The following is an 84,759-nucleotide window of genomic DNA, read 5'->3' as shown; positions in this document are numbered from 1 at the left end:
GCTGGTCTCCCTTTGTGAGTAGAGCGCAAACCAGCCACGCCTTGATCTCTGACGATGCGATACCAAGAATTAACCTGGCTGGGAGAGATACCGAAATGAGCCGCAGTTTGCGCACGACTTACTTGATGTGTATGCACATACTCTACCACGGCAATCTTGAATGCTTGAGAGTATTCAACTTTTGTATGCTTAACTTTCAGAGATTCGAGACCATGAGCCTTAGCTTGATTGACCCAGGTTCGAATATTAGCGCGCGAAGGAATACCATATCGAACGCTGAGCTCTCTGTAACCAATACCGCCTTTCAAGTATTCAGAAACCACTTTTGCCTTTAATTCGTTACTATATTTGGTCACAAGAAATGCCCCACAATCGTTAGACTTCTTGTCTAACAATTGTAGGGCACTTCATTGTGCCGGTGGTCTTTCGTTTACCCTTATTCGTTAGATTTCAATGCCCCAACCATGTCGATCCGCTGCAGCCGCTTATGGGTGACCAGCATCACAATACCCGTGAACGCGAGCATCAGCAGTGTCGCCCAGACATAACTCATCGCATGCAGCAAGACTGGGAAAATGACCTGGGTGGTTTCCGCCTGATGCAAAATGTACCGGAGCAAGGCGTACCCGACCCCATAGCCAAAGACGATTCCAACCAGCGTCATCACAATGTTTTCCCGCACAATGTACATGGTCACTTCGCGGTCGTAGAACCCTAGGACCTTGATGGTGGACAGTTCGCGAATGCGCTCGGACACGTTGATGTTGGTTAAGTTATACAACACGACGAAGGACAAAATCCCCGACAGCAGGATGAAAATGAAGACAATGGGATTAAGCGAAGTCCCCATGTTGCTGATGCTTTGGGTCGCATCAGCCTTAAAGCTAGTCCCCAGCGCCGCCTCATCCTTGAGCAAGCGGTGTGCCAATTGTTGCCGCTGCTGATCAGACATTTTGGCCAGCTTCACCAACAACGCATTGGTGGTTGGCGCCTGGCCAAAGGCTTTGGTGTAGGCCTTGGGGCTCATGTAGGCGAACACCCCGATGTAGTTCGTGGTGACGCCGCTCACCTTAACCTTGACCGCTTTTTTGCCCGCGCGGGTAAAAGTCACCGTGTCGCCAGTTTTCACTTGCAGCTTGTTGGCGATTTTTTGACTGATGACCAGGCCTTTGGTGGGCAGCGCATATACTTTGCCTTGATTGGCCAAGGTCACGTAGCGACTGAAGTGTCCGGCGCGGGGCGTAAACAGGTTGATATCATTGATCTGTTCACCGTTGGCTCGCGCCTTGCCGCTGGTTTGGTTAATCGGCAAACTACTTTGATACTTGCCACTGGCTTTGATCAGGTCAATGGCGGCAGTTTGATTATTCGCCGCGGCCAACGCCACTGTGGCATCGTAGTCGAACACTTGGCCATATTGCTGACTGCCGGTGGCGCTAATCGAGTCGCGCAAGCCAAAGCCGGTTAAAATCAAGCCGGTACCGCCAGCAATGCCGACAATCGTCATAATCATCCGACTCTTGTAGCGGAACAAGTTGCGATAAGAGACTTTTTCGTTGAAGCTCAAATGCCGCCACAGCGGGCGAATGCGCTCGAGCAAAATCCGTTTCGCCGACTTCGGGGCGCGCGGCCGCATCAGCTCAGCCGGCCGCTCTGCCAACTCGCGGTGCGTGACTAGTGCCGCCGCGCCGACTGTTGCCACCAGCGAAAAGGCCACCGCAATCACAAGACTGCCGGTCATCACCGGAATGGTGGCGGTCATGGGAATGACCGCATCATAAAGCGACACAATGAAGCGTGGCAGCGTGAGGTTGCCGGCCACGCCGCCAATGATCCCACCGAGCAGGCCGGCCATCAGGGCATAAACGATGTAGTTGCGGGCAATCGCCAAGCGCCCAAAGCCCAGCGCCTTAAAGGTGCCGATTTGCCCGCGGGCTTCTTCGACCATCCGGGTGATGGTGGTGAAGGTAATCAGCGCCGCAATCAAGAAGAAGAACACTGGGAAGACATTGGCAATCGCGGCAATCCGGTCCGCACTGTCGCCAAACGCGGAAAAGCCAGGGAGATCTTCGCGGGTTTGCCAGGTGTAGGTGGTTTGGGTCGCCGTTTTGGCCTCGCGCTTCGCAGCGGCCAGCTTCTTGGCGGCTGCCGTGAGCTGGGCCTGCTGCGCGGCTAATTCAGGCGTTGTGGTCACCTGGCCGCCAGACGCGGCTTTGACTTGCGCCAACCCGGCGTCCAGCTGACTTTGCGCCGCTTGGAGCTTGGTTTCCTGCGCCGCGATGGGAGCGAGTGCTTGTGCATACAAAGCAGCGCTGCGAGTTTTGGCCCGGGCTTTAAACACCCGCTTCAACGCCGTCTTTTTCTTCGCCACCGCGCTTTGGTAGCTTGCCGCATAGCTGTTCTTACTTTGCAAACTAGCAAAGCGCACGTTAAGCTGCGTGGCCACGGTCAAATTCATTTGCTTGGCGGGAATGTAGGCAAAAAAGCGGACTTTGCCATCCCCGACATTGGCGGCGCCGCGCTCATTGTTGTCGACATACTGCGGGGAATCGACAAAGCCGACAATCTTGAACGTCCGCTGCTTGAGCTTTGCCTCCTTACTGAAGGTCAAGGTTTGGCCTAGTTTGTAACCATAATCGGCCTTGGCCCGCTGATCCAGCACGATTTGGTTGGCTTGCTTGGGCAAGTGGCCACTGCGCAGCACCAGGTGGTTTTGCTTGGCGGCTTTTTGGTAGCCGTAAAGCGCGATCGCCCAGTCGTTTTTGCCGCCAGTAACATACTTAAACTTGGCCAGTTCGGCTTTTGCCCCACTGACTTTTTCAGCAGTGCGAACATCAGCCGCCGTGAACCCGGTCGACGAAAAGAGCTGCACATCACTGAGGTGCTCGTTTTTCACAGTTTGATCCATCGAATCAGTCAGACCCGGGCCGGCGCCTTGAATGCCAACGAAAGTCAACGTGCCGAGCAAAATAATCAAAACAATGGCGATAAAGCGGCCTTTATTGGCCCCAATTTCACGCCACATATTGCGGTGCATGGGTGTCATGAACGCCGCCCCCTTACCATTCAATCTCGGCGACTGGCGTGGGGTGCGGATTATCCACCACCGACCGGACCCGGCCGTCATTGATGCGGATCACCCGATCCGCCATTTTGGCCAAAGCAGCATTGTGGCTGATGATCAGCACGGTTTTGCCATCGCGGCGGGAAGCATCTTGCAACAGCTGGAGAACTTGCTTGCCGGTTTCGTAATCCAAAGCACCGGTTGGTTCATCGCACAGCAAGAGCTTCGGGTTTTTGGCCAAAGCGCGCGCAAGCGCGACGCGCTGCTGCTCGCCGCCGGAGAGCTGTGACGGAAAATTGTCAATGCGATCACCCAGCCCCACCGCCTTAAGCGTGGCCTCGGCGTCCAAGGCATCTGGCACGATGGAGTTGGCCAGCTCAACGTTTTCTTTGGTGGTGAGGTTGGGAATCAGGTTGTAAAACTGGAAGACGAAGCCGACACTATCGCGCCTATACGCGGTGAGTTGCTTATCATTGAAGCGCGCAATATCGACGCCATCGACCACGACTTGGCCACTGGTGGGGACATCCATCCCGCCTAAAATGTTCAGCACCGTCGACTTGCCGGCACCACTTGGGCCCAGAATCACCGTCAGTTGGCCTTCCTCGCAGTTGAACGACACATCATTGTTGGCGAGAATTTTGGTTTCGCCCATTTGATACTGCTTGGTTTCATTGCGAACTTCGATATATGCCATGACCAACCTCCATCTTTTCAACACACTGTTGGTATAATAAGATTATTATGCAAGGTTCAGGCGGCTGGTGCAACCGCCAATCACCGCCTATCTGTCATTAAATCAACACCCCATCGTTTAATGTTGGAAAGAAGGAAAAATCATGGTTGGCACTAAAAATAATCGCCGTGCTCAAGCGACCAAGCAGCAGCTGCAAGCCGCGTTGCTGCAACTGCTTCAAACCAAACCACTGGCCAATATCACCGTGACTGAAATCTGCCAGGTGGCCGATGTGAACCGCGGCACGTTTTATACCCACTACCGCGATCCGGCTGATTTATTTGCGGTGATCGAAACCGACCTCGTCGCCAAAGTCACTGTCCTCATCGACCAGCAAGATGCCCGCCCCGAGGCTTGGCTCACCCAAATTCTGACTTTACTCAAGCAAAACGAAACCGCCACCGCCATTATCATCAGTGAACTCACCGAAAGCCCGGTGCTGCAAGCCCTGCTCCTGCCAATCAAGGCCGCGTCGCTGAAGGATTATGCGACGCGGTTTAATGAACACGACCCGGCGGTTTTGGCCTACTATTTCGAATTCTTCCTCAGCGGCGCGGTGCGCGTGATCACCCGCTGGCTGCAAACCGGCGCTAAGCAAACCCCGGCTCAAATCGCCCAAGTCATCACCCGCAGCGCCGGCATGATGCAAGCAAATCATTAGCGGCCTGGGCCATGCGCCTCGTATAATAAGCGCGTAATTGGAACGCTTAAAGGAGGCGCACTATGACGCAAACGCTTGGTATTCTCGTCGGTAGCTTGCGGCAAAACTCGTATAACCGCATCGTCGCTGACACTTTTCGCTCGCTGATTCCCAGCCAGTATGACGTGACCGAAATCGCCATCGCGCATTTACCCTTTTACAATGAAGACTTGGACACCACACAGCCGCCAGTGGCGTGGACAGATTTTCGGCAAACGGTCCAAGGCGTGGCTGGTATTCTGATTTTCAGTCCTGAATATAATCGCGGCGTCCCATCAGTGTTGAAAAATGCCTTCGATGTCGGCTCCCGGCCGCGGGGCCAGAATGCCTTTGCCGGCAAACCGGCGCTGGTGGTCACCGCCTCGCCTGGCGCAATTGGCGGGTACGCCGCTAACAACAGCATTCGCCAGACGCTGACTTTTTTGGACATGCCGACACTCCAGCAACCAGAGGCCTATATCGGTAGCGTGAACACCCACCTGAGTGAGGATGGCGGCAAGCCGCACTTCAAGCCTGACACCGTCGATTTCTTCAGCCTGATTGTCGAACGCTACATCGCCTTTTTTGAACGCCTCACCGCATAAATGAACAGCGCCATGAACCCGAGGCAGGATTCATGGCGCTGTTCGTTTAGGTTACAGAGTTACAGCTTCACGCCTTGCACAGCATGGGCGTAGGTCCAATCAAGCAAAGGCTTCACTTCACCATTCTTGTAATACACGGCAATTAATTCATTCCACTCACTCCAGATGGTGAGGGGCACATTGATTAAACCGGCACCCCCATCAATCATCACTTTATTAGCAGCTAGAGTGGCTGACCGTTTATTGCCGTCCCAGAAAATCTGCCGGCGCATGTCGTGATACATGAGTCGCATGGCCTTTTCTGTGGTGGATTGATCTGACGCCATGAGCTCAGTCAACCATTTTTCTTCGGCTTGTTCATCAATCATCGGCGGCACCCAATCGTTTTCATCGCCAATGTCGACAGCGCCTTGGCCGCTGCGAAGCTCACCAGGAACCAAGGCATCGTATTTCGCCACGATTAAATTGATATTCTGTTCAATCTGAAGCGAAATGGGATCATCCTCTTGGGTGATATAGTCCCAACCGCGTTTAATCTGAACAATGGTATTGCTGTCGTCAAGGGAAACGCCGTTGACGCCAAGCCCCCGCATGATTGCCTGAGTTTGTGGCAAGGTGGTGTTGATGCCTTCAAACCGAGAGTTGGTATGAACGAGCGCATCAAAATTACTCCTCGCATAACGCCGATTCAGATCACGCGTTAAATGATATTTATCCTCATACGCCATAATTGATCTCCCATCTTGCTAAGCATCTTCGTCCCCATTTTAGCATGGCTTATCCCTGGCTGTCTGAACAAAAAAACACCCTCCCGTCGCAATGACGGGAAGGTGCTTCCCACGCTGATATTACAGCTTGGTAACGTTGGCAGCCTGAGGGCCGCGGTCGCTTTGTTCTACTTCGAAGCTAACAGCTTGGCCTTCGTCAAGCGTCTTGTAGCCGTCGCCTTGGATAGCGGAGAAGTGAACGAAAACGTCTTTGCCGTCTTCACCAGTGATGAAGCCGTAACCTTTGTCAGCGTTGAACCATTTAACAGTACCTTGTTGCATAATGAGTGAATCTCCTTCATTAAAAACCTATAGTGACAAAAACAACTGGTAATCGCTGAAAGGAAATCCATTATGCAAGAACACAATTGTTTCAGTTCATCAATTACTAGGTTCAGTGTACCACAGCCAGCAGGGAAAAACTATTTTTTTATCAGGCAGGCAGCGGCGACGGGCGCACTTAGCGGGATGGGTAGCCTAGTTCAGCGAATTGAAGCCGCACTTGGCTTCGAGGCGCTGGACGTAGCTACACACTCCCGCGTTGCCCGTCAGAGCGCAACTACAATCAGGCTGCTGCGGTCGGCCGCTCTTAGCCGGATGGGTAGCCTAGCTTAAGGCATTGCCGTCTGGTCTTGACGGTGAGGCCTTAAGCGTAGCTATCCATTCCGGCGTTGGCCGACCACAGCGCAACTTCAGACAGCGGCGACGGGCGCACTGTGCGCATGGTGGAGCCTAAAACCCCGTTATTTCACCATCGCCACGTGCAGAACCCCGGCGTCTATGGTATTTTAAGGTTACTATTAGATAGAAAGAGGATCACCATGCAAGACATTTCGCCGTTAACCATCCGCCCCAGCCTATTTCATCTCATCTTCCAGTTGCTTTTCGGCGGCGCCTTCGCTGTAGCGGCCTGCGTGATTATTCTGCAGCAAGGTCGCCTACAACTCGGGGCTAACAACGCGACGTTTGGGGCAATCTTAATTACTTTAGGGATATTCGGGCTGGCGTTAACTGCGCTGTTTTTAGTCGTCCAAGGCATTCGCAAGGCCAAGCAGCCGAGTTTGGTCTTCGATCATGATGGCATTCGCGACAACAGCAATGTCTTCACGCTGAAAAGTAACTTCCTCCCTTGGTCCAACATCCGCGGCATGGCGGTGATTCATTCGACCCTGATCTTGAAAGTTCAAAACCCGCCGCGCCAGCGTCGCAACGCGTTGATGAAACAAATCAGTCGGGAATTTGATGCGAACTACACCATCGACATCAACTTAATCAGTGATGCCGAACATGCTGCCTTAGTCCAGATTGCCAACACCCTAGATCGTAAAACTGGCATCTGGCGCGATTTAGGTGAGCATTAGACCAAGCAAAAAGCTGTTCGTCCTCTGCAAAATTGCAGCGGTGCGAGCAGCTTTTTTGAGTCGTTTACCAGCCTTGCGCCAGCATGGCGTCGGCCACTTTGATAAAGCCGGCGATGTTGGCGCCAGCCAGATAATCTTCTGGTGTGCCATAAGTCTTGGCAGCGTCAACACTGGCTTGGAACAAATGAATCATGATTTGCTTCAATTCTGCATCCACTTTAGCAAAGCTGTCACTGGTGCGCCGCGAGTTTTGGCTCATTTCGAGTTCTGAAACGGCGACCCCACCGGCATTGGCCGCTTTGGCCGGCCCGTACAACAAGCCAGCTGCCTGGTAGGCCTTGATGGCTTCTGGGGTGCTTGGCATGTTCGCCCCTTCAGCCACGGCGATGACGCCAGCCTTGACCAAACGTTCGGCCTGAGCACCATCGATTTCGTTTTGCGTCGCGCATGGCAATGCAATATCGTAAGCCACCTCGGCGTCCCACAGTGAGCCTTCATGATATTCAGCAGTTGGCTCGGCAGCAGCATAGTCACTCATGCGGCCGCGCTTCACTTCTTTGATTTCTTGCAGCTTGGCCAAATCGATGCCATTGGCTTGCATGACATAACCATTGGAATCACTAGCGGAAATAACCGTGGCCCCTAATTCTTGCGCCTTCTTAATGGCATAAATCGCCACGTTGCCGGCCCCAGACACTGCAATCTTTTTCCCCGCAAGGCTTTGGTCGTTGTGCTTGAGCATTTCGTCCAGATAATAGATCAAGCCGTAACCGGTGGCTTCGGTGCGGGCCAATGAGCCGCCATAGCTCAAGCCTTTACCGGTCAACACGCCGCGTTCGCTGCCGCGCAGGCGCTTGTACATGCCATACAGGTAGCCGATTTCACGGCCCCCAACGCCGATATCCCCGGCGGGCACATCCATATCCGGCCCGATATACTTACTCAATTCCAGCATGAAGCTTTGGCAGAAGCGCATGATTTCCGCGTCGGATTTGCCTTTCGGGTCAAAGTCCGATCCGCCCTTGGCCCCGCCGATTGGCAGCCCGGTCAGTGAGTTTTTGAAAATCTGCTCGAAGCCTAGGAATTTGACAATGGACAAGTTGACACTCGGATGGAACCGCAGCCCGCCTTTGTATGGTCCAATGGCAGAATTGAACTGCACCCGGAACCCACGATTGACCTGCATATGGCCTTGATCATCTTGCCAAGCCACCTGGAACTGCAAGGCGCGCTCTGGTTCGGTCAACCGTTCCAAAATCGCGGCCTGTTGATACTCCGGATGCGCCGCAAACACCGGCGTAATGGTGTTTAAGAAATTCGCCACCGCTTCTTGAAACTCCGGTTGGTTCGGATCGCGCTTGATCAATTGCACCTTGACTTGGGCAATATAGGCTGCTGCTTCACTCATAGTGTCACCTATCCTTTTTTCAATTTGTTTCATATTAGCACAAAACCGGATGAAGTCGGCGATTTTTTGTTTAATCAGATTAAAAAAACGGACGAAGCACAGCATTCTTGCTTCTATCCGTTTTATTTGTTCGTGTTTTTATGCTATGCCGGCTCGTACTTGAGGCTGGAGACCGTATTTCGGCTCCAGCCGGACCGCCGCGCCCCGGCGCCGCGCCTGCCGCTCTGCGGCCAAGCGTTACTTCGTTGCTTGTGCGTTTGCGGCTACCGCCGGATCAACCTTGCCTTCCGCCCGGCGGATGGCGGCGCTGATATCGACTGGATGGCCTTTCTTGCGGGCATCAGCGTATTCAGCCGTAGCAGTGAACAGCAAATCGGAAGCCGAGTTAACGGCGGTTTCGACGGAATCCTGAATGACCCCGATCACGAAGCCGACGCCGACAACCTGCATCGCCACATCGTTAGAAATCCCAAACAAGCTCGCGGCCATCGGAATAATCAACAGCGAGCCCCCAGCAATGCCAGAAGCACCGGTGGCGGCGAGGGCCGTCAGCACGCAGAGAATGAAAGCCAGCGGGAAAGACACTTGAATGCCCAGCGTCGCACACGCCGCCAAGGTCATGACGGACACCGTAATCGCTGCGCCGCCACTATTGGCTGACCCGCCCAGCGGAATCGACACGGAATAAGATTCCTTGTTTAGCCCCAGGTCTTCGCAGGCCTGCAAGTTAATCGGAATATTAACGGCAGAGCTGCGCGTGAAGAAGGCCGGAATTCCGGACCGCTTCAGCGTCCAGAAGGTCAGTGGAAAAGGATTTTGCCGCGTGTAGGCGAACGTCATCAGCGGGTAGACCACCAGATACACAAAGGTCATGGTACCAACAAGCAGCACCACCAGCTTTCCGTACTGGGCAATGCCGCCAAAGCCGGTTTCGCTGATGGTGGTGTACACCAACCCGGCAATCCCAAATGGCGCCAGCTCAATCACGAGCTGCGCCACATGGGTGATGGCACCAGAGATTTCAGTGACTACCTTGCGCGTTTCTTTCGAGGTCAACCGCAGGGCAAAACCGATCATCAAGGCCCAGAACAAAATAGACAGGTAATTTGCATTCACAATCGCATTCAGCGGATTGCCCACCGCATTGGTTAACAAATCCGACAACACTTTGCTTAAACTCTTCGGCGCTGCGGCCACGGCCGCAGCTTTTGGCAGCACCAGCTTCACGGGGAACAAATATGAGGCCCCCACGGCGGCAAATGCCGAGAGTAACGTCGCGCTCAAGTAAAGCACAATCACAGTGCCAAAATGATTTTCACCGCCGGACTTGTAGCCAGACACCGCCGACATAATTAGGAAGAACACCATCACCGGGGCAATCCCCTTCAAAGCACCGACGAACAATTCGCCTAACAGCCCAATCCCGCTCCATGAGGGTACGATCACCGCTAACAATGCCCCAATGACGAGGCCAATTAAAATTCTAACAATCAATGATACCGATCGATATCTTGCAAACATGGCAATCGCTCCTTCATAGTTAATAGTAGCGATTGTACACGATGTAGAAACATCTGTCCAGCAAATATGCACATTCAATAGGACCAATTTTGAAAATTGGTCTAGCATCGGGGGCAAAACAGCGCTATTCTATAGTGAAAACGATTACTAAGGACGTGAAAAAATGATTTTTGGTTCGATTGAAGCGGGCGGCACTAAATTTGTTTGCGCCACCGGGACGGCAGACGGCACGGTGATTGCGCAAACGCGGATTCCGACCACGACCCCGGAAGAAACGATTCCGCAAGTGATTGCCTTTTTTAACGCTAATCCGGTGTCAGCTATTGGCATTGGCACCTTTGGCCCGGCCGACATTGATCCGGACTCTTCGCGCTATGGCTACATCACCTCCACGCCGAAGCCCGGCTGGCGTGATTACGATTTTCTCGGCACCATGCAGGCGGCAATTGACGTGCCTTACGCCTTCACCACTGACGTCAATGAAGCGGGTTATGCCGAGTGGAAGGCTGGCGCCGGCAAAGGCCATAAGAATGTCCTGTACTGGACCGTTGGCACTGGCATTGGCGCCGGCTACATTCACGATGGCAAGCTGCTACAAGGCTATTCCAATCCTGAAATGGGTCACATTTTCCTCCAGCGCGACCCCAGCGATACCTACAAAGGCCGCTGCCCGTTCCATGGCAACCAATGCCTGGAAGGTTTAGCTGCTGGTCCCGCCGTTGAAGAACGGGCCGGGAAAAAAGGCACCGAACTGAAGCCAGATGATCCGGCCTGGGAATTGGAAGCTGGCTATCTGGCGCAAGCTTGCCTAGATGCCGCTATGATTTTGTCTCCTGATATCATTATTTTTGGCGGGGGCATTATGCACCAGGAACAACTCCTCCCCATGATTCGCGAAAAGTTCCGCGACTATGTCCAAGGCTACATTGACACCCCGCCGCTGGATGACTACATCGTGCGCATCGGCCTTAACGATGAAGCTGGCGTCATGGGCGGCCTGCTGCTGGCCGCCGACGCTTACGCGGCCAAGTAACGGGAAATTGAATAGTTTGCTCATCCAAAAACCAGGTGCCAAATCAAGCCTCCGCGTTTGATTTAGCACCTGGTTTTTATTGTCGTGGGAACAATACGCGCCGACCTACGCGAATTTTGCGGGCCGGCGCATGGACGATTGCGGCAGCATACAAATATCCCTCAGTCCTAACCGGATGATGCAGACCGATCATCTGGTCAGACTAAGGGATATGAGTTACCACTTAGGAATGGCGTCAAACCGCAATTATTGCGCGTTCAACAGCGAACCAAAGATGGCTTTCTTCTATTATAGAAGCTTAGAACTTGTAGTCCCAAGCTGGCAGTTCAGTTTTGCCGTAAATCTTCTTGATATATTTCTTGGTATCGTTGGTCTGGAAGGCCTTCACAATCTTCTTGTAGGTCTTGTTGTTGACGTCCTTCTTCTTGGCCACGATGATGTTGATCCACGGAATGGAAGCCTTGGTGACTTTTTCAATATCCAGGGCCTTGTTAAAGTCGAGCTTGGCGTTCAAAGCAACCCCGGAGTTGATCACAGAAGCAGTCACGTCCTGCAAGGAAGATGGCAGCTGCGCCGCATCCAGCACCTTGATGTCTAGGTTCAACTTGTTGGTCTTGATATCATTTGGTGTTGGCAGGTTGCCGGTGCCTTTCTTGAAGGTGATAAAGCCGTTGGTCTTCAGCAGTTCCAAAGCCCGCGCTTCGTTGGTGGCATCGTTAGGAATAGAAACGGAATCGCCTTTCTTCAGCTGCGACAGCTTGGTGATTTTCTTGGAGAAAATGGCCATTGGCGCAATGATGGTTTTCCCAATGGTGGTCAGGTTTTGGTTGTGCTTCTTGTTCCAGTCATCCAGGAAGAACTGGTGCTGGAAGGCGTTCAAATCAACGTCGCCATCGGCCAAAGCACTGTTGGGCTGGGAATAGTCGGAAAATTCAACGATTTTGAGATTAATGCCTTCTTTTTTCAGCTTTGGCTGGATGTGCTTCCACACCCGGTTGTCTGAACCAACGACCCCAATTTTGACGGTGGTGGTCTTTGTGGTATCGGCAGACTTGTTGCTACCGCAAGCCGCCAGGACCAGTCCTAAACTAAATACGCCAACCAATGCTAATGTCTTCAACACTTTTTTCATGTGAGTTCCTCCTCGTGTGATTGCGCGATGCGCTCGCATCGCGATTCATGCTTGCACCCCGTGATCGGCGGCATGTGTGCGCTGCACATGCCACAAAAAAACGCCCACTTCTAACCAAGTTAGAAGTGAGCGGGCCCACGGTACCATTCTAATTCGTCGCTAAAACTAGCGACCTCATCCGGACAAACATCCGGGTGCTCAGTAATGGGAGCCGGCCAGTCCAACTTTGCATTTGCTCAGCTGAACGATCATCTTCGAGCCATGTTCGATTGCCCTTGCTACCCTGCTCTCAGCTTTGCCAGGTTTTCTGTACAGTCTTGGGAAATCTACTCACTCGATCACGTGATGCATTTATGAAATTAGCATGAGTATAGCCTCGCAAAAATTTAATGTCAACCCTTGCATTTTAATTTTTTTGGTGTTTAGCTGTTAGCCAAAAGGAGCGTGAAAGAAATGAGTGAAGATTTAGATTTTTTGAAAGCCTTGATTCGCATTGATTCATCCACCGCCAACGGCAACGAAACCAGCGTGGCTAAGGTGATCCAAGCCAAATTGGCGGAAAATGGCATTGATAGCAAACTGGTGAACTATGCCCCTGGGCGTGATTCTTTGGTGGCTGATTTGAACCCCGATGCCCCAGGTCCAATTTTGGGCTTCACCGGGCATGAAGACGTGGTCAACCCTGGCGATCCGGACAAGTGGGACCATGATCCCTTCGAACCGTATGAAGACGGCGACAAGCTATACGGCCGCGGCACCGCGGATATGAAATCCGGCTTAGCGGGTTTGGTGCTGGCGTTGATTCGGCTGAAAAAGGCCGGCTTCCCGCATCACGTGCGTTTACTGGCGACGGTCGGCGAAGAATATGGCGCGTATGGCGCCAAGCAACTGACTGAAGAAGGCTATGCTGATGATCTCAGTGCGTTGCTGGTAGGGGAAGGCGGCGACAAGACCATCAAAACTGGGCATGGCGGCTCGTACAACTACCGGATTATCAGCCACGGCAAGTCTGTTCACAGCTCCCAGCCAAGCAAAGGCATTAATGCCATCCAAAAGCTGGCCGACTTCATCACCGAAGAACGCCACTTGTTTGACGACGCACCGGAATACCCAGCCCTCGGCCCGTTTGTCCACACCATCACCATCATCAACGGCGGCAAGCAGATCAACACCATTCCTGACTACGCTGAATTGCGCGGGAACGCCCGCCCAACGCCAGTGTTCTTAAACGATGAGGTCACCAAGCGCCTGCAAGGCTTAGCCGAGAAGTTGTCGAATGACGGCCGCCCTGGCACCTTGGAGTTCAAGCTGATTCACAGCTTTATTCCGGTTAACGACAACCCTGATAGCAAGGCGGTCAACGTTTTGGATAATGCCATTCAGGCCGTGCGCGGCGAGCAGCTGAAGCGCGAATTCGTCAATGGCGCCACCGACGCCTCTGAATTCGTCAAGAGCCCCACCAAGTTCGATATTGTGTGGTATGGCCCAACCAGCGACGGCCCAGAAAAGGCCCACCAGCTGAATGAATTCGTGTCGATTAAGCGCTACGAAGCGGCCATCGACATTTACGAGACTTTCGCCAAGAATTACTTCGCTTAATTTGCATTAAATAACATCATGCCATGCAAAAAGCCACCGGCAACTTGCCGATGGCTTTTTGACGTTGGTTTTCAGAAAATCAATCGAACACCATTTGATTGCGGTACAGTTTCGCATAGAACCCATGCTCATCCAGTAGTTCTTGATGGCTGCCTTGTTCGATGATACGACCATGTTGCAGCACCACAATGCGGTCGGCATTCAAAATGGTCTTGAGCCGGTGCGCAATGACAAAGCTGGTGCGCCCTTGAATCACGTTGTCCATGGCCTTTTGAATTTTGGCTTCGGTCACGGTGTCCACGTTCGACATGGCTTCATCCAAAATCAACAGCCGCGGATCGGTTAAAATCGTGCGGGCAATCGACATCAGCTGCTTCTGGCCGGCCGAGAAAATATTCTGCTCATCGGAAACTTTGGTGTCATAGCCGTCCGGCAAACTGATGATGAAGTCGTGAATGTTAGCCTGCTTGGCCGCATCAATCACCCGGTCCATCGTCGCGGTCGGTTCGCCGAAGCGAATGTTATCGGCAATCGTGCCGGTAAACAGCTGCGGATCTTGCAGCACAATGCCCACGGTTTGCCGCAGCTGGGTGAGATCCAAATCGCGTAGATCCACCCCATCAATGGTGATTTGTCCGGAATCGACGTCGTAGAAGCGATTCAGCAGATTCATCACCGTGGTCTTCCCGGAACCCGTCGGCCCAACCAGCGCCACCATTTCGCCTTTCTGAACGTCAATGGTCACGCCATGCAAAATTTCCTTGCCTGGCAGGTAACTGAAGCGCACGTTGTCGATTTTCAATTCTGACTTAATACCGTTGATCGCTTTGCCGTTAACCGGCCGCACTTCATCAGGCTGGCTGCGAACTTCATCAATCCGCCGGGCGCCGGTGATGGCCAGCTGGATCATGCCATACAAACTCGTCAGCGTGATAATCGGCTGGTAGTACTGCTGGGCGTAATTGACGAACACGACCACCAGCGCCAAAGCCGCACCGGTACTCATTTGACCATTGAGGGCCAGCCAGGAACCGGCAAAAATGACGATGGCGGTATTGAGCAAGGACAAACCAGACAGCAAGGGGCTGAGAATCCCGGACCAAATTTGGCCCCGTTCCGCGGTTTTACGGACGGTTTGGTTGTGGACTTGGAAGCCGGCCACTGAGTCTTTTTGCAGGCCATTGGTGATAATCACCTTTTGGCCAGTGACTTGTTCGTTGATGTAACCGTTCAGCGCCCCGACGTCGGTTTGCTGTTGATCCACCGCGGCCGCGGCCTTATGCATGACAAACGCCGCCAGTCCCAGTGCCACCGGGGTCGTGGCCATGGTAATCCAGGCCAAGGTGACATTTTGATTGAACATCATGATCAAAATCCCAATCAGCTGAGCAATGGCAAGGAAAACGTCAATCAACGCCTGATTCAGGGCATTGAAGATGTTATCCAAATCCGAGGTGTAACGGGCAAGAATATCACCGTCACTGTGCTGGTCGAAATACTGCACCCGCATGCGCTGCATTTTCCGAAACAAGCCAATCCGCATGGTACCCGTGGAGTACGCCGTAATCTTAGCCAACAGCCAACTGGCAATCAAAAGCGAGCTGGCATCGCCAAAATAAAATAACACATAGGCAATCAAGGTACCATGGAAATCCGCCAGATTAGCGCCGCCGCGGGTGGCGGGATTCGACCACAATTTCAGGTACTCGGTCAGTTCGCTGATGGCGCGGCCCAGATAAGTCGGCGCAATCACCACACAGGCGGTACTGATGCCAATCAGAATAGCCGTGAAGAGGAAGCCCCAGCCGTATGGTTTCAGGTAATGCCAGTAGTAACGCCCGGCGATTTTCAAATCTTTCATGCTGGCAGCCTCCCTTCCTTGGCCTTCTGGGTTTGATAGATTTCCTGATAAATCGTGTTGTTCGCCACCAGCTCGCGGTGCGTGCCGGCGCCAACCACGCGGCCTTCATCCATGACCAAAATCTGGTCGGCCCGGATAATCGAGGAAATCTTTTCCGCAATCACCACGGTGGTTGTATGTTTCAAATCGCGGTCCAGGGCTTCTTGCACCAGCTTTTCCGATTCGGCATCAAGCGCCGAGGTGGCATCATCCAAAATCAAAATTTCCGGATTGGCAATGACGCCGCGGGTAATCGCCAGCCGCTGTTTTTGGCCCCCTGAGAAGTTCGCTGACCGCTCTTCCACCGGTGCGTTGTATGCTTCTGGCAGGCGCTCAATGAACTCGGCTGCTTGCGCAATTTCCGCCGCCCGGCGCATCGTTGCGCTGGTGGCTTCAGGCTGCACCTGCTTGAGGTTATCAGCGATGGTGCCTGAGAACAGCGTCGACCGCTGCAGCACAAAGGCCACCGCGTCGCGAATCGTTTTTTCCGGCAAGTCGCGCACATCGACCCCGCCAATGAGCACTCGGCCAGAATCTGGGTCGAACAGGCGCGGAATCAGTTGGGCGAGGGTTGTTTTCCCAGAGCCAGTGGCGCCGACAATGCCCAGCATGTCCCCCGCCGCAATCGTAAAGGACACATCTTGCAGCGTCGGCTTGTCATCGCCAGGATAGGTGAAGGTCACATGATCGAAGGTAATGTCGCCTGCCACTTCACGCTCCGGCCCTTCCGCGAAGGTCATGCTTGGTGCATGATCCAGCACCTCGTTGATCCGCTTCAGTGAGATAAACGCACGGGTGGCAAAAGTCATCATGAAGCTGCCGTTAATCACCGCAAACAGGATTTGGCTGAGGTAAGAGGTGAAACTGCTGATGGCCGCAATGTAGGTCGGATGAAGGGTGGCTTCTTGGCCGACCAAATAAACCGCCACCGCAATGGCGATATTGGCCGTCAAGAAGAATGCTGGCATCAACACCGCAAAGACCTCGCCAATCCGCGTGGTGACGTCTCGCAGCTCGTCAGAGGGCCTAGCGAAGGTGGCAATCTGGTTGTCTTCTTGGACAAAGGATTTGACGACGCGAATGCCCATCAGATTTTCCCGGGCCACGGTGTTCACATTTTCAATCAGTTGCTGAGTGCGGCCGAATAACCGGCTCAACTGCTTGAAGGCGACAATCGCCACCGCCACAATGATCACCAGCATGATCAAAATCACCCACCACTGCTGGGGCATGGTGATTAAGGCCAAAATCAGGCCGCCTAAAAACAGAAACGGAATGCGCGTCACCTGCTGGAAAGTGGCCATCACGACGCCTTGCACCTGCTGGATGTCGTTGGTCATCCGCACCACCAAATTCGAGGCGGAAAAAGTTTCGATATCGGCATAGGCAAATTTTTGCACGTGCTGGTAGATGTCGGCTCGCAAATCCGTGGCCACGCCTAGCGCCAGCTTAGCCGAATAGACGGTGTTGATGATGCCGGCAATGATGCCGATCACGGCCAAGGCGATCAGCCACAGGCCGTCCTGCCAGACGGTACTTTTATCGTTAGCCATGATGGCTTCCATCACGGTTTGCAGCAGCCGCGGCTGCCACAACGTCGCAAAGACGAGCACCAGCACCGTCACTGTCGCCACCGTTGCGTTGACCCAGTAACGTTTCAGATACGGTATGAGTACTTTCATATGGTTCTCCTTATAATGCTTAGTTAGATAAGCGTATCTGAATAATTGATGAGAATCAAGGCGCGGCCAGTCAACATTGGCCAAGCCGGCTTAGCGGTTTTAGATTAACTTCCGGGCCGGTCAGCCTCCGCAGGCAGGGGCTGGAGCGTGGTGGCCAGCGCTTTGAGCCTCGCGCTGCGAGTCTCAAAGTCGCGGCTTGTTCTAAGCCAACTAAGGCCGTTGGCTAAGAACAATTTCACCACTGAGCCCCTGCCTGCTCCGGCTGACCGGCCCTACGGTAGTGTTTCTACGCTAATCAATGCTTGTGACTCATCAGTCGGTTGAGGGGTGTTTTGTTGTTGCTCAACCATGTCAAGAAGCACTTTTGCCTGAGTCAAAAATAGCCGCATTACTGCGGCTTCGTTGTTTATTCAAATAACTCGGCACTGCCGGCTGGGACGCGCACCAAGTCTCTAGCGACGAGTTCTTCTGCGATTTGCACGGCATTCCAGGCAGCGCCTTTCAGCAGGTTATCGGCGACAACCCATAAGTTGTAAGCGCCGGGGTTTTCTTGGTCTGGTCGGACCCGGCCGACGAAAGTGTCACGACTACCAGCAGCGGTTTGGGGCTGCGGGTAGAGTTGCTGGGCGGGGTCGTCTTGGACAACGAGGCCAGGAAACTTGGCCATTTCCGCCCGCAATTCAGCGGCAGTCGGGGTTTGCCCTTCAGCCACTTCAAACCAAACGGATTCGCCGTGGGCAATCGGTACCGGCACCCGGACACAGGTGGCGGTGACTTTGATGTCAGGGGCATTTTTGTCACCAAGCATGATTTTCTTGGTTTCGTGAATCATTTTCCACTCTTCATGCGTGTAGCCGTCGTCTTCGAACACGTCAATTTGCGGCAAAAGGTTAAAGGCCAGGGGATAGTGCTTGGCCGCGCCTTTGACCGGCAGAACGTTAGCCGTCATGGACTCATCGGCGAGGTACGCTTGGGCCTGAGTTTTCAGTTCTTCAATGGCCGACTGACCAGCCCCCGAGGCGGCTTGATAAGTCGACACGATGATCCGGCGCAACCCGAATGCACGCCGGACTGGTTCGAGCGCCATCATCATTTGAATAGTGGAGCAGTTCGGATCCGCGATAATGCCATGATGGTCGTTTAAGGCGTCAGGATTCACTTCCGGCACCACCAGCGGTACGTTGTCATCCATACGAAAATGCGACGTATTGTCCACACACACAGCACCGCGCTTCACCGCCTCTGGCAGCAGCTTGGCTGAAACCGCGCCGCCGGCCGAGGCCAGCACGAGATCAACGCCGTTAAACGAATCCGGCGTGGCGACGGTAACCGCGATACGCTGGCCCTTGAAAGTCAGCTCTTTGCCGGCCGAACGCGGCGAAGCTAACAACCGCAGCTCCCGCACCGGAATGGTTGACTCGGCCAGCTGTTCAATCATCCGGGTGCCGACTGCCCCGGTGGCGCCAAGAATGGCGACGACATAACCCTTTGTTTGCATACTTGTTACTCCTTTGTGGCGACATAACGCTGAATGCGCTCGCCGGCTTCAATCAAATCAGCGGTGGCAGCGGCATAAGACAGCCGCACGTACCCTTCACCGCCTGGGCCAAACACCGAACCTGGAACCACGCCCACTTTGGCCTTGGCTGCCAGGTCGTAGACAAAGGCCACATCATCAACCTGATTGGCTGGCAGTTTGGCAAAAATGTAGAACGCCCCGGCTGGCCGCGGCGCCGTGAAGCCAGCCGCAGTCAACGCCTTCAGCATCAAATCGCGCCGCTGTTGATAAATAGCTTTCATCTCGCTGGCATCGTCGAAGTTGGTCGCCAGCGCTTCCTGCGCCGCCATCATCATCGGGCTCGCGCCGCAGGTGACCATGAACTGGTGCATTTTGCCCACCAGTGCCACTAGCGCCGCCGGGCCGGCAAAATACCCCACCCGGTAGCCGGTCATGGCATGCGACTTGGAAAAGCCGGAAATCAGCAGTGTTTGCTCCGGCACCAACGCCCCCATACTGAGGTGCTTGGTGTCATACGTCAGCTCTGCATAGATCTCATCAGACAAGACCGCCAGGTTGCTGGCCTTGACCACCTGCGCCAGGGCTTGTATTTCGGCCGGCGAATAAGTCACGCCGGTGGGATTGCTGGGATAGTTCAGCACCAACCCCTTCGCTTCAGGATGCGCCGCCAGCGTGGCCTTGAGTTTGGCCGCCGTGAACAAGAAGTCCGGGGCGGTGTTGACCAGCACCACATTCAACGCGGCTAAATGGGCAACGGCCTCATACAGCGGAAACGTTGGCGTGGGAATAATGATGGTGTCACCGGGATTGAATAAGCCGGCAATTGCCGCGTGAATCGCCTCGGTTGCCCCGACGGTGACCACAACTTCGGTGGCTGGATCATAATGGGCATCGAAGCGTTTGGCCAGATAAGTGGCGATTTTTTCCCGCAGTGGCAGGTAGCCAAACGACGGAGCGTAATGCGAGTAATCGGCATCAATGGCAGCTTTGGTCGCCGCTTTGATATGTTCTGGCACCGGAAAGTCCGGCTCGCCAAGCGTCAATTTGATGATGCCGGGAATTTTTGAGATTTGGTTGTCCACAGCGCGAATCGCAGACGGCGGAATAGCGGCCACGCGCCGATTACCCAACGCGAGCCCGGTTTTCAATGCTGGCATGAGGAGCTTCCTTTCTTAAAGCAGTGAATCGAGGCCAATGGTCAAGGCGGCAGGCAATTTAGCCACCTGGCGCACTGCCAGCGCGACTCCGGCCATGAAACTGGACCGGTCAAAAGAGACCTGCTTGATACTCAGGCTTTCACCGGTCGCGCCAAACAGCACTTCTTCCTGAGCGACATAGCCCGGGAGGCGCAAGGCGTGCACCGGCACGTCATCAAGCCACTCGCCGCGCGCTGGCGCGTCTTGATGCGGGGCGAGCGGTTTGTGCTGGCGCGCTTGGCTAATCAATTTGGCCGTGGCCCACGCAGTACCCGAAGGCGCATCGAGTTTGTCTGAATGATGGACCTCAACCACCTCGGCGTCAGGGAAATACTTGGCCGCTTTGGCGGCGAACTGCATCATCAGCATTGCCGAAATGGCAAAATTCGGCACAATCAGCGCATGTTTGCCTTTGGCCTGGGCCAACTCGCCCAGCGCGGTTTCATCGGCTTGGGTCAAACCACTGGTGCCAATCACAACATCCATGCCATGGGTCAACGCATATTCAGCATTCGCCCGCGCCGCCGTTGGAATCGTGAAGTCAACCCAGACGTCAGCCGTGACATCAATTTGATCCAGCTGAGCAAACACCGGAAAAGCGGTCGGGGCCGCGGCCTCAGGGGCTAACCCGCCAACCACGGTCAGATCCGGAGTTTCCGCCATCATGGCTGTCACCTGGCGGCCCATTTTACCTAGCACGCCGCCAATGAATACTTCGGTCATTTTGCATCCTCCTCTAACACCGCCAGTACCTGCGCGGTTTCGCTGTCATTCAGCTTCAGCAGCGGTAGCCGTAAATTATTTTTGATTCCCCCCCGCCGCGCCAGCATCATTTTCACTGGTGCCGGTGACGGAAAGGCAAACAGAGCATGCATCCGCGGCACCAGCCAGGCCATTTGGGCGTCTGCTTCGGCCTCCTCGCCACGCTGTTGCGCCGCCAGCACTGCGGCCATTTGTGGCCCGTACAAATGCGACGCCACCGAGATGACCCCATTCGCCCCAACGCGCAGGGCATCTAGGAACTGATCATCATCCCCGGTATACACGGCAAAATCCGCCGGTGTGTGTTGCACCAGCCAGGCCAGGTCTTCAATCGTGGTGCATTGCTTGACGGCTTGAATGTTCGGCTGCTGGGCCAATTCGGCCAAGGTGACATTGCTCAGTTGCACCACGCTGCGGCCAGGAATGTTGTAGATCATCACCGGCTTAGCACTTGCCTCGGCAATCGCAGTGAAATGCGCCGCCATGCCCGCTTGGCTCGGCTTGTTGTAGTACGGCACCACAGCGAGCACGGCATCAACACCAGCCAGTCGTGACACTGCTTGGGCCAGCGCCACGGATTGGCGGGTGCTGTTGGTGCCGACATTGGCAATCAACCGACCCCGGCCGCGCAATTGCGCGCTGAAATGGGTGAACAAGGCAATTTTTTCTTCATGACTCAAATTCGGGCTTTCCCCAGTGGTCGCCCCGACCACAAAGCCTGTACTGCCTTCACTCAGTAGCCGCTCAATCAGCGCATCCAGCGCCGCGTAATCGATTTGGTCATCATCGGTAAACGGGGTGATGATGGCGGTGATAATTGCATCATTTTCAAACATGAGTTGCCTCCATTCGTGCTGTCAAAAAGCCCACCCAGGCGGTCACGCCTGGCATTAAAGCGGCTTCATCAGGATTAAGCTGGGCTGAGTGCAAACTGTGCGTCGGATCGCCCACACCTAACCACACCATGGTGCCCGGAAACTGCTGCAGCAAAAAGCCGAAATCCTCGCCGGTCATCGCCGGTGGAACCAGGGCAAAATCCACCTCAGGAGCTTGGGTCATGTAATCAATTAACGCCTTGGTTTGCGCTGGCGCATTTTCTACGGGCATGTACCCGCCTTGAATGAGCTTCAAAGCGACTTGCACGTCGTAAGTCGCCCCGACGCCTTCGGCAATGCGCCGCACGCGTTGCTGCATCATTTCAATATCGCTCTGGCGAAAGGCGCGGATGGTCCCGTCCAAATGGGCACTGCCGGCGATGACATTGCCGATGGTACCGGCATGGAAGGTGCCCAGCGTCACCACCCCACCGCGGACCGGATCCACATTGCGCGCAACGATGGTTTGCACCTGCATGACGAACGCCGCTGCCGCCACAATTGCATCATTGGCCTTTTGGGGAAAAGCAGCATGACCGCTTTTGCCAGTGAACGTGACGTGGATTTCCGTGGTGCCGGCAAACAAGGTGCCCATGCGCGTAGCAATTTGGCCAGCTGGTAGCTGCGGATCATCGTGCAGTCCGTAAAATTCGTCGGGCCGCCAGTCGCCGGTAAAGGCCCCGGCATCGAAGACTCGTTTGCCGCCATACTCCGCTTCTTCCGCGGGCTGGAAGAAAAACAGCAAGCTGTCGCGCGGCTGAACGCTGGCAAAATGGGCCAGCACACCTAGCGCCACGGTCATATGGATATCATGGCCGCACGCGTGCATCACACCGGCATGCTGAGAGGCAAACGGCAAGCCGGTCTCTTCTGTGACTGGCAGTGCATCAATATCGGTGCGGTAGCCAATGGTGCGGCTTGGTGCAGTGCCTTGCAGGCGGACCAACAGCGCGGTTGGCACTGCGGGCACGTGTTTAATGGTCAGCCACGGGCAATTTAAATCATTGATGACTTGTTCCAGATAAGCCTGGGTTTGGGTTTCCTGTAGCGCCAGCTCCGGTATTTGATGGAGGTGGCGGCGGATTTGAATCAGTTCGGATTCGGTGAATGCTGACATAAGCGGCCTTTCTTAGGAAAAATGATGACGGTTAGTGATGCAGGAAACAGCTTCTCGGCAGGCCAAGGCAATTGTTCACCGCAGCCTGGTTAGTCACGCTGCGCTGGGCATCGCCCGAGCAGCTAACTACGCTTGTGACCTCGCCGCCAAAAAACGGCGGCAATGCCATAAGCTAGGTTATCTGTCGGGCTAAGGGCGCCCAGCTCCGCAGCCTGGTTGGCAGCCTACAATTTCCGCAAAGCGTCAATCAACCCGGTTTCGCTCGCGGTTTTATCATCCTTCATCTTGATGATTTTGGCTGGTACCCCGGCCACAACAGCGCCGGCTGGCACATCGTCAATCACAATCGCGCCGGCGGCCACGACAGCGCCTTGGCCGACATGCACCCCTTCAATCACCACGGCGTTGGCGCCAACCAGCACATCGTCTTCAATGATGACTGGCGTCGCACTAGCGGGTTCCACCACCCCGGCCAGCACCGCGCCGGCGCCAATGTGGCAATGTTGGCCGACCGTGGCGCGTCCGCCCAGCACGGCGCCCATGTCGATCATGGTCCCGGCCCCGATTTTGGACCCGATATTGATAATGGCGCCCATCATGATGACGGCATTGTCATCAATCGTGACATGTTCGCGAATAATGGCGCCAGGTTCAATCCTGGCGTTCACCGTGCTGATGTCGAGCATCGGGACGCCGGTGTTACGGCCAAGCGCTTCAACCCGAATGGTGGTCAAGGTTGCTTGGTTGGCGGTCAACCACGGTTTGATCACGCCAGCATCCCCGTACAGCTGACCGGTTTTAGTCTCGAAAAAGGCCTGCACGCCTGCTGGTACTGGACTCAACTTAGCCATATCGCCAGCCAGCGTGACATGCAGCGGCGTGGTTTTCGGGGCATTGGCAATGTAATCGATGATTTGTTCGGCATTAAATGGCGCTGGCATAAACTTTCCTCCTAGATTAAAAACGTCCATCTGGTGCGCAGTTTCGCTCACCAGATGGACGTCAAATGACCATTGATTAACGATAGCGCCCCGCATGACTGCGACAGTCCACCGGATCTTCTCCAGTAGCCCAACCCGCCAGTGGCAACACCCACCAGCGGATTTCGGCGGTGTTCCCTTTCGCTTATCCGCACTGCCCGTGTCAGGGCTTGGATAAGGTACTCATGGCGACCGCAACCTCTATCAGTTATTTGATTAAGCTTAGAATACAATTATAACTAGACACCGTCAACCCTTGACAAAATCCGAACGCTTCGCTAATTTTAAGCCAATTGATGAGAAAAGAGCGAGAAAATTATGAAAGTCATTAAGTTTGGGGGCTCCTCTTTGGCCACCGGCGCCCAGCTGGAAAAAGTCAGCCGCATTGTTCAAGCCGATGCGCAGCGCCGCGTGATTGTGGTCTCCGCCCCAGGCAAACGCCACGCCGGTGACACCAAAGTCACCGACCTGCTGAAGCAGCTGGCCGATGCCGTGCTCGGCCGGCAGGACCCCTTGCCGCTGATTGACGTGATTTTGGCCCGGTACAGTGAAATTCAAACCCACTTTGCCTTAACCGAAGACGTGGTGGCCAAACTACGGGCGCACCTAATCGGCTTGACCCAACAAACCTACAGCAGCGCAGCTTACCTGCGGGATGCGTTCATGGCCCAAGGTGAGCATATGAACGCCCAACTGGTGGCCGCCGTACTGAAGGCGCAGGGCCTGCCTGTCCGCTTTGTCAGTCCCCAAACGCTGGGGATTGTGCTCGCTGGCGCGCCAGGTCACGTGCAAGTCGATCCGCAAACCTACCGCAACCTGGCCCAATTCAGCCTTGGCCCAGCAGAATACATTGTGGTGCCAGGCTTTTATGCCTTCGATGCAAAACAGCGCATCGTCACTTTCCCGCGAGGCGGCTCGGACATTACTGGTTCAATTCTCGCCCGCGGTTTACACGCCGACTTGTACGAGAATTTCACCGATGTCTCCTGGGTTTACGCCGCTGATCCACACCTGGTCAAGACGCCCCGCGCCATCAACACCGTGACTTACCGAGAAATGCGGGAACTAGCGTATGCCGGCTTTTCCGTGTTCAATGATGAAGCCTTAATTCCCGTGATTGAAGCCAATATTTGCGTCAATATCAAAAACACCAACGACCCCACTGCCCCGGGCACGCTGATTTCACCCACGAAAAACGTTAAGCATCACCACCACATCACCGGGGTCGCCGCCAAGAAGGATTTCACCGCACTGTACTTGCACCGCTACTTAATCAACGCCCAGGTTGGCTTCACCTTGAAGCTGCTCCAGATTTTGTCCAACTACGGCGTGCCCTATGAACATATGCCCAGTGGGATCGACGACCTCACTGTCATCATCGACAAACACGAACTAACCGCCGCCAAGCAGCAAGCCATCACCGAAGAAGTCCAAGCCCAAATTCAGCCTGACACCTTGGAATGGCTGGATGATCTCGCAATTGTGATGGTCGTCGGCGAAGGCCTTTACGCCAGCATCGACCTAGTGCCGCGCATCATGGTGGCCTTGGCTGACGCCGGCGTCACCCCGGCTGTCATCAACCAAGGCGCCTCGCGCATCAGTTTGATGCTGGCGGTGCCGAACGCGCAAGCCCAAGCCGCGGTGCAGGCCATCTATGGCTTAAGCAGTAACCACCAAGCCTAAACGCAAAAGAGGCTGAGACAAAATGCGATTTTAGCCCAGAGTATAAGCCAACCGGCCTGTAAAACCTGAACTTAGGTTTTGCAGGCCGGTTGGCTTATACGGCTAGGGCGTCGCATTTTGGCTCGTACTGTTCCGGAATAGTCCTGTGCCTATCCTCGTCTCAAATAATGTCTCAATCACTTTGATTCCGCGCTTACTGGCGCGTCCAGTGTTCAATTTTTTCTGGCGTAGCAATCAGCACTTCATCGGTCATGTTCAAAAACAGCCCGTGTTCCACGACCCCGACCGTCTGATCGAGTAAGGCAGCGAGCCCAGCCGGAATTGGCAGCGGATCGACAGCCAAGTCAATGATGTAATTGCCATAATGCGTGACATAACGCGAGCCGTCGTCGTTCAGGCGGTACTGCGGCTGCAGCGCCAGTTGGTCAAAGCGGCGGAAGTTCTGCTCGCAGGATACCGGCAGGACCTCTACGGGCAGCGGAAAACCGCCCAGCCGGTCCACTACTTTGCTTTGATCGACAATCCAGACATTGTGAGTGGCGTTGATGGCCACATTTTTCTCAAGTGTCAGCGCCCCGCCGCCGCCTTTGATGCCGTTGAGGTCATGGTCAACGCGGTCAGCGCCATCAATGCACAGATCCACATGGTCGACCGCTGCCAGCTCACTCACCGTAAAACCATTAGCCTCCAGCTGCTGGTGGCTGCGGTTCGAGGTGGTGACAATGGCTTTCAGATTCAGCGGTGTCTGCCGGTTGCGGGCGCCTAGCGCATCAATGAAAAACGCCACGGTGGAGCCGGTGCCGACGCCGAGGACTGTGTCTGGCTGCACCATCGCCGCGGCCTGCGTTGCTGCTTGTTGCTTGAGTTCGTCTTGTGTCGCCATGATTGCCTCCTAAATGGTGATGTCAAAGCTTCTCTCTTGACTTTAGCGAGCGGGTTTAGTGCTGTCAAGCGGCAGCGGCTTTACTGCCGAAAAATCGCGCGTTGGTATTTTTCAAACCAACCTTTGGCCATGCCGCGACTGGCAGTTAAGAGCAACCCGCGATTGCTGTAAACCCGATTGCCCTGGCGCGCATAGTAACTGCGGGCTTGGTTGGCCAGTGCCTGCGACTTGAACTGAAGTAAGGTGAACACGGTGTTGTTATCGGTGACAAACTTCACCCCACTTTGCGCCTGCACGGCCTGTGGTTGATTGTTCACATCGACATCAGCGACACCTTTAATCGATAACCCCCGGCTTCTCACCCCGGCGAGATAGTCTGCTGGTTTCTTAGTCCGCACCGGGGCGGCAGAACTGCTGGTGGTGGTTTTGGTTGGGGTGGCCTCATGCACGCCGCATGCGCCGAGGCCGCTCACCAGGAGCAGGCCAAGCGCGAAACCAACATAACGAATTTTCATGGTAATCTCCTTTGACTGGGTCTTGAATAATATAATTATACCGGAAGCCACCGCGCTGGGAATCGGACTAACGACTGAAGCACCCGGTCGCGGAAAAAGATTTAGGCCCGGGCTTGACCGCAATGTTTTCTCAGCGTATACTCACCGCTAACAAATCAAATTGCAATGAGAAAGATCAGTAACCGCCTTTCTTTGGTCAGCGAGCTTCGTGAGGTGAGAGGAAGCACAAAGATAGCGGCGAATATCCCTTTCGAGCGGGGCACCGAATCCAGTAACGTGCCATGGCAACCACCCATTATCGTGGTCATGTATCGCCTTTTTGGCCGTACAGATAGAGGTTGCCTTGGTGACAGGGCAACGATTTAAGGTGGTAACGTGCAGCGCACCCTTAATTCCGACATTTCGGAACTGAGGGTGCGCTTTTTGGTGCCGCAATTGCAAACCAATCAGGAGGAAAGCTTATGCAACTAGACGAACCCCAATTAAAACCCCGTGATTATGTCGTGGTGGCATCCATGTTATTCGGCCTATTCTTCGGGGCCGGCAATCTGATTTTTCCCCTGCACTTAGGGCAAATGGCTGGGGCCAACTGGCTGCCAGCGACCCTCGGCTTTTTGGTCACCGCGGTGGTGCTGCCACTGCTTTCGGTGCTGGCCATCAGTGCCACTCATGCCGAAGGGGTCTATGATATCGGCCGGCCGCTGGGTAAATGGTTTGCCTTGACCTTCATGGTGTTGATTCACGCCACCATTGGGCCGCTGTTTGGCACGCCGCGCACGGCCACCGTTGCCTTCACCACCGGGATTGCGCCGATGCTGCCGAAACAATGGAGTGGTGCAGGCCTCTTAGTGTTTTCGGCACTCTTTTTCCTGGCCGCATTCCTGCTATCCTACAAAGAGCGCAAAATCACTAGTGCCATTGGCAAGGTGCTGAACCCGGCCTTCCTTCTGCTGCTGGCGGTGGTATTCTTCGTTGGCTTCCTGCATCCCTTCGGTGCGCCAAGTAGCGCGCCAATCACCGCTGATTACCAGCAGGCTGGCCTGCTGAACGGCTTCTTGCAAGGTTACAACACCATGGATGCCTTGGCCGGTTTAGCCTTTGGTGTCACCGTGGTCACGGCGGTGCGGGGCTTAGGCTTAAAACGGGACCGCACCGTTTCGGCGGTGACCGCCAAGGCGGGGGTGCTCGCCACTGCCGCAATTGGTCTGGTTTATGTGCTGCTGATTTTACTGGGAGCGATGTCGACCAATCATTTTACCGCCAGCGCTGAAGGCGGCACTGCGTTCAACCAAATCATCACCTACTACTTCGGCGCCGCCGGGCATGCGCTTTTGGCCACCATGCTGACAGTCACCTGCTTAACCACCGCGGTGGGCTTGGTGGCCGCCTTCGCCCAGGATTTTCACAAGCATTTCCCCAAAATCAGCTACACGGCATGGCTCGCGATGATGAGTTTTGCTTCGTTCCTGACGGCCAACTTCGGCCTCGAAACCATCATCCAATGGTCGACGCCAATGCTGATGTTCCTTTACCCGCTGGCCATGGTCTTAATTGGCCTGTCAACCACTTCTTCCTGGTTCCACCGCGCGCCGGTGGTATACGCCTTTGTCGTGGCGTTCACGGTCGTTCCCGCCCTCATGGACATGGTCGCGGCCTTCCCAGCTGTGATCAGTAAAAGTGCGTTCGGCCTGGCGGTGACGCATTTGCGCGACTACCTGCCATTTGCCACCGTTGGCCTAGGCTGGCTAGTGCCGGCCTTGATCGGCCTGGCGTTGGGCCTGACCGTTTACGCGGTCCAACAACGCCAACACGCGGCCGCGCAGGAAATGGAATAACGCTGGCATGCAAAAGGCGTTCATTCGCAGCGAATGAACGCCTTTATTGTGGCCGTACCAAGGGGCACCAACTTAAAGGCCTTTTATCCCCCAGGCTATTCTGGCAACGGTTTGTGGTAATAGGCCGCGACATCCTGCAGGTAGCCTTCCTCTTGGTTCACTTTGGTGAGTAGCGGCAAATTATGCGTAATCGTGTTGCCGGTGTCGCGCAGGTAACGATACAGATCCAGGTACGGCACGCCTTTTTCCGCGGCCAGTTGCTTTTCCGCCTCGATGTCATATTCGACCTTGCGGAATTCAACGTCGAGCCGGCCGGCGGTGTCGATGTGAAGCAAGGCATAATGCGCCCGCTGATCATCAAAAAAAGGCTGCCATGGGCTATACGGCTGGCCGACCGCACCAGGATTGATCACCAGCTGGCCGGAAGTCGTCGGCCGCATCAATTGTTGATGGGTGTGGCCATACACGGCCAAGTCCTGGTCAGATGTCACGAACCGGTCAAAATTGGCTTGCGGCTGCGCAGGGTACAAATCGCGCCCGCCTGGCCGTTTGCGGTCATTGTGCGACAGGCCGATGGTTAAGCCATTCACAGTCAACGTGGTGGCAATCGGATGCGCTTTTAACTGGTCCCACTGCGCTTGTGAGATGAACTGCCGCGCGTACTCAGTTAGTCGCGCCACGTACACCGCACTAGGGTGATCCAAGCTGAAGTGCCCGGCCATAATGGCATACATATCCAATTCCCAGTTGCCATTCAGCCAGACTTCAGGCTGCACGCCTGCGAGCAGCTTCATCAACGTGATGGTGCTTGGCCCTGGTAAAAATAAATCGCCCAAAAACCAATACCGCGTTGCGGCATGTTGCTTGGCATCAGCCAGAACCGCGCGTAATGCCCCCGCATTACCGTGCACATCTGCCATCACTGCAATCGTTTCATTTTGCATCCGCCCACCTCCAGTATCTCGGGCTTATTGTACCAGAAACCAGTTGGAAAAGGACGCCGGCTTGGTTCAAGGCCGATTAATTGCAGTTGGCGGCCAAAACCACTAAGGTGACGCTGGAGGTGATGATTTTGACTCAAATCACACAAGACGTTGTTTACGATCCAGCGCACCAGCTCACAGCCGACTTGTACGCCCCAGCAAAAGCCCACGCCGGCATCATTCAAATTCACGGCGGCGGTTGGTTTCGCGGGGATAAAAGCAAAGATGCCGACTGGGCCGAACAGTGGGCCGAACTCGGCTACTTTGTCATCGTGCCCAATTACCGGATCGCGCCAGCGGCTCATTTCCCCGCCGCCCAGGACGACATGGAAACTTTGTATCAGTGGCTCCAGCAAGCCGATTTACCCTTTCCGCTAACCAAGCTGGCGGCAGTGGGTTCCTCGGCTGGTGGCAACATGGCCGCCATGCTGGGCATTAACCACGGCTTGCCGACCATTGCGTTATCTGGGATTTTAGACATTGGCGATTGGCTCAGCCAGCACGAAGCCGTGGTAGCAGCAGAAGGTGACACCAGCCACTTCAATCAGCAAGCCAGCGCCACTATCAATCAAGACGGCGCCAATGACCCGTTTTACAAGTGGTTCATCACGAACTACATCCCCGCCACCGATTACAATGCCGCATCCGTCGCCCCGCAAGTCACCAGCACCACCGGGCCCATGTATCTGGCCAATTCACTGAATGAGTTCGTGCCCACCAGTGGCCTATTTCAAATGGGGGCCGCCCTGGGGCAACACGGCATCCCCTTCACCTTGCAGACCCTGCCTGGTAGCCGCCATGCCAAGGGGTATCTGGCTGATGTGTTCCCAGCATTGAAGCTGTTTTTGGCCAGTTATCTGGGCTAAAGCAGCAAGCGCAGCGACGAAGCTTTCACTGCCCTTCTTCGCTTTGGTTTTGATATGATTGAGATAGGATAAACTTATCTCAATCACGTTTTGCCAAGGAGGCCCCACCATGAGACTGTACAAAGTTGCAACCGAAGAAGCGCTTGGCACCCTCACTGCGAGTTACATGATTGGCATGATGATGCAGCCCCACCGCGTCAACATGGCCATCACCGGCGGCACCTCACCGAAGGAGGTCTACAAAGCTCTGATTCCGCAGGTGAAGGGGCAGGCTGGCTTCAACAATGTCCACTTCTACAACTTCGATGAAGTGCCTTACGCCAGTGAGGACCAGGAAGGGGTCACCATCTCGGAACTCAGGCGGGTCTTCCTTGAGCCGGCCGGCATCGCCGCGGAAAATGTGCACCGCCTGGATCAGCATAATTATCTTGAGCAAGACGATCGTATTCGCCGCGATGGCGGGCTAGATCTGATGCTGATTGGGGTTGGCAGCGATGGCCATTACTGTGGCAACATGCCTGGTACCACCACGTTCAACAGCTGGACATCGCGCGTTGAGCTGAACCAAGCGGCCCGCGAGCAAGTGGTGGCAGAATTTCCAAGTGGTGATCTCGCTGATGTGCCGGACTATTTTGTCACCATGGGCCCGCGCAGTGTCATGGCTGCCAAAAACATCTTGATGATTGCCACCGGCACGCGCAAACAGGAAATTGTGAAGACGCTGATGGCAGGCAAACTCGATGCCAACGTCCCGGCCACGCTGCTCACCTTGCACCCAGGCTTTGTGCTCATTGCCGACGAAGCGGCCTGCAGCTTACTGTAAACGACTATAAAAATAGCGCCAGTGCTGGTTTTTGCCCAGCGCTGGCGCGTTTTTAGTTGTGATTAATATTTAAACAAGGCGGTGGACAGGTACCGGTCGCCATTATCAGGCGCCACGGTGACCACGGTCTTACCCCGGCCCAGCTGCTTGGCCAGCTCAATCGCGCCAAAGATATTGGCGCCGGCGGAAATGCCTGGCAAAAAGCCTTCCTTGTGACCAACCTCGCGGGCCATGTTCAGCGCCTGCTCCGAGGTGACTTCGATGATGTCATTGTACAAATCGACATCCAGCACCTTCGGAATGAAGCCGGCGGAAATGCCTTGAATCTGGTGCTTGCCGCCGTGGCCATCCTTCAGCATTGGAGATTCAGCGGCTTCGAGTGCATAAATCTTCACGTCCGGGTTAGCCTTGCGTAGCGCGCGGCCAACACCGGTCAAGGTGCCGCCAGTGCCGACGCCGGCCACGAAGGCGTCTGGGGTGCCATCTAAATCAGCAATGATTTCCTCCCCAGTGGTGCGTTCGTGAATATCAGGATTAGCCGGGTTTTCAAATTGCATCGGCAGGAAGTAGCCTTTTTCCTTGGCCAGCGCTTCCGCCTTGGCAATCGCACCAGGCATCCCTTCAGCCCCTGGCGTGAGCACGAGTTCGGCACCGTAGCCCTGCATCAAGGCACGGCGCTCCACACTCATGGTCTCAGGCATCATCACAATCAGATGATAGCCCTTGGCCGCAGCGACTGAAGCTAGGCCAATCCCAGTGTTCCCAGACGTTGGCTCCACAATGGTGCCACCTGGCTTCAAGGCGCCACTTTGCTCGGCGGCTTCAATCATCGCCAGACCAATCCGGTCTTTGACGGAACCTGCAGGGTTGAAGAATTCCAACTTCACGAGCACATCAGCGGCGTCTTCCGGGACGACGCGATTCAGCTTCACCATTGGGGTATGGCCAATCAATTCAGTAATGTTATTTGCAATCATATTATTTATCTCCCTTATTTTTCACGACTTCAGCAACATGGGCCACCCATTGGTCAAAAAAGACGGCTTGGGTGTCTGCCCAATCAAACTGCGGGTCTGCTAAGTGCGCGGGATCAGCAAAATAGTTTTCCGGCTTTCGGTAGTGACGGTCTGGATAGGTACTGATTTCCCGTTCGTACTCGTGCAGCAGGCCCTTTCTACCATATTCGAGATGCGCAAACATGAAGGCTTGCTCGGCATGATGGTTTTCCACCAGCAGTAGATCGCCAGCCTCGGTCAACGCTTCGAGCGTTAGCTGAGGATGCTGGCGGATCTGGGCCAGATCCATCTCGGCATACCGCGCATGGGGCGCCTTGAAGCCATCTTGCAAGCCGGCAAGCAGCGGTGTTTCGGCCACGATCTTGTGGGGATAAACGCCAAACAGCTTGTGCGGCAACAGATGCTTCTCGATGCCATAAAAATGGGCCAGCGCGGCCATGCCGCCCCAACATAAATGCAGTTGGACGACATGAGCCGCTGCTAGCGCATCAAACAGTTGATTAACTTCATCGATATAAGTGATGGCTGAAAAAGGCAACGCCTCAAGCGGCGCGCCAGTGACGATGAAAGCATCCATCGTTTGCGCTTCAGCAATCGAGAGTGGGGATAAAATCGCCGCAACCGCCGCCGGGGCGCCTTGCGGGTAGTGCAAAGTTGGGTAATAGAAATGCAGCTCAACCGGCTGGCCGCTGTGCGTGAGCACGCGGGTCAGGCGTTCACTGGTGGCTTGTTTATCATGCATCACATTCAAAACGCCAATTTTTAACGGCCGCATTGCTATTTCCCTCCTTCCGATTCTACTGACCTTTTGTAACCGGTCACAAGGTTTAGACTATCTTTCCGTAAGCAAAAATGCAAGCCTTTTTGCTGATTCAAGGCCTGCATTTTTGTCAATTCCAGTACTGGGTTCAACGGGTTGTGGTTACAGCTTCAAGCTCATCGCATTGAGCGCCACGATGATGGTCGAAGCCGACATGATCAAAGCGCCAACCGCTGGGCTCAGAATGATGCCCACGCCAGCCAGAACGCCTGCGGCCAGCGGAATGGCCAAAATGTTATAGCCAGCCCCCCACCAGAGGTTTTGAATCATCTTACGGGTCGTGGCTCGACCCAGATTGAGGAAGGTTAGTATGTCTTGTGGTGCGCTCTTGACTAGCACCACGTCAGCGGAGTCAATCGCCACATCTGTCCCGGCCCCGATGGCAATCCCAATCGCCGCGCGGGCCAGAGCAGGCGCGTCATTAACGCCATCCCCGACCATCGCTACTTGATGGCCTTGGTTCTGGTAATCCCGGACGATTTTGGCCTTGTCTTCAGGCTTCAACTCAGCATGCACTTTGATGTTGCCCAATTTAGCCGCTACGGCCTCTGCCGCTGCCTGATTATCCCCGGTCAGCATCACCGGCTCAATGCCTTGCGCCCGCAATGCCTTAATCAAGGTCAGCGCATCGGGTTTGATTTCATCGCCTTGCGCCACTAAGCCTAAAACAGTTTGATCTTGCAGTAAAAAGCTGATTGAATTTCCCGCCGCAGCCAGGCTCTGGTATTTCGTTTCATCATAGGCCACCTGGTGCTCACGCAAGTAGTTGGCAGTCACAATGGCATAGGCTTGACCGTCAATGTGGCCGGTCAGCCCGACACCTTGCACCGTCTGCACATCACTGGCCGCCGCCACAGTCAAGGCTTTGGCCTTGGCCGCCGCCAAAATCCCGGTAGCCAGCGGATGACTGGAGTGTGCTTCCAGCGCGGCAAAACGCGCTAACACGTCATCATCGCTCAAGTCAGGTTGCAGGGCCTGCACCTGGTTGACCTTGAAGGTACCTTGGGTCAACGTCCCGGTTTTATCCATCAACACCGTATCAATTTTCCCAGCTGTTTCCAGCGCCTGCCGGTCACGAACCAGCAGACCATGGGCCGCCGCTAAGCTGGTGCTACGGGCGACCACCAGCGGAATCGCTAACCCCAGCGCATGCGGACAAGCAATCACCAGCACGGTCACCAAGCGCTCAAGCCCAGTGGACAGTCCGCTGATTCCGGTCCAGACGAAAAAGGTAATCAACCCAACCAACACTGCGGCGTAGAACAGCCAGCGTGATACTTGATCGGCCAGGGTTTCGGCTTTGGACTTATCAGCCTGCGCGTCGCTAACCAACTTGGCGACCTGGGCCAGATAGCCAGATTCGCCGGTGCCGGTGACTTTCACCGTCAAGGAGCCATCGCCGTTGACCGCGCCGCCAATCACTTGGTCGCCGGCTTGCTTGGCGACCGCTTTGGCTTCCCCAGTGACCAGCGCTTCATTCACCGCACTACTGCCGGCAATCACCAGCCCATCAGCGGGAATCTTTTCCCCGGCCTGGACAATGACCTGCTGGCCGGCCTGCAGCTGCGCCAGTGGCAGATCGGTGACTTTGCCGTCAGCCTCAAGCACATGGGCCTCGCCTGGCAGCAACGCCGCCATTTTCTGGGTCACATTGCCGGCATTCATCACGGCGTTCATTTCAATCCAGTGGCCTAGCAGCATGATCACGATCAAGCTCGCCAGTTCCCAGAAGAAATCCATCACCATGCCGTTCGGATCAACGAACTGGTTCATCACAAACGCGTACAGACTATATAAGTAAGCAACGCTGATTCCCATGGCAATCAGGGTCATCATCGCTGGCGTCTTGGCTTTCAGTTCGCTTTGCGCGCCTTTCAAAAACGGTTGGCCACCGTAGAAGAACAGGAACGTTGCCAGCACCAGCACCACCCAATCCGAGCCGGGAAAGCTGGCTTGGAAGGGCAGATGCAGACCCATGAACGGGGACAAAATGAACACCGGAATTGCGGCAATCAAAGACCACCAGAATTTCTGTTTAAAGCCGCCCATATCCATGTGCCCCATGTGATCGCCATGGTCCATGTCCATATGATCCATGTTCATGTGGCCCATTTCGTGGTGCATGTCCATATGATCCATGTGGTTCATCTCACCCATGTCATGATTCGTCATCCCACGGTCCATCGCTTTGTCATCAGTCATGTTGGTTGCCTTATGTTCTTCGTTATTCATGGTTCTTCACCTCGCAAGTTTCGCATTTCGTTTCGTCAGGCAGACAATCACAAGGCACCATTTCCGGCGCCGTTTTCGCCTTCTCTGCCAGGACCGCTTGCAACGCCGTGATATCGGCCTGCGCCAGGGGCAATGTTTTGATCAAGTTAACCAAGGTCTGACCCCGCTTCATGGCACAAAGATTGGCGAACATCGCCTGAACGTTACTATCCATCGCGGTGCCTTCTGCCACTGTGGCGGTATAAAGAAACCGCCGGCCGTCTTTGGTCGTCTGCAGCAGCGCTTTTTTCACCAGCCGCCCAATCAGGGTTTTAATGGTGGAGTCGCTCCAGTCGCGCTTTTGTTGCAGCAAGCTGATCAGGTCATGGCTCGATACCTCGCCTTTGGTCCAGACGATGCGCATGACTTCCCATTCAGCGGGGCTAATATCATCGATTTTTGGGTTCATGTTCGTTCCTCCTGTCTACGTTTGTAAACTATAAAGGGTTCGTCTACATTTGTCAACGATAATTTTCTAATTAAAAGCTGAAAACTCATCGCCTTTAATCTCGGTTGCGTTAAGCCACGAACGCGCGGCCCCAGTCGGCCGGTTTTGGCAAAATGAAAAGAGGCATAATCTGCCTTCGCATATTCTGAAAATCTATGCTAAAATGATGAAGTTAAAAATTTGTTTTCCAATAGGAGGAAATTCACTTATGCCATTAGTTAACGGCACTGAATTGTTTAAGGCTGCTCGTAAGGGCCACTACGCGATTGGTGCGTTCAACACCAACAACCTGGAATGGACTCGCGCACTTTTGCAGGGTGCACAAGATCTCAATGTGCCGATCCTGATCCAAACTTCCATGGGCGCTGCCAAGTACATGGGCGGCTATGAAGTTTGCCAAAAGCTGATCGAATCTCTGGTTAAGGCAATGGACATCACTGTGCCAGTTGTTATTCACTTGGACCACGGTGACTTCGAGGCTGCTAAGGCTGCCATCGCAGCTGGTTACAACTCCGTTATGTTTGATGGCCACGATCTGCCAGTTGACGAAAACTTGGCCAAGACCAAGGAAATCGTTAAGTTGGCTCACTCCAAGGGTATCTCCGTTGAAGCTGAAGTTGGCTCAATTGGCGGTGAAGAAGACGGCGTTATCGGTGAAGGCGAATTAGCTTCTGTTGCAGATGCTAAGGCCTTCTCCGACACCGGCATCGACTTCCTGGCTGCCGGGATTGGTAACATTCATGGCCAATACCCAGATAACTGGAAGGGCCTGCACTTCGACCGTCTGCAAGAAATCGCTGAAGCGGTTCCTCAACCACTGGTGCTTCACGGCGGTTCAGGCATCCCTCAGGAACAAGTTGAAAAGGCCATCTCCATGGGGATTGCTAAGCTCAACATCAACACCGAATGCCAGTTGGCCTTTGCTAAGGCAACTCGCGAATACATCGAAGCTGGTAAGGACCAACAAGGTAAGGGCTATGACCCTCGTAAGTTGCTGGCTCCTGGTACCAAGGCCATCACTGATACCTTCAAGGAAATCAGCGGCTGGATGGGCACCAAGCCAGTTAAGCTGGTTCCTGAAGAACTGTAAGCTTAACCTTTTACCAAAAAAGTCGTCTCTTGCGAGGCGGCTTTTTTTTGCGTCTGGAACCGTGATGGCAGTCCAAGCAGCAAATGATTATGAATGGCTATTGAATTTTTATTGCATATTTATGAATATATGTGTAAAATAAGCCCCTGACATCGTTATGTAAGGAGCCTACCTATGAAAAAACTTTCGTTTGTATTTGCCGCTATCTTCAGTGCGCTGATGATTCTCAGTCTCACCCAGCCCCAGCAGCCGCAAGCCGCCACTGACGACTCGCTGACGCGCATTCAGCAAAAAGGCACCTTGATTATGGGTAACTCGCCGAACTACCCGCCTTATGAATTCACCACTAATGTAAATGGCAAAGAGAAAATTGTCGGCATGGACATCGAAATCGGTAAGCAAATCGCCAAGGATCTCGGCGTCAAGCTGGTGGTCAAGAAAATGGACTTCGATTCCCTGCTGGTCGCGCTGGAAACTGGGAAAGTCGATATGATTTTATCTGGCTTCTCCCCCACCGCTGAGCGCAAGCAGCACGTCGACTTCTCTGACACCTACTACACCGCCAAGCAAGATATCATCGTGCTGAAAACCGATAAGGGCTATTACCAAAGCCGCACCTCCTTCAATAACAAGAAGGTTGGCGCCGTGGTCGGGAGTATTGCCTACGATCTAATCAAGCAGCAAATGCCTGGTGCCACTCCGGTCGGCATGCAAAACGCCTCCGACTTGGTGTTAGCCCTCAAGGCGCACAAAATCGACGGCATCGTTAAAGACTCCGCCTCAGCGGTCGCTTACGCTAATGCTGACACCAGCCTCGCTGCAATTGATGGGCACTTCACCGTTTCTGGCAGCGAGTCGGGCAATGCGATCGCCTTGCCCAAAGGCAGCGTCGCGCTCCAAACAGCCATTAACAAAAGCATTGCGAAGATCAAGCAAAAAAATCTAATCAACAAGCAATTCCTCCCAGCAGCCGCCAAGTACATCAGCACCGGCGCTGAAACCCACTCTATGTGGCATTACTGGACTTATTTTGCCAAAGGGGTCGGCTACACCATTGGCATTTCCTTCGTCGCCTTGATTGTCGGGGCGCTGCTGGGCGCATTGCTCGCGTTCGTGCGCCTGGGTTCAATCACTTGGCTCAAAACGCTGGCCAATGCTTATGTCGCCTTCGTGCGCGGCACGCCTTTGATGGTGCAAGTGATGTTCATCTACTTTGGCCTCGGGATGTTCTATAACATTTCGGCCATCGTCGCCGGGACACTGGCGGTGGGCCTGAACTCCGCCGCTTACGTCAGCGAAATTTTCCGCGGCGGGATTGAAGCCATCGCCCCTGGCCAAAGCGAAGCGGCGCGCTCGTTGGGCCTATCACAAAAAGACACCATGCGCTATGTCGTGTTCCCGCAGGCTTTAACCGCTATTTGGCCGGCGCTGGGCAATGAATTCATTTCCCTGATCAAGGAAACCTCCATTGTCTCCATCATTGGGGTCGCAGACCTCATTTACCAACTGCGGATCGTGCAAGCCGATACCTACCGCGGGGTACTCCCGATTACCATTGCGATGGTGCTGTACTTCATCATGACCTACAGTCTGTCCAAGGTGCTGAAGCATTTTGAAAAGAAAATGCATCACGCGAATGCTTAATTCACTTGTGAACCGCGAAAGTGCGAGCCTTGGCCCGCACTTTTTTGTTGTCATGTTCCAAAAAAATAACACGTTTACCAATATATTTATTCCTACGAATACCATATTTTTTTAACTTGCTGTATACTTGTGGTAACGAAGGGGAATTTGATAGATAGGGTGAAGCAAAGTGGATGAAGCCGCACTTTTTAATCAGGAAGATGCGACCAATTTTCGGGTTCTACAAAAGTTAAGCGCTCAGCCCTCGCTTCTGATGGCAACCGAGCGTATTCAAGCCGAATTTGGCCAAACGAAATACAAGCTGAATAAAATGTTCGATACCTTGAACGCGGATCTGGTGGAGGTTTCTGATGATACCCCGAGCTACCTGGATGATCTGGACAAGGGTCATTGGCGTGGGCATCATCTGACCAAAGTGGTCATGCAGCGGCTCCGCTTACTGTACCTGCAGCGGTCCTATTTGTTTACGGTGTTTGAATACCAATACTTTTTCTCTAATCGCTACCCCAAAACCGCTTATATGCGGGATCACTACATCAGCAATGCCAAGTTCTACGAAACCGCTGAACATCTCAAACACCTTTTGAAGCAAGAGGAGTTTTTGCCGCCGCACCCAGCTGAAGACGAAGAGTTCGCAACGCGGCTGGCGCTGTTTCAGCTGTATTTTGTGGCGTATAACGGCGTCGCCAGTCCGTTTGCAGAGTTAGAAGGCACCGTGGCGCAAATCACGCGGCTACTGGAATCGCAATTCCATCACACCTTGATGCCAACGCAAGTGACCAAGTTGCAGTTTTTCCTTAAAATCTGGCTGCTGCGGATGCTCAATGGTCAGCACACAGGCAAGGCGCTGCCAGGTAGCCAAACCATCGCCAGTCATCCCGAGCAACTGAATGGCATGCACCGCATTCTGCCAGCCAGTTTTGGCCTCGATGACCACGAGTTGGATTATTTGTATGCCTTCTTAGTCACCTGGCATTATTTACCCGCTACCGAGGAAAAAGCGGCCCTGGCTGGCGCCCAGCTTCCAGTCGCTGACCATTTGACCAAGGACTTTTTGCAGCTGATTGCCGATTATCACCTGCTGGATGAACCGACCCACGACAACGCCGCGATTGAAGCGGCGTTGCAAGGCCTGCATGTTCAGATTACGACCTTCTATCTGGCGCCGACGACTTTTATTGATGATGATCAAATCAGCTTTTTCCGCAATCTCTATCCGGCTTTTGACCATTTGATTTTGACCTTTATCGCCCGCCTGCGGGCCACGCCGACGCCGCAGCTCAATCACACGATGGCGGTTAATCTGTACTTCAGCTACATGTTCACGTTGATTAATTACCTGCCCGCCGCGATTGTGCGTGACCGCGTCTATGTCTGTGTCGACTTTGCGCAAGGCCAGATTTACAGTGACTACATTGCTCGCACCTTGCGCAGTTTTGACAACGCGTTTATCGTGATTGAATCACGCTTGTCGCGCAACACGGACGTTTATCTATCAGACTTTCACGATGATCATTTGAACATCGCGCAAGTGACTTGGGCCAATCCCCCCACTTCAACGGACTGGCAAGAATTAGCAGAGCTGACAATTCAGATCAAACAGGCTAAAATGGTAGCGATACCGGAATCAGTTCCTGATCCTTTTGACCTTGCCGGAAAGGAGTCTCCTGATGACTCAACCGAAAAATGATCGTTATCTCGCTTTACCGCTGCTGCTCGCCAGTGCCATGGCTGGGGCGTTTTTGGCGCAAGGCAACCAGCCGGCGCACCATGTGTTAGCCGCTACGCCAACCGACGCTACCGCCGCCACGGTCACCATCGAGTACTGGACGGACAGCACGAAGATTAGCGCGGAAACCTTCACCGCCCACATCGGCGACCACGGCACACGCCCATACAACCTGCCAGCCGGCTACACTTTGGCAGCTGGCCAGCAGGCGACACTGACATATAATGTCCAACATGCAGAAACGCTTTATCGCGTCCGGGTCGAAGCAACTGGTGCCACCGCGCCATCTGATACGACGCCAGCAACAGTCCCGGCAACGGTGACCTATCTTTACAATGGGCAGATTGTTAAAACCGACCAATTCAAAGGCACCGTTGGCGACAGTGGTAGCTATCAGGTAGCCTTGCCAGCTGGCTATCAACTGGCTACTGGCCAAGCCGCCACCTTGGCCTATACCTTACAGGCCGGCACTAACCAGTTCGTCGTGCAGTTGGCTAAAACTGACAAAGCGCTGGTGCCCGCGACGATTACTTATTTGTACAGTGGCCAAGTCGTTAAAACCGATCAGTTTGTCGGTACGGTTGGCGAAACCGGCCGCTACTCAGTGGCCGTACCAAATGGCTATCACCTCGCCAGCGGCCAAGCAAAGGCCTTTGCGTATACGCTCAGGGCGGGCATGAATGCCTTCACGGTGCAGCTGACCAAAACCACTGCTACGGTCCCGGCAGCTATCACTTACCTCTACCAGGGCCGGGTGCTCAAAGTCGATTCCTTTATCGGCAGCGTCGGTGAAGCGGGTAGTCGCGTGCTGGTAGCGCCGGCAGGTTACGAGCTCAGCAGCAACATCTACCACTATCGCCTCACGGCTGGCATGAATCAGTTTGTCGTCAACCTCACCAAGCAGCGCCAGCCGCAAATTACGGTCACCATCGTGGATGAAACCACCAAGCAGCCCTTGACCGCGATCGCCATCACCGGTGAAGCTGGCAGCCCGATTGCCTTTAACCGCCACGAATTCACCCTACCTTACCTGCAACAAGGCTATCAAGTGACTGATGATGCCACTGCTGACTTAACCGAGTTCCCGCAGCAGTCAGAAAACCTGACCATTGCCGTGAAGAAACCAGCGCCGCATGATTTTTCCCGGCCTATCCCGAGCTTAGTGGCTGAAGCCATTCCGCAACCGACGGGCAAAGCCGTTAAGACGCACACTGAAACCAGCACCGACGCCCAGCGCGACCGGCCAATGGTTTACACCCCGTTCAGCCTTGGCGGCACTGGCCACGGCGGTCACGGCGGCGGTGGCGGCACAGCCGGCAACGACCCTGTCGCCGCTGCCATGGTACTCGCCTCATACTGGCAAGCCTTATCTGGCGTGATTAACTTCGGCGCTGCGAGCTAATAACCAAGCTGTGAAGGGCGGCGGGCTTAGCTCGACGAATAGCCTAGCTCTGAGCATTATCGGCGCACTTTGCCGATGAGGCTCGGAGTGTAGCTATTCGCTCGAGCGTTGCCGACCGGAGCGCATCTACAGGCTGCGAAGGGCGGCGGGCTTAGCTCGACGAATAGCCTAGCTCTGAGCATTATCGGCGCATTTTGCCGATGAGGCTCGGAGTGTAGCTATTCGCTCGAGCGTTGCCGACCGGAGCGCATCTACAGGCTGCGGAGGGTGGCCGCACTTAGCTCGACGGGTAGCCTAGTCCTCGGTATTGCTGCTGGTATTTGGCAGCGATGCCGGGGGCGTAGCTAGCTGCTCGAGCGTTGGCCACTCGGAGCGCAGCTACAGGGTGCGGAGGCGGGCGCACTTAGCTCAACGAGTAGCCCGAAAAAACTGATTGCAATCAAATTAAGAGCCGTTCTTCTCATCGAATGAAGCGATGAAAGAACGGCTCTTTTGCTACCAAAAAAGGATTGACCCCCCGGCCAATCCTTCATGTTAAGCTTCACTGCTAATCGCAGTATCCTGCCGGCCTAAATATTGCCGTTCCGCAGCGCGGCGCAGGGCAACAGCTTCGTCGAAGCTGTCGCAAGCCTTCAGCAACACATACTTACCATTGTGCCGAAGTCGAGCGAACCAGCGTTGATTGGCGGCATTGTAAGACACGCCGATCACGCCTGATTTATTTCGTTTGCTCCGGATCAATGAATTCAGTGGCACCCCATCATCACTCACCAAATCGGTGCCGTGAGCCTTTTGATGGGCGGTAAACGCTGGGTTATTCGCGGCATAGCGCCGGGAAACCTCGCGCCGCAAGCAGCCACAGCTCTTCACTTGGTGATGGCGCAGGCGATACCCATCAACCACAACGATATTGCCGCAATCACAGCGGCACTGCCAAGAAGCATTCCCGTTCGCTGCGGTCCCTGCGCGATGTAAAACCAATAAACGGCCGAACTTCTGGCCAGTTAAATCCATGACACGCATTGGTGTCTCCCCCTCTCCAGCTTACAAGTAAATTGTAGGCTAGAAAGCAGGGGGCCTTTCTCCGCAGTTTTCGTTATCTTGGCAAATTTTGCGAAAGCTTTTTACCAGCTGCCGCCAAAACCACCGCCACCACTGGCGCCGCCGCCACCGCCACTGCCAAAGCCGCCAGAGCTGGTGGTACTAGCCGGGGCAAAAGACGTCACTGCCCAGGGCGCCACACCGGCCATCGCGGTTTGGGCAGTGTCGGGATGACGCAGATGGTTGAGAATCATTTGCCAAGTCGCGGCCAGCTGTTCATCACTCAACTCAGCATCTGCCGGCTGCACATGCATAAAGAACTCCCACCACACGCTGCTAGCTTCATCGGGTTTGATGGGCTGAGTTTGCAGCCACTGGGCGAAGCGCTCCGCATAAGCGCCGGCGATTTGCACTTCCGACCGCACCACGCCCGCCATGGATTCATTATCCGCCAGCAGGGTTTCATCGGTCACCACTGCGGTCAGACTTGGCATTTGGGCCAGCATCGCATCGGGCATTTTAGCTAATTGCGGGCTCTCCTTGCGATAATAGAAATACGGCTGTGGGGCCTGATGCGGTAGTTTCACCAGCCAGGTCACATAATCGCGGCGAATGATCTTGGCGAAACTGTGCTCGAGTGCCCTTTGCTGATTGAACAGCTGCCAGCCGCCGCCAGGGACCCGATCAGGATTCAGCGTGATGCCAGCCGAAGCCAACAGACTCAAGATTGGAAATCGGTCCGGTTGCGTGGTCAAAATCAGCGCTAGGCGGTTACGCAAACTGAAGAAGCGCACCGTCAGCCCGAGCGCAACCGCCAGCATGGCCAGGACCAGCCCCACAATCACGCGATCACGCCGTTTTTCGGCTGCGCGCCGCGCGGTAATTTGGGCTGGGGTCGAGATTGAACTGGCATGCGCCTGCACGCGCTTGACGGTATTGTTGACAATCGCCGCAATTGCCTGATCAAACTGCTTGGCCCGAAGCATGGTTTTGACTTTGCCGGTGACGATGTCCTCACCAGCACCATCAGGGACTACCGGTTCTAACCCATAGCCGACCTCTAACCAGTAGTGCTTCTCTTTCGGCTCAATCGTCAGAAGCAGGCCGTTGTCCCAGTCTTTTTGGCCAAAACTATAATGCTTAAACTGCTCATTGGCATAGTCCTGCAACTCATCTTCATCTTTGCCGCTGGTGACGATGACTGCGATTTGCGGATGGCCCGGTAGTTTGGCAAAAGTCTTGGCATTGGCTTGATAAAGCGCCTGCTGCGTCTTGGCTTTAATCACCCCTTGCGGATCTTGGTACCAGCGCTTAGCTTCGGTCACCTGCGCCGGGGTCAACGTGGCGGCCTGCACTTGCTGGCCTCCGCGCCACAGACAAACTACCAGTCCGACCAGCAGCAACACCCAGCCGCTGAATTGCTTTTTCCTCATACCCATCCTCCATTGCGTGAAGCGTTTTCGGTACTTTCAGTGTACGCGCAAAAGCCAGCGGCGACCACCAACTAAGGGCCGATATTTGGACTTACCGATAACAAAAAAGACTCACCGCGCAAAGGCAGTGAGTCTTAGAAGCATGATGCTTAATGATTAAGCCTGGTAACGGGAAACCCCATCCAAGTAGGTTTCAGCCAAGCTCATGTCCTTGTTCAGAACCAAGTAGTCGGCGTCACGGCCAGGCAGGATGCTGCCGCACTTGTCGTCGATTTTGCATGAACGAGCAGGGACCAAGGCACCCATCTTGATGGCGTCTTCTGGGACGACATCGTTCCAGTCAACCACGTTCTTGATGGCATCTTTCAGCTGCAAAATAGAGCCGGCGAGACTGTGCGCGCCGTCCTTCAGCTTAGCCATGCCGTCTGCGACGATAACCGGGAATTCACCCAGCATGTATTCGCCGTCTGGCATCATGCCGGCCTGCATGCAGTCGGTGATGAGCGCAATGTGTTCTGGCGTCTTGTCTTTGATCAAGGCTCCAACGACTTCTGGACGCACATGGTGGCCGTCGCAGATCAGTTCGTCGTCAACGATTTGCATATACATCGCCGCACCAACCATCCCTGGTGCGCGGTGGTTCAAACCGGACATACCGTTAAAGGTGTGGCAGAAGACGGTGGCCCCGGCTTCAACACAGGCCTTAGCTTGTTCGAAGGTCGCGCTAGAGTGACCCAAAGCAACCACTTTACCGTCTTGGCTCATGTGCTTGGTGAATTCAACGGCACCTTCACGCTCTGGGGCCAAAGCCATCTTTTGGAGCAGACCCTTAGCGCTGGCTTGCCATTCGTCGTATTCCTTGATGGAAGGATCACGGAAGTACTTAGGGTTTTGCGCCCCTTTGTGTTCTTCAGTAAAGAATGGGCCTTCGAAGTAAATCCCTTGGATCTTCGCGCCTTTTTCTTCGCCAGCATGGTCGCCGATGGTCTTGCAGACGTCGTTCAACTGTTCGAAAGGACCGGTCAGTGTGGTTGGCAACCAGGAAGTCACCCCAGCCTTCAGCAGGCCTTCAGACATCTCGTTGATGCCTTCCCAGTCGTTGTCCATGACGTCATGGCCCAACATGCCGTGAATATGCGTATCAACCAAGCCAGGGGCAATCCATTGATCCCCGTAGTCCTTGATTTCGCCGGCTGGCTTTTCGCCATAGGCAGGAATGAAATCGCCAAACTTACCATCGTCGGTGACTTCAAGCCACCCGCCATTTTCGGTCGTGTTCTTTAAGAAAAACTTCGCAGCGTGAATGTAGTAGCTCATTGCACAATCTCCTTAAGTTTATTTGTAATGCGTTTCCATACAACAGTGTAGCACGGATTCGGGTTAGTGGTCTAGTCCAAACACCCGAATCTGACAAAAGGTTGACTGAAGGGCTTCAGCGGTAAAAATAGCGATTTTTCGCTTTGGCGCCTCGCTGTTGTAGTTGCGCTCAGCTCGGCAACGCACGAGTGTCTAGCTACGGTTAAGGTCTCGCCGCCTAAAACCGGCGGCAATACCTTAACCTAGGCTAGCCATCGTGCTAAGACCACCGAGCTTCGCAGCCTGCTCTAGTTGCGCTCAGGCCGCCAACGGCTGAGTGGCCAGCTACGCTCTGCGCCTCACCGGCCAAATACGCCGGCAATGCTCAGAGCTGGGCTGGCCATCAGCCTAAGTACGGCGGCCTTCGCAGCCTGTAAAAAAAGGGCCAGGGATCGCTCCTTGGCCCTCAGTGGTTATTAGCTCAGCATTTCGTTGACATGGACAACGCCGGCTTTGGCGTCGTCGACGATGTTTGGTTCGCCACCAACCATCTCAGCGTTGATAAAGCTGATGATCATTGGCAGGTTCATCCCGGTGAAGAGGTCGAAATGACCTTCGCCTTCCATGAGGATACGCGCTACCACATTGGCCGGCGTGCCGCCCATTAAATCAGCGAATACGGTGAAATCTCCGAGACCTTCGACCGTCTTGTCAAATTTTGCCTTGAAGTCTTCAGGGCCTTCACTCGGCAGAAGTTCGACCGTGTGAATGTTTTCCTGAGGACCCATAATCATTTCAGCACTCTTCTTCAGTTCCGTGCAGAACTGACCGTGACTTACCAATACCAATTCACTCATAATAACCGTCCTTTTCTATTCTGAAATTATGCCTTCGCGATGATACCAAGGGCACCCAGAGCAATGGCCAAGACCAAAACGATGAAGATCGCCTTGGTGGAGGTCATGCCCTTCTTACCCAGCATCCAGTAAACGAAGCCGCAGATCAAGGCTGGCAGAATGCGAGGCAAGATCATGTCCAGGTTGTTCTGGATGTTCAAAGGCACGGTCCCAACAACTGGGGCCCAAGCAAACTTGACGTTGATCATGGTTGCGACCAAGGCGCCGACCATGAACACACCCATCAAGGAAGCGGCATCGGTCAACGCATTCAGCGTGTGCTGCATGGTTGTAACCAGGTTAACCCCTTCTTTGTAGGCAATCTTCAGTTGAACCCAACGGAAGACGTCAACGACGATTTGAGCCGCAATCCAGATGAAGATCCCGATTGGGTTGCCCTGCTTCGCCATGGAAGCAGCAATCGCACCAAAGATAGCAGGAATCAAGGCAGCGAAGATAGAGTCACCGATCGCAGCGAATGAGCCCATCAAGCCGGCTTTCATCCCGGCAACAGTTTCCTTACCCTTGATGCCTTGTTCTTCTTCGACCGCCAGATCAATACCAGTGATAATGGTGTTGAAGAAGTTTGACGTGTTGAAGAACTGGGTGTGCGTCTCCATCATTTCTTTCAATTCAGGAGTGCCATCCCCGTAAATCTTACGCAGTTGTGGCAGGATGTGATACAGATAACCAGAAGCCTGCATACGTTCGTAGTTCCAGCCAAGTTGGAAACCGAACAGTGAGCGTTCGTTGATCTGCTTGAAGTCTTTATCGTTCAACTTATAGTTCGTCATCAGTGATTTCCCCCTCGTCTGAAGAATCAGCCTGCTTCGTGGATGCAGCGGCAGCTGGTGCCGGCTGAGAAGTACTGTTGTTGTAAGCAATGATCGCCAGCGCCAAACCAATCAGCGCGATAGCCAACATGGACAAGCCGTTGAAGCTGCCAAGGCCGGCAGCAACTTTAGGCGCAGCAGCCAGCGCAGTCCCGATGTTCTGAATGGAGCCGAACAGCGTGGTCAGCAAACTGGTAATGGTGAAGCCAAGCAGCAGGTATGCGATGTGCTTGCGAACAGGCAGATACCGCAGCAAGATAGCGAACCCAACGGCTGGCAATACGGCACCAGCAACGGACAGGCCATCGCCCAACCACTTCAGAGGACCGTTGATGTAAGCAACGATCGTGTTAACAACACCGCCGCCAAGGGCCAAGCCCAAGCCAACAGGGATCATCCGAGACAAAGCCCATGGCAGTGCCCCAGCAACGAAGTAACGTTCGATGCCTTTGTAGTTGAATTTCTCAACTTGGGCATCGATCCGGTGTGCGAAGAACGTGTTGGAGAAACGAGCCAGGATATCCGTGTAAATCATCAGCGCGGCAACTGGAACACCCAGCGCGGTGATGGCTTGGTTAGGATCCATCCCGGTACCAACAGAGAACGCAACGGCCAGCAGGGTACCGGAGTTAGCATCAATCTTAGATGCACCACCAAAGGTCCCAACACCCAGAACGGTCAGCTGCATCGCAGCCCCGATCGTCAGGCCAGTCTTCATATCGCCCATGACCAAACCAGCAAAGAAGCCGGCGAACACAGGTGCACTCATTGAGGAATAAATCTGGAGTTCATCCAGGATTTGATACCCAGCATAGAGTGTCAAGAGAACAATTTGCCACCATGCAATCATTTTTCTTCCTCCTTACCCTTCAACCTTAGCAAGCATCGGCAAAAAGTCGTGTGAGTCATCAGCTGGCACCATTTGGGCCGTCAGCTTAACTCCGGCTTTGTCCAGTTCGTGGAAGGCATCGATGTCTTCTTGAACCACGTTGATGGACTTGGACACAGACTTGGTTTCGTTCGTCTGTGACATGTTCCCAACGTTGAGTTCCTTGATCGGGACCCCTTTTTGAACCAGCTTCAGGAATGTTGCTGGACGCTTTGCGACCACGAAGACGCGCTGTGAGTCGTACTTACCAGCGTTGATGTGATCAGCCGCAGTGTCAGCATCCAAAACTGAAAGCCGAACACTCATTGGAGCAGCCATCCGCAGGCCACTCTTTTGGATCTTGTCCTTGGAAGCTTCATCATCGACCACGATGATGCGGCTTGCTTGGAGCTTGGTTGTCCACAGGTTCGCAACTTGACCGTGTACCAAACGGCCGTCAATGCGAGATGCAATAATTGCCATACTTCATACCCCCTAAAATAAAGTGATAAAACTAACCAGTAAATAATGGCTTTGGTACAACCAATGATGCAACCGGGCATCACTCCAGGCTACTGACTAGCCTAGCCTCACGCGCTGAAGCTTCAGGGCGTCAGGCTAAGCCAGGCGGCAACTTGGCTGCTCGGCTTAGTGCTAGGTTTAACCTTCGTAGTCGTGCAGGATAACCCCTTTGACCACGCGGTTAACAGTGCCAGATGGTGATGGTGTATCAGGTGTGTTGTTGACTTTGATGGAAGCCAGCAGCGCCAAGGTCTGTGCAAACATCACATCAGGCAGGGCCTGGTAGGCCTCTGGTAAATCTTTCACGCCAGTTTCAAAAGCAAAGTTTTCGCCAGAGAAGTTGGTTTGGTCTTGCGTGGTGCCAATGGCCACAATGCGCTTAGCAATCTTGTCGCCGTTGATTTCTTCCATGACATCCACGTCGTACTGACGGGTGTAAGCATTGTTGCTCAGGAAGTCGAAAACCAGGGTCTTACTGTTAACAAAGGACTTAGGACCATGACGGAAGCCCATGGAAGTGTCGAAGATCGTGGCTAACTTGCCGGCGGTTAATTCCAACACCTTGAGTTGAGCTTCACGAGTCAAGCCACCCAGGCTACCAGAACCCAAGTAAGTGATACGATCGAAGTCTTCATCCACCAGGTTTTGGATTTCGGCTTCGCGCTTAATCACTTCATGCCCCATGTTAACAGCGGCTTGCACGTAGCTCACCTTGTCGGCCTCAGCGGCCTGGTCGAAGACGAGCAGTGCGGTCAAGGCCATGCAGGAGAAGCTCCCAGTCATGGCAAAGCCCTTGTCGTTGGCACCGGCTGGTTGCATCAGCAGCAGGTTGTTGGCATCGCCTTCAACCTTGGCGGCCAAGTGACCTTCTGGGGCGCAGGTAATGGTGATCTGATGCAAGTTGTGAACCAGCTGTTCGGCCAGTTCAACGGTTTTAACGGATTCTGGTGAGTTCCCACTACGGGAGAAGGATACCAAAATCGTTGGCGTATCTGCTTCAAGGAAATCATAAGGTGCTGACACGATATCCGTGGTAGCGATGGATTCGAAGCGGAAGTGGCTCCGATCACCGTGCCGGTTCAGATATGGGGTCACCGTGTCGCCAGTGTAAGCGCTGGTGCCGGCGCCGGTGAAGATAACCCGGACCACTTGGCCGTTAGCTTCAGCAACGACCTTAGCTAAAAAGTCCGTGATTTCAGCCTTTTTACCTTGGTAATTGCTCAAAGCTTCTTGCCACAATTCTGGTTGCTGCTTAATTTCGTGCGTAGTGATTTGCGCACCCATCTTGGTCAGTTCATCTACTGATTTCTCGTACAAAACAATTCCTCCTCAAGCTTGTTCACTATGTTGCGACCGACTGGCAAGCCAATCAGGTCGTGGTCCCTTTTTGGGTGTGGTGATAACGATAAACGAATTGGTCGGCGCGGGTGATACTGAGTGTGAATTCCACGATTTCACCTTTGACATTGGTGGTCGTTCGCTGCATCGATAAACTCGGTGAGCCTTTCGGAACATTCAGCATCGCCGCATCTTTGGCTGACATCAGACTGGCGAAAAACGCTTCTGCCGCATCAGAGACCGGACTGTCGTAATGATCTTTCATCAGGTTATACAGGCCTTCGCGCTCAACGTCGCTCGCCTTCAGCTTCGGGAACCGATCGGCTGGCAGGAAAGTCCGCTCAACCATCAGCGGCACCCCATCAGCCATCCTGATGCGCTTTAGTTTATACGTTGGCGTCCCCAAAGGTACTTGGAGATGCTCAACAATATAATCGTTAGCCGGAAATTGCTGCAGATACAGCACGCGCGAGTTCGCGCGCCGGCCTTGATCAGCCATTTGCTCGGAAAAGCTGTAGGTCTCGGCTAAATCTGTCGGCTCAGCTGCCGGATTAGCGACGAACGTGCCGCGCCCCCGACTGCGGTAAATCACACCGGTCATCTCTAGCTTAGCCAGCGCCGCGCGGACAGTGTTACGACTCACACCGTAGGATTCGGCCAACGCGCGCTCGGAAGGCAGCTTACTGTGCGGTGCCATATCCGTGCGAATTTGATTTCGTAATAAATCCACCAACCGATCATGCAGTGGTTGAACTTCGCTGGCCATCGTCTCGCCTCCCAATTGGTACCAACCATGGAGAAGTGTAACCGCATTCTTTCATGGTGTCAAGGAATTGTACCCTGTTTAAATGCCTATACAACAGCCTTTTGGCGTTGGTATACCCGCTTTGGTACCTTCATTTTCATAACGGTACACCCCGTGAAACATGCGCCAGCTTTTGTTTTTCGCTCGGCTTGCGAAAGCAGTCACAAAATTGGTACCAACCTTATAAACCAATCGGGCCAAATAAAAATAAAATCGAGCCTACGTAGATAAGGGTTAGAATGCTTAAATTCCCTTAAATACCGGCCCGATTGACGGTGGTTTTATTCTGAAAAGTGGATGAGATTTCTATTTGAAAACGGCGTCATACAACGCGGTGATGGGATCATCGTTGTTCGTCACTGGCAGGACTAACCCGGCGGCGCGTTTGACGGCAGGAATGGCATTCGCCACCGCCACCCCGAGGCCAACTTGCTGCAGCATGCTCAAATCATTGGAGTTGTCGCCAAGCGCGATAATCTCGTCTTTGGCCACGCCGATCTGCTCGCCCAAGGTCAACGCCGCGATCCCCTTGTCGATACCAGCTGGATTGAACTCAACGTAGCGGTTGGAAGAATAGGTGATGGTCATCGGAGTAGCAATCGCCGCCTTGGCTTTTTCGTAGAAACGCTCGCGCACGCCATAATCAAGGTGCTGGAAAATCACCTTGGCAATCGGCCGGTTTTGGAACGCCGTTAAGTCCTGCGCCTCAATCATTTCGTAATCCACGCCGCGATTCATCAGATATTCTTTTTCTGGTTCGTTGATGTTCGCCACATAGACATGGTGGAAGGTATAAACATGCGCACACAAGTCGCCTTCCGCCATCGCCAGCCGGAACAGCTCATCCGCCACGGCAAAAGGCAAGGCATGTTCAACCATGATGCAATTGCCGGCGTTTTCGACAATCGCGCCCCCATTATAGGAAATCACATACTGGCCTGCTAAATCTTTGGTGCCGATTTCTGCCAACAAGGCCTGCACGGAAGCGAAGCCGCGTCCAGTGTTGGGCACAAACTTCACCCCTTCATCGCGCAGCTTGTGGATGGTTTCAATATCGCGTTTCGAAACCCGTCCATCATCTTGCAATAAACTCTCGTCCAAATCGCTCACGATCATCTTATACATTCGCAAGGCCTCATTTCGCATCGTTTTCTTTACTGTAACACAACAGGCAGCGGAGAGCGGCCGCTTTTAGCCAGATGATTAGCCTAGCCTAAGGCATCATCGCCGCTTTTGGCGATGAGGTCTTAGGCGTCGCTAATCACTCTGGCGTTGGCCGTCCGAAGCGCACCTTCACGCTGCGGAGAGCGGCGGGTTTAGGCGGATGGGCTGCCTAGGCGAGCACCTTGAAGCTGATCTTCGGCTTCGAGGCGCTTGCCGTAGCAGAACACGCCGCCGTTGCCGCTCGGAGCGCACCTTCACGCTGCGGAGGACGGCCACTTGTAGCAGGATGATAGGTTATCTTAAGGCATGATACTTAGCATGCTCTTTCAAGCCGGAGCGCGAGACTAAAACGGCGATTTCTCAATTTTCCCTGTAAATTGGTCGCCAAATCACACGGGAAAGTTCACAACCTAGTCACATCTCCCCTGTAGTATTGTCCATAACGAAATAAGCCTCCAACTTATTTCCGCCTCTAACGAAGCTGACCGTGGACGCACGGGCGGCCCTAGGTCCTCCAACCTAGAACATCACGTCGGTTTCCTCTAAAAACCGATTCGCCGTCGCCTCGCGACGGTATTTTTTTGCCTTTCTGCCGCAAAAACGCAACTGAAACGCTACGCTTCCATCACATTTTCTTCACAACCGGCCGGTAGTATAGGAAACATAGAAATGAGTTACCCCCTTATTTCTACCCCAAACAACTTTTTCATTATTACTCCTCCTAATTGATGTTTTTCCCCCCAAGAGAACATTGATTACCCCAAACCTCATGCAGCTGCTGGTCCCCGCCGGCAGCTGCTTTTTTGCATTTAATTGACTTGCTGCTTGAACGCGTCGATCAACTGGTGTTGCAAAGCATCAAGTTGCTGTGTGACGTAGACCGGATAACTGGCCGGGTTGACTAGTCGCTTCGTTTCCGCCGGTAGCTCGGCCAATTTGGTTTGAGCGAACTTTTGAATGGCAAACACGTCTTCTTGCGGGGCTTGCGCTAAGTTGATGGCTTGTTGCAGCGGCACCGCGGTAAAAGCGGTCAGGTCCAAATGCTTGTGCGTCTGGAGCGGATTACTATCCACCACTGCCAGGGGCGCTTGAAGGGTTTCATCCGCCAGCGCTATCACATCGGCAAAGGCTTCATGGGTCCCAGGTCGATACAGCCGGTAGATTTGTTTAATTCCTGGCAAAGTGGTTTTCTCAACGCTTGCAGAAACCTTGATTTTTGGCTTTAGCTGGCCGTTCGTGCGGGTCGCCGCGAGCTTGTACACCCCGCTGAGCACCGGCGCGCTGGCGCTGGTAATCATTTTTTCCCCGATGCCAAAGTTATCTAGCGGCGCGCCCTCGGCTAGCAGTGCCGGAATAACCGTTTCATCGAGGGCATTGGACGCGGTGATTTTCACCTCCGGCAAACCAGCGGCATCTAACTGCTTGCGGGCCTGTTTGCTCAAATAGGCAATGTCTCCGGAGTCAATGCGAATCCCCACGGGCTGATGCCCCGCTGCCTTCAAGGCCTTGAACACAGTAATGGCATTCGGCACGCCAGACTGCAAAACGTCATAAGTGTCGACTAGTAGCGCACTGTTATCGGGGTACTGCTGCGCCCACGCCTGAAACGCGGCCAGCTCACTGGGAAAAGCCTCAATCCAGCTGTGCGCCATGGTGCCAGCCGCCGGAATACCAAACTGCTGAGCGGCCAAGACATTAGACGTGCTGACGGCGCCGCCAATCACTGCCGCTCGCGTGCCATAGAGGGCACTGTCCGGCCCCTGGGCGCGCCGCGCGCCGAATTCCATAATCGGCCGTCCTTGAGCAGCAAAGGTAATGCGCCGGGCCTTGGTGGCAATCAGCGACTGGTGGTTGAGGATGTTCAGCAGCACCGTTTCCAGCAGCTGGGCCTGCGCCAGTGGTCCTTCAATGGTAACCAGCGGCTCGCGCGGGAAGACCGGTAGCCCTTCTGGTACCGCATTGATGGTGCAATCGAGCTGAAAATCAGCCAACATGGCCAAAAAGGCGTCATCATACAAGTTGAGACTGCGTAAATACGCCACATCTGCCGCGTCAAAATGAAAGTCCCGTAGCACTTGCACCACCTGGGCTAACCCAGCCGCGATGACAAAGCTGCCATGATCGGGCACATCGCGGTAAAAAATATCAAAAATCCCCCGCGTTTGCGGAAGATTTTGCTGAAAGCCATTCGCCATGGAAAACTCATACAGATCCGTTAGCATCGATAAATTGCGCATTTTTCTTCTCCCTGTCTTGACACCTGATTGAGTTTCATTCTAGCACACTCCCAGGGCCGTCATGAAAAATCTGTTAAATCGGATTTGGCGCGCCTCAATACTTTATTCATCATCAGCGCAACGGACAGTGTTTTTTCGCCAGTGAATCTACTACACTAACAGACGTAGCACCCAAGGAGGAAAAATCATGCAAGCAACCATTCCCGCCATTCTTGCCGCCCTCGATGCGGCAAAAACCATTATTATTCACCGTCATGTGAACCCCGACCCCGACGCCATCGGCTCCCAAACCGGCTTAGCCGCAGCACTCAAAGCCGCCTATCCCGCCAAGCACATCTATGCCGTGGGTGAACCAGCCCCGCGCCTGGCCTGGATTGCCTCGCAGGACACCATTGACCCCGCCGAGTATCAACATGCAGTGGTCGTCGTCATCGACACCGCCAATGCCCCGCGAGTCGCCGGGGCCAACTGGCAAACTGGTCAGCAGGTCATCAAAATCGATCACCACCCTGACCGCGAGCCCTTCGGTGACCTTAGCTTCGTAAATACGGAGGCTTCCAGCAGCTCCGAAATCGTCGCTGATATGATTAAAGCCTCCGATCACCTCAAACTGGACCAAACCGTCGCTGCCCGCCTTTACGCCGGGATTATCGGCGATACGGGCCGCTTTTTGTACGACCTGACCAAAGCCCACACCCATGAAGTCGTCGCCGACCTGATGCGTACCGGCATCGACGCGCCGGCAATAGGCCGCGCCGAGGAAGAAATCTCCCCGCAAATCGCCAAGTTGCAGGCCTACGCGCTGGGCAACCTGCAAGTCTCTGCCAACGGCGCCGGCAGCCTAATCATCACCCAAAAAGTGATCGGTGAATTTGGCCTGGCCCAAGATGAGGCCCAAGCCGCCGTCAGCACCGTCGGCCAACTCACCACTGTCCGCAGCTGGGTGGTGTTCACCGAACGCCCAGACGGCCAGTTCCGCGTTGAATTGCGCGGTAAACAATGGCCCATCAACCCCATCGCCGTCGCTCACGGTGGCGGCGGCCATCCCCTCGCCAGCGGCGCCGTTGCCAAGAACTTGGACGAATGCAACCAAATCATCGAAGAACTCGACCAACTTAATGGGGAGCAATTGCACTAACCGTTACTGTTATTGAGCGGGTTGCGGTGGTGGTGGGCGGAGCTTGGCAGGGGGCTGGCCGTGAATCGATTAGCGGCTGGAAGACCGGCGCGCCTTTTGCGCTGGGCCTCCAGTCGCTAATCGCGGCAAAGTTGAAGACATCAACGAGCGCAGCGAAGGTGGCTTCGACTTTAGATCCGAGACCGGGTTATGGCTCAGGCCGGCCGCACAGCCAGCGCCCTCGCCAAGCGGAGTCCACCGCCGCTGCGACCCGCGGCCTCCTGCGCAACTTTCGCATTTCGCCGCCGAAACGCCTACAATAGAGAAGAAATTCCTTGAAAGAGATGATTGTTTTGACAAAACGCATTAAAGGTTCCTGTACCACCATTCTGGTCGGCAAAAAGGCCAGCATTGACGGCTCCACCATCATCGCCCGTAACGAAGACGGCGCTGAGGCCCTCAATCCGGAAAAATTCATCTATGTGAAGCCCGCAGACCAGCCCCGTCACTACCAGGCCGTGTTGAGCAGTTTCCACCTCGACTTGCCTGACGACCCCATGGGCTACACCTCCACCCCAGACGCCGTGGATGGCCACGGCATCTGGGCCGCTGCCGGTATCAACAGCGATAACGTCGCCATGACCGCCACTGAAACCATCACCACCAACTCCCGCATCTTAGGCGTTGACCCGATGGCAGAAGATGGCCTCGGCGAAGAAGACATCACCGCCATTACTCTGCCTTACATCCACTCTGCCCGCGAAGGCGTCGCACGCCTGGGCAAGCTGCTGGAAACATACGGCACCTATGAAACCAACGGCATTTGCTTCTCTGATCAGGACGAATGCTGGTACTTTGAAAGCATCGCCGGCCACCACTGGGCCGCGATTCGCATTCCTGATGACGCTTATGTGATTGCACCAAATCGCTTCAACATTGATCATTTTGACTTCGATTCCGATGACACCATGTCCGCCCCAGATTTGCAGACCCTCATCGAAAAGTACCATCTCAATCCTGACCAAAACGGCTACAACCTGCGCCACATTTTTGGCTCCAGCACCGTCAAGGACACCCGCTACAACAACCCGCGGGCGTGGTACGGGCAGAAGTACTTCAACCCTGAAATCGAGCAGGATCCGATTGACCAAGACCTGCCATTCATTTGCCACACCGACAAAAAGATTTCGATTGAAGACGTCAAGTTTGTCCTCAGTTCCCACTACGAAAACACGCCTTATGACGTATACGGCACCACCAATACCGAAGGCGAAAAGAAACTCTTCCGGCCGATCGGCATTAACCGCAATCAGGAACTGCACATTCTGCAGATTCGCAATGACGTGCCTAAGGCCATCGCTGGTATTCACTGGTTAGCCTTTGGCCCGAACACCTTCAATGCCGTCGTGCCATTTTATGCTAACGTCACCGATACCCCGGAGCAGTACAAGAATACCGGCGCGCATTACGATCCGCGCAGCCAGTACTGGCTGTCCTACCTGCTGGCAACCTTCGGCGATTACGACTTCCACTTGTTTGAAGACTTCGAAAACATCTTCGAGCAAAACACCGTTGGCGCATGCCGTCATCTCCAACTGGAAACCGATGCGGCTTACCAAAATGAAGCCGACATCCCTGCTTACCTGACCAAGGTCAATGCCCAGTTGGCAGACATCAACTTCAACAATTCCAATAAACTGCTCGGCCAAATGGTAGAACTGGCCGCACCACGGATGCAACTCCAATTCACGTTGCACGACTAAGCAGCGCTAACGTCACCAGCCCCAAGCTGATGGCGTTTTTTGATGCCCTTAGGCCGGCGCAAACTCGTGGCAACTTAAGGGAACACGTGTTATTCTACGAGTACAATCAGGAAAAGGGTGGTTCCATGACAATCAACATTGGTGCTGGTAGCAACCAGCGCAGTTTGACCGATCAAGACGCGATTGCGCTCACCTCGGGCCACGATTTTTGGACCACTGAAAATCGCGCCGGCATTCCCAGTATTCGCCTCAGCGATGGCCCCCATGGCTTGCGCTTTCAGGCCAAGGCCGGCGACCATCTCGGCCTGAATGAGGCGGCGGTGGCCACAGCCTTTCCCACGGCTAGTGCTAGTGCCAGCAGCTGGGATCCCAGTTTGCTCAAAGCCATGGGTCGCGCCATTGCGCAAGAGGCGCGCCACTACCAAGTGGATGTGGTGCTGGGACCTGGCGTCAATGTTAAGCGTAATCCGCTGGGCGGGCGCAACTTTGAGTATTTCGCCGAAGATCCACTGCTGGCGGGTCACCTCGCCGCGGCTTGGATCAATGGCCTACAAAGCGCTGGGGTCTCGGCCTCGCTGAAGCATTTTGCCGGTAACAGCCAGGAAACTGACCGTTTGCGCTCGAATTCGTTGATCGACCCGGTGGCGCTGCACGAGCTTTACCTCGAAGCCTTTCGCCTGGCGGTCACCTTGGCCCAGCCGGACACCGTGATGACCGCCTATAACCAAGTCAACGGCACCTACATGAGCGACCACCAGTACCTGCTCAATGACGTGCTCCGTGGCCAATGGGGCTTCAAGGGCCTGGTGGTCACTGACTGGGGCGGTTTGAATGATAAAGTGGCGGCGCTGAACGCTGGTACTGACTTGGAAATGCCAAGTTCTGGCCATTTATTCGACCGCCAAGCGGAAACTGCCCTTGCTAGCGGCCAATTGGAGCGCACCGCTTTGACTCGCGCTGTCAGCAACATTGCCCACTTGGCCGATCAATCGCGCCCAGCTGGCGGCAATCAGCAGGCTTTGCTCACTGAACATGCCGACCTCGCACAGGCGATTGCCGAGCAATCTGCCGTGCTGATGAAAAATGATGGCTTGCTACCTTTCGCCGCTGAGCAACCGCTCACCGTGATTGGCGCCTTGGCGGCGGACACGCGCATTCAAGGCGCCGGCTCGTCGCACATCACGACCCCAGAAACCACCTCCATTCTCGCCGGGCTCCAGGCCGCGGGCCGCGAAGTCACTTATGAAGCTGGCTATCGGCTGGATGGCCAGTCTGACGCTACCCTTCTAGAAGCGGCCACCACCGCTGCCAAACAACAGCAACCGGTGGTTTTGGTCGTGGGGTTACCGGACACGGCTGAAGCAGAAGGGCGCGACCGCCAGAGCCTCAGCCTGCCAGCTAACCAAGAGGCAGTCATTGCCGCCGTCACCGCTGCTAACCCCCGAGTGGCCGTCGTGCTAGTGGCCGGTTCGGTGGTGACGATGCCTTGGGCCGCGCAAACCGCGGCCATTCTCAATGTTTTTCTCAACGGTGAACGCGTCGGCGCGGCCACCGAGCGTTTGCTGTTCGGCGCCATCAGCCCTTCTGGTAAGCTGGCCGAAAGCTATCCCCTGCGCTACAGCGATGTGCCTGCCCAGCAGTTCGGCCAGCCCCTGGATGTGCCTTATCGCGAAAGTTTGTATGTGGGTTATCGTTATTATGACAAAGCGGCGCTGGCAGTGGCCTTCCCCTTCGGCTTTGGATTGAGCTACACGCACTTTCGCCTCGATAACGTCACCGTCCCTGAACGCACCGTTACTGTCGCCACCAAGCACATTCCTGTGCAAGTGACGCTCACCAATACCGGCAGCTGCCGCGGCGCCGAGGTCTTGCAAGTTTACACTGGCCAGCTGGATCAAGCCCAACTCACGCCACTGCGGGCCTTAGCCGCGTTTCAAAAAGTGTGGCTCGCGCCAGGTGAACAAGCCACAGTGACCCTGCAGGTACCGCGCCACGCCTTTGAACGCTGGCAGGAAGCCAAACAAGCCTTTCAGCTCGCAGGCGGCGCCTGGAGCCTCAGCGTGGGTACTTCCAGCCGCGACTTACAACCACCGGTGGCCATTACGGTAGCCGCCCCTGCCGCCAAAACCAGCGTACCAAGCTGGTATCAGCAGCCCCAGGGCAAGCCTAGCGCTGCTGATTTTACGGCGTTAAGCGGCCTGACGCCGCAGGCCCCGGTGGCGCGGCCTGGCATCTTCACCCGGCTGAGCACGCCGCGCACGCTGGCTCAATATTCACGCAGCATTAACGCACTGGCCAAAGTGATCATCGGCAACATGCAGCACAAAGAAGCCGCGGACCCGCACTCAGCCGCTGGCGAATTTTTAGCGACGATTGTTTGGGATACGCCACTAATCAGACTCGCTCAGCAAAGCGGCGGCAGCTTGAAGCTGTGGCAGGTTGACTGGTTAGTGCGCCGCGCCAATCATAGTAGGAGGCGACCATCATGACCGACAAGCAAACCACTTTTCCGGAAAAAGCGAGCTACTGGAGCTACTTCACTGGCCAAGGCATGGCGATGAGCTTTTTAACCGGCATGCTGACGACTTATCTCCTGCTCAGCGGCATTGCCGCGACGCAAATCGCTTTTGCGATGGTGGCGGTGAAGCTGTGGGATGCCTTCAGTGACACCTTATTCGGGATTATTTTTGACCGGGTGCATTTCAAAGGCGGGCAAAGTCTACCTTGGCTGCGGCTGGCGATGGTGTTGGTGCCACTACTGACGGTGGTGGTGTTTCACATTCCGCAAAGTTTGAACCCTGCTGGCAAACTGGTGTGGTTCGCGTTGAGCTATATTTTGTGGGACACGGCTTACACCATTAGCGATGTGCCGATTTATAACTTGGTCACGCTCATGACCACCGCCACCACAGAACGCAATGGCATCTTAGCGGTGGCGCGGATGGCAGCGATGGTGGGCACCTTTTTGACCAGCATGGGGGCCACCTTCATGGTTTCCGAGCAGGTGGGTTTCTCGTTTGGCACCACCGCGACCTTGCTGGCGGTGGTGATGTTGCTGCTGATGCTGCCGGTGAGCTTCGTTGCCAAAGAACGCGTTCCTAATCAAGACGCCACCACCAGTTACTCGCTGCGCCAAATGTGGCAGTACGTCAAAGCCAATAAGTATCTGCAACGCTATTATCTCTACTACATCATTGCCGGCATCACCGCGACCAATGCGGCAGTGGATTTATTCGTGTCGTATTACTTCTTTGGCAGTGCGTTGGTGTCCACGCTGACGCTGCTGGCGACCTCAGTTCCGATTGCGATTTTGTCGCCGCTGATGGGTGTGATTTTGAAACGGGTGGACAAGTTCCGCTTGTTTTTCTGGAGTGCCGTGGCCTTTGCCGCCACCGCCTTACTAGTTTATCTGGGCGGCACCAGTAGCCTACCGCGCTATCTCACGCTGGTGGCCATTCGTGCCATTCCGCAAGGCATCGTACTGACCCTGAACTTAACTTTCACCCCAGACATTGTGGAATACGGCCGCTTCACCACTGGCATCGATGCCCGCGGGATTGCTTTTGCCATCCAATCCTTTGCCGGCAAATTAATCTCCCTCGCTCAGCCCCTGGGCCTGTTTATTCTCGGCCTATTCGCTTGGGAGCCGCTGCAGGCCAACAGCTTCGCCGCGCTGCAGCACTTGGCCGTGCACCAAAGTAGCCAGGCGTTAAATGGCCTGTGGATCGTCGCCCAACTCGTGCCGGCCATTGGCGCCGGCATCGCGTTAATCCCGCTGTTGGGGTATCATCTTCACGACCGTGATGTGCAGCTGATGGCCGAAACCAATGCTGGCAAAATCAGCCGCGACACCGCCCAAAAGCAGCTCTCACGTCAGTTTTAAAGGAGGCGGCACCTATGCCAGTCAATATTCATCGCCAGCAGGCCCCGCAATGGTTTCAAGCGGCCGACTTTGGCATTTTCATCCATTGGGGGCTTTACAGTGTCCCGGCCTACGCACCAGCGCCAGTGACGGGTCCGGGCAAGCATCCAACCTTATATGAACAATTCAAACACCAGCCTTATGCCGAATGGTACGCCAACAGCATGCTCTTTCCGACTGGTCCCACCGGCCGCTACCATCAGGCCCATTATGGCGCGGCGCCTTATCGCGATTTCGCCGTGACTTTCAAAAAAGACGCCGTAAATGTGGACGTCGAGGCGTGGGCGGATCAATTCGCCCACGCCCATGCCAAGTATGTCGTGGTGGTGACCAAACATCATGATGGCTTCGTGATGTATGACACTGCCGTTCAAAACCCAAACCAGCCTGATTATCATCTCGATTTTGACTTTGTCGGGGCGTTGGCCAAGGCCGTACGGGCCCGTGGCATGCGGTTTGGGGTGTATTATTCCAGTTTGTTCTACTGGTCGTTCAAGCACGAACGCATTCAAAGCGCCGCCAGCTTTGCCCTTGGCAACCCCACCAGCCAGCAGTACCGCGATTACGTGTGGGCGCAGTGGCATGAGCTGATTGACCGCTACCACCCGGATATTTTGTGGAGCGATATCGGCTACCCCAATGACCCGCGCCTGCCGCAGTTGTTCAAAGACTATTACGCTGCTGTGCCAGAGGGCATGGTCGATGACCGCTGGGGCGATTACCCGAACTGGATGCGCCATAAAGTTTTGTACCCGCTGGTCAATCTTGGCGGCGCGCTCCAAGGCGTATTGGCCAAAAAAGGCCACGCCAGCGAGCCGCCGTATTACGACTACCGGACGCTTGAATACACCACCGACTGGCAAGACCAAGCGCCATATTACGAAATCACCCGCGGCATGGATCTATCCTTTGGCTACAACCAGGCGGCTCGGCCTAGCGACTTTCTGACTGCCAAGCAAATTCGCCGAATTGTGGCCGAAGCCCGGCCGCGCAATGGCCGCCTGCTGCTTAATGTCGGACCCAAAGCCGATGGCACGTTGCCGGCGCCGCAAGCACAGGTGCTGGCCGAACTAGCCACCAAACCACTATAAAACAACCAAAATGCCCCAACTTTCGCCGTGAAAGTTGAGGCATTTGTCTTGCCTGGCTGAAGGTCATTCAAGCGCCTTGAGGTACCAGGTATCACAGCCGTTATGTTCATCCCCTGCCAGCGGCTGCGCCAAGCGGGTAAAGCCTTGGGCCTGATAAAGCAAGTTGGCAATCGGCAGCTTGGTATCGGTCACGACATACATCTGTTGGTAGCCCGAAGCCCTAGCCGCAGCAATCGTGCACGCTAACAACTGCTTAGAGAGTCCTTGGCCGCGCGCGGCCGGCGTCAGATAGAGCTTTTGTAGCTCGCAGATCCCGGCTTCAGGTCCCACCGGTCCGAAACCGCAGCCACCCAGCACGAGGTCGTCATGATCAGCGGCAACGGCGACGAAATATCCCGCGTGTGGCATGCTTGCGTAATATTCGGCCAATGCGCCAATTTGCGGATCATAATAGGCGGTGCCCGGCTGCGCCAAATCGGCCTCCTCCAAGCAAGCTTGCAAAATAGCTTTCATCTGGGCATCATCTTTAGGCTGAATGGGACGAATCACCGGCATCGCCAGGCCTCCTTGTTGAATTGAATGTTCCCAGTCTACCACAGCCATCAAAAAAGCGCCGGGGCTAACCGACGCTTGTCATCACTATTCAGGATCAATATCGGCCAAGTTTTCGCCATTGGACTGGATAACCTGCTGATACCAGTAGAACGAGTCCTTCCGGCTGCGCGCCAAGGTGCCTTCGCCGGCGTCATTTTTATCGACATAGATAAAGCCATAACGCTTGTCCATCTGACCGGTACCGGCAGAAACCAAATCGATGCAGCCCCAAGGCATGTAGCCCAGCAAGTTGACGCCGTCTTCTTCGACTGCAGCTTCCATTTCCTTGATGTGGGCGCGCAGGTAAGCGACACGATACGGATCGTGAATCTTGCCATCGGCTTCCACATGGTCAATGGCACCAAGGCCATTTTCCACAATCATCAGCGGCTTGTCATAGCGTTCCGCCAACCAGTTCAAACTCCAGCGCAGGCCCAGGGGATCGATGGTCCAGCCCCATTCGGTCTTCTTCAAATAAGGGTTCTCGACGCCTTCTTTGTCGCCCACAAAATCGTAATACTGGTTGTCAGCTTGGCGTGCCACTGTGTTGGAGGCGTAGTAGGAGAAGCCAATGTAATCCACCGTGCCAGCGGCTAGCGCGGCCCGGTCTTCAGCGGTAATATCAGCCCGATAGCCAGTCCGCTTGAAGTAGGCTTCCATGTAATCTGGATAGTGACCGCGGACATGCACATCACTCCAGAATGAGCGCTTCTGCATCGCCTTTTCGGCCATGAACAAGTCTTCTGGCTTGCAGGTGGCTGGGAATTGCGGCGTGAAGTTGATCATGCAGCCGATTTGGTTGTTCGGGTCAATTTCGTGACCGGCTTTCACCGCTAGCGCACTGGCGACCAATTCGTAGTGCGAAGCCTGGTACATCGCCCGCGCCCGGTCATCATCCGTGGCCCCTGCTGGGAAAATCAAGCCGGAGTTGGTGGCCATGGAAAATTCACGGTTGTAATCGCACTGGTTGTCGATTTCGTTGAAGGTCATCCAGTACTTCACACTGCCTTTGTAGCGCTTGAAGCACACTGTCGCGAAACGGACGAAGAAATCGATCAGCCGCCGGTCGCGCCAACCGCCATAAGCTTTTACCAGATGCCAAGGCATTTCAAAGTGCGACAAGGTAATGACCGGCTCGATGCCATACTTATGACATTCAGCAAACACATCGTCATAAAAAGCGAGGCCCGCTTCATTGGGTTCCGTTTCATCGCCATTTGGGAAAATCCGGGTCCAGGCAATCGAAGTCCGGAACGCCTTGAAGCCCATTTCGGCCATCAACTTGATGTCTTCTTTGTAGTGGTGATAAAAATCAATCGCCTCGTGGTTAGGATAGTTCTTCCCCGGTATCACGCCATCAGTAATCTGGCGTTCAACGCCATTGGCCCCAGCGGTCATCACATCGGCAATGGACATCCCCTTGCCGCCTTCTTGCCAGCCACCTTCGAGTTGATGCGCCGCTACCGCGCCGCCCCACAGAAAACCATCAGGTAATTTCGTCATAAAGACACCTTTCCTTTCCCATTCGTCACATAGACCAATCTCTGTTTCGTGATTACCTTAACGTAATTCACTACCTCGGTAAACCGCTTTCTCGTTACTTTTCCGGAACGTGTTATTTTCGAGGCTGCGGAGCATGGGCGCCCTTAGCCAGATGGATAGCCTAGCTGTGAGCATTACCGCCGCTTTTTGGCGGTGAGGCTCGCAGCGTAGCTACCCACTCTGGCGTTGCCCATGCGCAGCGCGACTATCTAGGATGCCGAGTCGGTCAGCTAGGCTGACTGCTCGGGCGTTGGCCCTTCGCAACGCAATTAGGCTGCGGAAGGCGGTGTATTTTTCATCGCATCAAAAAAGCTCGAGCCTTCGCCCGAGCTGATTGCTTTGCAGTTTAATGCTAGTCTTCTGTTGCCATCAAGAACCGGGAGCAGAACGCCGCTAAAATCGCGCCGACTTCTGGGGCCACAATATACAGCCACAGGTGACTCAAGGCGCTGCCGCCAGCAAAAATAGCTGGGCCAATGGAACGCGCTGGGTTCAAGGAAGCACCGGTCAAGTTGACGCTGAAGATGATCAGCAGCATCAAGGTCACCCCGATGGCCAAGCCAGCAAAATCGCCATTGCCATGATCATCGGAGGTGACGTTCAAAATCACGACCAAAAACAGGAAGGTGGCCAAGGCTTCAACGAAAAATGCCGCGCCAACTGACAGATTTGGAAAGTCGGTTTGGGCCATTTGGGTGGCTGGCAGGTTCAAAGCGCCAACGATGACCCGCACGGCACCGCTAGCAGCAATGGCGCCAACGATTTGGGACACGATGTAAACGAGACCTTCACCAATGCCGGTACGGCCGTTAATCATAAACGCGGTGGTGACCGCTGGGTTGAAGTGACCGCCAGTGATGCCACCAAAGGCATAGGCCGAAATCGTAATCGCTAACCCAAAACCAATGGCAATGGTCAAGGCGTCGCCCTTAGCGAACAACACCGCACCACTACCTAAAAAAACCAACAGGAATGTGCCCATAAATTCTGCACAGATTGCTTTCATGTCTTTTCCTCCGTTATGCACTTGCTGATTTTCGCCTCACACAGACGAGCAAGTAGATGATTGCGCCAATCTAGTATAGCATAGCAATGCCGCGAAACCGGCATTACGCAGCTGATAAATTGTTATCGATTTAATTTTGCGTGTACAATCTGGGTATTTTGGGGCCAAAAAAGCCGGCCTCGCGCGAAGGCGAGACTGGCTGGTCAAACTGCTTATTTGCCCTGTTTCTTCAGAGTTTTGATGGTCCGCAAGGCGCGCTTGCGGGTCTTGATATTGGGACTTTGCATTTGGCGCCGCGCGGTGGCGGCATCGGTTTTAGCCATGAGCGGCTCCTTTCTACCAGCTCGCCTTGCGCACGCCAGGAATCTGGCCTTTGTGCGCAAGCTGCCGGAAGTTCAAACGAGACAAGCCGAACTTGCGCATGTAAGCATGCGGACGGCCGTCCAGTTCATCACGATGGTGTAGGCGTACAGCGCTAGAGTTGCGAGGCAACTTAGCTAAGCCGGCATAATCGCCTTGCGCCTTGAGTTCCTTGCGGCGAGCAGCATACTTGGCAACCAATTGGGCCTGCCGCTTCGCCTTTTCAATTTTTGCTTTTTTTGCCATAAAGTTGACCTCCTCAGTCATGTTTGTTTGACGTTTAACGCGCCTGAATCTTTTGTATTTGTTTGTATTGAGCCATCATCCAACTACGGTAAGTTTGGCCTTTAGGCATGGTTTCGGTGACTTTGACAATCGGCACCCCAGCCGCCTTGGCCTTGGCCACCATATTGGTCACGATTTTGCTGTCGACTTGCGTATTTTGCACGAAAAAGGCGACTTGCTTAGCCTCAAGGGCGCGCTCTAGCTTACGCACATCCTGGGGGCTAGGGTCGCTGCTGTCCTCAATCGCGCGGGCAAAATGCCCGTTCATGATGCGATAGCCCAGCGCCGTTAGGGTATTATCAAAAACCGGTTCCGACACCGCGACGGTTTGGTTTTTGGCGCTGGCCTTGAGCTTCGCTTCAAGGGCGAACATGGGCTGCAGCGATTTGATGTAGCGCTGCGCATTTTTGCGATACGCAGCTTGATGCGCCGGATCGACCTCACCATAAGTTTGCGCCAAGGCGTTGGCCATTTTGACCATCATCTTAGGTTTATACCAGATGTGCTCGTTTTCACCGGCCTTCACCCCGACGACTTTCGCCGCCGAAACGGTTTTGACCGGATCGTCATCGGCTGCGGTTAGCCGGCTCATCCAGCTATCATACCCGGCGCCGTTGACCACCACCACATTCGCATCCGCCACGGTTTTCGCGGCTTCAGTGGTGGGCTCATAGTCATGCGGGTCCACCGCCGGGTCGTTGATAATCGCCGTCACGTGGCCGTAATTACCGGCCACGGCCTTGGCGACTTCGCCGTAAAAATTCACGCTGGCGACCACGGTCAGCTGCTTGTGTGCGCTAGGTTTGGGTGAACAGGCGGTCAAGCCCAAAAGCATGATCAGGCCCAAGAGCCAAAAGTGGCGTTTCATAAACAGTCTTCCCCCTGCTGATTAAATGAAAATCGTAACCAATACGATTAGCATCTATCGATAATACCGACTTCAGAGGCGGCTGTCAACACTTACTTCAAGTACGTGATTTCACGTTTGAACCCGGCCTGAACCACTTCGCTTGGATGAAAGCGTTTTCTGACTGTGATATAATTTTCCTACTACCACCAGGGGAATGGGAGGAAACTAAGATGAAAAAGACTTGGCGTTGGGTGCTTGCTTTTGTCATCGTATTACTCATCGGCGGTGGCTTGGGTTTTGCGGGGGCTAGGTTCACGCAACAGCCGACTCCGCCGACTTCTGAAGGCTACACCATTGTCGTCGGCCCGACGCGCCACAAGACAGTCGAATACGCTGATCGCTCAGGCGGTACTTACAGCTTCAGCAATCCCAAGGGTGAGCTTTGCGTGATTATTCACCGGAAAAACACCTACGCTTTGTATAAGCTAACCACCAATTAAAGCACGCAAACAGCCCAGATCCGGCGCAGCAGCTTGCTTCGCCAGGTCTGGACTGTTTTTCTGTTGGTCTTTATTTGACCGGTTTGATATACGGTACGCGCGCCACAGTGACCCCAACGCTGGTGCCGGCCACATTAGCGGCATTAGCCACCTTCGCCAACTGCTCGGTCGTGCCAGTGAGAATCACGCCACGAAACTGCAGTGTTTTGGCGGAGGCCTTGAGGGTGTGCGTCATTGCGCTGGTGCGTGGGGCCTGCCCCCAATAGCGGGTCAAAGCCTGGCGCCAGGCTTTCAGTTGACTGTTCGGCGTGGTGTTATACCGCAGATCCATGCCAATCGGGTTTTCAGCGATGTTCGTGTCATCCCCAGCCCCGCTGCGATTAGTATCATTGAACAGGTAACCCCAGGTCAAATTCACCTCTTTTGGCAGCCACTGCTTCAGCTCCGCATAGGACATGGGATGTTTGAAGGTCACTGCAATTTCACCGACGTGATCCGGCAATTGTTCCAGCGTCTGGGCCTCATTCGGCAAGTCCTGGGTGGTGCGATAAAATCGTGCCACTTTTTGCAACGTACTATTTTGAAACTGCTGCTTAGCGGTGTTTTGATCCAGGCGGTTAGACACCGTCTGAACGAAGCTTTCGTCCATTTGATGCCGATAGAAACTGTAATGGGACGTATACGTTCCCCATGGCACAACGTAACCATCGATTTCTTTGTATTCCTTGGTAACCACATTCCCACCTAAGCTGGAATTGTTATCCAACATTTCGCTGGCGACACTCACATTAGGCTCGGCGACATTGTGATAATCCGCCAGTTCCTGATACAAGGCGCTGGTTTGGCGGCTGCTCAACTGATTAAACGCCCCATACCCTAGTGGCGCCAGCACCAGCAGCACAATCACGGCGATCAGCACCATCATCAGGCGCTGGCGCCATTTGGCTTTGCGTAAGGCTTGATCTAACATCTTATGATTCCTCCCATTGACCGCGCAACTGCTTCCGCGCGCGGGCTAACATCGTTTTGACACTGGCCGGTTTGATGGCTAGCAGGTCCCCGATTTCTTCATATGAAAAGCCGTAGTAATACTTCAGCGCCACGAGCTCCTGCTGGTTGGCCGGTAGCGGCGCAATCAACGTCGCAAAGCTTTGCGGCGTCAGCGTACTGGCTTCCGGCAACTGCTGCGTCAAGGTTTCGCGGCGGTGTTTGCGCAGCTCATCGAGGCAGGCGTTCAGGGCAATCCGGTAAAACCAGCCATCAAAATTGCGGACCGACAAGTTGGGCAGCAGGATAATGATTTTTTCATAAGCCGTGGCCACGGCATCCTCGGCGTCGGCCCGTTGAATGCCCCGCGCTTGCAGGCGCTGCACCACTTGTTGGCCTAACGCCAGCAAGTGGGCATCAAAGTCTGACTTTACCATCTCACCCCTCCTTCCCTTAATAAGACGTTTGAGCCAGCCTTAAAGTATACAGGTAATTTTTGAGGAGCAAAACAAAAACCAGCGCCACCGCCAAATTGGCGATCACGCTGGTGCCTATCATTATCGGCTTAATCCACTGCCGCCTTCTGGTGGGCCAGTTCGGCCAGGGCTGAAGCGCCATTCGTGGCAATCACATCTGAGTACCACGCAGCCGAGGCTTTCGGTGTCCGCGCCAAGCTGCCGTGGCCGCTGTCATCGCGGTCGACATAAATCAGCCCATAGCGTTTAGCCATTTCTCCGGTGCCGGCGGAAATCAGATCCAGCGCTGTCCACATGGTGTACCCCATCAAGTCAACGCCATCTTCGACGATGGCATCGTGCATGGCTTTGACGTGCACCCGTAGATATTCAATCCGATACGGGTCATCGACGACGCCATTTTTGAGTTCATCGACCGCGCCGAGACCATTTTCCACGACCAACAATGGCACTTGGTAGCGCTGATACAGGCGGTTCAGCGTCACCCGCAAGCCAATTGGGTCAATTTGCCAGCCCCAGGCCGAAGTTTCCAGATACGGATTCTTCTGGCCGGCGAGTAGGTTAGCCTGACTTTCTTCGCCAGCTTCTGCGGCCAAACATGAGCTGGAATAGTAGGAAAACGAGTAGAAGTCCACCTTTCCCGCCAGCAAGGTTGCCTCATCATCTGGGGCCAGATCCAAGGCAACGCCCATTTTAGCCAGCTTGGCTTTGGCGAAACTTGGGTACGCGCCGCGGACTTGGACATCCCCGCAGAAGTGATTGAACCAATCCGTGCGCTGCTGAGTCGCCAGCACATCTTCCGGCTTGGGCGTCAGCGGATAAGACAGGCCATTAGCAATCATACAGCCAATTTGGTTAGCTGGATCAATGCGATGCCCGGCAATCACAGCTTTAGCCGAAGCCAAGAACACATGATGCAGCGCCTGGTACTGCTCGGTTTCATCGCCGGTGCCAAAGAAGTAATCCGCCTGGGCGGCCGAGCGTAAGCCCAGACCAATCAACCGGCCAGCGCTGAGGGTGCCGAAGTTGATTTCATTGAAGGTTAGCCAGTGCGCCACCAAGCCGCGGTAGCGGGTGAAGCAAGTCTCGGCGTAGCGCACGAACAGGTCAATCACCCGCCGGTCCGCGAAGCCGTTATAAGCCGTCACCAGATGGTATGGCATTTCGAAGTGGCTCAGGGTTACCAGCGGCGTGATGTTGTTTTCCCGGCATAAGGTGAACACCTGGTCGTAAAACGCGAGGCCTTCCTCATTAGGCTCGTCATCATCGCCGTTAGGAAAAATGCGGCTCCAGGCAATCGACAGGCGCAGACATTTCAAGCCAATTTGGCCAAACAGGGCGATGTCTTCTTCGAAGCGGTGGTAGAAATCCACGCCGGTGTGCGAAGGAAAATACTCATCTAGGTTCAAATCCTCCACGAAGCGGCGTGGCTTGGTGCGGCTACCGGCGGTTAAATGATCCGCCACGCTTGGCCCCTTGCCACCTTCGTTCCAGGCCCCTTCACATTGGTTGGCAGCCAAGGCGGCGCCCCAGAGAAAATCAGTTGGAAACGGCATGGACAGCCCCTCCCATCGCTTCTTGGGTATCGGCAACGACGGTCAACAGCGGCGTGCCTGCTTCGATTTGGGCATCTGGCGTTAGTTCCGCAATCACATCAAGGTAGTCATTGGTATTGGTCACCACCATCGGGCTCACCATGGAGTACCCGGCGGCGCGAATCGCGTCAATATCAATCGTGGCCAGCAAGTCGCCAGCTTTGACATGTTGCTGCGGCGCCACTTTCACGTCAAAATGGTCTCCGCCTAATTGCACCGTGTCCATGCCCAGGTGCAGCAGCACTTCGGCGCCAGTGTCGGTAATGAGCCCGATTGCATGTTTCGTCGGGAACACCGTCATCACGGTCGCGTCAGCCGGTGCCACCACATTGCCATCGCTTGGATCAATCGCAATCCCCGCGCCCAGCGCGCCGTCGGCAAAAGCGCCATCTGGCACATCGCGCAGCGGCATCAGCTGCCCATTCATCGGGCTGGCCAATACGGTATCGCGTTCCAACGTTGGTGTCCCAGGAATACCTTGATCCTCAATGGCATTCACCACTGGATCATCTTGATACATGACATAGGCCGCAATAAAGGTTGGAATCATCGCGACCGCTAAGCAAATTCCGGCATACATCAGATCACGGCTTGGATTTTCAACACTCAGCAGGCTCGGTAAGGCGAACAAGCCCATGCCGCCCATGCGGTAAGCCATCATGCCCAAAGCCCCACTCACTGCGCCGGCCAAGCCGCCACCGATACAAGACAGCACAAACATTTTCACCCGCGGCAAGGTCACCCCATAAATTGCCGGTTCCGTCACGCCGAAAATCCCAGAAATCCAGGCCGGTAAAGCAATGCCTTTGAGCTTTTTATCATGCGTCTTCAGCCAAATCGCTACAACGACCGCGGTTTGTGCGAAAGACACCCAGGTAATCGCAGCCATAATGGCAGTGGGTTGCCCCGCGGCCAGTGGAATCATGGCCATCACCACAATCATCATGTGAACGCCGAACATCACCAGCAGTTGCCAGGTGGCGCCGAGCACCAGCCCAGCCAAAATCGGGCTGAAGTTGGTCAGGGCTTCGACGCCTTGCATGATCACCATAGACACCGCGTTGGCGGCTGGGCCAATCAGCATGAAGCCGATCGGCACGATCACCAGCAGGGTTAGCATTGGGACCAGGAACGTTTTAACCACATCTGGAATGACTTGGTTCAACCAGCGTTCAAGCGGTGCCGCTAACGCCACCATCAAAATCACCGGCAAAATGGTGGAGCTGTAGCTGGCATTGAAGTTCATGCCCCAGAAGTTCAGATCCACGCCGTTGATGGTGGGATGCACCAACGCGGCCCCAATGATCAGGCCCAAAAACGGCGTCATGTTGAATTTCTTGGCGGCGTTAAAGCCAATGATGATTGGGAAGAAGTAGAAACAGGCATCCCCAATCGCATTAAGGAGAATATAAGCGCCGGCTTTGTCCGACACGGCGCCGGTCACCATCAAAATCACGGCCAAGCCTTTGATCATCCCGCCGGCACACATCACGGCTAAAGCTGGCATCATGATGCCAGAAATCAAATCAATCACCCGATCGCCGAATTTCATTTTCTTCGGCGCCGTGCTGGTGTCGCCAGTGTCGATGCCGCCGACGCGCACCACTTCAGCGTAGACATCCGGCACATGGTTGCCAATCACGACCTGGTACTGACCAGCTGATTGCAGCACGGTCACCACGCCGTCCATGGCTTTGAGGGCTTCGGTATCCGCCTTACCCTCATCTTTGAGTTGAAACCGCAGCCGAGTGACGCAGTGCGTCAGGCCCAGAATATTTTCCCGGCCCCCGACTTTGGCAATAATATCGGTTGCTAACTGTTCATATTTTGTCATGATAGTTCCTCCTGAAAGAATTGTTCTTTCCGAAGGTTTGGCCAACTTAATGTCACCATCCAACGATCTGACTGGCTGCGAGGCAGCCTACTGCGCTTTGCGGTACACCAGCCGTTCGATATGCAAGGTTAAATACCCGCACTCGGCTGGCGTCACCGTAAAGCCATAACGCACATTTAAAAAGTGACTGATTTTCTGGGCGCAGCTCGCCGGCGTTTGGTACCGCTGGTTGATCAGCGCCAGCAATTCCTCATCGACGGTGGCCATCGCCTCATTGCGATAAAGCCGCTGCGCGAAGAATTTGAGATGGGTAATGAACCGGCCATAATCCGGCGTGGTTGGATCCGGTTCGAAGTGAAAATGGTGGCGGACAATGCTCAGAATTTCTTGCATCAGCCGCGTCACCACTGCCGCATCAGAGCCGGTACTGTCGGTGGCAGCGTTCACCAGATGAAACGCGATAAACCCGGCCTCATCGGCGGGCAAGGTCACATTCAGCTTAGCGTGCACCAAGGCCAAGGCGCCTTCTGCGACCGCGAACTCCCGAGGATAAAAGCGCTGGGTGTCCCACAGCATCACATTCGGCAAGACCTCTCCGGCTTGCGTGCGTTGCACCGCGGTATACAGGTGATCGGCCAAGGTCAAGGCGACGCCGGAATGAAGACTCAGTCCCGCCTGCTTCGCCTGAGCCAAGATCTGGCCTGTCAGTTGCAAATAGACATACGGAATTTCCGCCAACAATTGCGCGTAAGCCACCGTGCTTTTGGTTTGTAAGGTGAAGGTCTGCGCAATCGCGGCCACATCGAGCTCATCGCCGGGGCGCTTGCCGAATGCCAAGCCGCGGCCAGAGACAATTTGATCTTGGCCATTGCCGGTGCGGACAATGGCCACATTGTTGTTCAGGACTTTGTGGATTTTCATGCGGCGCCCCCTTGCTGAGATGAACTGGCCTTGCGCGCCAAGGTCAGTTGGAGAAAACGGTTCCATGGAATAATTTAAGCGTAGCAAAGTAACCCTAGCCGGCGCAAGCAAAAACAGTAGCTTAGGTTAATTATTTTTATAATGTATAGCTGATATAAATTAATTTTTCCCCGAGCAAAAACGCCACCAGTCAACAAATATGACTGATGGCGTTGACTTTAGCTTTCAGTTTGACCGGTTAAGCATTCAACAGTTTCGCCAGTTGATCCAAGCGGTCGTTCACATGCGCAAACGCTGCATCCAAATAATCCGGCTTGGTGACATCGATGCCGGCCCGCTGCAGCAAGTTGACTGGCGTATCAGAATTGCCGGCCTTCAAAAACGCCTTGTACGCTGCCACGGCAGGTTCGCCTTCTGTCAAGATGCGCTTGGCAAAGGTCGTCGCAATCGCCTTGGAAGTGGCGTACTGGTACATGTAGTAATTGTAGAAGAAATGTGGGATCCGCGCCCACTGTGCCTTTGGCCAAGGCGTTGGGGTAACACTGGAACCGTAGTACGCTGCTTCCAGCTCATCCCACTTCGCCGTTAACGCTTCGGCGGTCAAGGGCTGACCGCTGGCTTCGGTTTGATACATGAACAGCTCAAACTCGGCAAACCGGGCCTGAGTGTAGAAGGTGCCTAAGAAGTTCTCGACTTCATCGCTTAACAGATAAATCTGCTTGGCCCGGTCGTCTTTGCTGGTCTTCAGCAGATAAGCATTCAGCAGACTTTCATTCGTGGTTGAAGCCACTTCCGCAGTAAAAATCGGGTACTGCGAATCCCAATATGGCTGATTAGCATTTGCGTAAACACTTTGCATCGCATGCCCGGATTCATGGGCCAAGGTGCTCATGGCATCATAGTTATCGGCCCAGTTCAGCAGAATGTAGGGATGGACACCATACGCCGCATCCTCAAAGCCGCCTGAAGTCTTGCCTTTGGTTTCCAGCACATCGACCCAGCGATGAGCAAACTCGTCCTCCAAGTGTGCCTGATAATCGCTGCCCAGTGGCGCCAGCGCCGCCAAAGTTGTGGCGGTAGCTTCGTCGTACGTTGGGGCAAATGGCGTTTTGCCGCCAGTCAGCGGCAACGACAAGTCATACGGATGCATCACATCTAAGCCCAGCGTTTGTTTGCGCAGAGCATAGTAGCGATGCGCCAGATCCAAGTGCGCATGAGTTTCGGTGAGCAGCGTGTCATACACCGCTTCCGGGATCTGATTTTGACTCAGATCCATCGCCCGGGCTGATGAATAATGACGAATCTGCGCCAAGGTGTTTTGGGCATGGACATGGGCCTGCAAGCTCTGGGCAAAGGTGAAGCGGTGGTCGTAATACGCGGTATCGAATTGTTCGGCCGCTTGCTTACGCACAGGCCGGGCGCCATTTTCGGCAATGACGCGGCGCAAGCCCTTGGTCATCGGCTGCGTTTGACCGTCATATTCAATGGTGCCAAAGCTCAAATCGGCATCATCCAGCGTGGACTGAATTGACTCTGGCGCATCGATGGTGGTGCCCAGCGCCGCTAGCACCCGTTCTTCGCCTGGGGCTAACACATGGCCGACCTGCGTGCGAATCGCCGCCAAGGCATGGCGGTACTGTTTCAGCGTGGGTTCAGCCGCCTCAAATTCAGCCAGCCGCGATTCCGGCAAGGCCACAATCGCCGGTTCCAGCCAGGCCACGGCTTGCGCAAAGGCCGTCGTGGCTTGCTCAGCGGTTGCCTCCAGCTGCTGAGCCTGAGGATCGGTGGTGTCTTGCGCCACCGCCAGCATGCTGTACATGCCGATGCGATCCAGCGCCTCACTGGCTTCATAATAGCTGGCCAGCGTCTTGGCAAATTGCTGGGCATCAGCAGTAAAAGTTTGCTCCTGCTTGGCCAGCGCCTTCGTCTTGGCCTGCGCTGCGGTCACCGCTGCGGTGAACGCCGCCTCGTCAGCAAATAATGCGGTCAAATCCCAGGTCAGGGCCACCGGCGCCTCACTGCGTTTGATTTGTTCTGTCATTCTTATTACTCCTCTCGCCCATTTGGCAAAACTCTGTGTGTTCACTGTAGCATTGAAGCCGCTGGGAAGGAAGCCCTCGGCGGCGGGAGGTGGCCAAGATTGCCAGTCATCACTGCAGTTGGTCATTCAACCAAAAATCAATGAGCGCTTAGCGTATAATAAGACCATTCAAGCTGGAGGGTTTTATATGCTAGGCACATTTTTCAACGTTCTGATGATTATGATCGGTAGCACCGTGGGCAGTGTTTTCAAAAAAGGCATCCCCGCTAAGGCTAATCACGCCCTGATGACCGCCATGGGGCTGGCGGTGATGATGCTGGGCATCAATACTTCCGTGCAAAAAATGCCCCATAGCCAATATCCGGTGTTGTTCATCGCCAGCATGGCACTGGGCGCCTTAATCGGTAGCTTGCTGGATTTGGATGACCGCTTCAATCGCCTGCTGGCCCGCGGCAAAGGGGGTAGTCAGCTGGGACAGGGTTTATCGACAGCGATTTTGCTGTTTTGCATCGGCACCTTGTCGATTGTGGGCCCGATGGAAGCGGCCTTGCACCAGGATTACACGTTTCTGTTTACCAATGGCACGCTGGATTTGATTACCTCGATGGTGCTTGCTTCGACTTTCGGCATAGGTATCATTTTAACTGCGCCGGTACTACTGTGCTGGCAAGGCAGTTTGTACCTGCTGGCCAAGTTGCTGCAAGGCGCCATTTCCACGCCGCTGTTGACTGAGATTTCCATTGTCGGCGGCGTGTTGATTTTTGCTTCTGGGGTCAACATCTTGGGCCTCGCCAAAATTAAGACCCTCAACCTCCTGCCGGCACTGCTCATTCCACCGCTATTTTTCCTCGGCATGAGCTGGTTTCATTAACGACGAAAACCGCCGTTCAACCTGATGGGCTGAGCGGCGGCTTCTTTGCCTACTGAACTAAATTAAAATGCCTTCAAGGTGATCCATTTCGTGTTGAATAATCTGAGCAACAAAGCCGCTGAACGTTTCGACCCGGGGCTTAAAGTTGGCATCTTGATAGGCCACGGTGATTTGCTGGTAGCGTGTGGCTGGCCGTTCGCCGGCTAGCGACAGGCAACCTTCCTGCGCTTGGTAAGCGCCTTGCTTGGCCTTAAGCACTGGATTGACCATAATTTGAGCGAGCGGCCCGCGCTGGACAATGATGATGCGCTTGGCCACCCCAATCATGTTCGCTGCCATGCCAACACAGCGGTCAGCATTGGCGGCTAAGGTGTCCTGCAAATTCTGAATTACCGGCGCATCCAGCGGCGTGGCCGGCTGGCTTTGCCGTTGCAAAAAGAGCTGATCGCGATTAATCGGTTGTTTCATCGTTGCCTCCTTAAAGCACGGCCAGCACGGCGTTCACGACCAGCCGCACCCCGTAAAACATCACGACAATCCCAGAAGCGATGTTAATCCACATCAACACCCGTCGTGGCAAGCGATTGCGAAGCAAGTTAATGACGGTGGTCACCACGAAGAACCAGAGTGCCGTAGAAGTAATAATGCCGCCAAGGAACACCCAGGCTTCCGTCATGGTTAAAGGGCTCCGCAATGCGCCTAACGTCACGCTAGTATCAATTAAGGCCTGCGGGTTGGCGAAAGACACCACAAAGGCTCCGGTGAACCACTGCTTCAGCGATTGCTCCTGATGGTCGTTGCCAAAAGAAGCGGCGTTGGCGCCGCGCACAATGCCATAGCCCATCCAAATCACCACCAAGCCGCCTAGGCCCATCACAATGATTTTGATCACCTGATTGGCGGCGATGATGGCACCCATGCCCAGAAAAGCAATCGAGGTGAGCAAGGTATCCGCAAGCCAAATAAATCCGGCCACCAAAAGCGCCCGGCGCAAGGTGTTGCTCATGGCGTTGTTAAACGCATAAATATTTTGCATCCCGATAGAACTCACCAGCGCCAAGGAAATCACCATGGCGCGAAAATAGACGGCTAACATCCTGCCTTCGCCTCCTGAAAACGTGCTTTTTCTATCATAGCATTCGGCAGGCGGGTTTTCTGCAAAAAAAAGAAGCCACGCGGCCCCTTTTTGCAGTACTTGATGTTAAATTACTTCTTCAGCAACTTCTCAGCCAAGGCCTTGATTTCGTCATCGCTTTGGTCAAGCAGTGGCTTCATCGTCTCTTCGGTCTCAATGGTATTGTGGTTGTTGTTCTCCATATAGTAATCCCACAATGCGTCACGAACTGGGGTTTCATCATCGCTCCAATCAAACACCGCGTTCATTGGTTCATCAAGCACCAAAGTCTTTTCAGGATCTGCTGCCATGATCATTACCTCCATTGTTTTCTTACTTGAGTACAAAGCTATTATAGTCCAAAACTGCCCCGCCGCGTCAAAAAATTAGCACTTTATTTCAGCGAGTGCTAATTGCTTGACAAATGACACCGCGCTCTGCGTGATTGACATCGGTTCCGGGTTGCTCAAAAATGAAACCAGATTGATTTTGATGAAAGCCGTGACCCCAATGAACGTCCTGCGCAGCATGTTTTCCTCGCTTAGTGAACGAAATTTTCGTTATTTTTGGCTCGGCCAGTGTGTCTCCACCATGGGGACTTGGGTGCAACGCACGGCGCAAACCTGGCTCGTGTATGAAATGACCCGGTCCGCGTTCAAGGTCGGGCTGCTATCAGCCTTCCAATTTATCCCGATTTTAGGGCTGACGCTGGTTGCTGGGACCTTAATTGACCGTTTTTCCAAGCGGACGATTTTGATTGTTACGCAAGCGGCCTTCCTGTTACTAGGGGCGCTGATGACCGTGCTCGTCTACACCAACACGGTCCAGTACTGGCACATTCTCCTGATTGCCTTTCTGTATGGCTGCTTTCAGGCCTTTGACACCCCCACCCGGCAATCCTTTGTGGTGGAACTGGTTGGGCAAAAGAATCTGATGAACGGCATTTCCCTGAATTCCACCATTTTCAACCTGGCCAAAATCGCCGGGCCTTCGCTGGCGGGCCTCTTGATGGCGCAATATTCCGTTGGCTTTTGCTTTTTGGTCGATGCCATTTCCTATTTAGCGGTTTTGCTTGGGCTGTTTCTGATTCACCAAGACCACGTGGTGGCCTCCCACTCCCACCGCAAAGTCTGGACCGATCTCAAGGAAGGCCTCGCTTATGTCTGGTCGCATCAGGCCGTGCGCCTGTCGGCCGAGCTGATGCTGATTGTTTGCACCTTGAATTTCAACAACAATGTCATTATCCCCATCATGGCCAAAACCGTGTTTCACGGCGGCGCTCAAACTTACGCTAATTTGCTTTCGGCAACCGGGGTGGGCTCGTTAATCGCTGCCTTTTTGATGAGCTACCTTTCGCGCTTTGGGCTCCAACGCAACATCTACTTATGGGTGGGCATCGGCACTGCGACGCTGCAAGCCGGGATGCTGTTCGTGCGCAACTACCCGCTGGCCATGGTGGTGATGGTGCTGATTGGCTTTTGCAACATGATTTTCCTCAACCAGTCCAATGCGTCTTTCCAATTCAACATTCCCAATGAATTGCGCGGCCGCATCATGAGCGTCTATGTGCTGCTCAACCAAGGCAGCACGCCGATTGGCTCGCTGTATGTCGGCACGGTGATGGACATTGCCGGCGGGCTGTGGGGCTTCCCGGCTTGCGGGATTTTGGCGCTGATTCTGCTGGTGCCGCTGATGCTACTGAACCGGCCGCTCGTCAGCAAGTGGTTCCATCAAGGGAGCCATCAAGCGCAACTGTAACGCAAAAACCCAGTCGAAAAATCGGCTGGGTCTTCTTTTGTCTTCGCCATCAGCGCGAGCTTACAGCAGCGCCCGCACCCGTTTTTGCAAATCGGGTACCACTTGTTCATCAAACCAAGGATTGCGCCGGAACCAGCCGTAATTCAGCGGTGACGGATGCACCAGCGGCAGGTATTGCGGCAGATAGTCTTGATAATGTTCGACCGTGGCGGTCAACGTTTTTTGTCGCCGCTTGCCCAAGTAATAGCGCTGGGCATACATGCCAATCAGCAGCGTCAACTGCACATGTGGCATGAGCGCCAAGATCGGTTCGTGCCATTTTTCCGCAAAGCCTTTGCGCGGCGGTAAATCGCCAGATTTAGCCTTGCCAGGGTAGTAGAAATCAAGCGGCAAAATGCCGATTTTACCTGACTGATAAAACTCTTCCGGCGTTACGCCCATCCACGCCCGCAAACGATCACCACTAGGGTCGTTCCAAAATGATTCGGTTTCCTGCGCCTTGCGACTTGGGGCTTGGCTGATAATCAGCAGCTCGGCCGTGGCCGGCGCTTTGTACAGTGGCTTCACGCCCGCGGCAGTGTAGTCAGCGTTTTGCTCATCGGCTTGAATGGCGTTGAAGATTTCTTCGGCAGTTTGCATACGGGTCCTTTCCAGTACGTGATACCGCCTAGCCTACTGCATTAAAGCACGGTCTGCAAATTGTCCTTCAGCACTTGGGCAGAGTCTTGCAGCCGCTTGAGGTCGGCCGGGTTCAAGTCCAGTTGCAAGATGCGATCCAGCCCGTTGCCGCCCAGCAGCACCGGGACCCCAATCGAAACATCATGCAGGCCATATTCACCATCGAGGTGCACCGACATCGCAAACGCGGCATGGTCATCGTTTAGCACCGCCGCGGTCAGCCGCGTCAGACTGGCCGCGATGCCGTAGAAGGTGGCGCCTTTCTTTTCAATGATGGAATACGCCGCCGTCTTGACGCGCTCGCTAATGGTGGCGAAGTCCTGGTCCTGCTGGGCTTTCGGCACAAAATCGCACAGCGGCTGGCCGCCAACTGTGGCATAATCCCACACTGGAAATTCCGAATCACCGTGTTCACCCATGATATAGGCATGCACCGTGCGGACATCGATGTTGTACCGGCGACCAATTTCAGACCGCAGCCGGGCACTGTCCAGCGCCGTGCCTGAGCCGAGCACCCGATTGCGCGGCAGGCCGGAAAGCCGCAGCACCAGCTCGGTCAATACATCGACTGGGTTGCTGGCCACCAAAATGATGCCGTCAAAATGGTTGGCCATAATGTTGTTGGTGATGTCAGTGATGATTTTGGCGTTTTTAGCTAGGAGCTGAAGCCGCGTTTCGCCTGGCTTTTGCGCCACACCAGCGGTGATCACCACGATGTCGGCATATTCGCAGTCGGCATAATTCGCGGCATAAATATTTTTTTGAGCGACATAAGGCAAGGCGTCGCTCAAATCTTCCACATCCCCTTGCACCCGCGTCATATTGACGTCGATGATACCAATGCTTTTGCCGACCCCAGTGATCAAACAGTTGAAAGCATAACTGGAGCCAATCGCGCCGTCGCCGATCAGGACAATATTTGCTGATTTCATTAGGATTCTTCCTTTCGTATTGCACAATTAATTAACCGCTTTCAGTATACCGGGGTTGTTATTAAAAGGGAAATGCGAGGCATCGCGTGATGGCCTCGCCGCCTGTAGTCGCGCTACGGGTGGCCAACGCTCGAGCGCTTAGCCTAGCAAAATACGGCCACACTCCGCAGCCCGATAAACCGCTTTCATGTTTTGTGTTAAACTATTCCCAGATAACCACTTTTGGGAGGGAATAACTTGAAAAAAATCCTTGTTGTCTTAACCAATACCACTCGGTTCGTCAAGAAACCGGAAGCAACGGGGCTGTGGTTGGGTGAAGCGACGGAGTTTGTTGACGCCGTTATCCCACAATATGAGGTCGATTATGTGAGTCCGCACGGCGGGTATGTGCCGCTCGATCCCCGCGGCATGAAGTATGCCGATGAGGCCGCTTTTGCGCGGTATCACCAGCCCGACTTTCAACAGCGCGCCTTGGCCAACAGCTTGGCGCCAGGCGTGATCAACCCCCTCGATTACGCCGCGATTTACTATACTGGCGGTCATGGCGTGATGTTTGATTTTCCCGAAAACGCCGCCTTACAAACCATTGCCCAGCAAATCTACCAGCACGGCGGGTATGTCACTTCGGTTTGCCACGGGATTGCGGGGCTGCTTAACTTACGCGATGAAACTGGCCACTATCTGATTGAGGGTAAGCACATTACCGGTTTCACCACTCAGGAAGAGATACTTTCGGGTAAACGCAACCTGGTGCCATTTTTGAATGAGCAAGTGGCCGCCAGCCGCGGGGCGTTATTTGAAAAGCGGCGGGCATTCAAGCCGTTTGCGGTCAAGGATGGCCAGCTCATCACTGGGCAAAACCCTTGGAGCCCGAAAGCAGTGGCCAGCACCTTGCTCCAGGCCCTAAACGCCTAGCCTTGCCCTTCACGGTTGTGCTAGAGTATGAGGCAAGGAGGCGAGGCCGATGACCGCGACTGAATTTGAACAAACCTTCACTTTGTGGGTGCTTTACTTTTTTGCCTACGCCTTCGTCGGCTGGCTCTGGGAAAGTGGCTATGTCAGCGTTAAAAAGCGGCAGTGGACCAATTCGGGCTTCCTGGCCGGCCCTGTCATTCCGGTTTACGGCTTCAGCATTACTGCCGTGCTGGCCTTGGTCCAGCCTTTTGCCCATAATCTGGTGCTGCTGTACTTGCTTTCCGCACTCGTGATCACGGTGATTGAATATGTCACTTCCTGGCTGATGGAAAAACTCTTCCACGCCCGCTGGTGGGATTATTCCAACATCCCGCTCAACCTGAATGGCCGGGTGGCGCTGCCCATCTCGGCTTTCTGGGGCGTCGGGGTGGTTTTAGTCATCAAGTTCGTCCATCCGGTGGTTGCCCATTTTGTCACGCGCCTCGATGTGCGCTATGGCATTTTTGCCGCGATTGTGATGCTGGCGCTCTTCATGTTTGACTTCGGCTTCAGTCTCGCGAACGTGCTGGCCTTTGGCGCTGCCACCAAGCGCATCGGCGATGCCATCGACACCAAGAAGCAGGAACTGATCACGCAAGTCGACACTGCTACCGCCAAGCTGAGCCAAGACGAGCCGCGCTGGTTAGCTGACTATCGCCGCAACTTGGGCGCCCAGGCCACTTTGCCGAAACTCAGTTGGAGTCAGCGGCGCTGGCTGAAGAGCTTCCCGCATCTGCATTTGAATGATACGCAAACTTCAGCCAAGGATATTTCCGCCTTAGCCGAACTGCTGAAAAAACGGAAAAAGTAACGCGAATCAAAAGGCCAAGTGCGGCGATGAAGCGCCGCACTTGGCCTTTTGTCAGGCTTAGAACTTAAATTGCCAGGTCGTTTGCAACTGATACGGATCACCCGGCATTAAGGTGATGGCCGACCAATCTTGACCACTCGGCGGGGCGACTTGGGCTTCCAACGTCACACCGCTGTGGCGCCGCAAGTGGGCCGCCACGCCTTGCGCCTCATCCCAATGATTGCCCGTGTAGACCACCACCGCCGGCGCGCTAGTGGTCATGGTAACAGCCCGTCCTGACGCTCCAGTTAAGGTGGCAGCTTGGTCTTGTTTGAGCAAGAACGGATGATCCAGCCCTGCCCCGCCAAGCACCTGCGGCATCACCTCGCCTAGCCGCTGGGGCCGACGGAAGTCAAAGGGCGTCCCTGTCACCGACGCCCAGCCACTAGGCAAATGATTGGCTGCCAGTGGGCCGTAGTAATCGCTGGCCAGTTGTAGCGTGGTTTGATCCACCGTCGAATCCGGACCGTCCAAAGCAAAATACACATGATTCGTCGCGTTAAACAAGGTCATTTGATCCGATTCCGCGGTTAAGGCATAGGTCAGCCGGTTATGATCATCCAACATGTAGCTCACCGTGGTTTTCACGTTGCCAGGGAAGCCGTTGTGGCCGGCAAAATCCACTAAAGTGAAGGTCACCCGATCAGCGGCTGGGCCTTCGCGGTATGCTAAATTCCAGGCCTGCATATCCAGACCATCGGGACCGCCATGAATCGTGTTGGCCCCTTCATTGGCCGGCAGGGTTACTGGCGCCTCACCGCAGTGCCAAGTGTGGCCTGGCACGCGCGCGATGATGCGCCCGACTGTCCCGCCGAGCAGATTACGTGCCTCACTGTAATCACTCGGCTGCGCGAGATGCAAAATGACATCAACCAGCTGACTGCCGGCTGGTACCCGCACCCGTTCCAGCGTCGCGCCGTAATTCAGCAGGTCAACGGTCATCCCTTGATGGTTCACCAACGTGATTTCATACAAGGGCTCACCTTTCAGTGCGCCATAGCGTTTCATAGTAACTGTCATTGCGTGTTCCTTTCTGTGCTGCCAGCTAAGCAAAAGCCGTCCTGCGGTGGACGGCTTTTGCGATTATTCCTCAGCTGCCAACAAACCAGCCGTCAAACTGGCCGTCGCCTCGTAGACCTGATGATACAGCTGATAGTACCGGTCATAGCTGCGTACAGCCGCTGGGTCTGGTTCATAAGTCGCTGCCACCTGCACGAAATTTGCCGCGCAGGCCTTAAAATCGGCATACCAACCCAAGCCGACTGCCGCAATCATCGCCGCGCCTAGCCCTGGCCCTTGATTAGTGGCCAAACTGACAATCTTCAAGTTGAGAATATCGGCTTGGATCTGCAGCCACAGTGGGCTTTGCGCCCCGCCGCCAATCGTAATGGCCGAAGCAAACTGCCGTCCGCTGGCTTGGTATAGCCCCAGCAAATCGCGGAAAGAGAAGGTGATACCTTCCAGCACCGCCCGCACAAAATCCGCCCGGGTCTGGCGACTATCAATCCCGATGAAACTACCGCGGATTTTGGCATCCGCATAAGGCGTGCGCTCCCCGACCAGATATGGCGTGAACAGCAAGCCGTTCGCGCCAGGCTTCGAGGCCGCGGCGCTGGCCACTAGGCTGGTGAAATCCTCATCTGCGGCAAAGGTGTGCTTGAACCAATTCAAGCTGTGCCCCGCCGCCAAGGTGACGCCCATGGAGTAGTGCTGGCCTGGCACCACATGATCAAAGTAGTGCAGCTGCCCGTGGTAGGTCGTGGTGGGGTCCGGCTCAAAAGTCGAAACCACGCCAGAGGTCCCAATGCTTAGCATCAATTGGTCAGCGCTGAGCACCCCAGCCCCAACCGCTCCGCAGGCATTATCGGCGCCGCCAGCAAAGACCTTCACGGTTTGGGGCAAGCCCACCGCCGCTGCAAAGTCGGCGGTTAAGGTGCCGACACAAGCAGTGGCTTCTACCAGTGGCGGGCACATGCTAGCGGGAATGCCAAAGGTCTGCAAAATCGTCGTGGACCACTGCCGGGTGCTTTCGTCGAGCATCACCGTCCCTGCGGCATCGGAATAATCCAGTCCCACCTGCCCGGTCATGCGGTAGCGCACATAATCCTTGGGTAGCAGGAAAACTTTTGCAGCAGCGAAGTGCTCAGGCTCGTGCTTTTGGACCCACAGCAGCTTCGGTAAGGTGAAGCCTTCCAGCGCCCGGTTGCGGGTGATGGCGATAAAGTCATCGCCCATGGTCTGCTGAATCTGCTCGACTTCCGCCGTGGTGCGGGTATCATTCCACAAAATCGCTGGGCGCAGCGGCCGTATGGAAGCGGACAGCAGCACCAGCCCATGCATT

The 84,759-nt window shown here is 54.5% G+C and carries 76 protein-coding genes and 1 riboswitch (1 of these 77 running past the window's edge); of the genes, 23 read left to right on the top strand and 53 right to left on the bottom strand.

Annotated elements, in window-relative coordinates:
* From AAA927_RS03475 to AAA927_RS03465, 3 genes are all read right to left on the bottom strand, one after another.
* The coding region (locus tag AAA927_RS03475; protein WP_338215342.1) for a helix-turn-helix domain-containing protein at positions 1-356 on the bottom strand (356 nt) is incomplete at its 3' end.
* An 80-nt stretch (positions 357-436) separates the two neighbouring features.
* The gene (locus AAA927_RS03470) at positions 437-3,046 is read right to left on the bottom strand and encodes an ABC transporter permease (RefSeq protein WP_338215761.1); all 2,610 of its coding nucleotides are present in this window, start codon (positions 3,044-3,046) and stop codon (positions 437-439) included.
* Positions 3,047-3,059: 13 nt separating this feature from the next.
* The gene (locus AAA927_RS03465; protein WP_338215759.1) at positions 3,060-3,761 is read right to left on the bottom strand and encodes an ABC transporter ATP-binding protein; all 702 of its coding nucleotides are present in this window, start codon (positions 3,759-3,761) and stop codon (positions 3,060-3,062) included.
* A gap of 142 nt (positions 3,762-3,903) precedes the next feature.
* Between AAA927_RS03465 and AAA927_RS03460 the strand changes: the two genes are divergently transcribed.
* Both AAA927_RS03460 and AAA927_RS03455 read left to right on the top strand, forming a co-directional pair.
* Positions 3,904-4,461, top strand: a complete 558-nt coding sequence (locus AAA927_RS03460; RefSeq protein WP_338215757.1) for a TetR/AcrR family transcriptional regulator — start codon at positions 3,904-3,906, stop codon at positions 4,459-4,461.
* Between the two features lie 62 nt (positions 4,462-4,523).
* A complete protein-coding gene (locus AAA927_RS03455) occupies positions 4,524-5,084 on the top strand; it encodes an NADPH-dependent FMN reductase (RefSeq protein WP_338215755.1) in 561 nt (186 codons plus the stop codon).
* A gap of 59 nt (positions 5,085-5,143) precedes the next feature.
* Here the strand turns inward: AAA927_RS03455 and AAA927_RS03450 are convergent, their stop codons facing one another.
* Complete coding sequence (locus AAA927_RS03450) at positions 5,144-5,812, bottom strand: Fic family protein (RefSeq protein ID WP_338215753.1); 669 nt, start codon at positions 5,810-5,812, stop codon at positions 5,144-5,146.
* Positions 5,813-5,932: 120 nt separating this feature from the next.
* On the bottom strand, positions 5,933-6,133 hold the full coding sequence (locus AAA927_RS03445; RefSeq protein WP_054662248.1) for a cold-shock protein: 201 nt from the start codon (positions 6,131-6,133) through the stop codon (positions 5,933-5,935).
* 539 nt (positions 6,134-6,672) lie between these two features.
* Here AAA927_RS03445 and AAA927_RS03440 point away from each other — a divergent pair.
* Positions 6,673-7,212, top strand: a complete 540-nt coding sequence (locus AAA927_RS03440) for a hypothetical protein (protein WP_338215749.1) — start codon at positions 6,673-6,675, stop codon at positions 7,210-7,212.
* Between the two features lie 64 nt (positions 7,213-7,276).
* On the opposite strand, the gene gdhA is transcribed toward AAA927_RS03440, so the two are convergent.
* Both gdhA and sstT read right to left on the bottom strand, forming a co-directional pair.
* Complete coding sequence (gene gdhA, locus AAA927_RS03435; RefSeq protein ID WP_338215747.1) at positions 7,277-8,620, bottom strand: NADP-specific glutamate dehydrogenase; 1,344 nt, start codon at positions 8,618-8,620, stop codon at positions 7,277-7,279.
* 237 nt (positions 8,621-8,857) lie between these two features.
* The gene (sstT, locus tag AAA927_RS03430) at positions 8,858-10,141 is read right to left on the bottom strand and encodes a serine/threonine transporter SstT (protein ID WP_338215745.1); all 1,284 of its coding nucleotides are present in this window, start codon (positions 10,139-10,141) and stop codon (positions 8,858-8,860) included.
* A gap of 163 nt (positions 10,142-10,304) precedes the next feature.
* Between sstT and AAA927_RS03425 the strand changes: the two genes are divergently transcribed.
* Positions 10,305-11,174 (top strand): ROK family protein, encoded by an 870-nt coding sequence (locus AAA927_RS03425; protein WP_338215743.1) that lies wholly within the window; start codon positions 10,305-10,307, stop codon positions 11,172-11,174.
* A gap of 298 nt (positions 11,175-11,472) precedes the next feature.
* On the opposite strand, the gene AAA927_RS03420 is transcribed toward AAA927_RS03425, so the two are convergent.
* Positions 11,473-12,306 carry a MetQ/NlpA family ABC transporter substrate-binding protein gene (locus AAA927_RS03420; RefSeq protein ID WP_204117829.1) on the bottom strand — a complete coding sequence of 278 codons (834 nt, stop codon included), beginning with the start codon at positions 12,304-12,306 and terminating at the stop codon, positions 11,473-11,475.
* 453 nt (positions 12,307-12,759) lie between these two features.
* On the opposite strand from AAA927_RS03420, the gene AAA927_RS03415 reads away from it, so the two are divergent.
* Complete coding sequence (locus AAA927_RS03415; RefSeq protein ID WP_338215740.1) at positions 12,760-13,905, top strand: ArgE/DapE family deacylase; 1,146 nt, start codon at positions 12,760-12,762, stop codon at positions 13,903-13,905.
* A 79-nt stretch (positions 13,906-13,984) separates the two neighbouring features.
* On the opposite strand, the gene AAA927_RS03410 is transcribed toward AAA927_RS03415, so the two are convergent.
* The 8 genes from AAA927_RS03410 to dapD form a co-directional block, all read right to left on the bottom strand.
* Positions 13,985-15,766, bottom strand: a complete 1,782-nt coding sequence (locus AAA927_RS03410) for an ABC transporter ATP-binding protein (RefSeq protein ID WP_338215739.1) — start codon at positions 15,764-15,766, stop codon at positions 13,985-13,987.
* A complete protein-coding gene (locus tag AAA927_RS03405; RefSeq protein WP_338215738.1) occupies positions 15,763-17,487 on the bottom strand; it encodes an ABC transporter ATP-binding protein in 1,725 nt (574 codons plus the stop codon). The genes AAA927_RS03410 and AAA927_RS03405 overlap by 4 nt, the downstream gene beginning before the upstream one ends.
* 406 nt (positions 17,488-17,893) lie before the next feature.
* Positions 17,894-18,985 carry an aspartate-semialdehyde dehydrogenase gene (locus AAA927_RS03400; protein ID WP_338215736.1) on the bottom strand — a complete coding sequence of 364 codons (1,092 nt, stop codon included), beginning with the start codon at positions 18,983-18,985 and terminating at the stop codon, positions 17,894-17,896.
* Between the two features lie 5 nt (positions 18,986-18,990).
* The gene (locus AAA927_RS03395; RefSeq protein ID WP_338215734.1) at positions 18,991-20,163 is read right to left on the bottom strand and encodes an aminotransferase class I/II-fold pyridoxal phosphate-dependent enzyme; all 1,173 of its coding nucleotides are present in this window, start codon (positions 20,161-20,163) and stop codon (positions 18,991-18,993) included.
* 15 nt (positions 20,164-20,178) lie between these two features.
* On the bottom strand, positions 20,179-20,925 hold the full coding sequence (gene dapB, locus AAA927_RS03390) for a 4-hydroxy-tetrahydrodipicolinate reductase (protein ID WP_338215732.1): 747 nt from the start codon (positions 20,923-20,925) through the stop codon (positions 20,179-20,181).
* Positions 20,922-21,800: a 4-hydroxy-tetrahydrodipicolinate synthase gene (gene dapA / locus AAA927_RS03385; protein WP_338215728.1), complete on the bottom strand. Its 879-nt coding sequence runs from the start codon at positions 21,798-21,800 to the stop codon at positions 20,922-20,924. The genes dapB and dapA overlap by 4 nt, the downstream gene beginning before the upstream one ends.
* Positions 21,793-22,956 carry an N-acetyldiaminopimelate deacetylase gene (locus tag AAA927_RS03380; RefSeq protein WP_338215725.1) on the bottom strand — a complete coding sequence of 388 codons (1,164 nt, stop codon included), beginning with the start codon at positions 22,954-22,956 and terminating at the stop codon, positions 21,793-21,795. The genes dapA and AAA927_RS03380 overlap by 8 nt, the downstream gene beginning before the upstream one ends.
* Before the next feature lie 224 nt (positions 22,957-23,180).
* The gene (gene dapD, locus AAA927_RS03375; protein ID WP_338215723.1) at positions 23,181-23,897 is read right to left on the bottom strand and encodes a 2,3,4,5-tetrahydropyridine-2,6-dicarboxylate N-acetyltransferase; all 717 of its coding nucleotides are present in this window, start codon (positions 23,895-23,897) and stop codon (positions 23,181-23,183) included.
* Between the two features lie 75 nt (positions 23,898-23,972).
* A riboswitch (Lysine riboswitch) is annotated at positions 23,973-24,148 on the bottom strand.
* Positions 24,149-24,254: 106 nt separating this feature from the next.
* Between dapD and AAA927_RS03370 the strand changes: the two genes are divergently transcribed.
* Positions 24,255-25,619, top strand: coding sequence for an aspartate kinase (locus AAA927_RS03370; RefSeq protein ID WP_338215721.1), 1,365 nt, complete (start codon positions 24,255-24,257; stop codon positions 25,617-25,619).
* Positions 25,620-25,812: 193 nt separating this feature from the next.
* On the opposite strand, the gene rpiA is transcribed toward AAA927_RS03370, so the two are convergent.
* Positions 25,813-26,502, bottom strand: coding sequence for a ribose-5-phosphate isomerase RpiA (gene rpiA / locus AAA927_RS03365; protein WP_338215720.1), 690 nt, complete (start codon positions 26,500-26,502; stop codon positions 25,813-25,815).
* An 80-nt stretch (positions 26,503-26,582) separates the two neighbouring features.
* Positions 26,583-27,017, bottom strand: coding sequence for a hypothetical protein (locus AAA927_RS03360; protein ID WP_338215718.1), 435 nt, complete (start codon positions 27,015-27,017; stop codon positions 26,583-26,585).
* Between the two features lie 461 nt (positions 27,018-27,478).
* On the opposite strand from AAA927_RS03360, the gene brnQ reads away from it, so the two are divergent.
* The gene (gene brnQ / locus AAA927_RS03355; RefSeq protein WP_338215715.1) at positions 27,479-28,852 is read left to right on the top strand and encodes a branched-chain amino acid transport system II carrier protein; all 1,374 of its coding nucleotides are present in this window, start codon (positions 27,479-27,481) and stop codon (positions 28,850-28,852) included.
* Positions 28,853-28,947: 95 nt separating this feature from the next.
* Here the strand turns inward: brnQ and AAA927_RS03350 are convergent, their stop codons facing one another.
* A complete protein-coding gene (locus AAA927_RS03350) occupies positions 28,948-29,796 on the bottom strand; it encodes a metallophosphoesterase family protein (protein ID WP_338215712.1) in 849 nt (282 codons plus the stop codon).
* 122 nt (positions 29,797-29,918) lie between these two features.
* On the opposite strand from AAA927_RS03350, the gene AAA927_RS03345 reads away from it, so the two are divergent.
* Both AAA927_RS03345 and AAA927_RS03340 read left to right on the top strand, forming a co-directional pair.
* Complete coding sequence (locus tag AAA927_RS03345) at positions 29,919-30,701, top strand: alpha/beta fold hydrolase (RefSeq protein ID WP_338215709.1); 783 nt, start codon at positions 29,919-29,921, stop codon at positions 30,699-30,701.
* A gap of 109 nt (positions 30,702-30,810) precedes the next feature.
* A complete protein-coding gene (locus AAA927_RS03340) occupies positions 30,811-31,524 on the top strand; it encodes a glucosamine-6-phosphate deaminase (RefSeq protein ID WP_338215706.1) in 714 nt (237 codons plus the stop codon).
* Between the two features lie 62 nt (positions 31,525-31,586).
* On the opposite strand, the gene cysK is transcribed toward AAA927_RS03340, so the two are convergent.
* From cysK to AAA927_RS03320, 4 genes are all read right to left on the bottom strand, one after another.
* A complete protein-coding gene (gene cysK / locus AAA927_RS03335) occupies positions 31,587-32,501 on the bottom strand; it encodes a cysteine synthase A (protein WP_125580580.1) in 915 nt (304 codons plus the stop codon).
* Position 32,502: 1 nt separating this feature from the next.
* Complete coding sequence (locus AAA927_RS03330; RefSeq protein WP_338215703.1) at positions 32,503-33,315, bottom strand: homoserine O-acetyltransferase/O-succinyltransferase family protein; 813 nt, start codon at positions 33,313-33,315, stop codon at positions 32,503-32,505.
* A gap of 147 nt (positions 33,316-33,462) precedes the next feature.
* Complete coding sequence (locus tag AAA927_RS03325; RefSeq protein ID WP_338215700.1) at positions 33,463-35,592, bottom strand: copper-translocating P-type ATPase; 2,130 nt, start codon at positions 35,590-35,592, stop codon at positions 33,463-33,465.
* Entirely contained in the window at positions 35,585-36,040 is a 456-nt protein-coding gene (locus AAA927_RS03320; protein WP_338215697.1) for a CopY/TcrY family copper transport repressor, read from the bottom strand. The genes AAA927_RS03325 and AAA927_RS03320 overlap by 8 nt, the downstream gene beginning before the upstream one ends.
* Before the next feature lie 247 nt (positions 36,041-36,287).
* Here AAA927_RS03320 and fba point away from each other — a divergent pair, with 247 nt between their 5' ends.
* The 4 genes from fba (at position 36,288) to AAA927_RS03300 (ending at position 41,944) form a co-directional block, all read left to right on the top strand.
* The gene (gene fba / locus AAA927_RS03315; protein ID WP_125580586.1) at positions 36,288-37,169 is read left to right on the top strand and encodes a class II fructose-1,6-bisphosphate aldolase; all 882 of its coding nucleotides are present in this window, start codon (positions 36,288-36,290) and stop codon (positions 37,167-37,169) included.
* 174 nt (positions 37,170-37,343) lie between these two features.
* On the top strand, positions 37,344-38,813 hold the full coding sequence (locus AAA927_RS03310) for an ABC transporter substrate-binding protein/permease (protein WP_338215695.1): 1,470 nt from the start codon (positions 37,344-37,346) through the stop codon (positions 38,811-38,813).
* Positions 38,814-38,982: 169 nt separating this feature from the next.
* Positions 38,983-40,503 (top strand): hypothetical protein, encoded by a 1,521-nt coding sequence (locus tag AAA927_RS03305; RefSeq protein ID WP_338215692.1) that lies wholly within the window; start codon positions 38,983-38,985, stop codon positions 40,501-40,503.
* Complete coding sequence (locus AAA927_RS03300) at positions 40,484-41,944, top strand: mucin-binding protein (RefSeq protein ID WP_338215690.1); 1,461 nt, start codon at positions 40,484-40,486, stop codon at positions 41,942-41,944. The genes AAA927_RS03305 and AAA927_RS03300 overlap by 20 nt, the downstream gene beginning before the upstream one ends.
* A 534-nt stretch (positions 41,945-42,478) precedes the next feature.
* Here the strand turns inward: AAA927_RS03300 and AAA927_RS03295 are convergent.
* The 11 genes from AAA927_RS03295 to AAA927_RS03245 form a co-directional block, all read right to left on the bottom strand.
* Positions 42,479-42,967, bottom strand: a complete 489-nt coding sequence (locus AAA927_RS03295) for an AP2 domain-containing protein (RefSeq protein WP_125579202.1) — start codon at positions 42,965-42,967, stop codon at positions 42,479-42,481.
* Between the two features lie 101 nt (positions 42,968-43,068).
* Positions 43,069-44,418: a TPM domain-containing protein gene (locus AAA927_RS03290; protein WP_338215686.1), complete on the bottom strand. Its 1,350-nt coding sequence runs from the start codon at positions 44,416-44,418 to the stop codon at positions 43,069-43,071.
* Between the two features lie 156 nt (positions 44,419-44,574).
* The gene (gene nagA / locus AAA927_RS03285; RefSeq protein WP_125579204.1) at positions 44,575-45,735 is read right to left on the bottom strand and encodes an N-acetylglucosamine-6-phosphate deacetylase; all 1,161 of its coding nucleotides are present in this window, start codon (positions 45,733-45,735) and stop codon (positions 44,575-44,577) included.
* Positions 45,736-46,190: 455 nt separating this feature from the next.
* Positions 46,191-46,571 (bottom strand): PTS sugar transporter subunit IIA, encoded by a 381-nt coding sequence (locus AAA927_RS03280; protein ID WP_164507798.1) that lies wholly within the window; start codon positions 46,569-46,571, stop codon positions 46,191-46,193.
* Between the two features lie 26 nt (positions 46,572-46,597).
* Positions 46,598-47,404 (bottom strand): PTS system mannose/fructose/sorbose family transporter subunit IID, encoded by an 807-nt coding sequence (locus tag AAA927_RS03275; protein WP_204117803.1) that lies wholly within the window; start codon positions 47,402-47,404, stop codon positions 46,598-46,600.
* Positions 47,391-48,293 (bottom strand): PTS mannose/fructose/sorbose/N-acetylgalactosamine transporter subunit IIC, encoded by a 903-nt coding sequence (locus AAA927_RS03270; protein ID WP_204117802.1) that lies wholly within the window; start codon positions 48,291-48,293, stop codon positions 47,391-47,393. Before AAA927_RS03270 ends, AAA927_RS03275 begins: the two co-directional genes overlap by 14 nt.
* 12 nt (positions 48,294-48,305) lie before the next feature.
* On the bottom strand, positions 48,306-48,794 hold the full coding sequence (locus AAA927_RS03265) for a PTS sugar transporter subunit IIB (RefSeq protein WP_125579208.1): 489 nt from the start codon (positions 48,792-48,794) through the stop codon (positions 48,306-48,308).
* Between the two features lie 177 nt (positions 48,795-48,971).
* Positions 48,972-50,117, bottom strand: a complete 1,146-nt coding sequence (locus AAA927_RS03260) for an SIS domain-containing protein (RefSeq protein ID WP_435891508.1) — start codon at positions 50,115-50,117, stop codon at positions 48,972-48,974.
* Between the two features lie 85 nt (positions 50,118-50,202).
* Positions 50,203-50,937 carry a GntR family transcriptional regulator gene (locus tag AAA927_RS03255; RefSeq protein ID WP_125579210.1) on the bottom strand — a complete coding sequence of 245 codons (735 nt, stop codon included), beginning with the start codon at positions 50,935-50,937 and terminating at the stop codon, positions 50,203-50,205.
* A 345-nt stretch (positions 50,938-51,282) separates the two neighbouring features.
* A complete protein-coding gene (locus AAA927_RS03250) occupies positions 51,283-52,101 on the bottom strand; it encodes a Cof-type HAD-IIB family hydrolase (protein WP_338215673.1) in 819 nt (272 codons plus the stop codon).
* An 848-nt stretch (positions 52,102-52,949) separates the two neighbouring features.
* A complete protein-coding gene (locus AAA927_RS03245; RefSeq protein ID WP_338215672.1) occupies positions 52,950-54,377 on the bottom strand; it encodes a nicotinate phosphoribosyltransferase in 1,428 nt (475 codons plus the stop codon).
* Positions 54,378-54,564: 187 nt separating this feature from the next.
* Between AAA927_RS03245 and AAA927_RS03240 the strand changes: the two genes are divergently transcribed.
* From AAA927_RS03240 to AAA927_RS03220, 5 genes are all read left to right on the top strand, one after another.
* The gene (locus tag AAA927_RS03240; RefSeq protein ID WP_338215671.1) at positions 54,565-55,515 is read left to right on the top strand and encodes a DHH family phosphoesterase; all 951 of its coding nucleotides are present in this window, start codon (positions 54,565-54,567) and stop codon (positions 55,513-55,515) included.
* A 332-nt stretch (positions 55,516-55,847) separates the two neighbouring features.
* Positions 55,848-57,257, top strand: coding sequence for a C69 family dipeptidase (locus tag AAA927_RS03235; RefSeq protein WP_338215669.1), 1,410 nt, complete (start codon positions 55,848-55,850; stop codon positions 57,255-57,257).
* A 125-nt stretch (positions 57,258-57,382) separates the two neighbouring features.
* Positions 57,383-59,746, top strand: coding sequence for a glycoside hydrolase family 3 C-terminal domain-containing protein (locus AAA927_RS03230; RefSeq protein WP_338215667.1), 2,364 nt, complete (start codon positions 57,383-57,385; stop codon positions 59,744-59,746).
* Positions 59,743-61,140, top strand: a complete 1,398-nt coding sequence (locus tag AAA927_RS03225) for an MFS transporter (protein ID WP_338215665.1) — start codon at positions 59,743-59,745, stop codon at positions 61,138-61,140. The genes AAA927_RS03230 and AAA927_RS03225 overlap by 4 nt, the downstream gene beginning before the upstream one ends.
* Before the next feature lie 14 nt (positions 61,141-61,154).
* Positions 61,155-62,270 (top strand): alpha-L-fucosidase, encoded by a 1,116-nt coding sequence (locus AAA927_RS03220; RefSeq protein WP_338215663.1) that lies wholly within the window; start codon positions 61,155-61,157, stop codon positions 62,268-62,270.
* A 63-nt stretch (positions 62,271-62,333) separates the two neighbouring features.
* Here AAA927_RS03220 and AAA927_RS03215 read toward each other — a convergent pair whose 3' ends face one another.
* The 6 genes from AAA927_RS03215 to AAA927_RS03190 form a co-directional block, all read right to left on the bottom strand.
* Complete coding sequence (locus tag AAA927_RS03215) at positions 62,334-62,825, bottom strand: GNAT family N-acetyltransferase (RefSeq protein WP_338215661.1); 492 nt, start codon at positions 62,823-62,825, stop codon at positions 62,334-62,336.
* Positions 62,826-62,909: 84 nt separating this feature from the next.
* Positions 62,910-64,367 (bottom strand): 6-phospho-beta-glucosidase, encoded by a 1,458-nt coding sequence (locus AAA927_RS03210; RefSeq protein ID WP_338215659.1) that lies wholly within the window; start codon positions 64,365-64,367, stop codon positions 62,910-62,912.
* A 391-nt stretch (positions 64,368-64,758) separates the two neighbouring features.
* Entirely contained in the window at positions 64,759-65,412 is a 654-nt protein-coding gene (locus AAA927_RS03205; protein WP_338215657.1) for an MIP/aquaporin family protein, read from the bottom strand.
* 212 nt (positions 65,413-65,624) lie between these two features.
* Entirely contained in the window at positions 65,625-65,735 is a 111-nt protein-coding gene (locus AAA927_RS03200; RefSeq protein WP_204117788.1) for a putative metal homeostasis protein, read from the bottom strand.
* A 13-nt stretch (positions 65,736-65,748) separates the two neighbouring features.
* Entirely contained in the window at positions 65,749-66,018 is a 270-nt protein-coding gene (rpsN, locus tag AAA927_RS03195; RefSeq protein ID WP_125579221.1) for a 30S ribosomal protein S14, read from the bottom strand.
* Between the two features lie 34 nt (positions 66,019-66,052).
* A complete protein-coding gene (locus tag AAA927_RS03190; protein WP_338215653.1) occupies positions 66,053-66,925 on the bottom strand; it encodes a metal ABC transporter solute-binding protein, Zn/Mn family in 873 nt (290 codons plus the stop codon).
* 212 nt (positions 66,926-67,137) lie between these two features.
* Between AAA927_RS03190 and AAA927_RS03185 the strand changes: the two genes are divergently transcribed.
* On the top strand, positions 67,138-67,407 hold the full coding sequence (locus tag AAA927_RS03185; RefSeq protein ID WP_338215651.1) for a hypothetical protein: 270 nt from the start codon (positions 67,138-67,140) through the stop codon (positions 67,405-67,407).
* Between the two features lie 70 nt (positions 67,408-67,477).
* Here the strand turns inward: AAA927_RS03185 and AAA927_RS03180 are convergent, their stop codons facing one another.
* The 6 genes from AAA927_RS03180 to pepF all read right to left on the bottom strand — a co-directional run bounded on the left by AAA927_RS03180 (position 67,478) and on the right by pepF (position 75,261).
* Positions 67,478-68,377: a sigma factor regulator N-terminal domain-containing protein gene (locus AAA927_RS03180; protein WP_338215650.1), complete on the bottom strand. Its 900-nt coding sequence runs from the start codon at positions 68,375-68,377 to the stop codon at positions 67,478-67,480.
* Position 68,378: 1 nt separating this feature from the next.
* A complete protein-coding gene (locus AAA927_RS03175) occupies positions 68,379-68,831 on the bottom strand; it encodes an RNA polymerase sigma factor (protein ID WP_338215649.1) in 453 nt (150 codons plus the stop codon).
* Between the two features lie 128 nt (positions 68,832-68,959).
* Positions 68,960-70,426, bottom strand: coding sequence for a glycoside hydrolase family 1 protein (locus AAA927_RS03170; RefSeq protein WP_338215647.1), 1,467 nt, complete (start codon positions 70,424-70,426; stop codon positions 68,960-68,962).
* The gene (locus AAA927_RS03165; RefSeq protein WP_338215644.1) at positions 70,410-72,299 is read right to left on the bottom strand and encodes a beta-glucoside-specific PTS transporter subunit IIABC; all 1,890 of its coding nucleotides are present in this window, start codon (positions 72,297-72,299) and stop codon (positions 70,410-70,412) included. The genes AAA927_RS03170 and AAA927_RS03165 overlap by 17 nt, the downstream gene beginning before the upstream one ends.
* An 87-nt stretch (positions 72,300-72,386) precedes the next feature.
* Positions 72,387-73,220, bottom strand: coding sequence for a PRD domain-containing protein (locus tag AAA927_RS03160; protein WP_338215642.1), 834 nt, complete (start codon positions 73,218-73,220; stop codon positions 72,387-72,389).
* 238 nt (positions 73,221-73,458) lie between these two features.
* Complete coding sequence (gene pepF / locus AAA927_RS03155; protein ID WP_338215640.1) at positions 73,459-75,261, bottom strand: oligoendopeptidase F; 1,803 nt, start codon at positions 75,259-75,261, stop codon at positions 73,459-73,461.
* A gap of 187 nt (positions 75,262-75,448) precedes the next feature.
* On the opposite strand from pepF, the gene AAA927_RS03150 reads away from it, so the two are divergent.
* The gene (locus AAA927_RS03150) at positions 75,449-76,132 is read left to right on the top strand and encodes a DUF554 domain-containing protein (RefSeq protein ID WP_125579229.1); all 684 of its coding nucleotides are present in this window, start codon (positions 75,449-75,451) and stop codon (positions 76,130-76,132) included.
* A 57-nt stretch (positions 76,133-76,189) separates the two neighbouring features.
* On the opposite strand, the gene AAA927_RS03145 is transcribed toward AAA927_RS03150, so the two are convergent.
* The 3 genes from AAA927_RS03145 to AAA927_RS03135 form a co-directional block, all read right to left on the bottom strand.
* Positions 76,190-76,600: a peptide deformylase gene (locus tag AAA927_RS03145; protein ID WP_338215637.1), complete on the bottom strand. Its 411-nt coding sequence runs from the start codon at positions 76,598-76,600 to the stop codon at positions 76,190-76,192.
* A 10-nt stretch (positions 76,601-76,610) separates the two neighbouring features.
* The gene (locus AAA927_RS03140; protein ID WP_338215634.1) at positions 76,611-77,228 is read right to left on the bottom strand and encodes a LysE/ArgO family amino acid transporter; all 618 of its coding nucleotides are present in this window, start codon (positions 77,226-77,228) and stop codon (positions 76,611-76,613) included.
* Between the two features lie 110 nt (positions 77,229-77,338).
* The gene (locus tag AAA927_RS03135) at positions 77,339-77,560 is read right to left on the bottom strand and encodes a P8 family protein (protein WP_125579367.1); all 222 of its coding nucleotides are present in this window, start codon (positions 77,558-77,560) and stop codon (positions 77,339-77,341) included.
* Positions 77,561-77,756: 196 nt separating this feature from the next.
* Between AAA927_RS03135 and AAA927_RS03130 the strand changes: the two genes are divergently transcribed.
* Entirely contained in the window at positions 77,757-79,004 is a 1,248-nt protein-coding gene (locus AAA927_RS03130; RefSeq protein ID WP_338215768.1) for an MFS transporter, read from the top strand.
* Positions 79,005-79,064: 60 nt separating this feature from the next.
* Here AAA927_RS03130 and AAA927_RS03125 read toward each other — a convergent pair whose 3' ends face one another.
* Complete coding sequence (locus AAA927_RS03125; RefSeq protein WP_338215632.1) at positions 79,065-79,643, bottom strand: uracil-DNA glycosylase family protein; 579 nt, start codon at positions 79,641-79,643, stop codon at positions 79,065-79,067.
* Between the two features lie 41 nt (positions 79,644-79,684).
* Positions 79,685-80,614, bottom strand: coding sequence for an L-lactate dehydrogenase (locus AAA927_RS03120; protein WP_125579233.1), 930 nt, complete (start codon positions 80,612-80,614; stop codon positions 79,685-79,687).
* Positions 80,615-80,851: 237 nt separating this feature from the next.
* Here AAA927_RS03120 and AAA927_RS03115 point away from each other — a divergent pair, with 237 nt between their 5' ends.
* Both AAA927_RS03115 and AAA927_RS03110 read left to right on the top strand, forming a co-directional pair.
* On the top strand, positions 80,852-81,529 hold the full coding sequence (locus AAA927_RS03115) for a type 1 glutamine amidotransferase domain-containing protein (RefSeq protein ID WP_338215628.1): 678 nt from the start codon (positions 80,852-80,854) through the stop codon (positions 81,527-81,529).
* A 49-nt stretch (positions 81,530-81,578) separates the two neighbouring features.
* Positions 81,579-82,379 carry a putative ABC transporter permease gene (locus tag AAA927_RS03110; RefSeq protein WP_338215626.1) on the top strand — a complete coding sequence of 267 codons (801 nt, stop codon included), beginning with the start codon at positions 81,579-81,581 and terminating at the stop codon, positions 82,377-82,379.
* Positions 82,380-82,436: 57 nt separating this feature from the next.
* Here the strand turns inward: AAA927_RS03110 and AAA927_RS03105 are convergent, their stop codons facing one another.
* Together AAA927_RS03105 and xylB are read right to left on the bottom strand one after the other, a co-directional pair.
* A complete protein-coding gene (locus AAA927_RS03105) occupies positions 82,437-83,438 on the bottom strand; it encodes an aldose epimerase family protein (protein ID WP_338215624.1) in 1,002 nt (333 codons plus the stop codon).
* Positions 83,439-83,501: 63 nt separating this feature from the next.
* Positions 83,502-84,759, bottom strand: partial view of a xylulokinase gene (xylB, locus tag AAA927_RS03100; protein ID WP_338215622.1) — the 3' portion only. 239 nt of this gene lie beyond the right edge of the window; only the last 1,258 of its 1,497 coding nucleotides appear in the window; its start codon lies beyond the right edge, outside the window; its stop codon occupies positions 83,502-83,504.

This window comes from Lacticaseibacillus salsurivasis (genome assembly GCF_036246225.1).
Lineage (GTDB): Bacteria > Bacillota > Bacilli > Lactobacillales > Lactobacillaceae > Lacticaseibacillus > Lacticaseibacillus salsurivasis.
The sequence above is the reverse complement of the archived record's forward strand: the minus strand, read 5'-3'. Positions and strand labels throughout refer to the sequence as shown.

Coding starts and splice junctions, on each gene's coding strand:
- AAA927_RS03190 (WP_338215653.1), bottom strand. CDS start 66,925: ATGAAACGCCACTTTTGGCTCTTGGGCCTGATCATGCTTTTGGGCTTG.
- AAA927_RS03450 (WP_338215753.1), bottom strand. CDS start 5,812: ATGGCGTATGAGGATAAATATCATTTAACGCGTGATCTGAATCGGCGT.
- AAA927_RS03455 (WP_338215755.1), top strand. CDS start 4,524: ATGACGCAAACGCTTGGTATTCTCGTCGGTAGCTTGCGGCAAAACTCG.
- AAA927_RS03345 (WP_338215709.1), top strand. CDS start 29,919: ATGATTTTGACTCAAATCACACAAGACGTTGTTTACGATCCAGCGCAC.
- AAA927_RS03140 (WP_338215634.1), bottom strand. CDS start 77,228: ATGTTAGCCGTCTATTTTCGCGCCATGGTGATTTCCTTGGCGCTGGTG.
- AAA927_RS03380 (WP_338215725.1), bottom strand. CDS start 22,956: ATGTCAGCATTCACCGAATCCGAACTGATTCAAATCCGCCGCCACCTC.
- AAA927_RS03400 (WP_338215736.1), bottom strand. CDS start 18,985: ATGCAAACAAAGGGTTATGTCGTCGCCATTCTTGGCGCCACCGGGGCA.
- AAA927_RS03245 (WP_338215672.1), bottom strand. CDS start 54,377: ATGCGCAATTTATCGATGCTAACGGATCTGTATGAGTTTTCCATGGCG.
- AAA927_RS03215 (WP_338215661.1), bottom strand. CDS start 62,825: ATGCCGGTGATTCGTCCCATTCAGCCTAAAGATGATGCCCAGATGAAA.
- AAA927_RS03230 (WP_338215667.1), top strand. CDS start 57,383: ATGACAATCAACATTGGTGCTGGTAGCAACCAGCGCAGTTTGACCGAT.
- AAA927_RS03410 (WP_338215739.1), bottom strand. CDS start 15,766: ATGAAAGATTTGAAAATCGCCGGGCGTTACTACTGGCATTACCTGAAA.
- AAA927_RS03105 (WP_338215624.1), bottom strand. CDS start 83,438: ATGACAGTTACTATGAAACGCTATGGCGCACTGAAAGGTGAGCCCTTG.
- AAA927_RS03225 (WP_338215665.1), top strand. CDS start 59,743: ATGACCGACAAGCAAACCACTTTTCCGGAAAAAGCGAGCTACTGGAGC.
- sstT (WP_338215745.1), bottom strand. CDS start 10,141: ATGTTTGCAAGATATCGATCGGTATCATTGATTGTTAGAATTTTAATT.
- AAA927_RS03110 (WP_338215626.1), top strand. CDS start 81,579: ATGACCGCGACTGAATTTGAACAAACCTTCACTTTGTGGGTGCTTTAC.
- fba (WP_125580586.1), top strand. CDS start 36,288: ATGCCATTAGTTAACGGCACTGAATTGTTTAAGGCTGCTCGTAAGGGC.
- AAA927_RS03185 (WP_338215651.1), top strand. CDS start 67,138: ATGAAAAAGACTTGGCGTTGGGTGCTTGCTTTTGTCATCGTATTACTC.
- AAA927_RS03210 (WP_338215659.1), bottom strand. CDS start 64,367: ATGACGAAATTACCTGATGGTTTTCTGTGGGGCGGCGCGGTAGCGGCG.
- AAA927_RS03165 (WP_338215644.1), bottom strand. CDS start 72,299: ATGACAAAATATGAACAGTTAGCAACCGATATTATTGCCAAAGTCGGG.
- rpiA (WP_338215720.1), bottom strand. CDS start 26,502: ATGGCGACACAAGACGAACTCAAGCAACAAGCAGCAACGCAGGCCGCG.
- AAA927_RS03440 (WP_338215749.1), top strand. CDS start 6,673: ATGCAAGACATTTCGCCGTTAACCATCCGCCCCAGCCTATTTCATCTC.
- AAA927_RS03320 (WP_338215697.1), bottom strand. CDS start 36,040: ATGAACCCAAAAATCGATGATATTAGCCCCGCTGAATGGGAAGTCATG.
- AAA927_RS03340 (WP_338215706.1), top strand. CDS start 30,811: ATGAGACTGTACAAAGTTGCAACCGAAGAAGCGCTTGGCACCCTCACT.
- cysK (WP_125580580.1), bottom strand. CDS start 32,501: ATGATTGCAAATAACATTACTGAATTGATTGGCCATACCCCAATGGTG.
- AAA927_RS03460 (WP_338215757.1), top strand. CDS start 3,904: ATGGTTGGCACTAAAAATAATCGCCGTGCTCAAGCGACCAAGCAGCAG.
- AAA927_RS03180 (WP_338215650.1), bottom strand. CDS start 68,377: ATGTTAGATCAAGCCTTACGCAAAGCCAAATGGCGCCAGCGCCTGATG.
- AAA927_RS03170 (WP_338215647.1), bottom strand. CDS start 70,426: ATGCCGTTTCCAACTGATTTTCTCTGGGGCGCCGCCTTGGCTGCCAAC.
- AAA927_RS03405 (WP_338215738.1), bottom strand. CDS start 17,487: ATGAAAGTACTCATACCGTATCTGAAACGTTACTGGGTCAACGCAACG.
- gdhA (WP_338215747.1), bottom strand. CDS start 8,620: ATGAGTGAAGCAGCAGCCTATATTGCCCAAGTCAAGGTGCAATTGATC.
- AAA927_RS03275 (WP_204117803.1), bottom strand. CDS start 47,404: ATGACGAACTATAAGTTGAACGATAAAGACTTCAAGCAGATCAACGAA.
- AAA927_RS03270 (WP_204117802.1), bottom strand. CDS start 48,293: ATGATTGCATGGTGGCAAATTGTTCTCTTGACACTCTATGCTGGGTAT.
- AAA927_RS03300 (WP_338215690.1), top strand. CDS start 40,484: ATGACTCAACCGAAAAATGATCGTTATCTCGCTTTACCGCTGCTGCTC.
- nagA (WP_125579204.1), bottom strand. CDS start 45,735: ATGAGCTACTACATTCACGCTGCGAAGTTTTTCTTAAAGAACACGACC.
- AAA927_RS03360 (WP_338215718.1), bottom strand. CDS start 27,017: ATGAAAATTCGTTATGTTGGTTTCGCGCTTGGCCTGCTCCTGGTGAGC.
- AAA927_RS03255 (WP_125579210.1), bottom strand. CDS start 50,937: ATGGCCAGCGAAGTTCAACCACTGCATGATCGGTTGGTGGATTTATTA.
- AAA927_RS03370 (WP_338215721.1), top strand. CDS start 24,255: ATGAAAGTCATTAAGTTTGGGGGCTCCTCTTTGGCCACCGGCGCCCAG.
- AAA927_RS03250 (WP_338215673.1), bottom strand. CDS start 52,101: ATGTATAAGATGATCGTGAGCGATTTGGACGAGAGTTTATTGCAAGAT.
- dapD (WP_338215723.1), bottom strand. CDS start 23,897: ATGCCAGCGCCATTTAATGCCGAACAAATCATCGATTACATTGCCAAT.
- pepF (WP_338215640.1), bottom strand. CDS start 75,261: ATGACAGAACAAATCAAACGCAGTGAGGCGCCGGTGGCCCTGACCTGG.
- AAA927_RS03125 (WP_338215632.1), bottom strand. CDS start 79,643: ATGCAAACTGCCGAAGAAATCTTCAACGCCATTCAAGCCGATGAGCAA.
- AAA927_RS03265 (WP_125579208.1), bottom strand. CDS start 48,794: ATGGCAATTATTGCATCTCGCATTGACGGCCGTTTGGTACACGGTCAA.
- AAA927_RS03200 (WP_204117788.1), bottom strand. CDS start 65,735: ATGGCTAAAACCGATGCCGCCACCGCGCGGCGCCAAATGCAAAGTCCC.
- rpsN (WP_125579221.1), bottom strand. CDS start 66,018: ATGGCAAAAAAAGCAAAAATTGAAAAGGCGAAGCGGCAGGCCCAATTG.
- dapB (WP_338215732.1), bottom strand. CDS start 20,925: ATGACCGAAGTATTCATTGGCGGCGTGCTAGGTAAAATGGGCCGCCAG.
- AAA927_RS03425 (WP_338215743.1), top strand. CDS start 10,305: ATGATTTTTGGTTCGATTGAAGCGGGCGGCACTAAATTTGTTTGCGCC.
- AAA927_RS03120 (WP_125579233.1), bottom strand. CDS start 80,614: ATGAAATCAGCAAATATTGTCCTGATCGGCGACGGCGCGATTGGCTCC.
- AAA927_RS03160 (WP_338215642.1), bottom strand. CDS start 73,220: ATGAAAATCCACAAAGTCCTGAACAACAATGTGGCCATTGTCCGCACC.
- AAA927_RS03205 (WP_338215657.1), bottom strand. CDS start 65,412: ATGAAAGCAATCTGTGCAGAATTTATGGGCACATTCCTGTTGGTTTTT.
- AAA927_RS03130 (WP_338215768.1), top strand. CDS start 77,757: ATGAACGTCCTGCGCAGCATGTTTTCCTCGCTTAGTGAACGAAATTTT.
- AAA927_RS03310 (WP_338215695.1), top strand. CDS start 37,344: ATGAAAAAACTTTCGTTTGTATTTGCCGCTATCTTCAGTGCGCTGATG.
- AAA927_RS03145 (WP_338215637.1), bottom strand. CDS start 76,600: ATGAAACAACCGATTAATCGCGATCAGCTCTTTTTGCAACGGCAAAGC.
- AAA927_RS03220 (WP_338215663.1), top strand. CDS start 61,155: ATGCCAGTCAATATTCATCGCCAGCAGGCCCCGCAATGGTTTCAAGCG.
- AAA927_RS03290 (WP_338215686.1), bottom strand. CDS start 44,418: ATGAGGAAAAAGCAATTCAGCGGCTGGGTGTTGCTGCTGGTCGGACTG.
- AAA927_RS03240 (WP_338215671.1), top strand. CDS start 54,565: ATGCAAGCAACCATTCCCGCCATTCTTGCCGCCCTCGATGCGGCAAAA.
- AAA927_RS03470 (WP_338215761.1), bottom strand. CDS start 3,046: ATGACACCCATGCACCGCAATATGTGGCGTGAAATTGGGGCCAATAAA.
- AAA927_RS03280 (WP_164507798.1), bottom strand. CDS start 46,571: ATGAGTGAATTGGTATTGGTAAGTCACGGTCAGTTCTGCACGGAACTG.
- AAA927_RS03295 (WP_125579202.1), bottom strand. CDS start 42,967: ATGCGTGTCATGGATTTAACTGGCCAGAAGTTCGGCCGTTTATTGGTT.
- AAA927_RS03330 (WP_338215703.1), bottom strand. CDS start 33,315: ATGCGGCCGTTAAAAATTGGCGTTTTGAATGTGATGCATGATAAACAA.
- AAA927_RS03175 (WP_338215649.1), bottom strand. CDS start 68,831: ATGGTAAAGTCAGACTTTGATGCCCACTTGCTGGCGTTAGGCCAACAA.
- AAA927_RS03420 (WP_204117829.1), bottom strand. CDS start 12,306: ATGAAAAAAGTGTTGAAGACATTAGCATTGGTTGGCGTATTTAGTTTA.
- AAA927_RS03260 (WP_435891508.1), bottom strand. CDS start 50,117: ATGGGTGCGCAAATCACTACGCACGAAATTAAGCAGCAACCAGAATTG.
- AAA927_RS03395 (WP_338215734.1), bottom strand. CDS start 20,163: ATGCCAGCATTGAAAACCGGGCTCGCGTTGGGTAATCGGCGCGTGGCC.
- AAA927_RS03445 (WP_054662248.1), bottom strand. CDS start 6,133: ATGCAACAAGGTACTGTTAAATGGTTCAACGCTGACAAAGGTTACGGC.
- brnQ (WP_338215715.1), top strand. CDS start 27,479: ATGCAACTAGACGAACCCCAATTAAAACCCCGTGATTATGTCGTGGTG.
- AAA927_RS03465 (WP_338215759.1), bottom strand. CDS start 3,761: ATGGCATATATCGAAGTTCGCAATGAAACCAAGCAGTATCAAATGGGC.
- dapA (WP_338215728.1), bottom strand. CDS start 21,800: ATGTTTGAAAATGATGCAATTATCACCGCCATCATCACCCCGTTTACC.
- AAA927_RS03350 (WP_338215712.1), bottom strand. CDS start 29,796: ATGCAAAATGAAACGATTGCAGTGATGGCAGATGTGCACGGTAATGCG.
- AAA927_RS03415 (WP_338215740.1), top strand. CDS start 12,760: ATGAGTGAAGATTTAGATTTTTTGAAAGCCTTGATTCGCATTGATTCA.
- AAA927_RS03325 (WP_338215700.1), bottom strand. CDS start 35,592: ATGAATAACGAAGAACATAAGGCAACCAACATGACTGATGACAAAGCG.
- AAA927_RS03150 (WP_125579229.1), top strand. CDS start 75,449: ATGCTAGGCACATTTTTCAACGTTCTGATGATTATGATCGGTAGCACC.